A 95802-nucleotide genomic window follows, 5' to 3' on the forward strand; every position below is an offset into this window, starting at 1 on the left:
GAAATCAAAGAAAGGGCTGTTTTCTACAAGTAAGCTATCCAGCTGATATTAAAGATGATAAGTTCAATAATAATTCCGCATTTTCAAGATTGTTTCGTGCGGAATGTAGGGTGTAGGGATGTCAATGAATCAATATGAAACACAAAAGGACTTTGATAGGAAAGCGCTCAAGCGAGGGAATCAAGAACTCCCATGAGGTGTATGGAAATTTAGATCTTCAGTGATTTGATGAAGCGATCCGCCTCGTCAAGGAATTTTCTCAGATTATCCTTGTTCTCCATTGTCTGCTGGAAGACCTTCTCATCATCGACAACCCAATATCGATGGATGAGGATATTCCTGAGCTCAGCCAGTTTCCGCAGCTTTTGAGCCAAGGCATGAGTCATGATCCCGGCTTCGCCGGCCTTAACGATGCAGTCGACATATCCTTCACAAACGATCCCCTTCGCTTTCGCCAGGAGATGTTGACAGATGTCGGCCACGGCCTCGACGGCCTCAATCAATAGATATTTCATGGACAGCGCATTTCTGGGATCCGTAAGGAAATCCTCGACCCCGCCGCCGAAAAGGTGATCGATTTGATCCGAAATCCGGACAAGATCCATCTTCGCTTTTAGGATGCGATCCATATCTACAGCCGTCTTCATGCGCTAGGCCTCAAGAGCAAGGTTTCTGAAGTGAGAATATTCGCGGTATCTTCTGCCGACATCATCGATAAAATCCGTTCTGAGGTCTTCCGATTTGCTGACGAGAAGCACCCCTTTCTTCAGGACGGAAAGCTGAAAAGAAACAGGCGCCCGGTTCAAGATCATCACTTCGACCGGGTAACCCGTGGATTTTGACAATGCGAACGATAGATCCGACTCCGGGACGGATTCCTCATTGTATTCCAAAAGATAGACGGCGACGTCGATATCCCTGAAAGAATTCCCCTCGGAAAATGAGCCGTAGATATAAGTGAAGGCCACATCATCTCTCTTAGAAAAATAGGTTTTCAACTCCGTGATGAGCCCGCGCTGTTGCTCTTCGCCGATACGCTGTTTCGTCCGAAACCTCTTCTCGATCATGACGTTATTATACCCATTTGCGAATCGAATCAGAAATCCAGCTTCATCCTGGCCAGGAGGGCTTTGTAGCGAGGGTCGGCGGTCATCGAAGAAGGCCAGATGGCGGTATGAGTGTGGATCAATGCCATCAGGATATCGCGCTCTTCATAGGCCTTGTCCAGGAATTCGAAGGCCAGGTCGAGTCGATCCAATAACCCGGCTGCTATACCGATGAAAAAGGACGACGTCTCTTTGATGGTTTTTTTCTGTTCGATCATCTCCTCAAGAATTTGCTCAACCTTCTTATGATCTCCCTTCAAATAATAGATTCCTGCAAGAACTCCTTCGGCCCAGCCGGGGATGACAGGAAGTCTTTTCATTCTTTCTAAGCCATCAATGGCCTCGTCCCATAGGCCCTTGCGCATATAAGAATACCCGGCAAATAAATGGGTCAGGACAAAGTTCGGGTCGATCTCCATGGCCCTCGCTAATTCCTGGAGCGCCTCGTCAGTTCTTGCTACGGACATGTGAATACCGACCGACCAGGCGTAATAGAGGGGCATGAGGGGATCGAGCTCAAGGGCCTTCTTGATTTCACGAACGGCCTCGTCATATCGATTCATGGTCACCAGGAACCAGCCGCGATTGGCGTGGGCCATGGCGTCGCCCGGATTGAGGGCAAGCGCCCGATCATAGCTGCGGGCGGCAGCCTCCCAGTCCCACTCGAGCCAGTGCGCCACCATGCCGGCGGCGGAATGGGCCTCGGACAGATTTTCATCAAGGGACAGGGCTTTTTCGATAGCCGCTTTGGCTTTCGGCAGCATCTCTGCCGGAGGGGCAAAATTAAAAGCCCCTAAAAAGGCAAAAACCTGGCCCATGCCCGCGTAGGCCTGAGCGAAATGCGGGTCCTTATCGATGGCGGCCCGAAAGAATCCCACGGCCTTCTCGTAGGAATCGGGACTCGGCCGGGCGAGGAAGTAGAGTCCCTTGAGATAGAGGTTGTAGGCCTCGGGGTCGTCCGTAGAGCGCTTCCGGAGGGCGGTCTTCTCACCGACCTTCAGGGTCACTTTCAGGCTGTCCACGATGGCCGCCGTGATCTCGTCCTGGATGGCGAAGATGTCGGCCATGTCCCGGTCGTAGCGGTCCGACCAGAGATGGAACCCGTCCTCGACGTTGATGAGCTGGGCCGTGACGCGCAGCCGGTTCCCGGCCTTCCGGACGCTGCCTTCGAGAACGGCCTTGACGTCGAGCCTCCGGCCGATCTCCCGGATATCGAGATTCATGCCCTTGAGGGCGAAGGCCGAGGTCCGGGCCATGACGCGCAAGTCATGAATGCGGGCCAGGGCGTTCAGAAGCTCCTCCGCGATCCCTTCGGCGAAGTAGTCTTGCTCTTTGTCCGGGCTCATATTGGTAAAGGGGAGGACGGCGATGGAGGTGGACGGCTTATGGGAAGACGGTGCGGGCGCCGAGGCGACGTCACGGAGATCCACGGCCTTGAGGTCCTGGAGCAGGGCCTGGAAATCCAGGTAGCGGTTGAGGGCGTTTTTCTGGAGGCATTGCTCCAGCACTCCGGCGAGGCCGGCCGGGATGTCGCTCATCAGAGCCGCGATCGGCTCGGGCTCGCCGTGGACAATGGCCTGAAAGACCGCCTGTTCGTGCCCGCCCTGGAACGGGCCCTGGCCGGCCAGCATCTCGTAAACCATGCAACCGAAAGACCAGATGTCCGTGCGATGGTCGACTTTTTGGCCCAAGACCTGTTCGGGCGACATGTAGGCGACCGTGCCCATGACCGCGTCCGTTCGCGTCAGGTCTATGGCGCCTGCCATTCGGGCCAGACCGAAGTCCATGATCTTAACCCCGCCTCTTGTAGCCAGCATGATGTTGGCCGGCTTGATGTCCCGGTGGATGACGCCTTTGCGGTGCGCTTCCCCCAGGCCTTCTGCGACCTGGAGGGCGATGTCCAGGGCTTCTTTGATTTTGAGCGGTTTTTGGACGATCCTCGCCTTGAGGCTCATCCCGTCGATATAGGCCATGGCGATGTACATTTGGCCGTCATGCTCCTCGACCTCGTAGACCGTGCAGATGTGGGGGTGGTCGAGGGCGGCCGCGGCCTGGGCTTCGCGCATGAACCGTTCCTTGGCTTCGGGGGACTGCGACTGTTCGAAGGGGAGAAGCTTCAGGGCGACCGGGCGTCGGAGCTTGGTATCCTCGGCCTTGAACACGACGCCCATGCCGCCTCGTCCGATCTCTCCGCCGATCTTGTACTTGTTGGCGAAGAGCGTCCCTTTCTTAAGCGGCGGAATCGGCGTTTCGAGCGTTTTCGTCAAGGAGGGGATGGCCTGCCCCTCCGGACCGAGGGGAGCCGCACAGTTGCTGCAAAAGCGCGAATCCTCAAGATTTACGGAATGACACTTCGGACATTTCAAGGATTTTCCCATGATCCCTCTCCCTTTTCGTCAACTATGAAACAATATAGGTCGCGGGTGTAGGGATGTCAATGAATAAATATGAAAACCGTTAGAACTTTGAATCGAATCAGAAATCCAGCTTCATCTTGGCCAGGAAAGCTTTGTAGCGAGGGTCTGCGCTCATCGAAGAAGGCCAGATGGCGGCATGAGTGTGGATCAAAGCCAACATGATATCGCGCTCTTCATAGGCCTTGTCCAGGAATTCGAAGGCCAGGTCGAGTCGATCCAAGAACCCGGCTGCCATACCGATGTAAAAGGACGACGTCTCTTTGATGGTTTTTTTCTGTTCGATCATCTCCTCAAGAACTTGCTCAGCCTTCTTATGATCCCCCTTCAAATAATAGATTCCTGCAAGAACTCCTTCGGCCCAGCCGGGGATGACAGTAAGTCTTTTCATTCTTTCTAAGCCATCAATGGCCTCGTCCCATAGGCCCTTGCGCATATAAGAATACCCGGCAAAATAATGGGTCAGGACAAAGTTCGGGTCGATCTCCATTGCCCTCGCTAATTCCTGGAGCGCCTCGTCAGTTCTTGCTACGGACATGTGAATACCGACCGACCAGGCGTAATAGAGAGGCATGAGGGGATCGAGCTCAAGGGCCTTCTTGATTTCACGAACGGCCTCGTCATATCGATTCATGGTCACCAGGAACCAGCCGCGATTGGCGTGGGCCATGGCGTCGCCCGGATTGAGGGCAAGCGCCCGATCATAGCTGCGGGCGGCAGCCTCCCAGTCCCACTCGAGCCAGTGCGCCACCATGCCGGCGGCGGAATGGGCCTCGGACAGATTTTCATCAAGGGACAGGGCTTTTTCGATAGCCGCTTTGGCTTTCGGCAGCATCTCTGCCGGAGGGGCAAAATTAAAAGCCCCTAAAAAGGCAAAAACCTGGCCCATGCCCGCGTAGGCCTGAGCGAAATGCGGGTCCTTATCGATGGCGGCCCGAAAGAATCCCACGGCCTTCTCGTAGGAATCGGGACTCGGCCGGGCGAGGAAGTAGAGTCCCTTGAGATAGAGGTTGTAGGCCTCGGGGTCGTCCGTAGAGCGCTTCCGGAGGGCGGTCTTCTCACCGACCTTCAGGGTCACTTTCAGGCTGTCCACGATGGCCGCCGTGATCTCGTCCTGGATGGCGAAGATGTCGGCCATGTCCCGGTCGTAGCGGTCCGACCAGAGATGGAACCCGTCCTCGACGTTGATGAGCTGGGCCGTGACGCGCAGCCGGTTCCCGGCCTTCCGGACGCTGCCTTCGAGAACGGCCTTGACGTCGAGCCTCCGGCCGATCTCCCGGATATCGAGATTCATGCCCTTGAGGGCGAAGGCCGAGGTCCGGGCCATGACGCGCAAGTCATGAATGCGGGCCAGGGCGTTCAGAAGCTCCTCCGCGATCCCTTCGGCGAAGTAGTCTTGCTCTTTGTCCGGGCTCATATTGGTAAAGGGGAGGACGGCGATGGAGGTGGACGGCTTATGGGAAGACGGTGCGGGCGCCGAGGCGACGTCACGGAGATCCACGGCCTTGAGGTCCTGGAGCAGGGCCTGGAAATCCAGGTAGCGGTTGAGGGCGTTTTTCTGGAGGCATTGCTCCAGCACTCCGGCGAGGCCGGCCGGGATGTCGCTCATCAGAGCCGCGATCGGCTCGGGCTCGCCGTGGACAATGGCCTGAAAGACCGCCTGTTCGTGCCCGCCCTGGAACGGGCCCTGGCCGGCCAGCATCTCGTAAACCATGCAACCGAAAGACCAGATGTCCGTGCGATGGTCGACTTTTTGGCCCAAGACCTGTTCGGGCGACATGTAGGCGACCGTGCCCATGACCGCGTCCGTTCGCGTCAGGTCTATGGCGCCTGCCATTCGGGCCAGACCGAAGTCCATGATCTTAACCCCGCCTCTTGTAGCCAGCATGATGTTGGCCGGCTTGATGTCCCGGTGGATGACGCCTTTGCGGTGCGCTTCCCCCAGGCCTTCTGCGACCTGGAGGGCGATGTCCAGGGCTTCTTTGATTTTGAGCGGTTTTTGGACGATCCTCGCCTTGAGGCTCATCCCGTCGATATAGGCCATGGCGATGTACATTTGGCCGTCATGCTCCTCGACCTCGTAGACCGTGCAGATGTGGGTGTGGTCGAGGGCGGCAGCGGCCTGGGCCTCGCGCATGAACCGTTTCTTGGCCTCGGGCGACTGCGACTGTTCGAAGGGGAGAAGCTTCAGGGCGACGGTCCGTTTGAGCTTGGTATCCTCGGCCTTGAACACGACGCCCATGCCGCCCCGTCCGATCTCTCCGCCGATCTTGTACCGGTTCGCGAAGAGCGTCCCTTTCTTAAGCGGGGGAATCGGCGTTTCGAGCGTTTTCGTCAAGGAGGGTTGGCCCTTCGGGTCCGGCGCGGCCTTGACATCGAGACTGGATCCGCAGTCATTGCAAAAACGTGAATTTTCCGGGTTTTCGGAATGACACTTCGGACATTTCAAGGATTTTCCCATGATCCCTCTCCTTTTTCGTCAACTATAGAACAATGTAGGTCGCGGGTGTAGGGATGTCAATCAGAAAATTCTCCCGTCGAGATCCTCGGAATCCAAGGATGCGTTTATCGACCCATGAACAGATAGGCACCGTACGCAACGGCCATCAAAACATGGAAACCGAGAACAACCCACATCCACAGGTTGAGCTCAAGACTGGTGAAAAACATCAGAGCGAGCTTCAGCAGCACCATCGCGATGAGCAGCAGAAAGAACACGAGAATGATAGGGAAACGGACCTCATCCACTGTCTTGTTTCGGGAGCCGAATGCAATGCCTGCAATTGCGAGGATCCCAAGTCCGAAGAACCTCCAACCAATAGTTCCCATGGAATCGGTCGGCAATGCAAGAAAGTCGCTCACGAAACCCGGAAACGCCAGGAATGACGCCCCGAAAACGAGGCCGGCTACTGAGTGAAACCGGAAAAGCACTCTCGCCTTCATGTGTTCCTCCTTTAAAGCACAGATTTCGACACGCAGTTTGATCGAACTAAACCCCCATTTCCATCGATGTATATGTACTCACTTTTCCGAAAGATCCATCTCTAAGTCCGATCAGATTTCCAGCACAAAATTAAAAAGCTACCGCCAAAAAGATGAAATTATTCATTTAGTCGCAGCTCGATAGATTTTCAAAATGTTAGAAATTTCTGATGAAGATGGAGAGGCGATGGGGAGCGATTAGGAATCTCGATCCCGGCATGATAGGGATGCTTTAAGATGCTGATTTCTCGGGGAATAAGACGGAGCCAGCGAGAGGAATTGAACCTCCGACCTACTGATTACGAATCAGTTGCTCTACCGGCTGAGCTACGCTGGCCCGCCGGCGCGGCCGGCCGGCCGCGCCTGAAGCTTCCCACACATTAATCAAATCGAGACGGACTGTCAAGATAAGCCCCCTTTCCATTCCAACCCATTTCGACTACAATACCCCTCCGGTCCGGGGAACCGCAGATCCGCCGCGCTTGACCCGGGCACACCAAGCGGAACGGAGAATCCGGAACAACAGCCCATGAAAGTCAAGAAGCTGGAATTGCAGGGGTTCAAGTCCTTCCCCGAAAGGACCCGCGTCGTTTTCCATTCGGGAATCACGGCCGTCGTCGGGCCGAACGGCACGGGAAAAAGCAACATCGTCGACGCCATGCTCTGGGTCCTGGGAGGGCTGCGTGTCAAGTCCGTCCGGGGCGACCGGACGGATGACGTCATTTTCAACGGCAACGCCAAAAAGCCCGCTCAGGCGATGGCCGATGTCGTTCTGACACTCGGCAACGACAACGAGGAGCTCGTCGTTTCCCACCGCGTATTCCGTTCCGGTGAAGGAGAATACCGGCTGAACGGAAAAACCGTCCGGCTCAAGGATATCCAGGATGAACTTTGGAAGCGGGCCATCGGCGACAAGGAATACTTCGTCATCGAACAGGGCGCCATCGGCACGTTCGTTACATCCAAGCCTCAGGAAAAGCGGGCCTTGATCGAAGAGGCGGCGGGAACGGCCTTTTACAAGGACAAGAAACGCCAGGCCCAGAACAAGCTCGAAAACACGGGGCAAAACCTCGTCCGCCTGGAAGACATCATCGCCGAAGTCGAAAAAGCCCGGAATTCGCTGCAGCGGCAGGCCCAGGCCGCCAACCGCTACCGCAGGCTTCGGGAACGCATCCGCGAATTGACGGGGCAGCATTTCCAGAGAAAACTTCGCCTTCTTGAACGGCTCCAACAGGAAACCGGCGCCCTCCATGCCGCCGGACTTGACAAGGAACACGCCCTGACGGCCAATGTCAAGGAGGCGGAGAAAACCATCGCCTCCATCCGAAAAGAGTTTTGGGATCTGGAAAAAGCTCTCGAGGAGGACAGGGAGCGCCTTTTCAACATTCGATCCCTGGGAACCCGGATCGAAGGCGAAATCGAGCGGGAAACCAAGCGTGCCGAGTTTCTCACCGATGCAGGTCGGAAAGCCGAGGCCGCACGCTCCGAGATCGCCGGCGAACTCCTCCATCTGGAACTCGAGATCCAGGAGAGCCGGAACAGCCTGGAGGATGTGCTGCGTTCGCGGGAAAGTGCGGAACAAAAAGCGGCCGGGGCCGCCGAAGCCCTCAAGACCGCCAGGGACCGGGCCTCCGAACGGGAACGGACGATCGCCGAATCGCGCAGCGCCTACCTGCGTCTCCTGCAGGACATGACCGAAAACAAGAACGGTCTGGCCAAGACGGAAAAGGAACTTGAGATCATCCGGAGGCAAAAAGACAAAATCACCGGTCAGATCGAAGAGTTGAAAAACCAGGCCGTCGATATATCGCGCCGCATCGAAGAAAACGAGACGGACAGGCGGCTCCTTCGGACGGATCACGAGACCTTGAAGCAGGAAGGCAAGACCCGCGAAGAGGCCCGGCGGGAGGCCGCAGCCGATGCCGAACGCCTGCAGGAACAGGTCGATGCCCTGAAGAGCCGGCACGGCGAATGCGAACATCGGATCCGGGCCCTCCGGGATGTTTTGGAGAAGGAACGGAGCGGCGCCTCGACCGAGCCCGTCCCGGGATCGCTGGGGCTTCTGGCCGAACTCATCCGGACCTCTTCCGGAGATGCGCCGCTTTTCGATGTCTTCTGGAAGGAGGAAGCCGCGGCTCTCGTCGTTCCCGCCGAGGATTTTCTGCAGCATTACCGGATCGATATCAAAGGCCGCTATCTTCTTCTTCCCAGGGACATCCGAAGCAAGGTCCCCGACAACCTGATCCGGCAGCCCTCCGTGCGCGGGCTTCTGCGGACTCGGCTTCAGCCCTCCGAACGGATCGGAAACCGCCTGAATCACATGGCCGATGCCGCCGTCGTCGACGATGTCGCCGCGGCCGTCCGGCTCTGGCTCGACTTTCCGGATTGGAACTTCATCACGCCGACCGGCGACATTCTGACGGCCTCGGGACTTCTGAGGCTCGGGCCGAAACCGGAGGGCATGATCGCCCTCATGCAGGAAATCCGCGATCTGGAAACCGCGGCAGCCGCCTGCGAAGCCGAACTTCCGGAAATCCTGGAGCGCCTCCGGATCGCCCGAGATGCCGCATCCGGCCATGACGAAGAAATCCGCCGTTTGGCCGCCCGCTCCATCGCCCTTGAAAAAGCGCTGGCCGAACGGGACAAGGAAGCCGGCTACCTGGAAACCGAGCGGAACAAGACCCGGACGAACGTCGAAATTCTGTCCCGCGAGATCGACATCCTGGAGGGTGAAATCCGATCGGCGCTGGCCCTTCAGGACAGCCTGAACGTTGCGGCGGCCGCCCTGACCTCGGACGCCGAAACCCTGAAAGACCGGATCGCCCGCGAGGAAAGCGAGGCGGCGGAGGGAATGGAAAAGGACGCCGAGGCCGAACGGCTTTATTTCGAACTCAAAGCCGGTCTGGAATTGGCCAACGAAAAGATGAGCGGCCTTCGCCATCATCTCCAGAGCCTGGAAAAACGGAAACAAACCCTCGAGGCCAGGACGGACGGTCTCGCCGTCGATGCAAAAAAGGCCGAAGAGGAAAAAACACAGCTTCAGGATCATGTCCGCAACCTCCGCGAAAAGGCCGCCGCCTCAGCCCGGGACCAGGCCGAATTGGAATCCGCGCTGGCGGAGCGGGAAGCCCATCTCCATTCCATCCGGAGAAAGCAGGAGGAGATGGAAACCGCGCTCGAATCGCAGAGGCGGGAGGAGGAGTCGGCCAAGGAGGAACGCGTCCGCCACGAAATCCGCAAAGCCGAAATCGAGAGAGACTGGGTGAACCTGGAGGAAACCTGCTGGCAGGAACTCAAGAAAACCCTGGCCGAGCTTCGCGAGGAGACCGCCGCCCCTCAGGAAACCGATCAGAATCTTCAGGCCGAAGAGGAAGAGGGGGACGAGCAATCGCACCCTGACGAGACGGAAAAGTCCGGAGACGGACCCGAGCCCGGCCGCGAACGCCGCCCGGGCCGCCGCCTGGTCCCGGCCTCCGAGCTTTCGGACGACGAAGTGGACCGGGAGCTCGAGGACGCCCGCGATCTTCTCCAGAAATACCGGGCGGTCAACCTCATGGCCGAAGAGGAATACGCCGAAAAGAAAACCCGCCACGAATTTCTCGTCACCCAGCGCCGGGATCTTCTCGAATCCATCGCCTCCACGGAGGCGGCCATCCGCAAGATCGACGAGGAAAGCAAGACCCAGTTTCTCGCCGCGCTCGAACAGGTCAACTCGAATTTCCAGGACGTCTTTGCCATCCTGTTCAAGGGAGGAAACGCGGAGGTCAAGCTTCTGGAGCCGGACAACCCCCTGGAAAGCGGCGTCGAGATCATCGCCCAGCCGCCGGGCAAACGGGTTCAGAACCTGGCGCTTCTTTCGGGCGGCGAGAAGTCCCTGACCAGCCTGGCCTTCATGTTCGCCCTTTTCCGCTACCGGCCGAGCCCGTTCTGCTTCCTCGACGAGGTCGACGCCGCCCTCGACGACGTCAACCTGGCCCGCTTTCTGGACCTCATGAAGGCCATCAAGACGCAGACCCAATTCATCATCATCACCCACAATTATAAAACCATGGAAGTCGCCGATTACATTTTCGGAACGACGATGGAAGATCCCAACGTCACCAAGCTCTATTCCGTCAAACTCGAAAAGAAGGACGAACAAGCCGTCGTCTCATGAAGATCCAGCTCTACATTCCGCCGGGCGGCTATTTTGCGGAACGATGGTCCCAGGGCAGTTCCATGCCGCCCCTCGGACTTCTGTCCATCGGAGCCGTCCTCGAACAAGCCGGCGTGGGTGTTGAAATCGTGCCCGCGGACATTCTGAAAATGAGCTGGAGCGCCATCCGGGAAAAGATCGCCCGGGACAAGCCCGATATCGTCGGGGTGACATCGACCACGGAAAACCGCTTCCAGAGCTTCCGGCTCGTTCGGGAGGCCAAAAAGGCAAGTCCGGAGTCGCTGACCGTCCTTGGAGGTCCCCATGCGTCCATGGCGGCCGAAGACGCCCTGGCCCATCTCCCCGAGCTCGACATGGTCGTGCGCGGAGAGGGAGAAACGACCGTTCTCGAACTCTGCCGGGCCCTGGAGTCAGGCCGGGATCCCGAGGTTCTGAAAGACATCCGGGGGCTGTCTTTCCGTTCATCCCGCGGGATCGTCTCCGCGCCGCCCCGGGAACCCATTCGCGACCTCGACGCCCTGCCCGACCCCGCCTTCCATCTCGTGCCTTTCGAGTCGTACAATTTCCGGTTCGAAGTTCCCGGCCACGGACTTCTGCCGGCCGTCAACGTCATGACCAGCCGGGGCTGTCCGTTTTTCTGCAACTTCTGCGCGACCCCCATCAATTGGGGGCGGACCGTCCGGATGCGCAGCCCGGAAAACGTCGTCCGGGAAATCGAGCACCATATCCGAACCTATGGAATCAAGGTCGTCTTTTTCTACGACGACACGTTCAACGCCAATCCGAAACGGGCCGAGGCGATCTGCGATCTCATCCTGGAGAGAAAACTCGACATCTTCTGGAAAGCCGACGTCCGCATCGACATGATCAACCGGCCGCTTCTCGAAAAAATGAAGAAGGCCGGGCTTTTCCACCTGTCATTCGGGCTGGAGGCGGCCTCCGAGAGAGTCCGCAACGAGATCATCAACAAGAAAATCGATATGCGCGATTTTCACAACCTGGTCGACTGGTGCAATGAACTGGAGATCATCCCCAATGTCTTTTTCATCTTCAGCCATCCGACCGAAACATGGGAGGAGGCGCAGGAAACCATCCGGATCATCGAGCAATACAAAGGCCGGATCGAGCCTTCCGTGGCCGTTCTCCACATTTATCCGGGGACGCCCCTGGAACAAACCGCCCGGGAGAAAGGGCTTTTACCCGCGGATTTCACCTGGACCCGTCCCGGCCGGTCCCGGGTCATCACCCTTCCGACGGCTCAGGGAGACGTGCCGCTGTTCCTGGATCAACTGACCTGGTCTCAGGTCAGCGAGCTTCTTTTCCGCTGGTCGATGAGCGGAGGCCGGGTATCCATCCTGAAAAAAATCCCCCGGACTCTGGGAAAAATCCGCTCCTTCGGGGAGTTTTTCAGGTATGTCGTCATGACCTGGGTTCTCCTCAAGCTGAAAATCGGCAAACTCCGGAAAACGCGATGAAAATCGGAATCGTCAAGGATGCGCGGTTCGCCGACCATGACATGGGGACCTATCACGTGGAGAGCCCTCAGCGCATCGAGGCGATCAACCGCATGATCGAAGACAGGATCCGTTTTCCTTATCTTCTGGTCGAGCCCCGCCCCGCTTCGGAGGAGGAACTGGCCCGCGTTCACGATCCTCTCTATGTCCGGGCCATCCGCGAGACGGCCGGAAGGGACCGCGTCCACCTCGATCCCGACACCTCGGCCGGCCCCCTCACTTATGAGACGGCCCGTCTGGCCGCCGGGGGCCTGATCAAGGCCGCCGAGCTGATCATCGAGGGAAGAATCCAGAACTCTTTCGCCTTCGTCCGGCCCCCGGGTCACCATGCCGAAGCGGTCCGGGCAAGGGGTTTCTGTATCTTCAACAATGTCGCCGTGGCCGCCGAACATCTTGTTCTTGTCCATGGGTTTCGAAGAATTCTGATTGCGGATTGGGATCTTCACCACGGCAACGGAACCCAGGATACCTTCTACGGTCGCGACGATGTTCTTTATTTTTCCACGCACCAGTCGCCCTTTTATCCTGGAAGCGGACGGGCCGGAGAAACGGGACAGGGTCGGGGCGAGGGTTTTACCTTGAATATCCCGCTCCGGGCCGGAAAGACCGGAGCCGACTACACGGCCATTCTCCAAAACATCCTTCGTCCCGCGGCGGACCGCTTCAAACCGGAATTCATCCTGGTCAGTGCCGGCTTCGACATCGGCGCCGGCGATCTCCTGGGAGGCATGCGGGTCACTCGGGAGGAGTTCGGCTGGATCGCGGCGGAGCTGCTGGACATGGCCCGGGCTCATTGCGGTTCACGCATCGCCTTCGTTCTCGAAGGAGGCTACAACCTCCGCGTCCTGGCGGACGGCGCCGAGGAGATCCTCGGACGCATGGCGGGGGAAAACGCATCCGAAGTTCCCCGTTTCCAGCTCTCCGACGCCTTGAGGAAAGAGCTCGAACCGGTTTTCCGGGCTTCCTCCCACCGCTGGAATTTCTAATCTGCTTTTTTGTCCTCAGAAGAGGGCGGCGTCATCTGAGAAGGACAACCAAAAACCGCCGAACACGTTCCTTCCCCGGGCGAAAAACACTTTACCTTGGCATGTTTCTTGCTTATATTGATATTGGAGTAAGGAGATACGCCCATGAGAAAACTATTTGCGATCGCCGTTATCCTGGCTGTTCCGGCCGCCTTATTGGCGACGGACGAACCCAAATACACCAATGAGACCGTGGCTCGCTTGAGCTACGTCGAAGGCCAGACCTTCATTCAGAGAGCCTCGGATCTCGGCTTCGAAGAAGGGATCCTGAACATGCCCATCATTGAGGGCGACAGGATCGCCGCCTCGGACGGACGCACGGAAGTCCATATCGGCCGCGGCAACTACCTCCGGATGGACCAGGAGACCAAAATCGACATTCTGAATCTTCCCAAGAAAGGCGAGGATCTCGTACGATTTCGCGTCTGGTCGGGAAGCGTGTTTGTCGACATCGGCCGCCTGGCGGGAGAAAAAACCATCGAAATCCACACGGCCGACGCCTCGTTCTATATTCTGGAAACCGGCCTCTACCGCGTCGATGTCCTGGAAACCGGGAAAACCGAATTTCTGGTCTACCGCGGACTGGCGGAAGCGGCGGGACAGGAAGGGTCTTCGCTCATCAAAGCCTCCCAGAGAATCACGGCCTCCGAGGGTCGTTTCACATCGCGTCCCGCCTTGTTCATCGCCACAGCCGACGACGGGTTCGATGTTTGGAACGAGGAACGGAGCCGGGACCTCCGCAAAGAATTCGCTCAGCGCTATCTCCCCGAGGAACTTGAGGATTTTGAGGATGAACTTCTGCGGCACGGCCGTTGGGTGAACATCCCCCCTTACGGCATGGTCTGGGTTCCCATGGGCGTTGACGACGATTGGCGCCCCTATCATTACGGACGCTGGATGTGGCTTCCGATTTCCGGATGGACCTGGCTTCCCTATGAACCCTGGGGCTGGGCGACATTCCATTACGGCCGGTGGCATTGGGCCGTGGGTTACGGATGGTACTGGATTCCGACATCCTTCTGGGGCCCGGCCTGGGTTAACTGGTGGTGGGATCCCTATTACTATGGATGGGCTCCCATGAGCTGGTACGGTTATCCCGGAGTCTTGTACGGCGGCCGGTATTACGGACGATACTATGGGGATATTTATCCCTACGGATCGAGAGCGCTGACCGTTGTCCGCAAGGACCAGCTCAAGGCGACGAACATCTCCCGGGCGGCCTTGCGGGACGACGGCCTGCGAACACTGACATCCATGAATCTCTCCAGCGCGAATCTTCCCCATCGGCCCGAACGCGGCGGCATTTCCATCCAGCCGATTGAAGGCGACCGGAAGATTCTTCTTCGGAAAGAAACCGGAACGGGCCTCCGGGACGCCGGAACGGCCGGGACCCGTCCCGCTCTCAGGCAACCCGATGCGCCGGCGCGGACGGATGCGCCCGGACGTGTGACAACGCCGGAAACCAAAACCGGCGCCGGAGAACGGGGCACGGCGCCTCCGCAGGAACGGAGAATCCGCCGGAATGACGACTCGCCGGAAACGGCCCGGACCGCCGCCGTATCCGAACGCCCTGGGGCGGCTTCGAGATCCATTCACGGTTATCCCTCTTCCCCCGCCATTCGGGGAAGAAGCACGGAATCGGACCGGTCGGGATCCGCGGTCGGGTCAGCCGTTCGGAGAATCAACAGCAGTTCCTCAAGCCGAAGCCGGATTTCGGACGACAGGCGGACATCGTCTTCTTCCTCGCGTTCGGGAACCGTGAGCCGGGGTTCGTCGTCATCCTCTTCGTCACGCTCGGGATCCGGATCGGTCAGCCGGGGCTCTTCATCCTCCGGTTCTTCGAGCGGTTCAGGGCCAACGCGGTCCGGGTCTTCGGGATCGAGTTCGGGTTCGCGATCAGGGTCTTCGAGCGCAGGCTCCGGAAGCATCAAGAAAAAATAACCTGATCCGGGATCAGTGTTCTTCGGAGGCTTTTTCGGCCCCGTAATAATCCCGGGTTTTCATGTGATCTTCCAGGGTGCAGAACCGCTGCGGTTCCGTGCCCGGAATGAAAACTTCACGGAAGGGAAACAGGCAGACGGGTGAGACCAGAAGCCCGGTTTTCCGGTCGATATCGGCGAAACTGAGGTTGGGAGGGATTTCGAACACTTCCGGGATGAGTTCCTCGCCGGCCTCGGCGGCCGCCGCTTTTTTATCCTCGATCACTTTCCGGAAAAATTCCATCCAGACGGGAAGTGCGGCCACGGCGCCGGTTTGCCTCGGGCCGAGCGGAATCTGGTTGGTGTCGTAACCCATCCAGACTCCTGCGGCGAGCGTGGGAGAAAATCCCAGAAACCAGGCATCCGTGAACTGGTCCGTCGTTCCCGTTTTACCGCCCAGCGGCCAATTCAGACTTCGGGCCGCCCCGGCTGTCCCTCTCTGGACGACGCCCTGGAGAAGAGATGTCATGATATAGGCCGTCTGGGGGGAAATCACTTCCTCGGTTTCCATCCGGTTTTCCTCCAGGATGTTTCCGTCCTTGTCCTCGATCCGCAGGATGAACCGGGGTTTGACCCGAACGCCCTTGTTGGGGAAAACGGAAAATCCCGAGACCATCTCCATCAGGGTGACGCCGAACGTCCCCAGGCTGAGGGACAAATAGGGATAGAGGGTCGATGTGATTCCGAAGCGGCGGCAATAGGTCACACCCGTCTGGGGAGAGACATAGTCCAGGAGTCTGGCCGTGATGACGTTGCGCGATTCTTCAAGGCCCTTGCGCAGCGTCACGGCGCCCTTGTAGACGCGGTCGTAATTCCGGGGTGTCCAGGGTTCTTCCGACCATCGATCCTCGAATGTGACGGGCTCGTCGACCAGGACGCTGGCCGGAGTAAAACCGTTTTCAATGGCCGCCGTGTAGAGGAAGGGCTTTATGGCCGATCCGGTCTGTCGCGTGGCCTGAGTCGCCCGGTTCCACTGGCTCCGGCTGAAGGAATATCCGCCGACCATGGCCCGGACATGCCCGGTCAGGGGATCGACGGCCAGAAAGGCGCCCTCGACAAGAGGCTCCTGCTCCAGTGTGACACGCAGCTCTTTTTTATCCTCATCGACGGCTTTGATGTCGACCTGAATGACGTCTCCCGGCTTGATGAAGGCGTCCAGAAATCGGTTCCGGGTCCAGGCGATGCCTTCGTTTTTGAGGACCCCCGTGTATCCTTTGACGCGGACGGACGCTTCGGTTCGGCCCGCGGACATCACGATTGCATCCGTCACCTCGCCGACGGCGGCGCCGGCACCGGACCAGGCGGGCAGCCAATGGTCGTCGAGACCGTCCACGCCGGCTTCGATCAGGTTTTTCTTGTCCGGGCGCCAGCCCTTGAGTTTGTCGAGGACGCGGAGCTGCCGGACAAGGGCTTCCTCGGCATATTTCTGCATGGGAACATCGAGAGTCGTGTAGATTTTAAGACCCGCCCGGTAAAGACCGTCGCTTCCATACCGGGCCTCGACATATTTGCGGACTTCCTCGAAGAAATAACCCGCGAAGTCCGAACTCGCCCGCCTTAAAGGCAGGACCTCCAACGGCATCGCCTTGAGATCCTCGGCTCGCTCCCGGGTGATATGACCCACTTCGGCCATGCGGTTGATGACATGGTTTCTCCGTTGAAGCGTGACCTGGGTGTTGTTGTAGGGGGAATAGACTTCGGGTCCGCGGAAAATCCCGGCTATGAGCGCGGCTTCCTCGACGGCCAGATCGGAGGCGCTTTTTCCGAAAAAGAGCTGGGCGGCGGTTTCGACGCCGTAAACACCGTGGCCGAGATAGTACTGGTTGCAATAGATTTCGAGAATCCGCTCCTTGCCATAGGCTTTCTCGATCTTCAGGGCCAGAAACATTTCCCTGAGTTTCCGCCGGAGTGTCTGGCGGCGGTCGAGAAAGACCATGCGCGACAGCTGCTGGGTGATGGTGGACCCTCCCTGAAGCCGGCGGCCGCGGCGGCGTTTCAACGAGAGATAGTCCTCTTTGACGGCCCGCATAATCCCTTTGATATCCACGCCGTTGTGGGAATAGAACCGGGGATCCTCCGTGGCCAGAATGGCTTGAATGAGCACGGGGGAGATCCGATCAAGCGGCACCTCGATCCGGCGCTCCTCGGCAAATTCCCGGACCGGTTCCCCGTTTTCGGCGTAGACGGTCGTAATGATTTTTGACCGGATGTTTTCCAACTCCGTCGCCGGAGGGAGGTCGTGATGGACGGCCATATAGGAACCGAAAAGAGCCCCCAGAAGAGCCGCGGCCCCCGCAAGTCCGCACCAGAACAGAATCCGTCCAATGCGGATGTGCTCCGGTTTTTTTATTTTGATCTTAAGAGTCGGTCGCTTCATCTTTACGGGTCGCAGAAGAAATTAATATATCAGATCCCGGACGGATTCCCAAATCTCCCGGCCGATTTCACGGGAGGTCCGGCTGCCGTCGACAATGACAAACGGCCGGCCCTGAAACGATCGGAAAATCGTCCTGACCTCCGCAAGATAATCTTCGCGCTCGAAGAGCTCGTGGCGGGTCTTGCGGCCGGAGATCCGGCCGAGGCTGCTCACGGGGTCGATATCGATGATGAAGACGATGTCGGGCCGTATTGCGAAGCGTTCGTTCAGGCGGCGGATTCGGCCGCGGTCGATCCCTTTGGCCCCCTGATAGGCGATGGTGGAGAAGTAGTAACGGTCGAGAACAACGATTTTTCCGGCTGCAAGGGCGGGGGCAAGATTTCGGTCGACGTTGTCGCGCCGGTCTTTCTGAAACAGATCGAGTTCCTCCTCGGGCGTGAGCGATCCGGCGGATACGGCCTTTTTGCGGATTTCCCGGCCGTAAACCCCTCTCGAGGGCTCCCGGAAATAGACCGCCGGGTATCCCCGGGCTTTCAGGCGCCGGACAAGAGATCGGGCCTGGGTCGTTTTTCCGGAGCCGTCGATCCCCTCGAAAACAATGAGAAGTCCAGGCATTGCGGTTGATCTCTCCTCTCCGGGGGATGGTAACCGGAATGGCCCGCGAATGCAACGTCCGGAACGATCCGGCGGTTCATCGAAGTGAAAAGCCCGGGCCGGATTGCCGGCCGCGTTGAAAACGGACTTTGAATATGGTAATTTAGAAATGAAATCAGGGAGGCCATCATGAGGAAAACAGCAGTTGTCGGTGCGGCCGCATTCGTTCTCGGCCTTGTCACCGCGGGATATATTTTTTTCCAGTCCGGGGACAGGCCCGGTTCGATAAGCGCAACATTTGAAAACAAACCGGAACCGAATGCTGCGAATCTTCTGTTTGCCGCCTCACAAGAAAACAAAACCAACCTGGATTTTGTCGCCATCACGGAGAAAATGGGGCCGGCCGTCGTGAGCATCGAGGCCAAGCGGGTCGAGAGGCGAAGAACAATGGGGTCCCAGGAAGAATGGCCCTTCGACGATTTCTGGAACCGCTTTTTCGGACAGCCCCGGGGCCGCGAGGAGGAACGCCAGTATACGGCCCAGGGCACCGGCTTTTTTATCAGCAGCGACGGATATATCCTGACCAATAACCACATTGTGGAAAACGCCGCCTCCGTGACTGTGAATACGGTCCAGGGGAAAGAATATCCGGCGGAAATCCTGGGCACCGACCCGCCCACCGACCTGGCCCTGCTCAAGATCAAGGCCGAAAACCTGCCTTTTGCGGAACTCGGCGATTCGAGCCAGCTCCGGGTGGGAGAATGGGTTCTGGCCATCGGTAATCCGCTGGGCATGGCCCATACCGTCACGGCCGGAATCGTCAGCGCCAAGGGGCGCCAGATCGACGCCTCCAGCTATCAGGACTTCATTCAGACCGACGCCGCCATCAATCGCGGAAACAGCGGAGGACCACTCATCAACATGCGGGGCGAGGTCATCGGGATCAACTCCAACATCCTGACACCGACGGGAGGCAACATCGGCATCGGCTTTGCCATCCCCTCGAACATCGCCGCCAACGTCGTCGCCCAGCTCAAGGAAGAAGGTCGCGTCGTCCGGGGCTGGCTGGGAGTCGGAATCCAGGATGTCACGGAAGCCATCCGCAAGCAGTTGAAGCTCAAGGAAAAGGCCGGGGCCGTCGTCACCACGGTCGAGCCGGGAAGCCCGGCCGAAAAAGCGGGTCTCCGTCTCTATGACGTCATTGTTTCGATCGACGGCGAACCGATCAAAGACGGCCACGACCTGAGATTCAAGATCGCGGACATCCGGCCGGGCAATAAAACGAAAATCGACATCATCCGCGACGGCAAACTCGAAAGCCTGACGACGGTCCTCGAGGAAAGGGAATCCGACCAGGGCCCGGCTGCGGCTTCCAAAATGGAAAAAGACATCGGGATTTCCGTCACCGCTCTGACCCCCCAAATCGCCCAGAGATACGGTCTCCAGACCACCGAGGGCCTGCTGATCACCGAAGTCCGCCGCGGCAGCGAGGCCGCCCAGCGGGGGCTGAGGACGGGCATGATCATCCTTGAGGTCAACCGGACGAAAGTTACGGCCGTCCGGGATTTTGAAAACATTTTGAAGAAAACCGAATCCGGAGACGAAATCATTCTTCTCGTCCGCATCGATACCCAAGGACGGTCTCCCCAGGACATGATCATTTCCGTCAGAGTCCCTTGATGCGGATATCCAAGCTCCATTCCCTGGGAAACGATTTCCTGGTTCTGACCCCGGGAGAGGAGGTCGAGGAGGACAAACTCTTCTCCTTCGCCCTTTCCGTCTGCGATCGTCACACCGGCGCGGGCGCGGACGGTCTGCTGGTCCTCTCGTTTGCCGACCGTGAACGGAACCGGATCCGTTTCCGCATTTTCAACCCCGACGGAAGCGAAGCCGAAATCTCGGGCAATGGACTGCGCTGTGCGGCGGCCTGTCTGTTTCACCAGGATCTGGTCACGAACTCAACCATTCTATTTCTGACGCCGTCGGGCGAAAGGACCTGCCGTCTCGTCAGCCGGCGGGATCACGCCTTCGAGATCCGGATCGAGCTCGGCGAACCCAAGTTTTCGTCCGACGACATCCCCTTCGACGACGGCCGCTCTCACGAAACCCTGATCGACTATCCCCTCTCCATCCAGAAACGGATCTATCCCATCACCTGCGTCTCCATGGGCAACCCCCACTGCGACCTCTTTTTCGACCGGTTCCCGTCCCGGATCGAATGGCATCAGATCGGACAGGCCATCGAAACGCATCCGTTCTTCCCCAAGAGAACCAATGTCGAATTCATCAAGGTCGTCAACAAGCAGGAGATCGAAGTCCTCTTCTGGGAACGCGGCGTCGGAGAAACGCTCTCCTCAGGCAGCGGCTCCAGCGCCGCCGCCATCGCGGCCATGTTGAAAGGATTGACGGATCACAACGTGCGCGTCCGGACGAGTTTGGGAGAGGCGATCGTCGAATGGGTCGACGGGAAGGTCCTCCAAACCGGACCGGCCGAAGTTATTTTCGTCGGCGAGTATTTCCCGCGGTCCGCTTGACGGAAGCTTTAAGCGCCGGCCTTTTTTTCGCGCCGAAACTCTTGACCAGGGCGGCTTTGAAAACATCCCGGATATCTTCGGCAAAAATGAAATCCATATCCCTGCGGACATTGCGGGGAATATCGACGAGATCCTTGCGGTTGGCCTGGGGAAGGACCATCGTTTTCACGCCCGCCCGGCGGGCCGCCAGAACTTTTTCCTTAATCCCGCCGACCGGCAGGACGTTGCCCCTCAGGGTGATCTCCCCGGTCATGGCCACATCACCGCGAACCTTGATATCGATGCAGGTGGAGAGCAGCGCCGAGGCCATGGTGACGCCGGCGGAAGGGCCGTCCTTGGGGATGGCGCCTTCGGGAATGTGGATATGAAAATCATTCTCGGAAAACAGGCGGGCTTCGATGCCGAATTCCCGGGCGTGTGAACGGGCATAGGTCAGGGCGGCCTGAGCCGATTCCTTCATGACCTCGCCGAGAGATCCTGTTAAAGAAAGGCGGCCTTTGCCGGGCATCTTGGAGGCCTCGACGAACAAAATTTCCCCGCCGGAAGCCGTCCAGGCGACTCCGGTGGCGATGCCGACCTGATCCTTCTTTAAAATCTGGTCCTTGAATATTTTCGGCGGGCCGAGCAGCTTTTCGGTGTTTTGCGAGGTGATGAGCGACCCCCCCTTCCGGCCTTCAGCGACCCGGCGGGCCACCTTGCGGCAGACGGAGGCGATTTCGCGCTCCAGATTGCGGACGCCGGCTTCGCGGGTGTAAAGGGAGATCATTTTCTTGATGGCGCCCTCGGTGAAACGGATGAGCCCGGCGTTCAGGGCGTTTTCCTCAACCTGTTTGGGGATGAGGTGCTTGACGGCGATGGACAGCTTTTCCTCCTCCGTATAGCCGGGGAGCCTGATGATCTCCATTCTGTCCCGGAAGGCCGGCTGGATGGGATCGAGCAGGTTGGCGGTCGTGATGAACATGACCCGGGATAGATCGTAGGGCACGCCCAGGTAATGGTCCCGGAACGAGTTATTCTGCTCCGGGTCCAGAACTTCCAGAAGGGCCGACGACGGGTCGCCCCTGAAATCGGCTCCGATCTTGTCGACTTCATCCATCATGAAGACGGGGTTGTTGGATCCCCCACGGCGGAGACCCTGGATGATGCGGCCCGGCATGGCGCCGACATAGGTCCGCCGGTGGCCGCGGATCTCGGCCTCGTCGCGCACGCCGCCCAGGGACAGACGGATGAATTTTCGTCCGAGGGCGCGGGCTATGGAGCGGCCGAGGGAGGTTTTGCCCACTCCGGGAGGCCCGACAAAGCACAGGATCGGGCCCTTGGCCTGGCGGGACAGTTTCCGGACGCCCAGGTATTCGAGGATTCTTTCCTTGACCTTGTCCAGCCCGAAATGGTCTTCGTCCAGGATCGCTTTGGCTTTGATCAAATCCAGGTTGTCCACGGTCGTTTTGTTCCAGGGAAGAGCAAACATCCAGTCGAGGTAATTCCGGACCACCGTGGTCTCGGCCGATTCCGGATGCATCTGGCTCAACCGGACGATCTGTTTCTCAAGTTCCTCCCGGACCTCCTCGGCCACTTTCAGTTTCTTGAGCTTGCTCCGGTAGGTCTTGATCTCCTCCTGGATCTCGCTCCCTTCACCGAGTTCCTTCTGGATGGCCTTGAGCTGCTGCCGGAGATAATACTGCTTCTGCAGCTTGTCCATCTCTCCTTTGGCCTCGCTCGAGATCTTGGATTGAACATCCAGAAGTTCCAATTCCCTGGCCAGAAGCTCGTAAACTTTCTTGAGCCTCGGATGGGGATCGACGATTTCCAGAATGTCCTGGGCTTCGGGCACCTTGAGTTCGAGATTCGAAGCCGTGAGATCCGCCAGACGGCCGGCCTCTTCGACATTGGCGGCGATGATGAGGACTTCGGGCGGAATGCTTTTTCCCATGGAAGTCGCTTTTTCCAGACCGGACCGGACGTTGCGGATCAGGGCTTCGCTTTCCAGGGTTTTGTCCTCGCTCTCGGGCTCATGGACGACTTCGATGCCGGCATGGATGGCCGTGCCGTCATCCTCGAAAGACGTGATCCGGGCCCGAATCAGACCCTGGGCCAGAATCCGGACGCGGCCGTCGGGAAGCTTGAGCATGCGCATGATCAGGGTGACCGTGCCCATTCCGTAAACGCCGTCCCGATCGGGATCCTCATCCTCCATGTTTTTCTGGGTGACGAGAAGAATCATCCGGTTCGAAGCCAGAGCTTCGTCAATGGCGGTTTTGGATTTTTCGCGGCCCACAAACAGGGGGGCGATCATATAAGGGAAAATGACGACATCCCGCAGCAGAAGCACGGGAAGCCGGGCGGGGATCTGCAGTTTCTGTTCCTGATCCGAACCGGTTTCGGTTTCGTCCGCGATGTTCTCGATCCGTTCGCCGTTCGGGTCGTCTATGACGGCCATGCGTTATGTCCTCCTCGATCGTCTCCGGTCTTTCTTTTTATATGGAGAGATTCACAATCTTTCAGCTTTCCTGGGCTTTCGAGATTTATTTCTCTTTGAGCAGCGTGTCGAGTTCGTTCCGAAATTCGTCAACATCCTTGAATTCGCGGTAAACCGAGGCGAACCGGACGTAGGCGACCTTGTCGAGATCCTTGAGCCTGTCCATGACGAGCCGTCCGATGTCCGCAACGCCGATTTCCCGGTCCGGCCTCTCCTGCAACATGGCTTCGACCTCTTCCACAGTGGCTTCAAGCTCCTGGACGGGAATGGGCCTCTTCTCGCAGGCGGTCAACATCCCTTTGAGGAGCTTCTGGCTGTCGAAAGGCTGGCGCGAACCGTCCTTCTTGACGACCATGAGGGGAATTTCCTCGATTTTCTCATAGGTGGTGAAGCGGCGCCGGCATTTCAGACATTCGCGTCTGCGCCGTATGGAAACCCCGATCTTGCTCTCCCGCGAATCGATGACCTTGCTTTCCTGAAACCCGCAGAAAGGACACCTCATGGATCCGCGCTTTCACCCAGTTTCTTCAACTGAAGCAGGGACAAACCGTCCTTCCACAATATAGCATATCCGATGAGACATGTCACCACAACCTGAACGGCATGAACGACAATGGTCATGCTGACGGCCATATTGGGGTCGATATCGGGAAAGAGGGACATGATGCCCATGCGGCTAAAGAAATGAAACCCCCCGACCATGCCCGGCGTCGGGATGGAGGCCCCAATCATGGTCAGGAACACATACGGGATCAGGGTGAAAAAGGGCACGGGGTGACCGTAGGCGAAAAAGAGGATCCAGTAATAGAGGACGATCCCCAACCAGACAACGAAGGACATCGCTGCGTAGGCAAGGAGATTGCCCACCGAATGAAAAAACTTGAGGCCCTCGATGAATTCACCCGCGAGATTGAGGACTTTTCCGGAAAACGCGGCCGGAAAAGGACGCAGGAACCAGGCGAAAACCCTCAAGGTTCTCTCCCTGAAAAAATAAAGCGACAGACTGACAAGGAGCACGGCCAGGGCGGCGCCCGCTCCAAGGAAACCGGAAAACTTCAACAGCTTTATGGTTTCCGCATCAACCTTGAACAGGGAGTCGTAAAGAGGTTTTGCCAGGAGGAAAAGGGCGAGAAGCGTGCACATGGTGAAAACATCGAAAATTCTTTCCACAACGACCGTGCCGATCACGAATCCTTTGCGCATTCTTTCTTTTCCTGCCAGGTAAAGCGGCTTCACGAGTTCTCCCAACCTGCCCGGAAAAATGAGGGTGACGGTGAATCCGACGGCATTCCCGGCGAACATGTTTGAGAACTTGACGTTCGGTTTCTCATGCACGAGAAGAAACCGCCAGCGCAGGGACCTCGTCACAATGTGAATGGGGACAAGAAAGACCAGGAGCAAGGCAAAAACGGGCTTGACCCGCGTCAGGTGGCCGATGACATCGCTCCAATTCACACTCCGGAAAAAGAAATAAAGAAAGGCGAGGCTGAGAAGAAAGGCCAGACCAAAACGCACGATATTTTTTTTCATGACAGGCGGCACATCATAACACAGGCTTGTCCGGAGATTCAACACGCCGCTCCCCCTGCGTTCCGGAGAGCTGTGAATCCGGGTGATTTTTTTATTGATAAATCCGGCGGTTTTTATTAAGATAAGAGTCTCTGCTGGGAAGTCGTCCAACGGCAGGACACATGACTCTGGATCATGGAATCTAGGTTCGAATCCTAGCTTCCCAGCCATCCCCTTCCCTATTCAAGGAGGCGTGTTCCGCCCGAGATTCGAACAACATGGACGGGCGGGCGCTTGCCGAAAGCCGCCTCGTAGTCGCCTTCGACGACTCTTCGAAACTCGGAAATCGCAACCTCTTCGACAAGGTTGATGGTGCAGCCGCCGAAGCCGCCGCCCATCATTCGGGAGCCGTGGACACCGGGCCGGCGGGAGGCGCTCTCGACCAGCACATCGAGTTCCGGGCAGCTCACTTCGTAATCGTCCCTCAAACCGGCGTGGGAGGCCGACATCAAGCGCCCGAAGGCCGCGATATCACCGCGGGAGAGAGCCCCGCAGGCTTCGCCGACACGCCGGTTTTCCTGAAGGACATAGACGCACCGGCGAAAAACGACGGGATCGAAAGCGCTCCGGCGGTCGGCCAGCATTTCGAGGGTCGAGTCGCGCAGGCTGCGGACGGAGGGATCGAACTCCTGAAGCACGCGAACGCCGTCCTCGCATTGGGCGCGGCGTGCGTTGTATTCCGTTGAGGCCAGCTCGTGCCGGACGAGGGTGTCGCAGACGACGATGCGGAGGGTTTCGAATTCGAAGGGAATATATTCATAATCCAGAGTCCGGCAGTCCAGTTTGAGAGCCGTCCCGGCCCGGCCGTGGATATTGATGAACTGATCCATAATGCCGCAGCGGACGCCGACGAATTCGTTTTCGGCCTTTTGGGCCAACTTGACGATCGTCCGGGAATCGAGTCCGAGCCGGAAGAGATGGTTGAGGGCGAAGGCCAGACCCGCCTCGACGGCCGCCGAGGAGGACATCCCGGCTCCGATGGGGATGTTGCCGCCGAAGACGCAATTCACGCCGCGCACGGGAAGTCCGGCCCGAAGCATCTGATCGAGAACACCGAGAAGATAATCCGGCCAGCGGAGCGGTGAGCGGTACAGGGCATCCATTTCGCAACGGAATTCCTGCCCGAAATCGAGAGAGACGAAATGGCAGACGTCATCCTGACGCGGAGCGGCGGCAAAAACAACGGCCCTGTCCGTGGCCGCCGGAAGAACGAATCCCTCGTTGTAGTCGGTGTGTTCACCGATCAGGTTGACGCGGCCCGGAGACAGGAAAAGAGCCGGACGTTCGGAGAACTTCTTTTTGAACTTTTCGGCGACGGCCGCGATGACCGAATCCATCGTTGTCTCTCCCTCCGGTCTGCATTTTGCACCGGGTTCTCTCTTAAAAGAGGACGTCCGTGCCGGCGGATCGTCTCACTCCGGTATGCTTATTAATATGAAATGCCGCCGGATGTGTCAACACTCGGGCCCCGGCGTTTTCCGCGACGGGATGGAGATCGACGATGTCCTGCGCGAAGCCGATGAGGAGATGTACCGAAGCAAACGGGCTTCGAAATCCTCCGTCACATCCTAATGTCATGTCCTGTTGGCGGTTTCAGCTCGTATCCCGTTCAGATTTTCGATCCGGGGATTCGGACATTGTTTGATCAATTCGTTCAATTCAACTTCGGCTCTGATTAGCCACGATCCAGGCTTGGGCGTGAAAAGAACTTAAGGGAGGCGATAAGCGCCTCCCGGGAGCACCTGAAAATGGCCGGCAAAGGGGGAAACAGGCCGATTTGCCCGGGAAAGGAAACCCGGACACCGGAAATGCGTATAAAAACGATAGAGGAGGGCGAAAATGACGGAACGTGTTCAACCCATAGCCGCCAGTCAAAGGATTCCGCTTCTTGACATTCTCCGGGGCACGGCCATCTTCGGCATTCTGGCCGTCAACATGCCACTGATGAACGCCCCGGTCACGACCATGCTGGCCTCCATCCGGCTCTGGGAAGGTCTCCCCGACAGGATTATGGAGGTTGTCATCAAGCTGTTTTTCGAAGGCAAATTCTACACTCTCTTCTCGCTGCTTTTCGGCTACGGCTTCTGGCTCTTTCTCAACAAGCCGGTATCCGAAGGACGAACCATTCTCCCCCTTTACGCAAGGCGGGTGTTCATCCTCCTGTTGATCGGCATCCTTCACATGGTTCTTCTCTGGGCCGGGGACATCCTGATCTTTTATGCGCTTTTCGGTTTTCTGCTGATCCTGTTCAGGAAGGCCTCCGACAGAAAAATCTTCCGCTGGGCACTCGCCTTCATCCTGATCCCCATCATTCTCACCGTCCTCATGACCCTGATGTTCAGCCTGGCCTCCATGGATCCGAAAGCCGCGGCGGAGATTCAGGCCGGCATGAACGCCCAGGTCGAACGACTCAACGCCCAGGTCATGACGGCCCTCGACGTCTATGCCCGGGGGTCTTTCGCCGAGATCGTCGGGATGAGAATCACGGAGTGGCTGACCCTGCTGCCCGGTCTCCTGTTCTTCTATCCCAACGTCATGGCCATGTTTCTTCTGGGAATGCTGGCCGCCCGCCGGGGGATCCTGGCCGACATCGAAAAACACCTGCCGGCCTTTCGAAAGATTTTTCGTTGGGGATTGATCATCGGGCTTCCGGCCAACATCATCTTCGCCTGGGTTTCCTATCATGGGCAGCCGGGCGATCCGACCTGGCCCAACGCCCTCGGCGTCCTGTGTTTCGGTTTCGGCGGGCCGGCGCTGACCCTGGCCTATATCTCGGGCATCGCCCTGCTGTTCCGGAGGGGATTCCTGAAGCCGGCTGCGGACAGGCTGGCTTCGGTCGGACGCATGGCCCTCACGAATTACCTGATGCAGAGCATCATCGGCGCGATTCTCTTTCATTCCTACGGTTTCGCTCTCTACGGAAAAGTGAGCATCTGGCAGAGCTTCCTTCTTACCATGGTGATTTTCGCGGTCCAGGCCGCGCTCAGTCCTCTCTGGCTGCGCCGTTTCCGGTTCGGCCCGGCGGAGTGGGTTTGGAGAAGCCTGACCTATTTGAAGCCGCAGCCGATGAAATCCACAAAATAAGGATTGCCCAGAAAGCCGGATTATTGTAATAAGAATATATGGCTCACAGGACCGGAAAATCAGGCTATGAGCAGCTCATCAAGCGACTCAACAAGTTTCCCCAGGGCGTAACGCCTTCCAAGCTCCTCTACGAAATTCTCAAGATGCTCATGAGCGAAAAGGAGGCTTCGCTCGTGGCCCTGATTCCCATCAAGCCTTTCACCGCAAAGACAGCCGCCCGAGCCTGGAAGATGCCTCTCCCCGAGGCCGAAAAGGTCCTGGAGACCCTGGCAGGCCGGGCGCTTCTTATTGATGTTCAAGGCCGAAAAAACCGGTATTACGTCCTGCCGCCGCCCATGGCCGGGTTCTTCGAATTTTCGATGATGAGGCTTCGCGGCGACATCGACCAGAAAGCCCTGGCCGAACTTTTCTACCAATATATCACCGTCGAGGAAGATTTCATCAAGGCGCTGTTCACCCAGGGTGAAACCCAGCTCGGCCGGGTTTTCGTCAACGAATCCGTTCTGACGAACGGCAACGCTCTCCACGTCCTCGACTACGAGCGGGCGAGCGAGGTCGTTAAAACGGCCTCCCATCGGGGCATCAGCCTCTGCTACTGCCGGCACAAAATGGAGCATGCCGGCCGGGCCTGCGACGCGCCCCAGGATATCTGCATGACCTTCAATACCACGGCGGCCTCCCTCGCCCGACACGGCTATGCCCGGTCCGTCGACGTCGCCGAGGGCTTGGCGCTCCTCGACGAGGCCCGGGAACGCAATCTCGTTCAGTTCGGCGAGAACGTCAGGAAGAGCGTGGGTTTCATCTGCAATTGCTGCGGCTGTTGCTGCGAGGCCATGATCGCCCAGCGCCGCTTCGGACTTCTCCGGCCCGTTCACACGACGAATTTTCTTCCCGAGATCGATCCCGTTTCGTGCAACGGATGCGGCGAGTGCGTGGCCGTCTGCCCCGTCGAAGCCATGACCCTGATCTCCGCCAACGACCCGGCTCACCCGCGGAAGAAAAAAGCCAAGCTCGATGAACAGGTCTGTCTGGGATGCGGCATCTGCCTCCGAGTCTGCAAATCGAAGAGCCTCCGGCTCGTCTCGAGGCCCGAGCGGGTCATCACGCCGCTCGATTCCACCCACAAGGCCGTCCTCATGGCCATCGAGAGGGGCAAGCTCCAGAATCTGGTTTTCGACAACCAGGCGCACGCCGGCCACCGGGCCATGGCCGCGATTCTCGGGGTCATCCTGAAGCTTCCGCCGATCAAACAGGCCATGGCCTCGAAGCAGATGAAATCGCGCTATCTCGAAACCCTGATCGCCCGCCTTTGAACCCAGGGTTGTCGATCTTGCTGCGGTTTTATGAAGGGATTTTCCGCAAGGGCTTTTTAAAATCGCATCCCGGATGACGACTTCGGCTGATGCCGGGAGTACCCGGACCGGCCGGACTTCCTGTGCAAAAGGGAAAACATCTTAGAGAGAAATCTTGATGCCCACCCTTAAGGAGAATCCGGAAAAGTCCAAAACGGCATCCCGGATATTTTTGACCGGATCGGAAAAGTTGATCTGGTTGGGATCCCGGTCGAAGAGTTCCAGCCAGGGATAAGTGTTGTTGTCGAAGCTCCATTCATAATAGTAGAGCTTGCCGGGCATGGTGACATCGGCTCCCGATGAATTCTTTTCGGAATATTCTCCCTCGAATCCTCCGAACCTTGCATATCTCCCGATACCGTCGACCACAAGGGCCATGTTTCGCGACAGCCGGTACTCCAGGCCCAGGCCGCCGTGAAATCCGATCCCCCCGCCGTGGGTCTTCGTCACGTATTTTGCCCAATACGAGGACCCCGGTGCTTCAGAGAGAAAATCCATGGATTCCTGCCATGTCGCCAGGTAGTAGGCCGCACCGGCATTGACAACGACATGGAATCTGCCTCCTTTCAGGAGAGAGTAGAAAACGCCCAGTTTGACGGGGACAGCGCTGAGCGACGTCCCCCGGTCGACCGTCACGACCCGTCCCGACCATTGGGAGACGATCCGGCTCTGGCCCTTATCCTTGCCGGCGTGGATATATCCGACACCGAAGCCGATGTCCAGCCGGCTGTTGAGTTCATAGACCACCTCGGCTTCCCAATTCGTTCCCGTGTGGATGCTCTCGGTTTCTCCCTCGACGGATATCCCGGATCCCGGTTGCCGCTCGCGGTCCCGCATATAAGCAGAATAGGAGGTCCTGTTGGCGGAGGTATCCCCCCCGTCAAGATATCCGAGCCCGCCGGTGAACCTGACGGCAATGCGGCGACCGGGGCCTTGTGGCGCGGAGGTTTCAGCTGAGGGAACCGCCGGCTCCATGACCGGAGCGGCCTCTTCGGAAACAGCTTCGATGGGGACGACCTCCGCGATATCGGCCGGGCCGGCCAGGATCTCTATCGTGCTAACATGAATGTGGCCGATGATCGAAGTCTCATCTTGGCCCGGCTGAAAGGCGACCTTGAACCAATCTCCGATCCTCTCATCGGACTCCAGGATCGTCCCGGCATGGACCTTCCCGATGATCCGGCTTTCCAGATCGGGGTCAAGCCGGATGTTGGCCGTCGTCACCTTGACCCTCAGCTTCACGGTTTCGGCCCGGGCCCATCCCACACTAAAAAGAAAAACCAAGAAAACCGCACAAACATAAAAGCATCTGACCCGCATCTCTCCCTCCTTATATCCTCAGAGATTAAACCCCTCTCCAAAGGAGTGGCCTGTTGCATAAGCGGGTTGGAGACAGCATCGGCAACGCCCCTGATTAACAAGACCTTACTGAAATTTTAGTCCGAAACTGCCGAAATGTCAAAACCGCCCATGCGTAACGATGGAGTTCGCTTTCGAAGGCGACCTTTCGCCGGGGATCTCTCTCGAAATCGACCGTCTTGAAGTTGACGACAACCCACTCCCTGTCTTCCTTGAAGTTCATGTCGATCGCGCCACGGACAACTCGCCGCAGATCCGCAGCTAATTATAGAAATCGAGCCGCGCGGGTCAGGCCGGTTGAGCGGGGCGAAATGAGACCCGAAAATCGACAAAATATCTTCTCTCGGAATCAGTGCTATTCACGATAATGACTCGACCGGAGGGTCAGCGTCCGACAGGAGCTCCTGAAAGACATCCTCCGGCGGCGGAAGTCTCTCGGCGGTAAAAACGAGCAACCGGGTGCCGACCTTGCCCTCCGGCTCTAGGAAAGAAAGTCCATCCTGTTGAAAGGGAATGTTCATTGCCGCCCCTCTGAGATTGACATCCCCCCGCCCGCTTCCCCCACAGAGACCCTCGTGTTTTCCGCCAAGGAGCTTTCTCACGGGACCCTGTTCGGTCTGGGCCCCTCTACGCACCCTCCCCCGCTTCCAAAAGCTGGCCGCTCTGGCTGCTGGAAGTCGTACATAATAAACAACATTCGCTTTTTCTATCTGCTTTGGCTGCTGGATATTGTTGATATTAAATAAGATCTAAAAAATCGCGAAATTGATATTTTCCTAAACATAATATTATCAATATGATCCAGCAGTCAAAGTCGAAGCTAAAAAGGGTTCAGGCCATGTGGATTTCTGAGGGGAATTGACACCGGCCGCCCGCGTGATAGAATTCACCATGAAAGGTTTCCTTATGATCGAAGCGAAGCGGCGGATCGATGCCTTGGCGGCCGATTTCGGCCTCCGGCTCCTTTACGCCTTCGGCAGCCGCGCCCAAGAAGCCCTCGCCTTGGTGAAAGGGAAAAAGCGTCGTCTTGCCGCCGGGCCCGCCGACCTCGACATCGGGATCATGCCGGAAAAACAGTTGACCATGAGGGAAAAAGTGAAGATAGCCCAGTCCCTCGAAAGCGTTTTCGGCGTCCCGCGAGTCGACCTCGTCGTCCTTCCCGATGCTCCGGCCTTTCTTGCGCTGGAGATAGTCAGAGGGGAGCTGCTGTATGCGGCCGACGAGACCGACGAGGCCGAGTACCAGCTCTACGTCATGCGAAGGGCCGCGGATATTTATCCGTTCGAGAGGATCCGTCGCGAGGCCGTTTTGGGGGCAGGTCGATGACGAGCGGGAAGATCAGCGAAGCAGTCGTCTCCCGAAGGATCGAATGGGTCAAGGAAATGCTGGCGGCCATCGAAGAGCTTCCCCTGCGGACCAAGAAGGACTTCCTGCGGGACCGCCATCACGCGGCCGCGGCGGAATCCTACTTGAGAAGAGCCCTCGAGGCCCTGTTCGATATCGGCCGGCATATTCTGTCGAAGAAGTTCGCCAGCCCGGTCACGGAATACAAAGAGATCGCCCAAGGGCTGTTGGAAAAGAAAGTCCTGACCCCGAAGGAGGCCGAGCTTCTGAGGGACATGGCCGGTTACAGAAACAGAATGGTGCATTTCTATCATGAAATAGGGCCTCAAGAACTTTATGAGATCTGCCGGGATCATCTGAAGGATGTCCGCAAGGTGCAGGCGGGCTTGGTTCGCTGGATAGCAAAGAACCGCGTTTGACATAACCTCGCCCTCGACATATATTGATTCACGAAGGGTTTAAGGGGCATGAATCTCATTAGATTCTAGGGGGGTGCCCCAGTGAAGTGTCCGAAGTGCCGGACCGACGAGATCGGCCGGGGCGGCATGGGAGTCATGTTTGAGGCCTAGCGCATGGGAGTTCTTGATCCGCTCGCGACATCTATAGACGACTGGTAGGCAAGACCCGCATCTCGCAGCGGGGAGCCGGCCGGCGGACTGCACAATCCTAATTTTTTCGAAGCCCAACAACAGGAGCATCTTGAAAACGTTCCGGGATATGCATATTCTTTTATGAAGGAAAACCGCCGAAAGGAGGGCGCCGTGTTCACAATCAAGAGGCTTCACCGAAGTCTGGGGTCCGCACTTCTGCTGGTCATGTTATTTTCAGGAGGGGCGGTGCCGGCGTCAGCCGCGGCGGCCGCTTATCCCCCCGCCTCGGCCGAGTCCCGGCACACCGCCGAAGTCCTTTTCGACGATCATTTCACCGGCCGGGCGCTCCGGTTCGATCTCTACCAGATCGGCCACGCCGCCGAGGAACAGGTCGCCGTCGACCGGATCATCGAAGAGCCGCTCTGGCCCGAAAACCGGACCCGGCTCGTCGATCCCTTCAACCTCGGGCGCTATGCGGTCAAGGTCATCGACGCCGCAACCGGTACGCTGATCTTCTCCCGGGGATTCGACTGCCTGTTCGGGGAATATAAAACCACAACCCCGGCCGCCGAAGGCATTCGGCGCGTTTTCCAGAGGCCGGTCCGCATCCCCCATCCGAAGAAGCCTTTCGTTTTTGCGGTGGAGGTCCGGGATAGGGACAATGTCCTCCAGCCGCTCTTTTCCGCCGAAATCGATCCCGGGGATTATCACATCATCCGCGGGGGGGCGGCCGGAGCGGATACGATCTACGAAGTTCAACAGACCGGCGACCCCCTCGAACGCGTGGATGTCGTCATCGTCGCCGAGGGCTACACAGCGGCCGAAGAAGCCAAGTTCCGCGCCGACGCCGACCGGATGACCGGCTGGCTCTTCTCGGTCGAGCCTTTCAAGAGCGCCCAGGACCGGTTCAACGTCACGGCCGTCCTGCGTCCGTCCCTCGAATCGTCCGTGGACGAACCGCGCCAGGGCCTCTTCCGCAAGACCGCCCTCGACGCCTCTTTCAACGCCCTCGACCTCGACCGCTATCTCCTCGTCGACAAACTCCATCGCCTCCGCGAGATCGCCTCTCAGGTTCCCTACGACACGATCGTGGTCATGGTCAACAGCCCCCGTTACGGCGGCGGCGGAATCTACAACGACTACTGCATCACGACGGTCGACAACGTCCGGAGCAAGGACGTCTTCATCCACGAGTTCGGCCATTCCTTCGCCGGCCTGGCCGACGAGTACTACACCTCCGAGGTCTCCTACAACGAGTTCTATCCCCCGGGAATCGAACCGCTGGAACCCAACATCACGGCCCTTCTCGATCCCGAAAACATCAAGTGGAAAGACCTTCTTTCGCCCGGCATTCCGATCCCGACCCCGCACGGCAAGGAGGAAATCGAGGCTCTCCAGGACGAACGCCGTAAGAGCCGGGAGGCCGCAGCCCGAGAGATCGAGGAGGCCAAGGCATCGGGCCTCTCAGGCGAAGCGTTCCTAAACCTCCAGGCCCGGCACAAGGCCGCCGACGATGATTTCGCAAAACGGATCGAGGAGGTCCGCGCCCGCTTCCGCCATCTCGAAGACAAGGTCGGGGCCTTCGAAGGCGCCGGTTACGCCGCCAAGGGCCTCTTCCGCTCAATGTTGCATTGCCTCATGATCTCAAGCCCCACGGGCGAGTTCTGCCGCGTCTGTCAGGCCGCCATTTCCCGGATGATCGATTATTACGCCGGAGAGGATGCGCCCGTCCCGGGGCCGCGGCCCTGAAAAGGGAGGAGGACGGCATGTTTCTGAGAAAAATCAACGGCCTGACGATCGAATGCGTTCGGGGGAATATCGCGGTGCAGCCCGGTTTCGACGCCGTCGTCAACGCGGCCAACGCCGAACTCAGGCCGGGCGGAGGCGTGGCCGGAGCGATTCACAGGGCCGCGGGTCCGGGACTTGATGAGGAGTGCCGCCCGCTTGCGCCCATCCGGCCGGGTGAGGCCGTCATCACGGGCGCCCACCGGCTGCCCAACCGCCACGTGATCCACTGCCTCGGCCCGGTTTACGGGCAAGACGAACCGTCCGAAGATCTGCTCGCCACTTGTTACCGCAACGCCCTCCACCTTGCGGAAAATCACGGCCTCGGATCCGTCGCCTTTCCGGCGATTTCGGCGGGCGCTTTCGGCTACCCGCTCGAACCTGCGGCCCGGACGGCCCTGGCGGCGATCGTCGAGGAGGCACCCCGGTTGTCCTGCGTCAAGATCGTCCGTTTCGTACTGTTTGACGCCGCCGATCTCGAAATGTTCGGCAGCATCCTCGCGGAACTCATTCCGGAAAAAGCCGAAGATGTTTGACTATTCCACCTGATGGCGGAGGATGGTCTTCAGCTTTTCCGGCGCGCGGGCAGACCGGCCTCTTTTCTGAGGGCGGCCGCCTTGTCGGTCTTCTCCCAGGTGAAGTCCGGATCGTTGCGGCCGAAGTGGCCGTAAGCGGAGGTCTTGGTGTAGATCGGACGGCGAAGCTTCAGCGTTTCGATGATGTCTTTGGGCTTGATCGGGAAATGTTTCTTGATCAGTTCGACAATTTTTGTCTCTGGGATTCTTCCGGTGCCGAACGTGTCGACATGGATCGCCATGGGCGCCGCCACGCCGATGGCGTAGGCGAGCTGGACTTCGCACCGGTCGGCCAGGCCGGCCGCCACGATATTTTTGGCGATATAACGGCAGGCGTAGGTGGCACTCCGGTCGACCTTGCTGGGATCCTTTCCGGAGAAGCAGCCGCCGCCGTGACGGCCCATGCCGCCGTAGGTGTCGACGATGATCTTGCGCCCGGTGACGCCGGTGTCGCCTTCAGGTCCGCCGATCACGAACCGTCCCGTAGCGTTGATGAAGACCTTGGTTTTCTTGTCCATCCAGCGGCCGCAGACGGGTTCGATGACGTGTTTTCGGATCTCTTTGGCGAGGGTTTTCTCGGAAAGGTCATCGATATGCTGCTGGGCGATCACTACGGCTTCGACGCGGGCGGGTTTGCCGTCGTGATATTCGACCGTCACCTGGCTCTTGCCGTCCGGGCCGAGGCTTTTCACAATGCCCTTTTTCCTGACTTTCGCCAGTCTCATGGTCAGCTTGTGGGCGAGCGTGATCGGAAGCGGCATGAGTTCAGGGGTTTCATTGCAGGCGAAGCCGAACATCATGCCCTGATCGCCCGCTCCCTGCTCCTTGGTCTTCGAGGCGGTCACACCCTTGCAAATGTCCGGGCTCTGAGCATGGATGGCGGACCAGACGCCCGCATCCTCGCAGTCGATGCCGAACCGCGGATCGGTGTAGCCGATGTCTTTGAGAGTTTTCCGGACGATTCGCTGGACATCGGCATATCCGTTGGTCGTGACTTCGCCGGCAATGTGGACCGTGCCCGTCGTCGTCAAGGCTTCGACGGCGACCCGGGAATTCGGATCCTGCCGAAGCAGATCGTCGAGGATGGAATCGCTGACCCGGTCGCAGAGCTTATCGGGATGTCCCTCGGTGACGCTTTCGCTCGTAAAATATGTTTTTTTCATGGCCAACTCCTTGTCCAAGTAAATCTAAGCGGACGGCTTAAGCGTAGTATTTTAGTCGGGTTTTCCCCGACTTTCAAGGTTTTTTTGACGGGAGACGCCGAGCTTCGGGTTGACGATCGTTTATTCGCGGGACTTTTGATCCCGGCCGGCCAGCAGCGTCTCGATCTCCTCGATCTCCTTGGGAACGCCGGCCGTTAAAACCTTGCATCCGTCGCGGGTGATAAGGACGGTGTCCTCGATGCGGATGCCGAAGCCCTTCTCGGGATAATACAAGCCCGGCTCGATGGCGAAAACCATCCCTTCCTTGAGCACCCCGCCGAGTGGAACGTCGTGAACGGAAAGCCCGACGCCGTGGCCGAATCCGCCCAGAAGACCGCGGGCGTCGATGCCCTTGGCTTTCATGACGGCGGCAACGTGGTCACGGACGGACTGAGAAGTCGCCTCTGGCCGATAAGCTTCGATGCAGGCCTTCTGGACTTCGAGCACTGTCCGGTAGGCCTCTCTCTGCTCGTCCGTGAAACGGCCTGAAGCCGGCCAGGTCCGGGTGATGTCCATGGTCAGATTATCGAGATCGGCTCCGAAATCCATGAGGATGAGGTCCCCTTCCTCGACGCGGCGGGAGTTCTTGTCGTAGTGCCAAACGCAGGAGTTGGGCCCCGAACCCACGATGGGCGCATAAGCCGGCCCCTTGGCTCCATGTTTCAAAATGACGAAAACGGCCGCGGCCTCGATTTCATATTCAAAGACGCCGGGCTTTCCGGCCAGCATGGCCTGTCTGACGGCCGCCGCCGAAATCCGGCCGTTCCGCCTGAGTATTTCGATTTCCTCGGCGGACTTGATGACCCGCAGGGCGTCGATCGCCGGAGCGACATCGAGGAATTCCATCTGCGGGTAGCGTTCTTTCAGTTTGGCGAGGCGGTGACCGTCGATGGCAATCTGATCATTGTAATGGGTGCGGGCCCGGCGTGCCGCCATGAGCGCGGTTTCGGACCGCGACTGATCCATGGTGTCCCGCGGCGAAAGCCGGACATGGAAGCGTCCCTTGAAACGAGCCAGGTTGCGGGCCAGGAACTCGTCGAAATAGCTCGTCGGATAAATGTCGGTGAAGCCGGTCTTGGATTTACCTTCCGGGTCCTTGAGGAGATTCGGGCCATCGACCATTTCCTCGCGCGGGGTCAGCAGAGGCAGGAAAAGAAATGCCTGCCGCTCAGCAGGCATTATGATGAGTTTCGCGCCGAGGGCTTCGATCCCGGAAAAATAGAAGAAATCGTTGTCCTGGCGGAAGTGGGCGCCGGCCGGCACGGCCGCATCGCCGAAGAGGATGACGGCCCCGTTGCCGAGGTTTTCCATCAGGGCGGTCCGGCGGCGATCGAATTCCTCCCGAGTGAAGCCCGTCCTCTGTCCAAAGGCCGGGATGACGGCAAGCATGGTCAAAAGAATTGCGGCGGAAAACACTTTGAAACGTGCGGTTTTCATCATGGCGGGGCACCTCCTCATTGAGAGGTCAGTGTAAGCCATTAACGGAGCAAGGTCAATTTGGAGGCCTCAGGTTCAGGCCTTGCCGAGAACCATGGACAGCAGGGCCATCCGGACATAGAGACCATATTCCATCTGGCGGAAATAGGCGGCCCGCGGGTCATCGTCGAAATCGACGTTGATTTCGTTGACGCGCGGGAGAGGATGCATGACGATCATTTTCGGCTTGGCCGCCTTCATGACGGCCTTGTCGATGACATAGGCACCCTGCGCCGAGTTGTAGACATCCTCGCTCGGAAATCGTTCTCTCTGGACGCGGGTGACATAAAGGACGTCGGTTTCAGGGAGGACCTGATCCAAGGCCGTGTGTTCGGCTTGAGATATCCCCTTGGCATCGAGTTCGGCGATGATTTCGGGAGGCATCCGCAGGATTTCGGGTGAGACATAATGGATCTTCGCATTGTAGAGCGACATGAGCCGGGCCAGGGAGTGAACGGTCCGCCCGTACTTGAGGTCGCCCAGCATGGTTATCGTCAATTTATCCAGGCGGCCGAGTTCCTCATGGATGGTAAAACCGTCCAGAAGAGCCTGCGTGGGGTGTTCGCCGACGCCGTCACCGGCGTTGATGACCGGCTTGCGGGCGGCTTCGGAGGCGATGGCCGCCGAACCGAGTTCGGGATGGCGGATGACAATGACATCGGCATAGCATTCCAGAGTCCGGATTGTGTCGGGCAGGCTTTCGCCCTTGGCCACGGAGGAGTAATGCACTTCGTTGATGGAGATCACACTGCCGCCCAGACGCTGCATGGCGGCGACGAAGGAGGATGAGGTTCGAGTCGACGGTTCATAAAAGAGGTTGGCCAGGATTTTTCCCTTGAGAAGGTCGAAGGTGCCGACCCGCTCGACCATGACCCGCATTTCGTGGGCCACCGCATAAATATATTCCAGGTCGGCGCGGCTGAACTGCTTGGTGGAGATAATGTCCTTGCCGTACCAGGGCGCGGTTCGCTGATCGCCGAAAGGCAGGTGGGGATTTTTGGCGTGAGCAGGCATCGGGACCTCCTTGATCTTCGCTCCATGCTACATCAGGATCGAAGAGGGAGTCAACTTGAAAGGAATTGCAACACCATGGGAGTTTTGTTATGATATTTATCAGGATTCAAGTGATACTTCGAGGGTGAAATGAAAGGATTGTGGCGCATTCGTTATTATCGGGATCGACTCAGAGATCACATTAGAGAGAGAGAGAGAGAGAGAGAGAGAGAGAGAGAGGACTTTGGAAGTCCGGAATAAATCGATCCCGGCTCCTTCTGATTACGACAAAGCCTGGTCGGCTTACTCCGCGCGATGGGACCGCGAGGTCCGGAAAACCGGCCACCGTTTTCTCGGCGACGAGTGGGGAACGCCGGATCTCACGGAAAAAGTCGTCGGCGATTTCGTCTCCCCCTACCTGAGATCCGGAGACGAGGTCCTCGAAATCGGCTGCGGCGGCGGTAAATACAGCGAGATCCTGGCTTCACGCGATATCCGTCTGGTTTGCGGCGACGTATCCCGGCACATGCTCGAGCGCACGAAAAATCGACTCGCCGGCCGTTCAAACGTCCGCTTCGCCAAGCTCAACGGATGCAACCTGAACTCGTTTTCCGACGCCGCCTTCGATCTCATTTTTTCCTTTGATGTTTTTGTCCACCTGGACATCGAAGACACGTTTTCCTACCTCGGGGAGATCCGCCGGACTCTGAAACCCAGCGGATACGGAGTCCTGCATTTCGCCAACCTGATTTCCGAGGACGGCTGGAAAAAATTCGAAACGGAGTCCGTATTCAATATCGGCGGTCACAAGCACTTCGACCGATTCCGCTTCCTGACCTGGGAAATCGTGGAAAAGATGGTGACCCACTTCGATTTCCGCATTCTCGACTCTTGGAAAGAACCCTGGCGGGATATTCTCGTTGTTTTCCAAAAACCCTGACCTGCCCCGACCTGAGATTAAGGTTGCCGATCATCCATCGCTGCGCGGATTCCAGCGCCGGGCAAGCCTGATCGCCGGGGTTCAAACGGGCTGAAGACGAGAGCTGTCAGTGACTTCCATCGGTCCAAGCAGGTTGAAAAGGCCGGAAGAGGCGACGGCTTCTCAGTTTGACCGCGGGAGGCCGGCGGGTTTATCATTTTGAAGCGCCCTCTGACTCCGGAGAAAGGAGACCCAAAATGAAATCCGGAAACCCTGTCCTTCGAAATATTGAATATTGCCGGTTTTCTTTAAGCCTCATCGCAGCCGTATGGCTTACCGCTGTCGCCGCATTCGCCGCAGGACCGGCTTCCCCGTCCTGGCTGCGCTATCCGGCCATCTCGCCCGACGGCTCCACAATCGTCTTCGTCTACAAAGGAGACATCTACCGGGTTTCCTCATCCGGAGGTTCCGCCGTCCCCCTGACCCTGCACGAAGCCCACGATTTCAAGCCTGTCTGGAGCCCCGACGGAAAGACCATCGCTTTCGCCAGCGACCGCTTCGGCAACTTCGACATCTTCATCATATCGGCCGAAGGCGGTCCGGCCCGCCGCCTGACTTCCCATTCGGCGGCTGAAATCCCCTTCACCTTCAGCCCGGACGGGCGGGATGTTTATTTCGGCGCGGCCCGGACGGACACGGCCGCCCACCGCGGCTTTCCCACCGGATATCTGCCCGAGCTCTACCGGGTGCCCGTTGACGGTGGACGGGCCGTTCAGGTTCTGACGACCCCGGCCGAAGATGTTCATCTCAGCCGGGACGGACGCTATTTGATCTATCACGACAAGAAAGGCGGCGAAAACGAGTGGCGCAAACGCCACACTTCGGCCGTCACCCGCGACATTTGGGTCTTCGACACACAGACCGGCCGCCATACCAAGATCACGAAGTCCGACGGCGAGGACCGCAGTCCCGTTTTCACAAACGGCGACACGGAATTCCATTACCTGAGCGAGGAAAGCGGCACGTTCAACGTCCATCGGATGAGCGTCGAGGGCGGCCCCTCGGCTCAGGTGACGACCTTTAAAACCCATCCCGTCCGTTTCCTGAGTGCGGCCGTTGACGGCACCCTGTGTTTCGGCTGGGACGGCGGGATCTATACCCAACGCGAAGGCGGAGAGCCGCAGCGCATTTCAATCACCTTGTCCGCCGACGCCCGCACCAACAATGAGGTCGTCGTCCCGATCAGCGGGGGCGCACGGGAGTTTGCCGTTGCGCCGAGCGGCAAGGAGATCGCCGTCATCGTCCGCGGCAGCGTGTTCGCCTCCAACGTCGACGGCGGCATGACCAAACGCGTGACTTCGTCAGGCGGCCGGGAACGGGGCGTCTCCTTCTCCCCGGACGGCCAGGCTCTCCTCTACGCCTCACAGCGCAGCGGGCGCTGGGGGATTTATGAGACACGGCGAACCCGGCCCGAGGAACCTTATTTCTACGCCTCCACGGTTCTCGAGGAAACGCCCGTGATCGTCAACGAGCACCAGAACACCCAGCCCGCCTACTCGCCCGACGGCAAAGAGATCGCCTACATCGAGAACCGCATGACGCTCAAGGTCCTCAATCTCGAGTCGAAACAAACCCGGACCCTGCTCACGGACCGGGAGCTCTTTTCCATGCGCGACAATGACCAGCACTTCGAGTGGAGCCCGGACGGACGCTGGATCCTTTTCCACCTGTCCGTTCCCGGCTTCAGTCCCGGCGAGATGGGACTCGTCAAGGCCGACGGAACGGAAAAGGCCGTCAATCTGACCCTGAGCGGATTCGACGACCGCCGTCCGAAATGGATTCTCGGCGGGACCGCCGCGATCTGGTTCAGCAACCGCGACGGCCTGAAGTCCGTGGCCTGGAGCGGCGGGACCCAGAGCGACGCCTATGCCCTGTTCTTCACGCGCGAGGCCTGGGACCGCTTCCGCCTGAGCAAGGAAGACGCCGCCTTGCTCAAGGACATCGAGGAGAAAAAAGCCAAGGACGAAAAGCCCAAGGACGGCAAAGACGCCGACGACAAGAAAGAGGTCAAGGAACTGGTGATCGATTGGGACGGTCTCGAACAACGAAGAGCCCGGCTGACCCTCCATTCATCGTCTCTCGGCGACGCCCTGGTCAACCGGGACGGAGACACGCTCTATTACCTGGCCCGATTCGAACGCGGGTTGAACCTGTGGACGACCGACCTCAAGACACGGGAAACGAAAATGCTCGCCGCCCTCAACGCCTCAAGCGGCACGCTGGCCTGGGACAAGGACCATAAATCCATTTTCCTTCTGGCCGACGGCGGGTTGTCGAAGATCGATCCGTCGAGCGGTAAGCGCGACACCATCGTCTTCCGCGGCGAAATGACCGTCGATCAGGCCGCCGAGCGAAAAGAGATGTTCGAACATGTCTGGAGGAGGACTCTCGAAACGTTCTATACGGACGGACATCATGGAGCGGACTGGACGGCTCTTAAATCCGAATACGAAAAGCATCTTCCGGACATCGGCAACAACCACGAGCTCGCCGAACTTCTCAGCGAACTTTTGGGCGAGCTCAACGTCAGCCACAGCGGGGCCCGCTTCAATGCGTCCGTTGAAAACGCCGATGAAACCGCCTCCCTGGGCGTCATCGCCGACCCCGCCTATCCAGGCCCGGGAATGAGGATTGTGGAAGTCATTTCAGGGGGGCCGCTGGACAAGGCCGGTTTGGACATCGCACCGGGAACGATCATCGAGTCCGTCGACGGACGGACGATCGGAGCCGGAGAGGATCCGGCCCCGTTCCTCAACCGCAAGGCCGGACAAAACACGCTTCTCGTCCTGAGCCATAACGGGAAAAAGCGCGAGGTCGCCGTCAAACCCGTGACACCCCGCGAGGAGGCGGCCCTTCTTTATCGAAGATGGGTCCGGCGCAACCGGGACGAAGTCGACAGGCTGAGCGGCGGACGGCTGGGCTACATTCACGTTCCCAGCATGAGCGACGGAGCCTACCGCTCGGCTTTCGATGAGGTCATGGGAAGATTCGCCGACCGGGAGGGTTTGGTGGTCGATACCCGGTTCAACGGCGGCGGGGACTTGGTCGCCGACCTGGCCATGTTCCTGAGCGGCGAGAAATTCATGAACTACACGACGGACACACGGAGCGCCGGCTACGAGCCCAATTTCCGCTGGACCAAACCCAGCATCTCGCTCGTCAACGAGGCCAACTACAGCGATGGGCATTGTTACGCCGCCGCTTATCAGATGATGAAGATCGGAAAACTTGTCGGCATGCCCGTCCCGGGAACCTGCACCTTCGCCGGTTGGGAAGCGCTCGGCGAGACCGGCATCCGCTGGGGTGTCCCGCCGCTTGGAGTCAAAGTTGCGGGCATCGGCTATCTTGAAAACCATCAGACCGAACCCGACATCCTTGTCCGGAACTCTTTCGAAGCGCTCGCCGAAGGACGGGACGAACAACTGGAGGCCGCCGTCGCCGAACTCCTCAAGAAGATCCAATAGACGATCTTGATTCTTATCTTGATGCAATGATATGATTCGCCGGCCCATTTCGGGAACCGGGATCATAAGAACGGAACGGGAATTCCATCATGAACGAGCGCAAGCCGGGTTTTCGGCGCTACCGGACTCCAATGATCATCGGGTTGCTTGTCGCCGTCGGCTTCATCCTGAGAATATGGGGAACGGCCGGCGTCCACAACCGGGCCGACGATCATTTGCAGATCCGGCAGGCCCAAGCCGCCTATACGGAGTATTTCGAGGCGGACCTCGGCTATCCCGTTTTTTACCAATATCTGGGGGGATACCTTCTCAAGGGGCTGAACGCTTTTTTCCAGGTTATCGGAGCGGTCGAAAAAGGCCGCCTCATGGAGTGGGATTATCACACGACCGCACTCATCCTGAGGTTGCTGTCCGCCTTTTTCGGGGCCGCATCCATTCTGTTGACATTTCTCGTCGCCAAAAAACTGTTCGGGGAAACGGTCGGACTCCTGTCCGCCTTTTTTCTCTGCTTCGCCTACTACCACGTCCTTGTCGGCCATACCGCTCTTCTGGACAACCAAATGGGCTTTTTCATCCTCCCCGCCTTTCTGTTCACCATCGCCATCCTCCGCGAGGGGAAATCCATCTCCTACCTTCTCGCCGGATTGACGGCGGGGCTGGCCGTCGCATCCAAATACAACGCCGTCTTCATCGTCCTGACGATTCTCGTCGCTCATGTTCTCCGATGGGCGGGCAAAAAAAACATCGTGAAGATCCTTTTCGACGGGAAGCTTTTTCTGGCCGGCGGAGCCACCGTTTTCGGATTTATCGCGGGCAATCCCCCCATTTGGATGGCCTTCCGATGGTGGTGGTCCAACGTGACCCGCTACAGCCGGATATTGCGGCATCAGGACGAGTGGATGGTCGATCGGACTTTTTCCAATATCTGGGATTTCCTTCTCTATAACAAGTATACGGGCGCCGCAATCACCGTCCACTATTCCCTCAAAACGGCCCTGTTCGTCCTCCTGATCCTGGGATGTGTCCTGATGATCCGGCGGCGCGGAAAAGAGGACCTTCTTCTTCTCTCCTATCCGTTTTTTACGATTCTCATCGGGCTGGGCTTCTTCGGGATCGTCCGGCCCCGGGAACATTTCGCCCTGATCCCGTTTTACGTCATCATCGCCGCCGCCGGTTTTCTCTGGATTCTGGAGAGGCTCAAAAAACTTCGCCCTTCGCGCGGAGCCGCCGCCGTTCTTGCGGCGGTTCTCCTGCTTGTTTCGTCCTATCCTTCCTTGAAGGTCGCCAAAGACATGTTGCGCCTGTTCAGCGAACGGGACACCTGCGAATACGGGGAAGACTGGATCTATGAGAATATTCCTCCGGGAAGCCGGAATATTTTCGAGACCTACACGTCTTTCATCCACACACCGTTTTCGAAATACACCGAAATCTTTCCGGACAGATACAAGCTCGGCGTTCACTTCATCTTTGGAAGTTCTTTGAAGGACCGGCCCTTCGAACGGCTGAGGAAAAACGCCCGGTTCGTTCACGTCTCGAATTTCCATCCTCAAAGATTCGGCGGCGGGGCCAAGTACTACCAAAAGGAGATTTCGTTTTACCGCAAAATCTTCCGGGAATTCACGCTTGTCAAAAGATTCGCGCTCAAGGAAATCTCCAGCAAGAGCCCGACCCAGTTCATCTTTTCGACGAAACAGCTTCCTGAAAGAGATGTCCCCTTGATCTTTCCCCGACAGCTCTCACTGATTCAGAGAGAGCGGGACATGTTTTTCGACGCCCCCGGCGAGTATGGAAAAAGCAATCTCATCATCCGGCTCGAAGGCGGCCGGCGGGCTGTGAGGACAATCCTTTCGCCGCAACCCATCCGGGAGATTGTCATCTTCGTCGCCGGAACAGGCGGAGAAAAGGTTCGGATCGGTCGCGATGTTCTGACCGTCGGCCTAGGGGGAAACGCCGTCCATCGCCTGTCCTCCGTTCGCCGGATTCGGGCCTTCTCCGAACCCGGCACTCGCGTGGACATTCAGTCCCTGGATGCACGGCCCCTGCTCATCAAAATTCATTTCGAGCCGCTGAGGATCGGATATGAATATTTCCAAATCGGGATGTGGGAGGAAGCCGCCGCCCGTTTTGCCGAGGCGCTCGAAAGGCATCCGGAAAATCCCGACGCCGCGGCATATCTCCAGGCCTCGCTGCGAAAAATGTTACGGGATTTCGAACCCCTGTCGGCCCGGGAATGGAACAGAGCTTTGTCCGTTTATGACCTCGAAGATATGGACGACTGGACGCGGCGCATGGAAAGACTGACGGGGATGGATGTGGAGTTTCTCATCGATTCTCTGGCGCTCTATCTCGAAGCCGAGGATCTCGAGGAGAGCCTTCCCGTTGTCTTCGACCGGGCCTTTCTGAACGGGAAGGCGCTTCTCGTCGAACGGGACGCGCGGCTGAATCTGCCGTTTTTCCTGCCTGGAGATTACACGGCCGAAATCATGGTATTCTCTCCCGGCGGCATTCCCGACGCGGACGTTGAAATCGTTTCGGGAGATCGCGCGCGAACTCCGGCGGCCGGCGGCCCGGCGGCGGACGGATTCTGGAAATGGGAGATCCCTTTCCGGAACGATCGAGGCGAAGTGTCTCTCCATGTGGGGATCGGGGATTTTCCCGTGATCATCGACAACATCCAAATCCGGCCGGATGTCCGGAAGTTCTTCCTTGATAAAAAGATGGAGCTGGCGTTTCACGACCTGGAGAAGGAGGCAGAACGGCCGTGACCGTAAAAACCCGAAACCTGCTGATCCTCGCGATTTTCGGGGCCGGGCTGTTCCTGAGGTTCTGGGGGCTGTCCCCGGATGTTCCCGAACCGAGGGATGTTTTCGCGGCGAAAGCCGTTCTTGAAGCCTATGAGGGGGGCGCCGGTCTTGTTCTCAAGGGCCTCTCGCTTTTTCTTTCCGTGATTTTCTTGCACAAAGAGCCTTCTCCTTATCCTTTCACGATCGAGCATGTCCTTCTCATCTCCAGAATCGCATCGGCGTTCCTGAGTTTTCTCTGGCTCCCGGTGCTTTTCCTTTCGTTGAAAAAGCTCTTCCGTGAGAAAGCGGCCATCCTGGGGACATTTCTTTTTTCCATCGCCTTCATTCCCATCGCAGGAAGCGGAAAACCGGATTCTGTGGCGCTTTTCGGACTGTTTGTTCTTATATCGATCGCTTTTTCGGCCTCAATCATCCATTCCTCAAAACAACTCCCCTATCTTCTCGCAGGGCTTTTTGCCGGCCTGGCAGCCGCCTGTGATATTCGTGGAGTCCTGGCGGTTGGAGCGATCGTCGCCGCCCATCTTACCCGCAAGAATCCGGCAGATTCCCTCAAGGCCCGGTTCCTGAATGCCCGGCTTCTTTTCTCCGGATTTTCGTGTTTTGCGGGCTTTTTAACCGGCCGCGTCCTGATTATTCTCGTGAGGTTGCCGGGAGGAACCACGGCCGCACCCATCGATTTTCCGCAATTCGTCAAGCGCACGGTTTCCGCATTCGCATCGGGAGAGGGCCTGCTCTTTTTTATCGCCATCCTCTTCGGCATCGCCGGCCTCATCCTCTATCGGCGCGACGCTCATGTCCCGGTCTTCTTCATTTTCCCCGTTCTGTTCCTGGCCGCCGTTCCTCTGGCCGGTTCGGAGCCCCGCAACGATCTCGTCGTCCTGTCTCCCTTTTATGCCGCCCTGGCCGGTCTGGGCATCGCCTCTCTTCTGGAAAGACAAGGGGCCCGGGAAGTTCGCATCATTCTGCATGCAGCCGTCGTCCTGTTGCTGGCGGCGCTTTCGGCGCGAACCGTCGTCAACGGATACATGCGTTGGGACGACGACACCGCCGCCATCGCCCGGCGGTGGATCGTCCGGAATCTGCCCGAAGACCTGCTCTGCCGGCCCGGCGGGCAGGACTGCGAGCCGATGAAAGTCATTCATCTCAAAGAAGGTTATTTCGGAAACCGGCCGCGGACCGTTTACGGCGCATCCGGCGGGGCGTCCGTCAACATTCCGATACCTCTTCCCGAAGTTCCCTGGCAGGGCCCTATCCCGAGAGAGTTCGAAATTCTGGACGGCAGTCCTTACGGCAAGGAAACGAAAAGCTTTCGGATCGAGGGCGGGCAAAAAACGGAAAGAATCTTCATATCCCGCACTCCTCTGAAAAAAATCGACATCCATTTTCTTCTCAATGAATCCGACGGAGACATCATCGTCCGCAACGGATTCCAGAGACGGAAAATCGCCATTGAGAATGGCCGCGAGGCTCATCTTGTTCTGGCCCCGCAGCTCACCTTCCCGTTCCATCGTTACCGCTACTCGATCCGGATCAAAGCCTCCAAGGACCTGAAGAGTTCCTTTGTCAGGATTCTCCCCGATATTCCTGAGACGGCGGGAGTCGATCCCCGGCTCTTCATCGAATCGAAAAGCCTCTTTCTTGAAGCCGAAAACATGGAGCGGACGGGAGGACGGCTTGTAGAGGCGGCTTGAAAATATCTCCAAATCACCGCCCGGACGGACCGGCCGCGATCAACCGCAGGACGGAACGGCCTTTCCCCTGATCTCCGAGATCAGGATCGCCCAGGCGCAGCCGACGCCCGCACGGACCGATATCGCGCCGAACGGGCAATTTTTCGCGCAGGCGCCGCACTCCATGCACCGGTCACGATCTGTAATCCAGGCCTTTTTCCCTTCAATGGAGAAAACGCCGTGCGGACAGACCGCGGCGCACATCCCACAGCCCGTGCATAGGTCGGGGTCGTAAGCCAATGTCGCGACGTTTCGAAGATATCGAAGCTCGTTCATAAGATTTCCTCTTAAAAACCCCGGATCAAGGCAACGACCAGAACAACAATTCCCAGAGATGCCGAAACGAGGACGGCCGGCACAGCGACTCTCATTTCCTTGAGAACTCCGGACAGCGACGTGAAAGTCGAAGAGCCGGTGAAGCCCATGGCCAGGAAGGTCGAAACGGCCGGAAGCAGCAACAAATAGGCCGCCGCCCATTCCCATGATGCTCCATCCGGCGGGATCAATCCCCGAAACCAACAGACGGCCGCGGCCCAGGCCACGCCCGCAAGCCAGCCTTTCAAGGCAAAGGCCCGGACGGGAATCCAGGGCAGAAGGATCGGAACGAGAAATGCGCCGACCAGGACGGCGCCCAGAAAGGGAAGCCAGATTTCACGGAACGGCAACGGCAACCCGAAGAGGTAGAGTACGCCGAGGACGGCGGTCGCCGGGAGGAGATACTTGAACGGATTGATCAATTCCACCGCCGTCAACACCAACCTGTCTTTGAAGGTGAAAACAACACGGCGCATTTCCGGCGTCGCTTTCATGCCGGCGGCGAGAAAACCTTTGATATCGGCCGCCCTCACGGGTCCGTAGACGACCTTGAAACGGGTCCGGCGCGCGACATCATGAGCCGCGACGCCCGGGGCGCCCAACTGCGGCAGAATCAGCGTCCGATGGGAAACGACCCGGTCCAGGCCGGAGTCTTCGATCCGATACACCAATTCATCAGTCCCGAACGTCCCCTTGCCGGCGGCACACCAGACATTGATCCCTTTCGTGTCCAGAACGAGGATCCAGGCATCGAGACCGGACAATTCGCGGCGCAGCGCATCGAAACTCAATTTATAGTTGGCCGAGACCAGGACGGGCGAGTCCGGATGGGCGCCCCCGACGGCGTAAAGACCGGGCTTGATCTTATAGTTCATCCGGCCCAGGCCGAGACGGGCTTTGATCGTTCCCAGAACATCCGTTCGGCCGAGCTTTGTCCGGACGACCGGGACCGGTCCGGCGGGAGCCGCGGTCCGGCCCTCAATCCAACGATCCGATTCTTCGAGGAAGATTTCCTCTTCCTCTTTCTTCGAAGACCATCCGCAGCATTCCGGGCCGCAATCGCACGTATCTCGAGAAGCGCCGATTTCCTTTTTTCCCGCCATGCTTCCCGCTCCTACCTCTCCGGAGTTATCTTCTCTTCAGGATCGCCGTCGGCTTCACAGCACCGGGAGGTTGCATTGCCTTTCCTGACGGCGTCCGACAAGAGGCCGATGCTCTCGATCACGGATTCCCTCTTTTCCGAGGGAATGAATTCGAGAACCCGGCTGAAATAGGAATTGAAAACCGCCTCGATGTCATCGAACAGCTTCCGACCCTGATCCGTGAGCGAGATGCAGACATAGCGGCGGTCTTTTTCATTGGTCATCCTGTCGACCAGTCCGAGAAGAACAAGGCCCTGGATCAATCGGCTGAGAGTGCTTGTATCGAGTCCGAAATGCGAAGCCAGATCGACCAGGGAGACCTCCCGGCGATATCCGATTTCCAGAAGAGTATGACACTGGGCAAGGGTCAGCCCGCAGCAACCGGAATCGCGGCTGAACGGGCTGTTGATTTCCCGATCCAGAAGCCGAAGTTTTTCCCTGAGATAACGGATTTTTTGAGTGTTCATGGTTTTACCCTGAACAACGGTCGCTTATTATTTTCATTATACAATTATTATTTTATACATTAGTTGTATTTGTCAAGTTTTATTTCCTTTTCGGCTTGAAGACATTCTCTTGATATCTTCCGGGGCAAGTTTTATACTTCCGGCCAAAAGGAGAAGGAGATTCGGCATGCTGACAGCCCCTGAAAAACTCATATTCGTCCTTCTCATCCTGGCCACGGCCGCGGCGTTCCTCACTCCCATCATCCGCCGGATCCGAATCATTCAGGCCGGAATGCCGGACGGCCGGTTCTCTGATCTCTGGAGAAAATTCCGTCATGCCGCGACCAAGGTTCTTTTTCAGCGCTGCACGCTCCGCCGGGAGCGGGCCGCAACGGGACTGATGCACGCCCTCATCTTCTACGGGGCTCTGACGTTCGACACCATGACCGTCAACCACACCCTGGAGGGATTCTTCAGGGGTTTCTATCTTTTCGGCGAAACGTCCTTCGGCCTCCTCTTCTCCTTCCTGGTCAACGCCGCCGCCGTCTCGGTCATGATCGGCGTCGCCTTTCTCGCCTTCCGGAGGTTCGTCCTCAAGCCCAAAGCCTATGCCACGACACCCGGGGATTCGGCGGCGATCTATCTCCTGATCACCATGGCCACGGCGACCTATCTCTATTTCGAAGGCTTCTCCATCGCCCATCATCCCGAAACGGCGCGTTGGGCCTTCATCGGCTCCCGGATCGCCTCCGCCGTTCATCAATCGGGAATAAGCCCCGAGACCGTCGCCGCCCACGCCAAGATCGCCTGGTGGTCCCATGTCGTCGCCGTTTATGCCTTCATCGCCTATGTCCCCCACTCCAAGTATCTCCACATGTTCGCCGGGCCTTTCAATGTCTTCTTCCGCGGCGATGCGCCGAGCGGAGAGATGGAGCCTCTCGATCTCGAAAACTCCGAGGTTTTCGGGCTGGAGAAACCCGCCGATTTCACCTGGAAAGACAACCTCGACGCCTTCGCCTGCATGGAATGCGGCCGGTGCCAGGACGCCTGCCCGGCCTTCGCCGGAGGCAAACCGCTCTCGCCCAAGATGATCCTCTTCAACATGGAAAAAACGCTGCTCGCCTGCCATAAGGCCGTCGTTACGAAACGGCGGGACGAACAACCCGATCTCGTGCCCGCGACCTTCGCCGATGACGAGATCTGGGCCTGCACGACCTGCGGCGCGTGCGTCAAGGAATGCCCCGTCGAGATCGATCATATCCGGAAGATCGTCGGCACCCGCCGCGCCCGGGTGCTGATGCAGAGCCGGTTTCCCAACGAGCTCAACGCCTTTTTCCGGAATATGGAGACAAACGCCAATCCCTGGGGGATCGGCTTCGCCGAGCGCGCCGGCTGGGCGGACGGCCTTGACGTTAAGCCCATCCGGGATGTTCCCGGAGCCGAATACCTCTTCTGGGTCGGTTGCATGGGCGCCCATGACGACGCCGGAAAGGCGATCTCCGGCTCCTTCGTCAAAATTCTGCAAGCGGCCGGCATCAGGTTCGGAACGCTCGGGACGGAGGAAAAATGCTGCGGAGACTCGGCCCGCAGGCTGGGAAACGAGTATCTGTTCCAAACCCTGGCCGGGGAAAATATCGCCCTTTTCAAAAAATACGGCGTTCGAAAAATCGTCACGATCTGTCCGCACGGCTTCAACACCCTCAAGCATGAATATCCCAAACTCCTGGAGTCCGTTCCCGGACTGACGGAAAACGACAAGACGGAGTTGAGCAAGATCGAGGTCGTCTCCCATGTCGAACTCATTCGCAACCTCATCGCTTCAAACCGGATCGCCCTCCGGAAGGGCGACGGGGCGGCCTGCATATTCCATGACCCCTGCTATCTCGGCCGTCACAACGGGCTGACAAAGGCGCCGCGCGAGATCCTGGTTTCGGCTCTCGGCGGAAAACTCCGGGAGCTCAAGCGGCACGGCCTCGACAGCTTCTGCTGCGGGGCGGGAGGCGGGCTGATGTGGACCGAGGAGAAGATCGGCCGGAGGACCAATCACCTGCGGACGGAGGAGATTATCGCCTCGGGCGCCGAATCGGCGGCCGCGGCCTGCCCCTTCTGCCTGACCATGCTTCGGGACGGACTGAAGGACCTGGGCCGCGAAGACATCGGGGTACGGGACATCGCCCAAATCGTCGCCGAACGGCTGGTCGAAGCCGGTTGACGAATCCCGGATGGATTTAAAAGAGGAATAGGTCAGGCTGGGGAATTATGGTATTGTTCATACAAGAGTTATGAACAAAATGGGCATCCTCATCGGCTTCTTCGCCAAACGGGATGACGCTTCCAATGCCTTCGTAAAACTGCAACGGAAAGGTTATCGCCGGATCGCGTGGGTGAGCAAGAGTGCGGCGGGAAAAGTCCGGACGCGGGATCCCTTCCGCCGGCGCCGGGTCTGGGGAACGGTCGCATTGATGATTCTGTTCGGGGCGCTGGCCGAAGCGGTTTCGATGCGGCTTGCGTGGCTGGAGCCGATATCCGGCCATTTCCCATGGGCCCGGCTTCCGGGTCTGGGGGGCGCATTTATCGGAATCCTGGTCGGCACCGTCTGGATACGGCGATCGAGGTTCGGCGTCGAACGGGCGTGGATTGATAATCAGGCGCGTCGACTGGTTTCGGGGGAAACCGCCGTGATTCTCCAGGAGCCGACAGAAAGATTGCCTCTCCCCTTTTCCCTGTTGCTGGAAAGCGGCGAGACCCCGCCGGCCGTCTTTGTTATCCACCCCCGGCGCGGGAGCTCTGCCGGAGAGGACCGGCGCCCCGGGGAAACGCCGCTCAACCCGGCGCAGTTGCGGGACCATGCCCGGCGTCTGGCCGCCGAGCATCAGGTGGACCCCGAACCGCTCCGGGACTCCGGATTGCTCAAGCGGCTCGATCAGGGCCTCGGGCAATTCCAGCAGGCATGTCTGGATCTCTCCGGAGCCTATCGTGTGCAACAATCCCCTCCGCCGACCGGCGAATGGCTCCTCGACAACGAATATCTCTTCGAGAGCAACGCCCGTGACATCCTTCTGAACCTGCCCCGGAGTTTTTACCGGCAGTTGCCGGCCCTCGGCGTCGGCGCCGACCGGGGGTTGCCGCGCATCTACGGTCTGGCCCGGGAACTGGCTTCTCACACCGACCTGCACTTGGATGAGGAGAACATCCAGGCCTTCATCAAAGCCTATCAGTCGGTTTGTCCGCTTTCGATCGGCGAACTCTGGGCCGTCCCCCAGATGTTGCGGATTGCGCTGCTCGAGGGCATCCAGCGGCTCGCCGAACGAACTCTGTCGGAACTGCGTGAAGGCGAGACGGCCGGGTTCTGGGCGAACCGGCTCATTGCCGCCAACCGGCAGGATCCCAACCAGCTCTTTTCTCTCATGACGGAATTGACGGAAACCCAACCCCGCCCAAGCCCTTCTTTCGCCGCGCAACTGATTGACAACCTTTATGACGAGCAGCCCGCGCTGGCCCCGGTTCAAGCCTGGCTGGGACGCATTTTCAAGAAACCCATGACCGAACTCAGCCGGCGCGAAAAAAACCGCCAGACCCACGATCAGATATCGACCGGAAACGCCTTCAACAGTTTGCGCCGGCTCGCCTTGCTGGATTGGAAGGAATACTTCGAAAAGTTGAGCGGGGTCGAACAGACGCTGCGGCTGGATCCCGCCGGCATCTATCCCCGGATGGATTTCTCAACGCGCGACCGCTATCGCCGGGCGATTGAGGACCTCCACCGCGGATCCGGCCGGTCCGAGGACCAGGTCGCCCGGCTGGCCCTCGAAATGGCAACCCGGGCCGGACGCGATTCCGGCCGGGATGAAGAGTCGCATCACATCGGAACTTACTTGATCGGCGAAAAAAGAAGGGATCTGGCTCGCCGCCTGGAGTGCCGTGAGACTTTCCGTTTCCGTGCCGTGCAATGGGCTTATCGTCATCACTCGGCGATGTATTTCACCGGTCTGATTGTTTTCTCCGCCGCCCTTGTTTTCCTGGGCCTTCGGCTCGGCCTGCGCGCCCAGACGCCGGGGATTCAGATGATCATGGCCGCTCTCTTGCTCATCCCCGCAAGCCAACTCGCGCTGGAGGTCATGAATGACCTGGTGATGAGGCTCCTGCCGCCGCGGACCCTGCCGAAGATGGATTTTCGGGCTTCCGGGATTCCCGACGCCTGCCGGACGCTGGTCGTCGTTCCGATGATGCTGGCGGATCAGGAGACGATCAAGGCCGAGGTGGAAAAGCTTGAGGTCCGTTATCTCGCCAACAAAGAGGCCAATCTGCTCTTCGCCCTCTACTCGGATTACCGGGACGCGGCGCAGGCCCGTTGTGAAACCGACGGACCCCTGCTCGATGCCGTCACGCGGGGCATCCGGGATCTCAATCAGCGCCATGGCGGCGAACGGTTTTTCCTGTTCCACAGGGAGCGGAAATGGAGCGAAACCGAGCGGAAGTTTATCGGTTGGGAACGCAAACGGGGGAAGTTGGAAGAACTCAACGGTCTGATCGACGGCACGCGGCCCGCCTCCGCCGATCGTCTGGTCACCGTCGGCGATCCGGACCGATTATCCAACGTCAGATTCGTCATCACCCTGGACAGCGACACGCAATTGCCGCACAACACCGCCCGCCGGATGATCGAGACACTGGCCCATCCCTTGAACCGGGCGCGTTTCGACGGCGGCGGTCGCGTTCGTTCCGGTTACACCATCATCCAGCCGCGCGTGAGCCCTTCCCTGCCCAGCGCGACCGGTTCGCCGTTCAGCCGGCTCTTTTCGGATCCCATCGGCATCGATCCCTATACCAGCGCGGTTTCCGACGTCTACCAGGATCTGACCGGAGAAGGGTCCTATCACGGAAAAGGCATCTATGACGTGCGCGCCTTCAATCGCGTGCTTGCGGGCCGGTTCCCCGAGGCGGCGCTGCTGAGCCATGATTTGATCGAAGGCGCTCATGTCCGGGTGGGCCTGGCCAGCGATATCGAGCTTTTTGATGAATTCCCTCAGGATTACCTGAGTTACACCAAGCGGCAGCATCGCTGGATTCGCGGCGATTGGCAGATCGCGGATTGGGTCCTGCCGCGGGTTCCAAAACCCGGCGGAGGGCGCGCGCCCAACCCGCTATCCCGGTTCAATCGCTGGAAGATATTGGACAATCTGCGCCGCAGTTTGCTGCCCGCGGCCGGCCTGGCCTTACTGGCGGCCTCCTGGTTGATCTCCGTTCGGGCCGGGTGGATCGCCACCGTATTGGTCCTCACCCAACTGTTCTTTCACTCCCTGATGCAGCCTTTCACTTGGGCGACAACAGGTCAGGGTTTCAGGGCCTTCTCTCCCGCCAAGAAAGCCCATGATCTGCTGCGGGTGCTGGTTGAGGCGGCGCTCCTTCCCTACCAGGCCTGGGTGGGGCTGGACGCCTTGGGCCGGGTCTTCTATCGAAGATTGATCTCGCATCGGGGGATGTTGGAGTGGGCTACAGCCCAAAAGACCCAAGGCGGCGCCCAGGTCAAAGCGCCCATGTTCCTGCTTTCCATGGGGCTGGCGAGCCTATTCAGCGTGATGGCCGGAGGCGCGGTGCTGATCTTTCGACCGGCCAACATTTGGCTGGCCTGTCCCTGGCTGCTTCTCTGGTTCCTGTCTCCGATGATCGGCCGGCTCCTCAGCCGGCGCCCGGAGGCCAAGCCGCCTCAATTCCTGCTTCCGGCCGAGGATCGGCAATTCATGAGGAATGTCGCCCGGCGAACCTGGCGCTATTTCTCCGATTTTGTGAACAAGGAAACCTCGTGGCTGCCGCCCGACAATTACCAGGTTTCCCACCTCAACCGGCCGGCCATGCGGACCAGCCCGACCAATATCGGCCTCTACATGGTCAGCGTGCTCAGCGCCCATGATTTCGGGTATTTAACCGTGGATGAGGTTTCCCGCAAACTGACACGGACGATGGAGACGATCGCCAAATTGGAGCGGCATGAGGGCCATCTGCTCAATTGGTACGACATTCAGACCCTGGCGCCTCTGAAACCGCGCTACGTTTCCACCGTGGACAGCGGCAATCTGCTGGGGGCCTTGTGGACGCTGGATCCCGGGCTCGAGGCTCTGATGCGGGCGCCGCTTTTCGACGCAAAAGCGTTTGCCGGGCTGCGCGACGCCGGTGAAGTCCTGCGGCAGGTTATCCGCGATGAGAAAGCCGGCGGTTATGATGTTCGATCCCTGGATGAACTGCTGCGCGCGTGGGAATCCCCGCCGGACCGGATCGCCGATGCGCTCGGCCGGCTGCGCCGGGCGGAGAATTACGTGCGGGAGTTGTCGGCAAAAGCCGACGCGTCCACAGATGCTCAAAAGAGCGCGGCCGAGTGGGCCGGCGAGATCCTGAGCCAACTCGCGGCCTGGCGAAATATCGCCGATCGCTATCTCGCCTGGATCGAAATTCTGGCGGAGAAGACGGCGGAGGACGTCGCCCGGCTCGATCCGGACGCCCTGCCTGTTTTTCGCCGGGCCCTTCAGCATGCCCCCTCGCTTTGGGACCTGGCCCACGGACACGTCCCCTGCATGGACTCTCTCCGGGCCATCCGGGAGAAAACGCCGGAAAATGCGGACGGCGTCCGGGACTGGATCGATCGCGTCCTGGCGGCTTTCCATACCTCGAAATGGCTGGCCGGCGAAACGCTGGCGGAGGGCGAGCGGCTCCGGCGGTCGGTACGCCGGCTTTCCGCATCGATCGACATGGGTTTTCTTTATCACGCCGAGCGCCGGCTGTTTTCGATCGGTTTCAATGTCTCGGAAGGACGGCTCGACCACGCCTTTTACGATCTTCTGGCCAGCGAAGCGCGGCTGGGAAGCTTTGTCTCCATTGCCCGAGGAGACATTCCCGTCGAGCATTGGTTTGCCATGGGACGGCCCTACGGAGCCATCGGCCGGCGCCGTGTGCTGCTCAGTTGGACCGGGACGATGTTTGAATATCTGATGCCGCTGCTTTTCCAGCGTTCCTATGGAAACTCGCTGCTGGACAAATCCGCCCGGGAAGCCGTGGCCGTCCAAATCGCCTACGGCCGCAAGCACCGGGTGCCATGGGGGATTTCCGAGTGCGCCTTCGGGGACCTGGACACCCACAAGACTTATCAATACCGGGCCTTCGGCGTACCCGAGCTCGGACTCAAACGCGGCCTGGCGGACAAGATCGTGGTCACGCCCTATGCCACCATGCTGGCGGCGGGTCTCGCGCCGCGGGAATCGGTGCGGAACCTGAAACGACTGGCCGAACTGGGGCTGCTGAATGATTATGGGTATTACGAAGCCCTGGATTACAGCCATCGATCAAGCCGCGAAGGCGGTCTTGGGATCATCGTGCGGACCTACATGGCGAATCACCAGGGCATGAGTTTTCTGGCGCTGGGAAATTTCCTTCATGATAATCCCCTCCAGCGCCATTTCCGATCCGACCCGCGCGTGCGCGCCGTCGAGCCCCTGCTTCACGAACGCATCCCGATCCTTCCCACGCTGCACCATATCTCCACGCGCGAGCGGGTCTCGTCGGTGGCACAGCTCGGCGAAGTCACGCCTTCGGTCAGCCAATTTGAAACACCCCATACCGCCACTCCCAAGACCCAACTCCTATGCAACGGCCGCTATGGCCTGATGCTGACCAACGCCGGCGGCGGCTACAGTCGCTGGAGAGACTTCGAGATCACGCGCTGGCGATCGGATCGGACCCGGGATGCGTGGGGGACTTTCTGTTACATCCGCGAGGCCGATTCGGACCGGCTGTGGTGCAACACTTATCAGCCGACCGGCGGCAAGGTTGATAAATATGTATCCAATTTCGCGCTCGATCGGGCCGTATTCCGGCGTGTGGATTACGGCATGGAGAGTGAAACCGAGGTGGTCGTATCACCGGAAGACGACGTCGAGATTCGACGGATGACGCTGATCAATCGTTCCCTGCGCAGCCGCCGTCTCGATCTGACGAGTTATGTGGAACTCGCGCTGGCGCCGCACCGTGCGGATCGTCAGCATCCGGCGTTCAACAAGCTGTTCATCCGGACCGAGGCCCTGCCGGAACAGCGGGCGCTCCTGGCCCACCGCCGGCCGCGCAGCGGAAACGACCCGCCCATTTATGTCGCCCACCGCTTCACCTCGGCGCAGGCCGAGGATGAGGACCTACGTTTCGAGACCGACCGTCGCCGTTTCATCGGTCGCGGCCGAACGCTCGCCCGGCCCATGGGTGCTTTGCAGGAACCCGGCAACAGCCGGGGATTCGTCCTCGACCCCATCCTGAGCCTACGGCAAAGCCTGAATCTGGGTCCGGGCGAGCGGGTCCGGATTTCTCTGATTCTGGCCGCGGGCGAAACCAGGGAACAGGTCATCGGATTGATGAACAAGTATGGCGATCCCCATGCCATCGACCGGGCCATGGATTTGGCATGGGCGGCGGCCCAGTTGGAGTTACGCCTACTGCGGATCCAGCCTGACGACGCGCGCCGATTCCAGCAACTGGCCGGCCATCTTTTGTATTCCAACCCCCTCCTGCGCTCGACTCCGGAACGCATCGCCGAAAACCGCAAGGGTCAGGCCGGCTTGTGGACTTATGCCATCTCGGGTGATTTGCCCATAGCCCTGGTCGCCGTAAAGGAGACGAGGGATTTGGGCCTTGTCCGCCAAATGCTCAAGGCGCATTCCTATTGGCACATGCACGGGCTGAAGGCCGACTTGGTGATCTTGAACGAGGAGGCCGGCGGCTATGAGCAGCCTCTGCGTGAACAACTCGACCGCTTGATTCAAACCCATTCGGCCGAGGCCGGGATTGAGCGCCCCGGAGGAATCTATATGCTCAGCTCAGAGCTTATCCCAGCTGAAGACCTGACGCTTCTATGGGCCGCGGCGAGCGTGGCGCTGACGGCGGCCCGCGGCGCCTTGCCCCAGCAATTGAGTGTGCCGCGGGAATCGCTCGATTTGCCGGAACCCCTGGCCGGGAAACGAGATCCCCGGGATCCTTCGGCACCACTCCCCTTCCTGGAACTCGCCTATTTCAACAGCCTGGGCGGGTTCACACCGGACGGCCGCGAATACGCCATCTATCTCGGGCCGGACATCCATACGCCCGCGCCCTGGGTCAACGTCATCGCCAACCCCTCTTTCGGAACGCTCGTCAGCGAAACCGGCGCCGGATTCACCTGGCAGGGCAACAGCCAACGCAATCGCCTGACGTCATGGTCGAACGACCCGGTGATGGACTCTCCTGCGGAAGCCGTCTACATCCGGGACGAGGAAACCGGGATCTATTGGACGCCGACCGCGACGCCGATCCGCGAGGGAATCGCTTATCGAGCCCGACATGGCGCGGGATACACGGTCTTCGAGCATAACAGCCATGGCATCGAGCAGGAGTTGACGGTCTTCGTTCCCGTGGATGATAACGGGGGTGAACCGATCAAGCTGCAACGGCTGCGGCTCCGAAACGACTCCGGCCGGCCGCGCGAGCTGTCGGTGACCTATTATGCGGAGTTGACTCTGGGCGAGTCGCGAGAATCTTCGCAGATGCACATTGTGACCGAATGGGATGATGACATCAAGGCTATAATCGCCCGCAATCGCTACCACCCCGATTATCCGGATCAAGTGACCTTCGCGGCATTCAGCACGCCCGTGGAGAATTATACCGGAGACCGCACCGCTTTCATCGGGCGCAACCGCTCGATGTCGAATCCGGCGGCGATGGAAAGAATCCGGCTTTCATGCCGGACGGGCGCGGCCCGGGATCCCTGCGCCGGGTTGCAAATCATCCTCAAACTGGCTCAGGGCGAGCAGATTGAAATCACCTGCCTGCTCGGCCAAGCCGCCTCGCTGAAGCAGGTCCGCGCCCTGGTGTCGGCCTACCGCAACGCGGAGGCGGTGGAGACAGCGCTGCGCCGGACCCAGGTATGGTGGGATGATCGCCTCGGTGCGATCCGGGTCAAGACCCCCGAACTCGCCGCGGACTTCATGATCAACCGCTGGCTTCCCTATCAAAACCTGGCCTGCCGCGTCTGGGGGCGTTCCGGCTTCTACCAGTCCGGCGGCGCCTTCGGCTTCCGCGATCAGTTGCAGGACGTGACGGCGCTGCTTTACGCCCACCCCCTCACGACACGCAACCACATTCTGCTTGCGGCCGGCCGTCAGTTCAAGGAGGGCGATGTCCAGCACTGGTGGCATCCGCCGGGAGGCGAGGGCATCCGCTCGCGAATATCCGATGATCTCCTGTGGTTGCCCCATGTCGTCGCACAATATCTAAGAATCACCGACGATGTGAACATCCTTCACGAGATTGTCCCCTTTCTCGAAGCGCCGTCCCTCAAAGACGATCAGCACGAGAGTTATCAATCCCCGACGGTCTCGACCGAACGAGCCCCCCTCTTTGAGCACTGCCGGCGCGCGGTCGCCCGCAGCCAAAAATTCGGCGACAAGGGGCTGCCTCTGATGGGAACCGGGGATTGGAACGACGGGATGAACCTCGTGGGCGCCGGGGGCAAAGGCGAGAGCGTTTGGCTGGCGTGGTTTCTGGCGGATGTGCTGCAGGGAATGGCCGAGATGTCCGAACGTCTCGGCCGGCCGGACCTGCGCCGGACCTATGAAGAGGACCGGAAGGCGCTGCTCCGGCGGGTGGAGAAATCCGCATGGGACGGCGAATGGTATCTTCGAGCGACCTTTGACGACGGCTCGCCCCTGGGCTCTTCCGCAAATATCGAAGCGCGGATCGATTCGCTGCCGCAATCCTGGGCCCGGCTCTGCGGCGGCGCCGACCCGGATCGAGCCGCTCAAGCCCTGGAATCGGCGTGGCGCCGGCTCGTTCGCGAGGATGAGGGGCTGGTGCTGCTTTTTGAGCCTCCGTTCGATCGGGCGGAACCATCGCCGGGTTACATCAAGGGTTACCCGCCGGGAGTGCGGGAGAACGGAGGCCAGTATACCCATGCCGCCCTGTGGCTGGCCATGGCCATGGCCCGTAGCGGAGACGGCACGCGGGCGGCGAAAATTCTGCGAATGATCAACCCCATCGAGCGCGCCCGCGATCCGGAAACGGTCTGGCGTTACGGAATTGAGCCTTATGTGATCGCCGCCGATGTCTACGCCATGGCCGGTCGGATCGGTCAGGGCGGCTGGTCCTGGTATACGGGTTCGGCGGCCTGGATGTACCGCATCTGGGTGGAAGAACTTCTGGGTCTGAAAGTGCGCGGAGAGACCATGCGGGTCGATCCGATCATCCCCGGATGGTGGGACGGTTTTCAGATGAGCTTCCGCCATGGTGAAGCGATCTACGACCTTCATGTCGTGAACCCGGGACACCGCGAGCGCGGCGTCGCCTTCGTTGAGCTCGACGGGCGGCGTCTCAAGGACGGCGCGATCCCGCTCAGCCGTGAGCTGGTCAAACATCGGGTCCTCGTCCACATGGGAAACCCGGCGCCGGAGGATTGATCGGTCTGCCCCTACCGCCTGATTATGCTGCGCGATATCGCCCAAATCGTCGCCGAGCGGCTTGTCGAAGCCGGCTGAAGAACCTCGGATTCACTCGGCCAAAAAAAAGGGGGCGGCTTCAACAGCCGCCCCCGTTGAACAGTCTGAATTCAATCCCGAATGCTATCGGGTTATTCAGTACCTCCGGCCGCCGAATCCGCCGGGTCTCGGCGAATCCGTGCGCGGCTTGGCCTCATTGACCGTAGCCGACCGGCCCTTCAGGTCCTTGCCGTTCAGCATGGAGATGGCCTTTTCGCCCTCGCTCTTGTTCGGCATCTCAACGAAACCGAATCCGCGGGACTCCCCGCTGAACTTGTCCTTGATGACGGCGGCCTTCGCCACTTCACCAAACGCCTGAAACGTTTCCTTCAGGTCGTCCTCACTGACTGTCCTGGACAGATTGCCCACATAGATGTTCATTTTCGTCTCCTTTCGACGATGGAAAAACTCTTCCGAGTCCTCCCGGTTCTTAAAGATCTTTGAACGCCGTAAAGGAGAGGAGTTTCCGACCGATCAGGGCCTCAGGCCCCTTCCTTTAGTCATTCAGGTGTTAATAGCTGAGGTTGCCCCTTCGCTTATGAACAAGGGCATTATACCATAGTTTTCGGAAATCCGCTCATCTTTGTTTGGGAAAATCGCACGTGATGGACCCAGGCCGGTGGAATATTCGCCAAAACGGTGTCCCGGCGGATCTCATGAGCTTCGACTAAACAGGAAAGTACGGCTTTGATTTCCCGAAGCCTCCGCCGCTGGCTGCGGCCGCTGATCACGGCTTTGGCCCGTCGCACGGCGATATATTCAAAAAAGGACAGGGTGCCTTCGGGGGCGAGCATGGCCCGGAATCTGCCGAAAATGCTCTCCACGAGTTCGGAAGAAAAGTTATTCATGGGCAATCCCGAAATGATGATGTCGTAGCGCCGGTCTCCATCAAACTGTTCGAAGGGAATCTGGAGGAGGCTGATCCGCTCAGCGGCCGGTTTCAGGACGAGGTCATGCTTCAAATCGTGAAGGAGACGCTTAATGAAACTCTCGTTGATTTCAACAAGGTCGAGATGGTCGGCGGCAGCCATCCGTCGGACGATATGACGCGTGACGGACCCAGTTCCGGGGCCCACTTCGAGAATCCGCCGGGTTGTGTCACTCTCGCCGACATAACGGGAAAGAGCCTTGGCCAGCCGCGGCCCGCTGGGCATCAATGCCCCCGTGGCGTAGGCGTGATTTAAAAATTCCCTAAAAAAAAGGCCTCGGCCGCCTTCGGCTCTGGACATTGTCAAACTCCAACACCATTTGTCCTATCATCGTTACCCGGCCGCCGTTTTTTAATCGGGGCCGGCGCCTGAATGGGCCCGGAGATTATTAGCGGAGTTTCTGAAAGAATCGCATCCAGGCGGTCCGCCAGCAGATCGGCATCGGCTTCCGTGAAGACGAGCGGCGGCTTGATCTTGATGACGTTGCGATCGGGGCCGTCCGTGCTGAGAAGAATGCCTTCGCCGCGCATTCGCTCGACGATATATGCGGCATGAAGCGGGGCCGGAGCTCGCGTTTCGCGGTCGAGGACGAATTCGACGCCGAGAAAGAGGCCAAGACCCCGGACATCGCCGATGAGATCGTGTTTTTCCTGAAGGCGGCGCAGGTTATCCTTGAGGCGACCGCCGGTTCGGAGGGCGTTTTCCTGAAGGTTCTCGTCCCGGATGACATCGAGAACGGCCAGACCGGCCGCGCAGGACACCGGGTTTCCCCCAAAGGTGTTGAAATATTCCATGCCCGTCGCGAAGGCGTCGGCGATCTCGCGTGTCGTGATTACGGCGCCCAGAGGATGACCGTTTCCGATGGGCTTGCCCAGGGTCACGATGTCGGGCCGGACGTCCTGGGTCTCGAAGGCCCAGAAGTGCGTGCCGCAGCGCCCAAAACCCGTCTGGACTTCGTCGGCGATGCAGACGCCCTTGACGCTTCGCACCCGGCGGAACGCTTCCTCGAGAAATCCCGGCGGCGGGACGATCTGCCCTCCGCAGCTCAGCACGGGCTCGGCGATAAAGGCGGCCGGTTTGCGGCCGGACTCGGCCAGCTCGGCGATGACTTCGCCGATATGGACGGCATACCGCGATCCCGCCCAGGGATCGTCGCGGTAAAGCCCGCGATACGGATCGGGCATCGGAACCTTGCGCGTCTCATGAGGACAGCCCGCGCCGCCCGGACCGTCGAATTTGTAGGGACTGATGTCGATGAGGGAACTCAGATTGCCGTGATAGGCGCCGTCGATGACGATGACATCTCTTCTCCCCGTGAAGGTCCGGGCCACGCGAAGAGCCAGGTCATTGGCCTCGCTTCCGGAATTGACGAAGAAACAGACCTGAAGCGGCTCGGGAAGGAGCGCCGTCAGTCTTTCGGCATATTCGAGAATCAAATCATGGAGATAACGGGTGTTCGTGTTGAGGACGGCCGCCTGGCGCCGGACGGCCTCGACGACCCGGGGATGACAATGACCGACATGGGGAACGTTGTTAACGGCATCAAGAAAGACCCGCCCCTCATGGTCGAAAAGATACCGCCCGTCTCCGCGGACGATCTTCAGCGGCACCCGGTAAGACAGGCTCAGGGACGGGCCGAGGAGGCGTTTCCTCAAAGCGGCCAGCTCTTCCGGCGGACGGCCAGGCGGGCGGACGATTTCTTCGGAAAGTCCGAGAATCAGGGAGGGGTCGGGAACGATCGTCATCCAGAAACGGCGCCATGACGCGGGTGCGACACCCGGGAAATCACCCTCGAGACCCAGCATATCCGTCATGATCTGAAAATGGAGATGAGGCGGCCACCCGCCGTTTTCATTCCTGCCGCCGACGGCGGCGATACGCTCCCCGCGGCCGACCGCACGGCCCGGGGTAAGCCCCTGGAGCGATTCCCGGCTCAAATGGCCGTAAAGCGTGAAAAAACGGACACCGGGTTCGGGCGAGTGTTCAAGGATCACGGTCGGCCCGTAATCGAGATCGGCGGCATTGTCCCGAAAACTGTGAACGATGCCGTCGAGCGGGGCATGGACCGGTGTTCCCGCCGGGACGAAAAGGTCGACCCCGAAGTGAATCGTCCTGCCGTCGGCCAGAGGATTCTCCGGCGACTTGAAAACGGGTGACGTGTAGAGAAGCCGGGCCTCGCCGTATCGTCCGACCCCGACACGGGCTCCCGACGCGGCCATCTCGAAATCGACAAGAGATGCAAACGCCGCCATGTCCGTCCAGTGCTCCTCACGCTCGAAAAGAGGGCTTCCCACGGAGAGGTCGAGCGGCACCGTGTTTTCCGGCGTCAGGGCGAATCCCAGAACGTCGGCGAACTCTCCATGCGTTCCCTTTTCAGAAATCCAGCGAAGAGCTGTCTCGGCGCCTGCAACCGGGGCATGTCCACAGGCGGCCCGGAACACACAACCCGGAAGCGAAGCCGGCATGCGGGCCATTTCCTCAAGGAGCATCCAGACGTGAGTTTCGGAGATCGAGAGATAGTCATTTTTTGGATCGAGAGCCTTCTGGCGGGCGGCGATCGCCGCACTCATGCACAAGCGAAGGCACACGAGGCCAAAGAGCGCCTCGGCGTCTTCAGGAGTCAGCGGCAGAACCGCATGATAGCCTTTGATCACACTCACCGCCGCGGCCAGCGGATCGCCTTTTCCGAGCATGGCGTAAGCCAGAACGACGGCCAGATCCGTTAGCAACGGCGAACGCGTCATGTCGCCGAAATCAATGATTCCGGCGACGGACATGCGGCCGAAAGCGCGGGCCGTCCGTTCCGGCGGAGCGATGATGATATTCCAGTCATTGCCGTCGTTGTGGGCCAGGACATCGGGAAGCCTCTTGATCGAATCGGAACGGTTTTCGAACAGCCGGAAAACGGTCCGGAGGATCCTGCGTTTTTCAGGATCTTCAATATCGCCGCCGTACTCGGCGATGACGCGGGAGCCGTTCCGGACGTTCCAGATGAGATCGGGCTGTGGGTCCGGTCCCTCGATGGCGGACAGGGCCTTCACGAGACGCGCCGTGAAGGCGCCGAGATCCTGCAGAAGCGCGGTCTTATGAGGGCGCACATCGCCGAGCGGCGTCCCCGGAAGATAGGAGACGCAGCGGACGAAGTGGGAACGACCCGCCGGGTGCGTGACGGAAAATATTTGTTCGCCGCCTGTTCCGCAGATGGGCCGGGGGCAGAGCGACCCTCCGGGATCACGGTTCAGGCGGCCCATGACGTCGTTCTGGAACTCGAGCCGTTCCCGCCGCTCGCTCGCATTTGCGATCTTGAGCACGAAGGCGTCCCCGCTCTCCGATCGCAGCAGGAAATTCTGGTCGCGCTCGCTTGGAAGAGGGCGAACTTCGCCTTCGGCTTCGATCCCGAAAAATTCCCGGCCGAAACGCCGGGCATCTTCGACGGAAAAGCGCGGCGCCGTTTCAACCGTCGTCATGGTTCCCTCACCATTGATTATGACCCATTATCCTGCGCTTTGGCAATTCCCCTCTTCAAGTCGGGCCCAATCTTCCGCTCGTCTCCGTCCACTCCCGAAGCCGCCGCTTGATCTCCGGTGAGAACCTCGACGGCCGGAACCGCCATGTCCAATTTCCGCGGGTCGTCCCCGGTGTGTTCATCCGCGCTCTTTCGTCGAGCCCGAGAATGTCCTGGAGCGGAAGGATGACCGTATCGGCCGCGGACTCCATGAGCAGGCGGATCATGTCCCAGGGCAGGGTTGCCGGGTCGGGATCGCGGCCCAGACACATGGCCAACCGCCGGTGTTCGTGCTCTCCCGCCTCCTCGCGAAACCAGCCCCGGACCGTGTTCGTATCGTGGGTTCCCGTATAAGCCACACAATTCGTTTCATAGTTTTTCGGCAGATAAGGGTGATTGGGGTCGTCGTCGCCGAAGGCGAACAGAAGAACCTTCATGCCGGGGATACCGAACCTTCGCCGGACCGCATCGACATCGGGTGTGATGTATCCGAGGTCTTCGGCCACGATCGCCGGCCGGTCAAAACGCCGAAAGACTTCTCCGAAAAATTCTTCGGCCGGAGCCTCGACCCATCGCCCGTTGAGAGCCGTCTCCTCGTCCGCCGGAACCTCCCAACCCGCGACCAATCCGCGAAAATGATCGATCCTCACAACATCATACATCGCCAGATTGAAGGACAGGCGGTCCATCCACCAGCCGAACCCCGTCCGCCGCAACACATCCCAATCATAGACGGGATTGCCCCAGAGCTGTCCCGTTTTGCTGAAGTAGTCGGGCGGAACTCCGGCCACGGCCGCGGGATTTCTCTCCGCGTCCAGCTTGAAAACCTCGCCGTGAGCCCAGACATCGGCGCTGTCAAAGTTGACATAAATGGGGAGATCGCCCATGATCCGGACACCGCGGCGGCCGGCATAGGCCTTGAGTTTCTCCCACTGGCGGAAAAAGACGAATTGCCGGAAAGCGATTCTTCGAAGCTCGCGGCCGCAGGATTCGCGGAACGTGTCGAGCGCCGGCGGTTCCCGGGCGGCCAGTTCTTCAGGCCAGGCGTTCCACTCTTCTCCCCCGGCGGCCTGCCGGATGACCTGGAAAAGCGCATAGTCGTCGAGCCAGAAGGCGTTCCGGCCGCAAAATTCCCGAAACGCCGCGTCCAGGTCCGACCCGCCGCTGAATGTCTCGAAGGCCCTGTCCAGAAGTTCGTCTTTGACGGCGACGGCGCTTTCGTAATCGCAGGTCTCCGAGGGCACGAGAGGCGGTCCCCCAAGAGCCTGCGCCGGGATCAAACCGTCTTCGACCAGAAATTCCGGGCTGACGAGAGTCACGTTTCCGGCAAAGGCCGACGGACTGCTGTAGGGCGAGAACCCGGCCCCTGCCTCAAGCGGATGAAGGGGCAGAACCTGCCAAAGCGTCTGACCCGTTCGGGCCAGAGAATCGACAAAGGCAAAGGCCGCCGGACCCAGGTCTCCGATTCCGGAATGGGACGGAAGTGCCGTGACGGGAAGCAGAATGCCGCTTCTTCGACCCGGCATGTTCAGTCCGCCTTGACACCCAGGAGATCGCCGAGACGGTTGAAGAGATCACAGCGGGATGATTCCGGCCGGGATTTTTTACCGGCGTAGAAATAGAGGTTTTGGGCTTTCCAAAGGGGAAGTTCAATGCCCAGGATACGCCCGGCTTCGAGGTCGGCCACGGCCTTTTCCAGAACATCCGCGTCGCCGGGTTTCTTGAGAAGCGTCTCCATGTGGCCCTCAAGCCTCCGGCTGAGAATAAAGGCCGCCCGAACCGTGTCGAGCTTGAAGCATCCCTCGCGGACCTTTGCGGCTTCCTCTTCGAGCCGCCCGAGATCGAGGACATCCGCCTTGAGAAGACGTTCGACGGCGCGGTTATGCATGAAGCTCATGACGGCCGAAAGGGCGCCGGAGACCGGGATTCCCATTTCCGCCGTAGCCGCCAGAAGTGCGGCATGCTCGTCATGGATTTTCCGGAATTCGGCGGACAGATCCTCGTCGAGGGCGCCGAACATTCCCCCGACGACCCGCCTCTGCTCGTCGCGGAAAAGATGGTGCAACGACAGACCGTGGGTGCCGAAGTGTTTGTCCATGAGACGCATCGTCTCGGCGGCATCGCCCTCGCGGAAGGAGGCGGCCAGTTCCCGGCTCATGGTCTCGTAGGCCTCCCCGTTTTCGCAGGCCCGGGCTCCGGCCTGGAGGTCGAGGTCTCCACGATGGAGAGCGGCGAAGTTGAAATCCAGGGTTTCTCCCGTAATGTCCGAGACCAGCCGGGCTCGGCCGACGGCCATCCGATTTTTCCCGTTTTCGAGGCGGTCGAGGGCCCTCTTGCGGACTCGGTAGCAATACAGGCGGTCCGTTTCGCCGTATTCCCGGAAGAGCGTGGAGACGGCGTAATGAGCGCCGACCCGGGCCATATCGACAACGGCGGGCTTGACGAGTTTCCGGTAGACGACGGCGGCGCTTTTCAAGCCGGGACGGTTGCCGGCGGCCCGCTCCAGGATCCGGATAAAATCCGCCTCGAGATCCGGACCGTCCGTTTCGGCGGCAAGCTGAATCGCCCGGGCGGCGTACATCAGGATCTGGACGGTCTCGAGGCCCGCGACATCGTCGAAAAACCAACCGCAGCTCGTGAACTGGAGAAGGGCGTTTCTCTGCATCTCGAGAAGTTTGAGCACACGGACTTTGTTTTCGGCATCGAGCCTGCGCGCGGCATGGCGCTCAAGAAACCGGGCGCGGCCGTCATCACTCCGATCGAGAATGACCGAGATATAATCGTCGCGAGCCGCCCAGGGGTCGCGGAGAAGTCCGGATGCGGCGTTCTCGAAGTGGGGGCCAAGGCGTTCAGCCAGCATGTCCACAGCCTCACGGAGAGGCGCCCGCCAGCGCTGATGAAGGCGCGGGTCGCAGCCCGTCTCGCAGCCGCAGTCGCTTCGCCAGCGTTCGATGCCGTGGGCACAGCTCCAGGCGGTGTTTTCGGCGATCTCGACCTCATCGCGCGGCGGGCTCAGCTCCAGGAACTCGCCGTAGACCGTGGGGCGGGCTATGTTCTCCGTCAGGAGAAGATGAAAGCAATAGGCCAGGGCCATATCGCCGTACTTGTGGTGGTGGCCGTAGGTTTCGCCGTCCGTGGCGATGTGGACAAGTTGGGGATCGGTCGTGTCGGTGAACCCGGCCGCAAGACGCCGCGCGAAAGATGCGCCGTCGGCCAACAGGTTGCCGAAGGCGATCTCCCGCGAGACCGGGCCGTTGTAGAAGAACAGCGCAATCGACCGGCCTGAAGGAAGACGGCAAAAATAGGGTTTGCGGGTGTCGATCCGGGCGCCTGAGACATCCACCCACGCATCCGACCCTTCGCGGCGGACGCGGAGCGCCTGGTGCGGCGCAAGGATTGTAAAGGCAAAGCCTTCGGCCGCCAGCGCCTCCAGTGTCGCGATGTCGACCGCCGTTTCGGCCAGCCACATCCCTTCGGGTTTTCGGCCGAAACGGTGCTCGAAATCCCGGATGCCCCAGACGACCTGGGTCCGCTTGTCGCGCGCAGTGGCGAGGGGCATGATGATGTGATTGTAGACCTGAGCCAGGGCCGAGCCATGGCCGCCGAAGTTTTTACGGCTCTCCCGGTCGGCCTCCAGGACGGCCGCATAGACGTCAGGCGAGCGGCGCTCCATCCAGGACAGGAGCGTGGGTCCGAAATTGAAGCTCATCCGGGAGTAGTTGTTGACGATGTCGGCAATGCGGCGCTCATCGCCGAGAATGCGGGCCGCGGCGTTCGGGGCATAGCACTCGGCCGTGATCCGCTCGTTCCAGTCGTGGTAGGGATGGGCGGAGTCCTGGATCTCGATTTCCTCGAGCCAGGGGTTTTCCCGGGGCGGCTGGTAGAAATGGCCGTGGATGCAGACGAAGCGGTTCATTTGCCGCCTTTGAAAAAGAGGATTCCGAGAGGCGGAAGGACGAGGGAGATGGAAAACGGCAGGCCGTGCGACGGAATATCCTCGGCCGGGCGCCCGCCGAGATTTCCGCAACCCGAGCCGCCGTAGATCTCCGCGTCGCTGTTCAGGAGCTCACGCCATGATCCTTCGAAGGGGACGCCCACACGATAGTCCTTGCGCAAAACCGGCGTGAAGTTGGCAACGACAAGAACAGCTTCGTCCCCGGACCGGCCGAAGCGGAGATAAATGATGATGCTGTTTTCGTAGTCGGAGCCGTCGACCCAGCGAAAACCTTCCCCCTCGCCGTCGAGTTCGTGGAGGGCCGGTTCGTTCCGGTAGACGGCGTTCAAATCGCGGATCCAGCCCAGGATGCCGGAATGTTCCGAATATCCGAGGAGATTCCAGTCCAGGCTGCCGTCATGCCGCCATTCGTCCCACTGGCCGAACTCCCCGCCCATAAAGAGGAGTTTCTTTCCGGGATGGCCCCACATGTGTCCGTAGAGCAGACGGAGATTGGCCCTCTTCCGCCACGCATCGCCGGGCATCTTGCCGATGAGCGAGCCTTTGCCGTGGACAACCTCGTCGTGGGAGAGGGGAAGGACGAAATTCTCGAAGAAAGCGTACCAGATGCTGAAGGTCAGTTGGTTGTGGTGGAACTTCCGGTGGATGGGATCCTTGGAACAGTAGGCCAGAGTATCATGCATCCAGCCCATATTCCACTTGAAGCCGAAGCCCAGACCGCCGAGATGAACGGGCCGTGAAACCGAGGGCCAGGCCGTCGATTCCTCGGCAAAGGTCTGGATGTCGGGGAAAGCTTCGTAGGCGGCCATATTGAATCGCTTGAGAAACTCGATGGCTTCCAGATTTTCGCGCCCGCCATAAACATTGGGGACCCACTCTCCGGCCTTGCGTGAATAATCGCGGTAAAGCATGGAGGCCACGGCGTCGACCCGCAGGCCGTCGGCGTGATAGGTGTCGAGCCAGAAGAGGCCGCTGCTGATAAGGAAATTGCGGACCTCGTTGCGGCCGGTGTTGAAGATCAGGCTCTTCCAGTCGGGGTGGAATCCCTCGCGCGGGTCAGCGTGTTCGAAGAGATGCGTGCCGTCGAAAGCGGCCAGGCCGTAGGGATCTTCGGGGAAATGGGACGGGACCCAGTCGAGGATGACGCCGATGCCTTCGCGGTGGAGGTGGTCGATGAGGAACATGAAATCCTGGGGCGTGCCGTAGCGGGACGTCGGCGCGAAATAGCCCAGAGTCTGGTAGCCCCAGGAACCGAAGAAGGGATGTTCCATCGGCGGGAGGAATTCGACGTGGGTGAAGCCGGCCGCCTTGACGTGTTCGGCAAGTGCAGGCGCCATTTCGCGGTAGGAGAGCGACCGGTATTTTTCATCGGGAACTCGGCGCCAGGAGCCGAGGTGAACCTCATAGATCGAAATCGGGGCGCCGTGATGGTTTTGCGCGCCGCGGGAGGCCATCCATTCCCCGTCGCCCCAGTCATAGTCCAGGTCCCAGACGATCGAAGCCGTGCGCGGCGCCTGCTCCCAGAAGAAGGCGAAGGGGTCGCCTTTCTCAAAGCCGCGACCGCCGTTGCGAGAGACAATGAAATATTTGTAAAGCCCGCCGGAGCCGAGTCCGGGGACGAAGCCTTCCCAGATGCCGGAGCCGTCCCAGCGGGCGGCCAGCGGGTGGAATGCACGGTTCCACCCGTTGAAGTTCCCGATGACCGAGACGTGCTCGGCGTTCGGAGCCCAGACGGCGAAGTGAACGCCTTCGACGCCGTCGACCGTCATGCGGCGCGAACCGAGCTTTTCGTGGAGGCGGAAGTGATTGCCCTCCTTGAAGAGGTGGATGTCGTAGTCCGTGAGGCGGCTCGGGCCGTGAAGGATGTTCGGCGTCGGTTCGTCGGTTTTTCTTTTTTTATCGGGCAAAGCACGCCTCCTTGAATCGGCTTCCCTAACCTAATGCAAGGGGAGGAAATAAGTCAAGGCGGGGTTCATTCCCTGCACTTCCACTTGACCTGGGTCTCCGGCCGGACTAATCTTGTTTTGTGAGTGCCGGCATGAGACGCGTTTGAAGCCGCCGCTCTCAAAAGGAGGCTGGTGATGAAAAGAATCGGGAGGCGTTTTCCACTCCTTCTTTTGGCCGTCGCGGCGGGCCTGGCTCTTTCCGCAGGAACCGCTCGGCCGGAATTTGTGTCCAAACTCCCGGAAGTGATGAACCCCTTTTTCCTCGCGATTGCGGATGGCCGGATGTATGTCGTCGAGAATTCCGTGAGCGTCCACAGCTTCACGATCGACGATAAACACCTCGCCTTCGTCAAAACTTTCGGGCGCGAGGGTCAAGGCCCCGGCGAGTTCGGCTTCATCTACGGAGTCCGCCCGTTCAAGGACCACCTGGAGATCCCCGGAGTCCGCAAGCTCGCCCGTTTCTCCCTGGACGGGGAGTATCTCAGCGAGATCACAATCACGGTCGGCATGTTCAAGGGAGCGGCTTATCGGTTGGGCGACGGCTTCGTGGTCAGGGATCTCAATTTCGACGAAAAGGGGACAACGACGACGATCCGCCTCTATGACCGGGATCTCAAGCTGATCAAGGAGATCGGCACTCGCACGATTCCATCTGGTTTGAACAAGACAAATCTTGTGTCCGACTATTACGCACCCCGCGTGGTCGGCGATCAGCTCTATGTGATCGACGCGGCTCAGGACTCCATCGTCACCGTGTTTGACAGGAACGGCGTCCAAAAGAAGGAGATCCGCCTGCCCTTGGAGCCGGCAAGGATGACGGCCGCGCTGAAGGAAGCCATCGTCAAGCCCGTCAAAGAGAGCCTGCGCGGGAGGATCTCCTGGGAGGAATACGAGAAGCGGCTGTTCTTTCCCGCCCGGACGCCGTGCCTTGATTACTTCGAGGTCGTCGACGGGAAGTTCATTGCCAGGACATACCATTTCCGGAAGGACAAGGTGGAATTCGCCGTGTTCGACTTGGAAGGGCGGGAGCTGCGGCGCATGGACCTGCCCTTCACGGGCCGGCTGAGCAACGGCATCCTTTTCTGCTTCCATCAGGGCCGCTATTATTATCTTCGTGAGAACCCCGACGATGATGTCTGGGAACTCCACGTCGAACAGGTCTGGTAGGGACGACGGCCTTCGTCGCATCTTTCCCCATTCTCTTTACAAAACACTTTGTTTGGTTTCATTCGCCGTTCGTCCCGAAAATTCAGTACGGCGGTTCTGCCGGACCGCTGTATCCGCACATGCCGAGCCGGGGCGAATTCACGATGCGAATCGGCTCCCCGTAATCCTCATGCGGATGCGAGGCGGCATGTCGCTCGCACAGGAGTCCCGGGAGGTCCTCTTCGATCCGGCATTCCTCGCAAAAGTGAGTCGCGGTTTTTTTGCACTCCTGGCAAGTCGATACGGGCGCTGCATTACGCGCCATCAATACGATCGGGTGCTTGGAGATCGGCTTTCCATGACGGATTCCCACACGCTTGATTTTTGTCACGGACTCCGTCCCGAAATCGTAGACATGGATCACTTCGGCGGCTTCGGTAAAAACTTGATGGATTCTCCTCGACATCGGGATCTGCCTCCCCCACAGTCCTCCGATGGAAAAGCGGCTGAGATGCCCGCAACACTCCAACCAGATGGCTCTGAGGTAGAAGTCGATATCGCCCAGCTTGGCGGATCCGTCGACTTCCAGGTTCAGCCAATATGTTCGGTCGTCGGCATCTTGAGCTTGCAGATGATAAAGAACGCCTTCCTGCCCTTTGGCATTGATTTTTGACCACACTTCCGCGCGTTTCTCACACTTGGCCAAATGTCGGGTCATTCCCCCGCGTGCAAATTCCCGCCCGCAGAACACGCACGCACCGCGGTTTTGATCGTTAATGCTCATCTTGGCCCCCTTCGATTATTCCATATCGGCACAGGCCCGGTCATGAGTTGAAGACCTTCGGCCAACGGAAACCATGAAATCATCGGCTGCGTCCTCAATGAATCTATCTTCACCAATGGAGTGGTCCGGGTCGGGGAATGTTGCCGAAAAAGGATCATAAAATGCCCTTGTCCCATTCAAATACCATCACTCAATCCAATCCCTATTGTTGATGTAATAATATGACACCTCAAACATTTCCTCAAGGACAAAATGAAAAAAATAAGGATCCCGGAGTTGTAACGCCTTGGCCGCAAAACAGGAGGAAGCACAGCAAGGCCGGGTTCGTGATGTCAGATCAAGCAACTCTTGTCGGAGTTCCGGAACTCAGCAATATTTTTACGTTTCTTATCATGGGTGTATTTTACTTAATCTTCGTCTCCGGCACTATCCATCTCTTGATCGGTCGTTTCCAATTGCCAGCCACTTCGCTCCAAATAATCGGCTATTAAAGTTTCACCGGCATCTAAAAGCAAACCCGTGAGATCAATCGCATCTTTGCAAAGTTTTCTCATGCATTCATTCTCGTTATTTTCACGAAGGGGAGGATCAGCGAGGATATATTTCATAGCAATGGAATCAGCCAAGTCAAAGTAGGCTTCTCCTGCTTTTTGACCTCGGCTTTCAACAAATAAACTGTTTTTCAGAATGTCATCGGTCAGCACTTCTGAAGCAACTTCAGGATCAAATTGAAAAACAACCTTGTTGCGAATTCGGTTGAGTATGCGCTCACGGAACCAGCGGAAACGATGATCTCGCAAGATGTCACGGAAACCCGTGAAGGCATCATAATCGCGAAAAAACCGTCCAAGGCCGTCGACAACGACAAGGGCTTCAAACAAAATCGCACAATTGAAGAGAAATGCATTGAGACGTTGACGCCTGGCGGATGGGATGTCATGATCCGTGACAGCAAGGAAAGAAAACTGGCAGAATCGAAGAGCATTTAGAGATCTTGCCAGGTTGAGAAGAGCGGCAAAAGGCTTGTCTTCACGCAATGACTCGATATCAACATCACCGGGCACTATTCGCCAGCTTTTTTTATCTTCGCACATTAGGCAAATATTTTGAATAATCGACTTGAGATGCATTTTATTTTCATGATATCCGCTTTGCTCAAGTACTAGGGATCCTCTTTTCCGGACACTGGAACAGCTTGCCTAATAAAACCATCGTTTCATTCATCAGTTTTCACATTACACTTTAAGCGTTTGGAATGCCGTCTCCGGAGATTTCATCTTCAAAAATGACATCGGCATCTCATTGATATAATCAGACGCTTCCCAGGTTGTCATTCCCCGGAGTTCCAAGGCAAATCTTGCGCTGAAGATCAAGTCATTTATCGACCCCGTGACGGATTGGTTCAACGCTTTAGAGTATGTCGCATTCTTTTTATAGGAGGCCAGATATTTTGAATAGACAGAAATTTCATCACACCTTGCCAAGTACCCGCCAAATTCCCTCACCAGGGCTTCCTCGTACTTTTCCGGAGTCGTGACGCCTCGACCAATGAACAGGAGAGAAAACAACGAAGCTGTGTTCGTGACAATGATATATTCCACACGATTAGCTCGGAACACCTGGCCGGACCAGTCCAGGAACGGATTATCGGGCATGGGAAGCGACTCTGTGGGTGTCACACCGATTTTTTTCGAGAGTTTTGCGCTGAGCCTGAGAATCATTGTCTTTTCACCTTGCCGACGACCTTATTCGAACGCCTTCCTGGCGGCAAGCCGGGAGGCACCTCCGGTTTGTTACAAGAACAAATTATGTCGCTACTGGTTAGATTGTCAAGGAACGTCCACGGATATATGCCGCCTCCTCCCTGATCTTCTTTCAAAGAGGTTATGACGGCAAGTTGGTATATAATGTCAATCACATTACCCGCCCGAAATCGGCTGCATGGCATGAGGAGAAAATTATGAAAAAAAAGATTCGGAAAGATCTCCGGGCGGCATTCGGCGGCCGGGGTTGGCGGCCGCGGAACATGAGTCTGCAGCAGGAGCTGGGATCCATTTGGGCGGCCTGCGGTATCACCACCGAATGGGCGCCGCTGAAGAGCGTGCTGCTGCACCGGCCGGGCCTCGAGCTTCAGGCTTTCACCGATCCTGACGCCGTCCAGATGCTCGCACCGCTGGACGTCCTCCGCGCTCAGAACCAGCATGACGCGCTGGCGGACACCTACCGGCGTTTGGGAGTTGCGGTCCATGACCTTGACGCGCCGGAGACCTCGTTTCCCAATCAGATGTTCATGGCGGACCTGTTCTTTGCCACGCCCCAGGGAATGATCCTGGCACGGCCGGCATCCGAGGTGCGGGCAGGCGAAGAGCGGCATGCCGCCCGTAAACTGGCGGCGATGGGCATTCCCTTGGTGCGCAGCATCAGCGGCGCGGCCACGTTCGAGGGGGCCGATGCCATGTGGCTCAACGAGCGCGAGGTGATGATCGGCAGGGGGTTGCGAACCAACGCGCAGGGCGCGACGCAGGTTGCCGCCGTGCTCGACGAGATGGGGGTGAGAGCGATCACAATCGATTTACCCCCGCACGCCATGCATCTTATGGGTTTGTTGCGCATCGTGGATCGGCACCTGGCCATCGCATGGCCGGGACGTTTTCCGGAGGCCGGGCTCGAAACCCTGCAAAGAGCGCGGATCCGCGTGGAATTCATCCCGGATACGTCCGAGGCGATGAACGGCTTTGCCATGAACGTGGTGACGATCAGGCCGAAAGAGATCGTTATGCCTGCGGGCAATCCGCACACGCGTGCCTTTTTTGAAAAGCTCGGCATCAGGACGCACACCGTTGCGGTAGATGAGCTGGGCAAGGCGGCCGGGGCGATCGGCTGCCTGACCGGTGTGCTGGAGAGGGAGAAGCTTTCCGGGGACGACCCGGATTATTCTTGATGTTTGGTGATTAAGCGATCCCTCAGCGTTTTGAGCCGGCGGCTGATTCCCACTTTATAGATGTGGGGATTCTCGAAACGCTTGTATTCGGCGGGAAGTCTCTCCAGACGCTCCCGGGCATATTTCGCCGTTTGTTTCAGAGACGGCGGATCGGATACGATGTTGCCCCCAACCATCACCGGATGAAGGAGCGGTTGAAGTTCATACGGTTCAACGGCAAAGGATTGATGGGGAACGAACGGGTGGTGCATCTCGGCAATGTGCGTTTCATCCTCAAGCCCGACAACGTCCGCGCCCAGGAAGGATTCCTTTTTATCCATGGCGCGCCAGACCTGTTTTCTGCCGGGCAGAGTGATCTTGGACACGTTTTCCGAAAGCTTGATCACCGGTTGACCATCGGTTCGGGCCAGCTTATAGACGCCGTCGAGCGCCGCATCCGGCTGCCCGGTGACGAGGCTGGTCCCCACGCCGAAGACATCGATGGGCGCCCCCTGATCCAATAAGCTCTTGATAACGTACTCATCGAGCTGGTTGGAGGCGGCGATTTTAACGTAGGGCAACCCCGCCTCATCCAGCATGGCGCGGCTTTTCCGGGCCAGGTAGGCCAGATCCCCGCTGTCCAGGCGGATGCCTTTCAGGCGATGTCCCGTCTTTTCCATTTCCTTCGCCACGGCGATCGCATGAGGCACTCCGCTTTTCAGCGTGTTGTAGGTGTCCACAAGCAGCACACAATCCTCCGGACGGGCGGCGGCAAAGTTGCGGAAGGCCTCGATTTCACTGTCGTGACTCTGCACATAGGAATGGGCCATCGTTCCGGACGGTTGGATATCGTATTCCCGCGCCGCTCGAACATTGCTGGTCGCATCGAATCCGCCGATAACGGCGGCCCGGCTGGAATAGATGCCCCCCAATCCCTGGGCCCGTCGCAATCCGAAATCGATCAGGGTTCGTTCTCCGGCCACAAGGCGCATTCGGGCGGCCTTGGTGGCGATCAGAGACTGAAAATTGATGATGTTAAGGAGAACCGTTTCGATGAGTTGGGTTTCGATCAGATTCCCTTCGATTCTCAGGACGGGACGCGTCGGGAACACCACATCCCCTTCCTTGGGTGCGGCCATCGTGCCGGTGAATTTGAAATGTTTCAAATGGTCCAGATATTCAGGATGAAACGATTGGCTTTTTAAATAATTCAGGTCCTTTTCATCAAAGCGGAAGTCCTCAAGAACCCCCAGCAGATCCGCCAGGCCTGCAAAAACGGTGTATCCCCCCTGAAAGGGATTTTTTCGGAAAAAGTAGTCGAACACGGCGGATTCGTCTTTTCGCCCGGCCAGAAAATAGCCCTGCCCCATCGTCAGTTCATACTGATCGACATATGAGGCCGTGAATTCGAACAATTTTGCTGCCATCACCGCATCCGCTCGCGTAGGCTCGCATGTTTGATAAACCGCACACCCTTCCGAAGCATGTCGTCAACGGCCTTTTGGACGCTGTCGGGCGGTGATCCAACAGGATAGGTCAAATCGCTGAGATAGAACACCTCGTATCCTTTCGCGGCGGCATCCACGGCCGTGAAATAGACACAATAATCCGCCGCAAGACCACAGATGAAAACCCGTTTCACATTTCTGCCGCGCAGATAGCCGTCCAGGCCGGTTTCCGTCGCGCGATCGTTCTCCAAAATTCCGGAATAACTGTCGATCGATGGATGGAAGCCTTTCCGGATGACGGCCTCCGCAAACCGGGCATCCAGGCGGGGATGGAATTCGGCGCCGAAGGTGCCCTGGACCGTGTGATCGGGCCATAAGACGGGGCCGATTCCGGGTGCCTCAAAGGGATCGAACGGATTCTTTCCCGGGTGCCGGCTCGCGAAGCTGAGATGATCCGGAGGATGCCAGTCCTGGGTGAAGACAATGGGAAGGTCGGCTTCTTTGAATACCGCCATCAACTCATTGACTTGATCCACAAAGGCATCCCCTTTTTCGACGGCCAGTGCGCCGCCGGGCATGAAATCGTTTTGCATGTCGACCACAAGAAGGGCATCGCCTTCTTGAATGGTCACGGCGTCATGATGTCGAATTCCTTCGAGCTCCATGATGCGCCTCCTTTTGTCCGATCTGCCGTTTCATGCCCGGACAACAAAATTATGCCTCCGGGACCCATGGTGTCTGGCGAATGAGCGTCTCGGCGACTTTTTTCCCGGACAGCAGCATGCCGCCGAATATCGCGCCCATGCGCGGTCCGCCGAACGCCGCGTTGGCCGACATTCCGGCAACGTACAGGCCCGGAAAAATCTCCCGCGTGTTCTCCAGCGTCAAGGTCTCCGCTCTTTCGGCCCACATCGACTTCTCGCCCTCGATCATGCCGCTGGGGGTGGAGAGTTTTCCGGGAATCTTCTTCTGCACGACTTTGACGACTTCCGTCGCATGCCCGGTGGCGTCAACCACGAAGGACGCGCGCACCGCGAGCGGATCGACATGCAGGCCGGCGATTTCGACCGCCGACCAGTTCATCACGATGCCGATCACCCTGTCCGGCCGCATCAGCACATCCTCGACGCTTGTGCAATTGAAAATCGCAACGCCGGATTGCACCGCTTTCGAAGTCAGGGTGGATACGGCCTCCACGGAATCGGCCGTGTGATACCCCGTTTCGTACCGTTGGTGCCGGATCCCGAACTCATCGAGGACGGGCAATGCGGCATCCTGAACGACGATTTCGTTGAACATCATGCCTCCTCCCCACATGCCGCCGCCCACACTCAGCTTGCGCTCGTACAAGGCGACCTTTCGTCCCGCGCGGGCCAGGCAGCTCCCCGCCACAAGACCCGCCGGTCCGCCGCCGACGATGGCCACGTCCACCTGAAGATGGTCCATCAGCTTGCGGAAGTACCGCTCGACGATCGCCTTCGTGACAATCCGTTCGTCGATCTCGATCTTGCTCATTTTATCTCCTCGTTATCCGGCAGAGACCCTCTCTTATTCGTCTTGGAAGCCGATATGCAGCGAAAAAACAATTATGCCGCCGCGGGTTCAGTTGTCAAGAAAACGAACCTCAAACCTCGGCGGCAGGGGTCATTCGGGCGCCGTCCGTAGCCTGCTGCATGTGATGCCGGATCTGCTGAACCAGCGTTTCCGGTCCGCTTTCTTCCATATGATCTTGACGACCGGTTGGCCCCCGGCCCACTTGCCGGAATGCCACTTGCCCACCTTGACATCGAGCACATCGCGAAACGCAATCATGAAAGATTCATCCATCCCGAACTCGCCGATTCCCCGCGCCAGGAGCCCGTCCTTGGCATAGCGCCGCCACCACTTCCCGTCGATTTCAGTTCCGAGATAATGGCCGCGTTTTTTTTCCATCGTGTCCATGCTTATCTTCGATCACAAATCTAGCGCCCCTTGGCTGTGTTGTCAAGACAGGCGGCATTGCGGGATCTTGGTTTTCGAGGCAACCCTATGGGCGGATCGGCGTCTACACTTTCGAATCTCTCTCGAGAGAAATTTCGGAATCGAAAGGCTGAAACAATGACCCGAACACGCCTGATCACGGTGGTTTTAATTTTGAGCGCGATGACGGTTCTCTGCAAACCGGGTGTTCCTGACCCGGAACCGACCGCCCCAACCTATATGGACAATTTCCGGAAAATCGTCGATCAGCCGCTTCCCATGATCGAATTCCTTCAGGAGGGACCGCTGGACGGCGATCTGGATTCGGCCGCACTCCGCCTGCCCGAAGAGCTGAGCACCGCCGGGTTTCCGGTTGAAGAGACAACCCCCGGACAGGAAATCCGCATCGGAGGCAAGACGGTTCCAGTCGAGGAACATGTTGCCTGGAAACATTTTGAAACGACGGGCGTCAGCACCTGGATCGACCTCCTCGAATTCGAAAGCGAGGCCGCCTGCCGGGAGCTGATGAGCCGGAGAGGGCAATGGCACAGCAGCGCCACGTGGCCCGACTCCTTCCGCTTCTTCACGATTCGAAGCTCATCCGGCCGGAATGCCGTGGCGGCCGTCGTCCGGAACGGAACACGACTGTTCAATTTCGGTGTGGATATTCCTTTCGAGATCCTGCATCCCGATGACGGGGACAATACGCCGAAGGAACTGGCATTTATCGACGAGGCCATCGATTCGCTGACCCTGTTGATGAATGCAACCGCCCGGGCCCTGGCCGATCCCCATGCGGTCACCTGGATCCCGCCGGCGGTTCCCAACGAGGACGAGGTCCGGCGGATGAGAACGACTTCTTTCGTCCGGCTCTGGAGTGAAGTCAAAGCCAACTTTGTGTTCCTGGACAGCCGCCCGGAACTGGATTGGGAACGGGTCCTGGATCTTTACCTTCCCCGCATCGAGGCGGCCCGGACACAGGAGGAATATATCCGCGTCCTGCAGGATTGCATCGCCCTTCTGCGGGACGGTCACACGTGGGTTGGCGGGATCCATTCTTATGACAGGCCGCTTTTGAACATCGAACCTATTGAGGGCCGTCCGGTCGTCACCGGCGTGGGAATGACACCCGAGATGCAGGCCACAGGAATCCTTCCGGGAATGGAGTTGATCGAAGTGAACGGCGAACCGACGGGCGGTTCGACCGGGCAGCCGCTGCGCATCATATTGTACGGAACATCCGCCGGCATCTGCACGAAGTGGGACTTCTTTCCGGACGGGACCGATTTCGTCGGCGTCGGGATCCGTCCCGATCTTGAGGTGCGGCGGACGAAGGCCGACGTCGTCGCCGGCGCCGACCCTGTCCCGGCCAAAGCCGTGGAGATCCTCCGCCGAACACATTGAACTCCCCGATAGCCTGTGATACAAGCAGGGAGGAATTATCCGAATGTCGTTTGGAGGTCGCGATGAAAAAAGCAAAAATCTTGTCTCTTGCCATTTCCATTCTGATTGCCTTAACGGTTCAGCTCGAAGCCCGAAATCATGACCCCGTCCTATCGGAAAAAGACCTCCGGGCCCTGAACAACGAAATCTCGGGCGAGCGGACTCTGGATGCCATCAGACACATGGCCCATTTCCACAGGCTGCAGCCGGGCCGGGACTATCTTCAGGCCGCAGAATGGGTGGCGGAACAGGCGAAAAAGTCGGGTCTCAGCGACGTCCGAATCGAAAGATATCCGGCGGACGGAGACATCTCTTATTCGATGACCCGGTCGAGTCCGGCCTGGGACGTCCGGTTCGCCGAACTTTGGATCACGCGGCCGAAGGAAGAAAAGCTGACAAGCTTCCATGACATTCCCGTATCCCTGGCCATCATGAGCCGGAGCTGCGATGTGGAGGGGGAACTGATCTTTGTCGGAGCCGGGACCTCCCGCTCGGATTATGAAAATCGCAGCGTCAAAGGAAATGTCGTTCTGGCGACCGGCCCGATGGGTTCCGTCACATCCCTGGCCGTGGATGGCTACGGCGCCTTGGGCGTCGTCGTGATCAACCAGCGCTTCGCCCATGACGAGCCCGACGCCGTCAGCACGACGAGAATCCGCGACGAAACACCGGCGTTCGGATTCGGCCTGTCCCGGCGGCGGGGCGAAGAACTGCGCGACCGCCTGCTTCGCGGCGAAAAGATCTTTGTCCGGGCCGTCGTTGAGACCGAAATCGGGCCCGGGCATTACGAAAATGTCGTCGCCGTGATTCCCGGAACGGAGCTTGCCGGCGAGGAAATCCTTCTCACGGCCCACCTCTGCCATTACAAACCCGGGGCCAACGACAATGCCAGCGGAAGCGCCTGCCTCCTGGAGATCGGCCGGGCCCTCGTCCGGCTCATTGAGGACGGCAAAATCAAGAGGCCGAAAAGAACCCTTCGTTTTCTCTGGGTTCCGGAATTCAGCGGCAGCATCGCCTTCGCCGTCAAACACCCCGACATCATCGAAAGAACCGTTGCCGGAATCAACCTCGACATGGTCGGACAGTATCTGAACGACAATAACTCCACATTTTTCCTTCATCTCACACCTCATTCCCGGCCTCATTACATCAACGACCTTCTCATCAACCTGGTCGAATTCGTAACGGCAAACAACATGGAATCCCTGGGCACGGAGTCCCGCTTTCCCGTCCTTTCGCTGACCGGAAGCCGGGATGCCTTCCGATCGAGAGTCATGGGATACACGGGCGGAAGCGATCAGCACATTTTCAATGACGGCCTGATCGCCGTCCCCATGCCCTTTTTCAACGCCTGGCCGGACCGCTATTATCACGCCAGCGGAGATCAGCCCGAAATCTGCGATCCCACCCAATTGAAACGATCCGGCGTGCTGGCCGCGGCCGCTGTTGTTTTTCTTATGGACGACTGCCCCCATAAAGCCCGGCGCCTGGCCGGAGAAATCTCGGCCGTGTCCCGATCCCGGATCGCCCTGGAACTGAAGCGCGGCTTAGCCTGGATCAATCGGGCCGGGAAAGAGGATCTTCACGACGCTTACAAAGAGGCTCTCAATTTCATCGACCAAGCCTACAAGCGGGAAACCGCCTCTCTGCTGACGCTCAAAGATTATTCCAGGCGGGAAGGAAACCCGGCCGGCTATATCGATCAACTTGCGGAAACGTTGAGCCGGGAAAAAGCCGGGACCCGGGAGCGATTGAAGGATCATTACCTTTTCACCTGTCAAATCATCGCCGTGACGCCGCAGGACATGTCCCCATCCGAAGATGAAATACGGGCCGCCGGGATTATCCCGCGCCGAAACAGAGAGTGGATCGGTCCCGCCGGAACGGGATTCCTCAGGGAAAAAACGGGAGCCCCGGACAGCGCCTTCAACCTGCCCCTTTTCCGGGAAAACAGGCTCATCCCCTACGAAATCCTGAACTTCATCGACGGCAAAAATAGTCTGATTGATATCCGAAACGCCGTAAGCGCCGAGTTTCAGCCCATTCCGCTGAAATGGGTCGAGGACTATATCGACCTTCTCGTTCGTGCGGAGCTGGTTTTTTGGAACGCGGAGAACCTGTCAAGCCATATATAAATCTAACCATGGGAGATCTCCACGAGGGAGTTGGCTTTTCAGGTTGCGGGAACCGGCCGGTTGTTAGCCGGCTTCCAGATTTTTTCGTGCTTGGCGTTTACGATCTTGGAGAGTATGAAGCGGCCAGCCCCTGAAGCGTCTTGTTATCCGTAATCACGTCATGCGGAATGAGCAGATACGTCCACGGCTTTCCTCCGTGCGGCTTCTCATGCGCGGTGGCAAGGGAGCACCATTCCGCCGCAGCTTTGGCCTTGGCCAGCACATCCGCGTCGTTCATCTCGCTTGCAGCTTTCGGTTCGCAGAGAAACTTCACAGTCTTCGTCTCGACCACGAAGTCCGGCTCGTAGGACGCCTCGCTCGCGTAGTAAATCCGGAAGTCGCCCTTGGCGGGCTTGAACCACTTCAGCACTTCCTTGTCGTTCTCCAGAACCATGGCGAACCGTCGCTCCGAGTCCGAGTCGAACTTTTGGACCCGGTAGAGGCACTTCCCGAATCCGGCAAAGAGCATCTTGCGGATGTCCTGCTTGTCGGCGACGGGTGCGCGGAAGTCCCGCTCGGCTTCCCCGGCAGGAGCCGAGTAGTTGTTGGGGCGCATCGTCGTGATACCCTTGCTCACATGCGCTTCGTAAGCCTCCGCCTTCTCCTCAAAGTGTTCCTGCATCTGGGCATGGATCAGATTGACCAACGCCTGCTGGTGGTATTGAAGAACGTTCAGCACCTCGTCCTCGTTCTTGAGGTAGGACCGGAGATGCGCCACGGCCTGCCCGGCCAGCTTGTAGAGCAGCACCGCGTGGTCGTCATAGCAGATGTCGTTGAAATCAATGAGGCCGCGCACGAGATAGTCCTCGAGCTTCTCCTCCGGGACGATGCCCGTGCCGCTCATAAGCCGATATTGTTCCCGTCGGTGCAGTTCCTGGATGAGAATTTCGTTGTCCACCGGCTGGAGGCGAACGCCGGCGAGATTGAGATTGAACTCCCGATATCCGCGGACCACATCGCCCACGGGCTGGACCGTAATGCGGGGGATGTCGATCGAAAGCGCGTTCCGCAGCGTGATGGTCTTGGCCACGACCTCGGCCACGTTCACGGCTTCCGCGATCCCTGCCAATTCCTGCTGCGCCGGCGAAATGATCTCCTTGACCTTTTCGACGATCTGCTTCTGGATTTCCGGTTTTGTCAGATCGGCGGAACGCGGCAGGCGCTCGAACTCCCTGCGGATGACTTCGAGCGTCGCCTTGGCCGCTTCCTGCTCCTTGGGGTTCTCGAACAACAATTTGGGCTGCTCAACCCTGTACTCACTCTCACCCTCCGCTACGGCCAAAGGCTGAATCCGGTGAATGATCTCCGGCTCAGCCACCACGACCTTGGACCGTTCGTCGGTAACATATACGACCTTCAGGCCGCCCCGGATGACGGAGTCGGGGCTGTTGGCATAGTCCACGATCTCCTGGAATTTATCGTGGGAGACAATGGTCAGCCGATCCACCGCACTCATACCGGTGCGTTTCCCGTAGGGCAGGCGCAAACCCCGACCGATGGACTGCTCCACCAGCGTCTTTGAGTTCGCGGCCCGGAGGGGGACAATGGTGTACAGGTTCGTAACGTCCCAGCCTTCCTTGAGCATGTTCACGTGGATGACGATCTCCGTCGGGTTGTCCGGCTTCTCAACGTTGATAAGTTGCTCGACGGTCTCGTCCCTCTCCTCGCCGCTCTGTTTGGAGTGAACCTGAATGACCTTGCCCTTATATCGGCCCTCGAAAAACGCCTCATCCTCGATAGCTTTCATGAGCGCGTCGGCATGCCCGGTGTCCCGGGCGATCGCCAGCATGAAGGGTTTTACGATGGGCTTGCCGTTCTCGCGGGCGTAAACCTCCAGTTCCACCTTCGTGCTTTCATGGATGCGCACGCCGTCTTCCAGTTTCAGCCGTTCCAGCCCGACGTCATCGTAATTCTTCGGATTGAAGTTCTCGCGGGTGGCCACGGCGGGTTCCTTGACGAACCCATCCGCCATGGCGCTCGATAGCGGGTAAGCGTAGATGACGTTCTGGAACACCTGCGTCCCGCCGCCGCGTTCCACATGCGGAGTAGCCGTGAGTTCCAGGCCCAAGACGGGCTTCAACTCGCCGATGGCCTTCATGCCCGCCGACGCCCTGTAGCGGTGCGACTCGTCCATGAGAAGCACGAGGTCGTCCAGCTTCGAGAGGTAGTCGAAGTAGCTCTGGCCGATATACTCCTGAAGCCGCCGGAAGCGGGGAACGTTGGTCTTCTCGGCTCCCTTGGGCGTTTCCGTGCTCGTGATCTTCGAGATGTTGAAGATATTGATGTGGACGTTCGATTCGAAGAGCCGGCCGCTCCGAACTCCCCGGCCGCTCTCGTAGTTGTCGCCGGTTATGATCTCCGGCGGCTCGACCGCGAATTCGGCGATGCCCTGGAAGACGTATTTCGGCGTATTTGGCGTGAAATCGGCGATGAGCTTGTTGTAAATGGTCAGGTTCGGTGCGAGGACGAAGAAGTGCCGGATGCCCTCGGCCTTGAAAAGGTAGGCGATGAACGCCCCCATGAGCCGGGTCTTGCCTACGCCCGTCGCCAGGGCGAAGCAGAGCGAGGGGAAGTCCCGCTCGAAGTCCGTGACCGTGGCATATTCGGCCTGAACGGCCTTGAGCGCCTGGGCCACGTCGGTGTTCTTCTCCAGCGGCACGATGTCGCAGAGCCGTGCGAGAATCTCCAGCGAGTCGCGCTGGGGCGGCCGGAGGCTCAGGCGGTTGGCGATGATGTTGATGTGCCTATTCATTTTGCGCCTCCCGTCTTTGTCGGGCCGGACAGCGTCCAAGACAAGTTCGGATGAAGCCAGCCCGGCTTCCAGGATTTCGCACTCACCGCGTGCGGGATGACCGCCAAGGGCATTGAGACCATATCGTTCCATTCTCCACGCACTGCGTGGAGAATCCCTCGCGAGCGATGATCCGCCGATTCCGCACGCACTGCGTGCGGAATCACAAGTTCTGGGTATCCCAGATAGAACGCCCTGAAGGTCTCCAGATTGCGGACGGCGAAACCACGGCCATAGTCCTTCACCAAACGCTTCGATAGGTTCTCGATCAGCCGCTTGCCGTATTCGGCCCTCGCTCGGCCTTTCTGCTCCTCTTCCACGATCTCCCGCCCGATCAGCCAGTTCGCGACCACCTGCGTCGTATTTACCGAACGGGCCACAGTGCTTCTCGCGGAATCCAGTATCTTCCGGATACGTTCATACACTGGCGACGACGGCCTCGATATGCCCGTTTTTCGCTTCATGGTTTCTTCTCCTGCGGCGGAGGGTCAAAAAGCGAGGGCTGGCCGGCCGCCTGTGCCCGTCGCTCCGCCTTAGTCCTGCCCTTCATCCGCCTCTCCGCATCCGTCTCCACCTGCCCAATCAGCGGTTCCTCCCGCACCGGCAGGTTCTTGATCTCCAAACTGTAGTCATCCTTTCCCCATTCACAGCGGTTGAGGACTGCCTTCGGAATCTTCTTCACCGTCAAGTTCGGGAACTCGTCGAGGTTCTTGATCCGAAAAGCGCCGCACATGATGAGGAGGCTGCGGCCCTCGCCGACCTCGTCCGTGAGTTTTTGTAACTGCTCGCGGGTGAGCGTCTGTGTGGTCACGTAGATAAAATCCGTCTCCGTCGAGTGCCCATGTTTCCAGTAGGCCGTGTCGCTGGGGGCGTAGGTAAAGCCTTCCAGCTTGCACATCGCCTCGGCCAGCATGGCCGGATTGTACTGCTTGCTGATAATCCAGTTGCCGAACTCGTCCTTCTTCAATAACGAAGGCGCAAGACGATAGTAGCGGAATCCGCCGCCGCCTTTCCAGCCCACGGACTCGGTGATGCCGCCCTTATCCTCGCCATCAATCACCTTTTTCAGGCGCGGGATGATGTGCGTATGACAATGCTCGCCGAGTTCGACCATGATCCACCGGCGGCCCATCTTATGCGCTACCGCGCCCGTTGTGCCGCTACCAGCGAAGGAGTCGAGAACAAGGTCGCCAGGGTTGGTGGCGAGAGAGATGACGCGATGCAGAAGCCGTTCCGGCTTTGGTGTATCAAACACATCGTCTTCGCCAAACAGCGCGATGCTCTCCTTCTTAGCTTCCTGCGTATGGCCCACTTCATCGTTTGGCCACCACGTCCAGGACTGATTGCCCTCTGATTCGGATAAGAATGTCTTGCGCCGTGGCATGCCGTTGCCGGCTTTGCCAAACCAAATCCGGTTGTCGGCGACAAGTTCCAGGAACACTTCCTCAACATTCTTCCAGCACACGCCCTTCGGCGGCGAGTAGACCTTACCACCGGGTGTCTTGATCTTGTACATTTGATTCGGTCTGAATCCTTGCGCTGTGTAGTCCGAGGACACCCACGGACCGCGCGGATCGTTATCGGGATTCTTGAACTGGGCGACTTGTTCTGGCGTCTTCAGCAATTTGTTTAGCTTCATCTTTGCGATGTTCCTCGCATACACCAAAATATGGTCGTGCCCGGCACCGAGCCATGCGCGCATGTCTGGAGACGTGCGTTTCTGCCAGAGCACATTCGCCACGAAGTTCGGACGCCCAAATGTTTCATCAAGCAACACTTTACAGTAATGTGCCTCGTTGTCATCGAGGTTAATCCAGATCGCACCTTCCTCAGCCACCAGCGACCGCAGAATTTCCAATCTGTCACGCATCAAAGAAAGCCAAAGGGAGTGTTCGACACCATCATCATAATGCGCGAACGCCGACCCAGTATTGTAGGGCGGATCGATGTAAATGCACTTCACCTTCCCCGCGTATTCCTGCTCCAGCGCCTTGAGGGCGAGGAGGTTGTCTCCGAAGATGACCCGGTTATCGAAGATGTCGTTCTTTCCGGTACGGAACGACGCGTGGTAGGACTTCTCCGGGTCTTCGATAAGAATGCGCGGCTCCAACTTCGGCCGATTCTCCTTGCCGATCCAGGTGAGCTCCAATCTGTTCAACTTGCTCATGACGGTCTCGATTCAAGGAAGGCACTTGCTTCCGAGAACAGTAACTTGAAGCAGTGTTCCACACGTTCGTAATTCCATGCCCCAGTCGCCTCACCGCACACCAGGCCGCAGACGCACGAATCGAAGCGCCGACCGCGCTCATACTCATCATCTGCTTGCTGTTCTGTAACTTGCTCAGGAGTTGCGCTGACCTCTCCGATCTTTGTGAGCTCCACATAGAGAGCCCGCTGTTTCTCCATGTCTCGCTTTCCTTCTGCGACACTGACAGCCGTCTTATCATAATTAGGATCCTCTGCCCAAACCCACGTGTTCGATTCCCATCTTCTGATTTTCTCGTGGCGGAAAATGTTCATGGCGTCTACGACGCTGGCAGGCAGATCGAGCCCCTTTTTCTCTCGCATCCAGGTGTCTATCCTGCGGAGGAACTCGGCTGTGTCCGGCGATATATAGTCAAGGACGATACCCACAAGCTGCTTGGATTGATGGTTACGTGTTGCCCTTAATATAAGGGGAGTCCAAGATATCGCATCAATCGAGACCAAGTACAACAGGAACGCCTTAGCGTATTCCTCTTGGGCGATGATGGAAAGATAGTAGCGAGTTGCCGGCGGTCGCTCGAATTCGAGAAGCTCAGCCTCGTTGAGTAAACGGCGACCGTTGTCACAACACCGCCGGGCTGGGTCTAGGAATGCCTGTTTCATCGTACGGACTCCTTAACGCGGGTCCGGGCAAGGTGGCAGTGGGCCGGGACCTCGACCAGGATCGGTGGCTTCAGCCGGGGCCGGTTCTCCTTGCCGATCCAGGTCAGCTCCAGTTTCGTCTTGTTTTTGGCCATGTCAACCTGCTTCCTCGCGGGTTATGTTAGAGCCACCGGCGTCATCTGAACGGTCTGCTTACTACATGAACACCTCAAGGCCGTGCCGCCGGTATTGACCTTTGACGCAAGACATCCGCAATTCGGACAGGTCAAGGCCTCAAATAGGTCAATCGTGGCCTTCCCGAATTCACGCACGTCGTTGTCGGGTATCTCCATGCCTGGCGGGCTGAAGTGACATCCTACCTGGTTGCGGATGAACAGCATCGCGTTCACGCGATCGAAAGTGGTCTTGGCGGTGCTTGCCTGCCAATTCTCAGGCTGGCCAGCAGTATTCCAATTGCTATTCAACAGTACGGAGAGGTTGTGCTTCGTGAAGAGCCTTACACAACCATTCAACAAAGCCCCGAGCGTGTATTGGTTTAGCTCGTTTCGAGGTAACGAGCACTCGTACAGCATGGTAAGCTCATCCAGGATACTTTCCAGCAAAATGCCGGCTTTAGACGATACTGCCTGGCGATCCAAGACCGGGTTGGCGATAGCCTTCCTTAACTGATCTGTCACAAGCGGCATGTTCTGGGCGGCGATCCCGTGGCCAAAGTTCCACTGACCGAGGTGTATACGTTGAATTCCTTGTGCATTTTGGCAGCGATCCCACCATAGGCGGTAATGTGTGGCCACGATCACCTGCAGGAAGTTCTGTGCCTCGCTGCTGAGGAGATCGATAATCCGCCCGAGGTGAGGGGCATCGACCGAAGAGAAGATGTCGTCAACGAGCAGAACCGTGTGTCCAGGCGACTCGCGCTTAGCCAGGGCCAGCCAAACACAAAACCCCAACGTGTCCATGTGGGATTCACTGAAGACGGCTTGAGGTGGAATATCAATGTACCCATGGAAAACGCCGGATTGGCTTACCGATCCCCGTCGCTCTTCCTCTATTTTCAGACGCTCCAGCCCGATGGCCTCCCCAGGATGAATCGCCTGGAAAAGTCTATTGGCTTCCTGAGCAATCGAGTCAAGAATGCCTTGAACAAAAGTCACGCGCTTATTATGGACAATGTCATAGGCCCGATTGAGTCCTTGTCGGATGCGGTCCAACTCAGCGACCTTGTGGTTGGCTCCATTGATGCCCCTCCACCATTCGCTAATGGAGTTGAACTGATTAACATCGCGCTGGGCAGCGTTCCTTTTTTCCTCCAGAGTCAGCCGAATGCCGTCCAGGCACTCACAAATGCCCACGAGGGACGGCATATCCTGCTCTGGTGCAGTCCAGTCGGGCCAACGGACGTCTAGCGCGGTCACCTCAGGCATATCCTCGGCGACAACCGCACCATGGGCAGCTTGTGAGGCCGACACTAAAGTATCATTGGCCTCGGTCAGAAGCGCAGAAGCGATGTCGAGTTTCTTCTGAATGCTCTTACGCTTATCAGAGAGATCTTTCAACACGGAAAGCTGAGAGAACTCCCGGCTCACTATATCGAGAAGTTCGTCCCGTCCAATCGGGCGTTGGCAGGTCGGGCACTTGTCGAGGCCGGCCTCGGCTTCGATGTAAGCCTTTGCCTTCTCGAGAGACTCGAGGAGCTTCACTGCGGTGGCTGCATTGACGCTTGGTGCCGTTGCTATCGCTTCGTTAGCATGTGCCAACTCACCCCCAAGGGTAGCCACCTCGGAGACTCTGGACATGTACTGCGTCTTCGCTGTGACCGCTTCATCAATGACCGCGACTACTGCTTTGAGCCTTTCTAGGTGGGTGTTCAGTTGTGCGATTCCCGTCTCCACTTTGTTCTGCGCCCAAGCCATGGCGGTCTCGCCGGGACCTGGACGATGCTCAGCTTCCCAGAAGTTATTCAACTGGGTCGACATTCTGTCCTTGGCAGCAATCTGCTCGTTTATGCCACTGTTGGTATCGTTGATTTTCTGCTCAAGGGCTCCTTCAGATTGCTCGACAATGCCTATGTCTATGAAGTGCCGAAGTGCTTTATACCTTTCATTCGGCTGGGCAAGGATAAGCTCAAGAATTTTGCTGCGGCGCAGAATCTTGGCATACGGTTTGTTTGTCGGACCAGTCACATCAATCGCGTTTTTACGCAGAGCACCGACCCAGCTTTCACCTCCCGAATGGATCGTCGCTCTCAATGTTGCAGGCAAGGAACCAATCGTACATAGATACTTGCCAGCACTCTGTCCGACACTGACGTCCCCTAGGCACCCGACAGTTCCGTTACATACAACATCTACTGCATCGAGGATGGTCGACTTGCCCGAGCCGCTTTCGCCGAACAACATGGTCATGCTCTTCTGCGGGTCAAACTCCAGTTCAAATGCAGTTGTGGCACCGCGGAAGCCGTTCAATCCTATCTTGGTGATTGGCTTACACATGATCTGTCTCCATAGGCTTCCTGGGAGCAGTCGCGATGTCGACCCAGAGCCCCCAGTCCTCCTGCTTCACCCCTCCAACCTTCAGTTTCGAGAGAAGATCGGCTTTACGATTCTCCGGTATAAGGCCAGCGGACGCCAATGCCTCCGCCACTTCTTCCGCAAGCAAGTCGTTCGGTGTTTTATCAGTCGCGTTGGCTGTCATAATTGTTCTCCTATTGGGTACACTTATCTCTCCTCCCCGAACCGCTCCTTCAGGGCGCGTTCACCCGCCAGGGTCAGCCGGTATTTCCGCAACCGGCTGTTGGGCTTTTCCAGGATGGTGCATTCAAAAGAGATTTCAACGCGAGCCGTGGAGCCTGCTCTGACCTTGAACGTGACCACTACGGTCGAACGCTTGAACTCCAGTGCCGGGCCCTCGCCCTGACGCAGAAGAGCGGATATTTTCTTCAAGTTGGCCGGGGCATTCGTGTTCATGCCAGCCTCCACCGGAAACAAAATACCGGCTTGACGGCGTGTCGCTGCCGGAGTTGGCCCTCGATGCGTTCGATGAGTTCGTCACGACGGCCGTCAATCGCATCCTGAGCGTCGAACAACTCCCGCCGTTTTCGGTTGCGCTCGCCCTCCAATGACTTCAGCGCCTTCTGAGCCTCCAGTTTGTCTCTAAGCAAAGCGGAGAGTGCCGACGTTTTCCGCGCCTCGCGGATCTGGCGGTCGAGTTCCTTAATCTCGCGCTCCAAACCCTGCTTGAGGTCGTCCGACCAGCGGTCCAGCTTGAGAACCTCCTCGTCGAAGAACCGGCCGTTCCTTTCTTCCACCTGTTTCAGCCGCGATTGCACCTCGGCCTGCCGAATGGACGATAGATCAAGGATAGGCCCGGCAACCGCCCCCTCGATAACGGCGGGCAGAAGCATGAGTTTTCCGCAGGTCTCGTCGTCCAACGTCATCCCGTCATCGGTTTGTGCAGCAAAAACTAGAAATTCCTCCGCGTCGAACGACTCGACGGTCAGCTTGGACAGTTCAAGCCACCCCGAACGACCTAAGAGCGGCTTCAGGATGCTGACGACTTGTCTATGACCCGCGTAGTCCACCCGAAGCGAGGCGGATGGGAGGTTGCGGGCAATCGCTTCCTGGATGACATGGGCGGCAAGCGGGTGATCCTGCCGATAAAAGATATCGCCGTTTTTTTCGGCCTCCTTCCAGTCGAAGTGATACCAGCCTTGGCGAGCGTGTGGTCCCGCGTAATGGAATCGCGGCCGCTCCGGTTCGAACTTGGCATGGCCGTTAAGTTCGGTCCGCGTGAGCTCCAAGAGCCAGCGTTCCCGCTCGCCGAGGCTCTCCAACGTCTTATCCCGATGGACACGAAGCCGAGCGCTCACGTCCTCATCGAAGTTCTCAAGCAGAACCACTCGAGTCTGCGCCATGCGCGCCTGAATTTGTTCATCCAGTTCGGATTGCAGTTTGTCGAAGGCGGTCTTGATCTCCTGCCTGTTTCGACAAGTCTGGTACACCAGGGCGATGCGGCGCTCGATGTCTACGCCGGATTCGAGCGCGCCGAGCACTTCGTCGCTTGCGCCAAAGACGCCGTCGAATAGACGAAATTTTTCGCTCAATATTTCGAAGACGCGTTGGTCCGCCTCGTTCCGGCGATTGAGGAAGTTCACGACCACGACGTCATGTTTCTGTCCATAGCGGTGGCAGCGGCCGATGCGCTGCTCGATACGTTGTGGGTTCCAAGGCAGGTCGTAGTTGACCACCAAAGAACAGAACTGAAGATTCACGCCTTCGGCGGCCGCCTCCGTGGCGATAAAGATAACGGCGCTCTCATGGAAGTGCTCGACGATGGCGGCTTTGATATTCACCGCACGGGAACCCGTCATCCCCTCCTCGTCGCCGTGGCGCGAGCGCCACGCCTGATAGATGATCTTTGATTGCGGATCGCTATTCGAGCCGTTCATCATCACGACCTGCCCCTCGTACCCGCTCCTCGTGAGAAGATCAAAAAGGTATTGCTGTGTACGGCGAGATTCCGTAAAGATGACGGCTTTGCGTTCAGCTCCCAGCGCTTGGGCCTTTTCAAAGGCGATCTTTAAGGCCGGGATAAGAGCGTCGCCCTTGGCATTTGCATAGATACGTCTAGCCCGCTCGACAAAGCGCCGCAAGTCCGCAATCTCCGCCTTCAGTTTTGCAGGATCGAACGAAGGCGGAGGTTCGGCGGAGGTCTCTCCGGTTTCCTCCTGTTCTTCTTCCAATTCATCCTCAAGGTCGTCGATCCCCTCGATGTCATTGTCGTCAAGCAGACGCTCTTGGTTGTTGGACAGCAATTCAAGGCGCGTCGCCAGTCGCTCCAGCGTATCGGCAATGGCGAAGGTCGAGGACGCCAGGAGCTTACGCAGAACCAGCGTAATCAGTGTCCGTTGGCTTGCCGGAAGCGCGAAAAGGTTTTCCCGCTGGAGGTATTCAGAGATGGCCTCGTAGAGTTCCTGCTCCGCGTCGCTCGGCAGGAAGTCCTGTGTTATCGGAACCCGCCGCGTGAAGGGGATATATTCCACCACCTGCTTCCGCAATGTCCTGATGCAAACAGGCTGAAGACGACTCCGCAGATCGGAGTTCCGTTCTCCCTCGTCGGTCGCTCTAGCAAACCGATCGCGGAAGGATGCCGCATCTCCGAAAAGATGGGCATCGATGACACTGGCCAGACCGTAAAGCTCCATCAGCGAATTCTGAAGCGGCGTGGCCGTGAGCAGGAGCTTAGGAGAATGACCGACCGCATCTGCGATGCTCCTGGCAAGTTTGCTGGACTTCTTGTAGACGTTACGCAGGCGGTGGGCCTCGTCAGTGACCACAAGGTCCCAAGGGACGCGGCTCACCTCGGGCGACTTGGCAGAGGCGAAATGATAGGAGCAGATGACCAGCTTGTCCGGCGAGTCGAAGGGATTGACAATCCCGTCCTCATGTATTGAGTTGAAGGCTTGGGAGTCCAGGATTCTTGTCGGCAGGTAGAACTTCGTCTCGAGTTCTTGTTGCCACTGTTTGCGCAAAATCGCGGGCACGATGACAAGGATTCGTCGCTTCCGTTCCGCCCAGCGCTGGGCAATCACAATGCCCGCCTCGATGGTTTTGCCTAGCCCGACCTCGTCGGCAAGGATGACGCCCTTCGCGAGCGGCGAGCGAATGGCAAAAAGCGCCGCGTCCACTTGATGAGGATTCAGGTCCACACGAGCACCTGCAATCGACCGGGATAGGGTTTCAATCGTGCCGGTTGCCCCTCGCAGGGTGAGGGCATGCGCCCAATACTGGCTGTGGTAGACGGTGGTCATTCCTTTGTACCGTGCTTCTTGTTCTCCCAGCCGCCGCCTTGCTTGACCCACTCATCCACCTCGGAAAGCTTGAGCCGAAATAACCTCCCGACACGATGGGCGGGGAAACCCTTCGTTTCGATCCAACGATAGACAGAATCCCTGTTTACGCTGAGATGGGCCGCCACTTCCTCGATATCTACCCAACGCTCTTCATTGCTCATGGACGTTCCCCTGCTGCTCTGCACCGGCGAATCAAAAATAGAACCAAAGAAAGTATAAGAGAATCGGTTCGAATGTCAAGAGGAAAATGCACGGAGTCGCATGAAATCAGGGGGTTGCGGCGGCGGGTTCCTATTCATGAGGGAGTGAAGCATATGGCGAATTCAAGTTTCTCCCGCTCCCGCTCCAGGAACGGACGGATGTCCGCCTGGGCGCGTTCCCAGTCCGTTGTTTCCAACCGCCGACGGAGCTCGTCCCGCGAGATATAATCCGATTTTGTGTATGAAAGGAAAAGGAAAGAGCGTATCCTATGTTGGATTTTCCAATTCAACATGGACCCGGAAGGGTCCGAAAGGATACGCTCATGAACAAGATTACTGCAAAAGAGGAAAAAGATCGAATGGTTTCTGAGTCGCGCTCTTTTCTGGACAGAATCATTCAGGAAGGGGCACAACGGATGCTTCAGGAAGCTCTGAAGAACGAAGTGGAAGAGTACTTGAGCCGAATGGAGCATCAACGGATGGAGGACGGCCGTCGGGCGATCGTCCGGAACGGTCATCTTCCGGATCGCGACCTGGTCACGGGGGCCGGGCCGGTTCGCATCCGCCAGGAGCGGGTTCGGGATCGCAGCGGTCGTGAGAAGTTCACAAGTCGGATCCTGCCGCCGTACATGCGTCGAACGCCGAGCGTCGACGAACTGATCCCGGTACTTTATCTGAAGGGGATCTCGACAGGAGAATTTTCCGAGGCTCTGGAGGCGATTCTGGGGCCGAATGCGGCGGGGCTTTCGGCGACGAACATCGTGCGTTTGAAAGAAGGCTGGGTGAAGGATTACGAGAGTTGGGCCAAACGCGATCTGAACGGCAAGCGATATGTCTACTGGTGGGTGGACGGGATCTATTTCAATGTCCGGCTGGATCGCGAGAGACCGTGTATGTTGGTGATTATAGGAGCGTTGGAGGACGGAACGAAAGAACTGGTGGCCGTTTGGGATGGAACGCGCGAGAGCAAG

The 95802-nt window shown here is 58.5% G+C and carries 66 protein-coding genes and 2 tRNA genes; 26 read left to right on the plus strand and 42 right to left on the minus strand.

The genetic code is table 11. From position 1 onward, the window contains the following. Positions 1-209 precede the first annotated feature (209 nt). The 6 genes from SCM96_13200 to SCM96_13225 form a co-directional block, all read right to left on the minus strand. Positions 210-647 carry a DUF86 domain-containing protein gene (locus SCM96_13200; protein ID MDW7761576.1) on the minus strand — a complete coding sequence of 146 codons (438 nt, stop codon included), beginning with the start codon at positions 645-647 and terminating at the stop codon, positions 210-212. Positions 648-650: 3 nt separating this feature from the next. Then, positions 651-1067: a nucleotidyltransferase domain-containing protein gene (locus SCM96_13205; protein ID MDW7761577.1), complete on the minus strand. Its 417-nt coding sequence runs from the start codon at positions 1065-1067 to the stop codon at positions 651-653. A 29-nt stretch (positions 1068-1096) separates the two neighbouring features. After that, complete coding sequence (locus SCM96_13210; GenBank protein ID MDW7761578.1) at positions 1097-3484, minus strand: protein kinase; 2388 nt, start codon at positions 3482-3484, stop codon at positions 1097-1099. Positions 3485-3581: 97 nt separating this feature from the next. Beyond that, positions 3582-5981 carry a protein kinase gene (locus SCM96_13215; GenBank protein MDW7761579.1) on the minus strand — a complete coding sequence of 800 codons (2400 nt, stop codon included), beginning with the start codon at positions 5979-5981 and terminating at the stop codon, positions 3582-3584. A 104-nt stretch (positions 5982-6085) separates the two neighbouring features. Further along, positions 6086-6463: a hypothetical protein gene (locus tag SCM96_13220; GenBank protein ID MDW7761580.1), complete on the minus strand. Its 378-nt coding sequence runs from the start codon at positions 6461-6463 to the stop codon at positions 6086-6088. A gap of 303 nt (positions 6464-6766) precedes the next feature. Beyond that, positions 6767-6839 (minus strand) — tRNA-Thr (locus SCM96_13225). A 192-nt stretch (positions 6840-7031) separates the two neighbouring features. Between SCM96_13225 and smc the strand changes: the two genes are divergently transcribed. The 4 genes from smc to SCM96_13245 all read left to right on the plus strand — a co-directional run bounded on the left by smc (position 7032) and on the right by SCM96_13245 (position 15138). Further along, positions 7032-10658 (plus strand): chromosome segregation protein SMC, encoded by a 3627-nt coding sequence (smc, locus tag SCM96_13230; protein ID MDW7761581.1) that lies wholly within the window; start codon positions 7032-7034, stop codon positions 10656-10658. Continuing rightward, a complete protein-coding gene (locus tag SCM96_13235) occupies positions 10655-12133 on the plus strand; it encodes a radical SAM protein (GenBank protein ID MDW7761582.1) in 1479 nt (492 codons plus the stop codon). Before smc ends, SCM96_13235 begins: the two co-directional genes overlap by 4 nt. After that, the gene (locus SCM96_13240; protein MDW7761583.1) at positions 12130-13158 is read left to right on the plus strand and encodes a histone deacetylase; all 1029 of its coding nucleotides are present in this window, start codon (positions 12130-12132) and stop codon (positions 13156-13158) included. The genes SCM96_13235 and SCM96_13240 overlap by 4 nt, the downstream gene beginning before the upstream one ends. A 144-nt stretch (positions 13159-13302) precedes the next feature. Next, the gene (locus SCM96_13245) at positions 13303-15138 is read left to right on the plus strand and encodes a DUF6600 domain-containing protein (protein MDW7761584.1); all 1836 of its coding nucleotides are present in this window, start codon (positions 13303-13305) and stop codon (positions 15136-15138) included. A gap of 12 nt (positions 15139-15150) precedes the next feature. On the opposite strand, the gene SCM96_13250 is transcribed toward SCM96_13245, so the two are convergent. Further along, the gene (locus SCM96_13250; protein MDW7761585.1) at positions 15151-17553 is read right to left on the minus strand and encodes a PBP1A family penicillin-binding protein; all 2403 of its coding nucleotides are present in this window, start codon (positions 17551-17553) and stop codon (positions 15151-15153) included. A 21-nt stretch (positions 17554-17574) separates the two neighbouring features. Further along, entirely contained in the window at positions 17575-18168 is a 594-nt protein-coding gene (gene tmk / locus SCM96_13255; protein MDW7761586.1) for a dTMP kinase, read from the minus strand. A 168-nt stretch (positions 18169-18336) separates the two neighbouring features. On the opposite strand from tmk, the gene SCM96_13260 reads away from it, so the two are divergent. Together SCM96_13260 and dapF are read left to right on the plus strand one after the other, a co-directional pair. Beyond that, a complete protein-coding gene (locus SCM96_13260) occupies positions 18337-19827 on the plus strand; it encodes a Do family serine endopeptidase (protein ID MDW7761587.1) in 1491 nt (496 codons plus the stop codon). Further along, positions 19827-20681 carry a diaminopimelate epimerase gene (gene dapF / locus SCM96_13265; GenBank protein ID MDW7761588.1) on the plus strand — a complete coding sequence of 285 codons (855 nt, stop codon included), beginning with the start codon at positions 19827-19829 and terminating at the stop codon, positions 20679-20681. Before SCM96_13260 ends, dapF begins: the two co-directional genes overlap by 1 nt. Here the strand turns inward: dapF and lon are convergent. The 3 genes from lon to SCM96_13280 form a co-directional block, all read right to left on the minus strand. Then, positions 20644-23118: an endopeptidase La gene (gene lon, locus SCM96_13270; protein MDW7761589.1), complete on the minus strand. Its 2475-nt coding sequence runs from the start codon at positions 23116-23118 to the stop codon at positions 20644-20646. The genes dapF and lon overlap by 38 nt on opposite strands. A gap of 85 nt (positions 23119-23203) precedes the next feature. Then, positions 23204-23659 carry a transcriptional regulator NrdR gene (gene nrdR / locus SCM96_13275; protein MDW7761590.1) on the minus strand — a complete coding sequence of 152 codons (456 nt, stop codon included), beginning with the start codon at positions 23657-23659 and terminating at the stop codon, positions 23204-23206. Next, positions 23656-24687, minus strand: coding sequence for a lysylphosphatidylglycerol synthase transmembrane domain-containing protein (locus SCM96_13280; GenBank protein MDW7761591.1), 1032 nt, complete (start codon positions 24685-24687; stop codon positions 23656-23658). The genes nrdR and SCM96_13280 overlap by 4 nt, the downstream gene beginning before the upstream one ends. Before the next feature lie 135 nt (positions 24688-24822). On the opposite strand from SCM96_13280, the gene SCM96_13285 reads away from it, so the two are divergent. Further along, positions 24823-24896 (plus strand) — tRNA-Gln (locus tag SCM96_13285). A 9-nt stretch (positions 24897-24905) separates the two neighbouring features. On the opposite strand, the gene galK is transcribed toward SCM96_13285, so the two are convergent. Next, a complete protein-coding gene (galK, locus tag SCM96_13290) occupies positions 24906-26063 on the minus strand; it encodes a galactokinase (protein ID MDW7761592.1) in 1158 nt (385 codons plus the stop codon). A 112-nt stretch (positions 26064-26175) separates the two neighbouring features. Between galK and SCM96_13295 the strand changes: the two genes are divergently transcribed. The 3 genes from SCM96_13295 to SCM96_13305 all read left to right on the plus strand — a co-directional run bounded on the left by SCM96_13295 (position 26176) and on the right by SCM96_13305 (position 29123). Beyond that, positions 26176-26298, plus strand: coding sequence for a hypothetical protein (locus tag SCM96_13295; protein ID MDW7761593.1), 123 nt, complete (start codon positions 26176-26178; stop codon positions 26296-26298). A 267-nt stretch (positions 26299-26565) separates the two neighbouring features. Then, positions 26566-27810 (plus strand): DUF418 domain-containing protein, encoded by a 1245-nt coding sequence (locus SCM96_13300; protein ID MDW7761594.1) that lies wholly within the window; start codon positions 26566-26568, stop codon positions 27808-27810. A gap of 38 nt (positions 27811-27848) precedes the next feature. Then, on the plus strand, positions 27849-29123 hold the full coding sequence (locus tag SCM96_13305; GenBank protein ID MDW7761595.1) for a 4Fe-4S dicluster domain-containing protein: 1275 nt from the start codon (positions 27849-27851) through the stop codon (positions 29121-29123). A 141-nt stretch (positions 29124-29264) separates the two neighbouring features. On the opposite strand, the gene SCM96_13310 is transcribed toward SCM96_13305, so the two are convergent. Further along, a complete protein-coding gene (locus SCM96_13310; GenBank protein ID MDW7761596.1) occupies positions 29265-30482 on the minus strand; it encodes an SH3 domain-containing protein in 1218 nt (405 codons plus the stop codon). A 160-nt stretch (positions 30483-30642) separates the two neighbouring features. Between SCM96_13310 and SCM96_13315 the strand changes: the two genes are divergently transcribed. The 5 genes from SCM96_13315 to SCM96_13335 all read left to right on the plus strand — a co-directional run bounded on the left by SCM96_13315 (position 30643) and on the right by SCM96_13335 (position 34776). Beyond that, on the plus strand, positions 30643-30786 hold the full coding sequence (locus SCM96_13315; GenBank protein MDW7761597.1) for a hypothetical protein: 144 nt from the start codon (positions 30643-30645) through the stop codon (positions 30784-30786). A 626-nt stretch (positions 30787-31412) separates the two neighbouring features. Continuing rightward, positions 31413-31847 carry a nucleotidyltransferase domain-containing protein gene (locus SCM96_13320; protein MDW7761598.1) on the plus strand — a complete coding sequence of 145 codons (435 nt, stop codon included), beginning with the start codon at positions 31413-31415 and terminating at the stop codon, positions 31845-31847. Next, the gene (locus SCM96_13325) at positions 31844-32284 is read left to right on the plus strand and encodes a DUF86 domain-containing protein (GenBank protein MDW7761599.1); all 441 of its coding nucleotides are present in this window, start codon (positions 31844-31846) and stop codon (positions 32282-32284) included. The genes SCM96_13320 and SCM96_13325 overlap by 4 nt, the downstream gene beginning before the upstream one ends. A 342-nt stretch (positions 32285-32626) precedes the next feature. Then, positions 32627-34204 carry a M64 family metallopeptidase gene (locus SCM96_13330; protein MDW7761600.1) on the plus strand — a complete coding sequence of 526 codons (1578 nt, stop codon included), beginning with the start codon at positions 32627-32629 and terminating at the stop codon, positions 34202-34204. Between the two features lie 17 nt (positions 34205-34221). Then, positions 34222-34776: a macro domain-containing protein gene (locus tag SCM96_13335; GenBank protein ID MDW7761601.1), complete on the plus strand. Its 555-nt coding sequence runs from the start codon at positions 34222-34224 to the stop codon at positions 34774-34776. Positions 34777-34805: 29 nt separating this feature from the next. Here SCM96_13335 and metK read toward each other — a convergent pair whose 3' ends face one another. The 3 genes from metK to pyrB all read right to left on the minus strand — a co-directional run bounded on the left by metK (position 34806) and on the right by pyrB (position 38507). Then, positions 34806-35978, minus strand: a complete 1173-nt coding sequence (gene metK / locus SCM96_13340; protein MDW7761602.1) for a methionine adenosyltransferase — start codon at positions 35976-35978, stop codon at positions 34806-34808. Between the two features lie 120 nt (positions 35979-36098). Beyond that, entirely contained in the window at positions 36099-37457 is a 1359-nt protein-coding gene (locus SCM96_13345; GenBank protein MDW7761603.1) for a Xaa-Pro peptidase family protein, read from the minus strand. Positions 37458-37529: 72 nt separating this feature from the next. Continuing rightward, entirely contained in the window at positions 37530-38507 is a 978-nt protein-coding gene (gene pyrB, locus SCM96_13350; GenBank protein ID MDW7761604.1) for an aspartate carbamoyltransferase, read from the minus strand. 223 nt (positions 38508-38730) lie between these two features. Between pyrB and SCM96_13355 the strand changes: the two genes are divergently transcribed. From SCM96_13355 to SCM96_13370, 4 genes are all read left to right on the plus strand, one after another. After that, positions 38731-39426 (plus strand): class I SAM-dependent methyltransferase, encoded by a 696-nt coding sequence (locus tag SCM96_13355; protein MDW7761605.1) that lies wholly within the window; start codon positions 38731-38733, stop codon positions 39424-39426. A 236-nt stretch (positions 39427-39662) separates the two neighbouring features. After that, the gene (locus SCM96_13360; GenBank protein MDW7761606.1) at positions 39663-42929 is read left to right on the plus strand and encodes a S41 family peptidase; all 3267 of its coding nucleotides are present in this window, start codon (positions 39663-39665) and stop codon (positions 42927-42929) included. An 89-nt stretch (positions 42930-43018) separates the two neighbouring features. Next, a complete protein-coding gene (locus tag SCM96_13365) occupies positions 43019-45697 on the plus strand; it encodes a glycosyltransferase family 39 protein (protein MDW7761607.1) in 2679 nt (892 codons plus the stop codon). Beyond that, positions 45694-47427: a hypothetical protein gene (locus SCM96_13370; GenBank protein MDW7761608.1), complete on the plus strand. Its 1734-nt coding sequence runs from the start codon at positions 45694-45696 to the stop codon at positions 47425-47427. The genes SCM96_13365 and SCM96_13370 overlap by 4 nt, the downstream gene beginning before the upstream one ends. 39 nt (positions 47428-47466) lie before the next feature. Here SCM96_13370 and hgcB read toward each other — a convergent pair whose 3' ends face one another. From hgcB to SCM96_13385, 3 genes are read right to left on the minus strand one after another with little or no spacing between them, the layout of a single operon-like run. Continuing rightward, the gene (gene hgcB / locus SCM96_13375; protein MDW7761609.1) at positions 47467-47742 is read right to left on the minus strand and encodes a mercury methylation ferredoxin HgcB; all 276 of its coding nucleotides are present in this window, start codon (positions 47740-47742) and stop codon (positions 47467-47469) included. A gap of 11 nt (positions 47743-47753) precedes the next feature. After that, positions 47754-48884, minus strand: a complete 1131-nt coding sequence (hgcA, locus tag SCM96_13380; GenBank protein ID MDW7761610.1) for a mercury methylation corrinoid protein HgcA — start codon at positions 48882-48884, stop codon at positions 47754-47756. An 11-nt stretch (positions 48885-48895) separates the two neighbouring features. After that, positions 48896-49390, minus strand: a complete 495-nt coding sequence (locus SCM96_13385) for a MarR family transcriptional regulator (GenBank protein MDW7761611.1) — start codon at positions 49388-49390, stop codon at positions 48896-48898. A gap of 166 nt (positions 49391-49556) precedes the next feature. On the opposite strand from SCM96_13385, the gene SCM96_13390 reads away from it, so the two are divergent. Then, positions 49557-51581 carry a heterodisulfide reductase-related iron-sulfur binding cluster gene (locus tag SCM96_13390; protein MDW7761612.1) on the plus strand — a complete coding sequence of 675 codons (2025 nt, stop codon included), beginning with the start codon at positions 49557-49559 and terminating at the stop codon, positions 51579-51581. Positions 51582-51660: 79 nt separating this feature from the next. Then, positions 51661-60834, plus strand: coding sequence for a glucoamylase family protein (locus tag SCM96_13395; protein MDW7761613.1), 9174 nt, complete (start codon positions 51661-51663; stop codon positions 60832-60834). 174 nt (positions 60835-61008) lie between these two features. Here SCM96_13395 and SCM96_13400 read toward each other — a convergent pair whose 3' ends face one another. The 6 genes from SCM96_13400 to glgB form a co-directional block, all read right to left on the minus strand. After that, complete coding sequence (locus tag SCM96_13400) at positions 61009-61293, minus strand: RNA-binding protein (protein ID MDW7761614.1); 285 nt, start codon at positions 61291-61293, stop codon at positions 61009-61011. 170 nt (positions 61294-61463) lie between these two features. Continuing rightward, on the minus strand, positions 61464-62141 hold the full coding sequence (locus tag SCM96_13405; GenBank protein ID MDW7761615.1) for a methyltransferase domain-containing protein: 678 nt from the start codon (positions 62139-62141) through the stop codon (positions 61464-61466). 2 nt (positions 62142-62143) lie between these two features. Further along, the gene (locus SCM96_13410) at positions 62144-65308 is read right to left on the minus strand and encodes an aminotransferase class III-fold pyridoxal phosphate-dependent enzyme (protein MDW7761616.1); all 3165 of its coding nucleotides are present in this window, start codon (positions 65306-65308) and stop codon (positions 62144-62146) included. Between the two features lie 55 nt (positions 65309-65363). Beyond that, positions 65364-66872 (minus strand): 4-alpha-glucanotransferase, encoded by a 1509-nt coding sequence (malQ, locus tag SCM96_13415; GenBank protein ID MDW7761617.1) that lies wholly within the window; start codon positions 66870-66872, stop codon positions 65364-65366. 2 nt (positions 66873-66874) lie between these two features. Then, positions 66875-69262 (minus strand): DUF3536 domain-containing protein, encoded by a 2388-nt coding sequence (locus tag SCM96_13420; GenBank protein MDW7761618.1) that lies wholly within the window; start codon positions 69260-69262, stop codon positions 66875-66877. Next, complete coding sequence (gene glgB, locus SCM96_13425; protein MDW7761619.1) at positions 69259-71166, minus strand: 1,4-alpha-glucan branching protein GlgB; 1908 nt, start codon at positions 71164-71166, stop codon at positions 69259-69261. Before glgB ends, SCM96_13420 begins: the two co-directional genes overlap by 4 nt. A gap of 216 nt (positions 71167-71382) precedes the next feature. Between glgB and SCM96_13430 the strand changes: the two genes are divergently transcribed. Then, positions 71383-72414: a hypothetical protein gene (locus SCM96_13430; GenBank protein ID MDW7761620.1), complete on the plus strand. Its 1032-nt coding sequence runs from the start codon at positions 71383-71385 to the stop codon at positions 72412-72414. Positions 72415-72496: 82 nt separating this feature from the next. Here SCM96_13430 and SCM96_13435 read toward each other — a convergent pair whose 3' ends face one another. The 3 genes from SCM96_13435 to SCM96_13445 all read right to left on the minus strand — a co-directional run bounded on the left by SCM96_13435 (position 72497) and on the right by SCM96_13445 (position 74898). Then, positions 72497-73177 (minus strand): hypothetical protein, encoded by a 681-nt coding sequence (locus SCM96_13435; GenBank protein ID MDW7761621.1) that lies wholly within the window; start codon positions 73175-73177, stop codon positions 72497-72499. A gap of 407 nt (positions 73178-73584) precedes the next feature. Next, on the minus strand, positions 73585-74307 hold the full coding sequence (locus SCM96_13440; protein MDW7761622.1) for a hypothetical protein: 723 nt from the start codon (positions 74305-74307) through the stop codon (positions 73585-73587). A 105-nt stretch (positions 74308-74412) separates the two neighbouring features. Further along, on the minus strand, positions 74413-74898 hold the full coding sequence (locus tag SCM96_13445) for a hypothetical protein (protein ID MDW7761623.1): 486 nt from the start codon (positions 74896-74898) through the stop codon (positions 74413-74415). 239 nt (positions 74899-75137) lie between these two features. Between SCM96_13445 and SCM96_13450 the strand changes: the two genes are divergently transcribed. Then, entirely contained in the window at positions 75138-76118 is a 981-nt protein-coding gene (locus SCM96_13450) for an arginine deiminase family protein (GenBank protein MDW7761624.1), read from the plus strand. Here the strand turns inward: SCM96_13450 and SCM96_13455 are convergent. The 4 genes from SCM96_13455 to SCM96_13470 form a co-directional block, all read right to left on the minus strand. Continuing rightward, a complete protein-coding gene (locus SCM96_13455) occupies positions 76109-77512 on the minus strand; it encodes a nicotinate phosphoribosyltransferase (protein MDW7761625.1) in 1404 nt (467 codons plus the stop codon). The two genes, SCM96_13450 and SCM96_13455, sit on opposite strands and share 10 nt — an antisense overlap. Before the next feature lie 11 nt (positions 77513-77523). Next, positions 77524-78210 (minus strand): bifunctional nicotinamidase/pyrazinamidase, encoded by a 687-nt coding sequence (gene pncA, locus SCM96_13460; protein ID MDW7761626.1) that lies wholly within the window; start codon positions 78208-78210, stop codon positions 77524-77526. A 49-nt stretch (positions 78211-78259) separates the two neighbouring features. Continuing rightward, positions 78260-79051, minus strand: a complete 792-nt coding sequence (locus SCM96_13465) for a sulfide-dependent adenosine diphosphate thiazole synthase (protein ID MDW7761627.1) — start codon at positions 79049-79051, stop codon at positions 78260-78262. 138 nt (positions 79052-79189) lie between these two features. Next, entirely contained in the window at positions 79190-79486 is a 297-nt protein-coding gene (locus tag SCM96_13470; protein ID MDW7761628.1) for a hypothetical protein, read from the minus strand. A 156-nt stretch (positions 79487-79642) separates the two neighbouring features. Here SCM96_13470 and SCM96_13475 point away from each other — a divergent pair, with 156 nt between their 5' ends. Continuing rightward, positions 79643-80908: a hypothetical protein gene (locus SCM96_13475; protein ID MDW7761629.1), complete on the plus strand. Its 1266-nt coding sequence runs from the start codon at positions 79643-79645 to the stop codon at positions 80906-80908. 62 nt (positions 80909-80970) lie between these two features. Then, entirely contained in the window at positions 80971-83082 is a 2112-nt protein-coding gene (locus SCM96_13480; GenBank protein MDW7761630.1) for a DUF4910 domain-containing protein, read from the plus strand. Between the two features lie 97 nt (positions 83083-83179). Here SCM96_13480 and SCM96_13485 read toward each other — a convergent pair whose 3' ends face one another. Genes SCM96_13485 through SCM96_13530 form a run of 10 tightly spaced genes read right to left on the minus strand, consistent with a single transcriptional unit; the run spans position 83180 to position 94792 of the window. After that, positions 83180-85873 carry a DEAD/DEAH box helicase family protein gene (locus SCM96_13485; protein MDW7761631.1) on the minus strand — a complete coding sequence of 898 codons (2694 nt, stop codon included), beginning with the start codon at positions 85871-85873 and terminating at the stop codon, positions 83180-83182. Then, positions 85870-86376: a DUF1016 N-terminal domain-containing protein gene (locus tag SCM96_13490; GenBank protein MDW7761632.1), complete on the minus strand. Its 507-nt coding sequence runs from the start codon at positions 86374-86376 to the stop codon at positions 85870-85872. Before SCM96_13490 ends, SCM96_13485 begins: the two co-directional genes overlap by 4 nt. Next, positions 86373-88079 (minus strand): site-specific DNA-methyltransferase, encoded by a 1707-nt coding sequence (locus tag SCM96_13495; GenBank protein MDW7761633.1) that lies wholly within the window; start codon positions 88077-88079, stop codon positions 86373-86375. The genes SCM96_13490 and SCM96_13495 overlap by 4 nt, the downstream gene beginning before the upstream one ends. Beyond that, positions 88076-88780 carry an AbiV family abortive infection protein gene (locus tag SCM96_13500; protein MDW7761634.1) on the minus strand — a complete coding sequence of 235 codons (705 nt, stop codon included), beginning with the start codon at positions 88778-88780 and terminating at the stop codon, positions 88076-88078. The genes SCM96_13495 and SCM96_13500 overlap by 4 nt, the downstream gene beginning before the upstream one ends. After that, positions 88777-88914, minus strand: a complete 138-nt coding sequence (locus SCM96_13505) for a hypothetical protein (GenBank protein MDW7761635.1) — start codon at positions 88912-88914, stop codon at positions 88777-88779. Before SCM96_13505 ends, SCM96_13500 begins: the two co-directional genes overlap by 4 nt. 21 nt (positions 88915-88935) lie before the next feature. Then, complete coding sequence (locus tag SCM96_13510; protein MDW7761636.1) at positions 88936-91272, minus strand: AAA family ATPase; 2337 nt, start codon at positions 91270-91272, stop codon at positions 88936-88938. Continuing rightward, positions 91265-91474 carry a hypothetical protein gene (locus tag SCM96_13515; GenBank protein ID MDW7761637.1) on the minus strand — a complete coding sequence of 70 codons (210 nt, stop codon included), beginning with the start codon at positions 91472-91474 and terminating at the stop codon, positions 91265-91267. Before SCM96_13515 ends, SCM96_13510 begins: the two co-directional genes overlap by 8 nt. Positions 91475-91497: 23 nt before the next feature. Then, the gene (locus tag SCM96_13520; protein MDW7761638.1) at positions 91498-91746 is read right to left on the minus strand and encodes a hypothetical protein; all 249 of its coding nucleotides are present in this window, start codon (positions 91744-91746) and stop codon (positions 91498-91500) included. Further along, a complete protein-coding gene (locus tag SCM96_13525) occupies positions 91743-94589 on the minus strand; it encodes an SNF2-related protein (GenBank protein ID MDW7761639.1) in 2847 nt (948 codons plus the stop codon). The genes SCM96_13520 and SCM96_13525 overlap by 4 nt, the downstream gene beginning before the upstream one ends. Next, a complete protein-coding gene (locus SCM96_13530; GenBank protein ID MDW7761640.1) occupies positions 94586-94792 on the minus strand; it encodes a helix-turn-helix domain-containing protein in 207 nt (68 codons plus the stop codon). Before SCM96_13530 ends, SCM96_13525 begins: the two co-directional genes overlap by 4 nt. 362 nt (positions 94793-95154) lie before the next feature. Between SCM96_13530 and SCM96_13535 the strand changes: the two genes are divergently transcribed. Further along, positions 95155-95802: transposase (locus SCM96_13535; GenBank protein ID MDW7761641.1), on the plus strand; the 648-nt coding region annotated here is incomplete at its 3' end.

This window comes from Acidobacteriota bacterium (assembly GCA_033549365.1).
In the GTDB taxonomy this organism is placed as follows: Bacteria; Acidobacteriota; Aminicenantia; order Aminicenantales; family Saccharicenantaceae; genus JAWSUF01.

Excerpts from the sequence above, each read along its gene's own strand:
- SCM96_13335 (MDW7761601.1), top strand. The coding sequence starts at position 34,222 with ATGTTTCTGAGAAAAATCAACGGCCTGACGATCGAATGCGTTCGGGGG.
- SCM96_13200 (MDW7761576.1), bottom strand. The coding sequence starts at position 647 with ATGAAGACGGCTGTAGATATGGATCGCATCCTAAAAGCGAAGATGGAT.
- SCM96_13320 (MDW7761598.1), top strand. The coding sequence starts at position 31,413 with ATGAAAGGTTTCCTTATGATCGAAGCGAAGCGGCGGATCGATGCCTTG.
- SCM96_13490 (MDW7761632.1), bottom strand. The coding sequence starts at position 86,376 with ATGAAGCGAAAAACGGGCATATCGAGGCCGTCGTCGCCAGTGTATGAA.
- SCM96_13315 (MDW7761597.1), top strand. The coding sequence starts at position 30,643 with ATGGAGTTCGCTTTCGAAGGCGACCTTTCGCCGGGGATCTCTCTCGAA.
- malQ (MDW7761617.1), bottom strand. The coding sequence starts at position 66,872 with ATGCCGGGTCGAAGAAGCGGCATTCTGCTTCCCGTCACGGCACTTCCG.
- SCM96_13215 (MDW7761579.1), bottom strand. The coding sequence starts at position 5,981 with ATGGGAAAATCCTTGAAATGTCCGAAGTGTCATTCCGAAAACCCGGAA.
- SCM96_13365 (MDW7761607.1), top strand. The coding sequence starts at position 43,019 with ATGAACGAGCGCAAGCCGGGTTTTCGGCGCTACCGGACTCCAATGATC.
- SCM96_13360 (MDW7761606.1), top strand. The coding sequence starts at position 39,663 with ATGAAATCCGGAAACCCTGTCCTTCGAAATATTGAATATTGCCGGTTT.
- SCM96_13205 (MDW7761577.1), bottom strand. The coding sequence starts at position 1,067 with ATGATCGAGAAGAGGTTTCGGACGAAACAGCGTATCGGCGAAGAGCAA.
- SCM96_13475 (MDW7761629.1), top strand. The coding sequence starts at position 79,643 with ATGACCCGAACACGCCTGATCACGGTGGTTTTAATTTTGAGCGCGATG.
- lon (MDW7761589.1), bottom strand. The coding sequence starts at position 23,118 with ATGGCCGTCATAGACGACCCGAACGGCGAACGGATCGAGAACATCGCG.
- SCM96_13345 (MDW7761603.1), bottom strand. The coding sequence starts at position 37,457 with ATGATGAAAACCGCACGTTTCAAAGTGTTTTCCGCCGCAATTCTTTTG.
- nrdR (MDW7761590.1), bottom strand. The coding sequence starts at position 23,659 with ATGAGGTGTCCTTTCTGCGGGTTTCAGGAAAGCAAGGTCATCGATTCG.
- SCM96_13505 (MDW7761635.1), bottom strand. The coding sequence starts at position 88,914 with ATGGCCAAAAACAAGACGAAACTGGAGCTGACCTGGATCGGCAAGGAG.
- SCM96_13300 (MDW7761594.1), top strand. The coding sequence starts at position 26,566 with ATGACGGAACGTGTTCAACCCATAGCCGCCAGTCAAAGGATTCCGCTT.
- SCM96_13235 (MDW7761582.1), top strand. The coding sequence starts at position 10,655 with ATGAAGATCCAGCTCTACATTCCGCCGGGCGGCTATTTTGCGGAACGA.
- SCM96_13250 (MDW7761585.1), bottom strand. The coding sequence starts at position 17,553 with ATGAAGCGACCGACTCTTAAGATCAAAATAAAAAAACCGGAGCACATC.
- SCM96_13310 (MDW7761596.1), bottom strand. The coding sequence starts at position 30,482 with ATGCGGGTCAGATGCTTTTATGTTTGTGCGGTTTTCTTGGTTTTTCTT.
- SCM96_13450 (MDW7761624.1), top strand. The coding sequence starts at position 75,138 with ATGAAAAAAAAGATTCGGAAAGATCTCCGGGCGGCATTCGGCGGCCGG.
- SCM96_13420 (MDW7761618.1), bottom strand. The coding sequence starts at position 69,262 with ATGAACCGCTTCGTCTGCATCCACGGCCATTTCTACCAGCCGCCCCGG.
- SCM96_13245 (MDW7761584.1), top strand. The coding sequence starts at position 13,303 with ATGAGAAAACTATTTGCGATCGCCGTTATCCTGGCTGTTCCGGCCGCC.
- pncA (MDW7761626.1), bottom strand. The coding sequence starts at position 78,210 with ATGGAGCTCGAAGGAATTCGACATCATGACGCCGTGACCATTCAAGAA.
- SCM96_13435 (MDW7761621.1), bottom strand. The coding sequence starts at position 73,177 with ATGAGCATTAACGATCAAAACCGCGGTGCGTGCGTGTTCTGCGGGCGG.
- SCM96_13530 (MDW7761640.1), bottom strand. The coding sequence starts at position 94,792 with ATGAGCAATGAAGAGCGTTGGGTAGATATCGAGGAAGTGGCGGCCCAT.
- SCM96_13445 (MDW7761623.1), bottom strand. The coding sequence starts at position 74,898 with ATGATTCTCAGGCTCAGCGCAAAACTCTCGAAAAAAATCGGTGTGACA.
- SCM96_13295 (MDW7761593.1), top strand. The coding sequence starts at position 26,176 with ATGTGTCAACACTCGGGCCCCGGCGTTTTCCGCGACGGGATGGAGATC.
- SCM96_13240 (MDW7761583.1), top strand. The coding sequence starts at position 12,130 with ATGAAAATCGGAATCGTCAAGGATGCGCGGTTCGCCGACCATGACATG.
- SCM96_13390 (MDW7761612.1), top strand. The coding sequence starts at position 49,557 with ATGCTGACAGCCCCTGAAAAACTCATATTCGTCCTTCTCATCCTGGCC.
- SCM96_13430 (MDW7761620.1), top strand. The coding sequence starts at position 71,383 with ATGAAAAGAATCGGGAGGCGTTTTCCACTCCTTCTTTTGGCCGTCGCG.
- hgcA (MDW7761610.1), bottom strand. The coding sequence starts at position 48,884 with ATGGCGGGAAAAAAGGAAATCGGCGCTTCTCGAGATACGTGCGATTGC.
- SCM96_13440 (MDW7761622.1), bottom strand. The coding sequence starts at position 74,307 with ATGCATCTCAAGTCGATTATTCAAAATATTTGCCTAATGTGCGAAGAT.
- SCM96_13395 (MDW7761613.1), top strand. The coding sequence starts at position 51,661 with ATGGGCATCCTCATCGGCTTCTTCGCCAAACGGGATGACGCTTCCAAT.
- SCM96_13305 (MDW7761595.1), top strand. The coding sequence starts at position 27,849 with ATGGCTCACAGGACCGGAAAATCAGGCTATGAGCAGCTCATCAAGCGA.
- SCM96_13220 (MDW7761580.1), bottom strand. The coding sequence starts at position 6,463 with ATGAAGGCGAGAGTGCTTTTCCGGTTTCACTCAGTAGCCGGCCTCGTT.
- SCM96_13485 (MDW7761631.1), bottom strand. The coding sequence starts at position 85,873 with ATGAATAGGCACATCAACATCATCGCCAACCGCCTGAGCCTCCGGCCG.
- galK (MDW7761592.1), bottom strand. The coding sequence starts at position 26,063 with ATGGATTCGGTCATCGCGGCCGTCGCCGAAAAGTTCAAAAAGAAGTTC.
- metK (MDW7761602.1), bottom strand. The coding sequence starts at position 35,978 with ATGAAAAAAACATATTTTACGAGCGAAAGCGTCACCGAGGGACATCCC.
- SCM96_13410 (MDW7761616.1), bottom strand. The coding sequence starts at position 65,308 with ATGACGACGGTTGAAACGGCGCCGCGCTTTTCCGTCGAAGATGCCCGG.
- SCM96_13405 (MDW7761615.1), bottom strand. The coding sequence starts at position 62,141 with ATGTCCAGAGCCGAAGGCGGCCGAGGCCTTTTTTTTAGGGAATTTTTA.
- dapF (MDW7761588.1), top strand. The coding sequence starts at position 19,827 with ATGCGGATATCCAAGCTCCATTCCCTGGGAAACGATTTCCTGGTTCTG.
- SCM96_13280 (MDW7761591.1), bottom strand. The coding sequence starts at position 24,687 with ATGAAAAAAAATATCGTGCGTTTTGGTCTGGCCTTTCTTCTCAGCCTC.
- SCM96_13515 (MDW7761637.1), bottom strand. The coding sequence starts at position 91,474 with ATGACAGCCAACGCGACTGATAAAACACCGAACGACTTGCTTGCGGAA.
- smc (MDW7761581.1), top strand. The coding sequence starts at position 7,032 with ATGAAAGTCAAGAAGCTGGAATTGCAGGGGTTCAAGTCCTTCCCCGAA.
- SCM96_13385 (MDW7761611.1), bottom strand. The coding sequence starts at position 49,390 with ATGAACACTCAAAAAATCCGTTATCTCAGGGAAAAACTTCGGCTTCTG.
- SCM96_13470 (MDW7761628.1), bottom strand. The coding sequence starts at position 79,486 with ATGGACACGATGGAAAAAAAACGCGGCCATTATCTCGGAACTGAAATC.
- SCM96_13520 (MDW7761638.1), bottom strand. The coding sequence starts at position 91,746 with ATGAACACGAATGCCCCGGCCAACTTGAAGAAAATATCCGCTCTTCTG.
- SCM96_13495 (MDW7761633.1), bottom strand. The coding sequence starts at position 88,079 with ATGAGCAAGTTGAACAGATTGGAGCTCACCTGGATCGGCAAGGAGAAT.
- SCM96_13500 (MDW7761634.1), bottom strand. The coding sequence starts at position 88,780 with ATGAAACAGGCATTCCTAGACCCAGCCCGGCGGTGTTGTGACAACGGT.
- hgcB (MDW7761609.1), bottom strand. The coding sequence starts at position 47,742 with ATGAACGAGCTTCGATATCTTCGAAACGTCGCGACATTGGCTTACGAC.
- SCM96_13400 (MDW7761614.1), bottom strand. The coding sequence starts at position 61,293 with ATGAACATCTATGTGGGCAATCTGTCCAGGACAGTCAGTGAGGACGAC.
- SCM96_13260 (MDW7761587.1), top strand. The coding sequence starts at position 18,337 with ATGAGGAAAACAGCAGTTGTCGGTGCGGCCGCATTCGTTCTCGGCCTT.
- SCM96_13510 (MDW7761636.1), bottom strand. The coding sequence starts at position 91,272 with ATGTGTAAGCCAATCACCAAGATAGGATTGAACGGCTTCCGCGGTGCC.
- tmk (MDW7761586.1), bottom strand. The coding sequence starts at position 18,168 with ATGCCTGGACTTCTCATTGTTTTCGAGGGGATCGACGGCTCCGGAAAA.
- SCM96_13325 (MDW7761599.1), top strand. The coding sequence starts at position 31,844 with ATGACGAGCGGGAAGATCAGCGAAGCAGTCGTCTCCCGAAGGATCGAA.
- SCM96_13480 (MDW7761630.1), top strand. The coding sequence starts at position 80,971 with ATGAAAAAAGCAAAAATCTTGTCTCTTGCCATTTCCATTCTGATTGCC.
- pyrB (MDW7761604.1), bottom strand. The coding sequence starts at position 38,507 with ATGCCTGCTCACGCCAAAAATCCCCACCTGCCTTTCGGCGATCAGCGA.
- SCM96_13210 (MDW7761578.1), bottom strand. The coding sequence starts at position 3,484 with ATGGGAAAATCCTTGAAATGTCCGAAGTGTCATTCCGTAAATCTTGAG.
- SCM96_13525 (MDW7761639.1), bottom strand. The coding sequence starts at position 94,589 with ATGACCACCGTCTACCACAGCCAGTATTGGGCGCATGCCCTCACCCTG.